We start from the raw sequence: 115343 nt of genomic DNA, 5'->3' as shown, positions 1-115343 counted from the left end.
AATCTCTGCTTCATCCTCTGCAATTAATACCAGTGCCGAAGTCATAGAACTTACGGGTGCATTGAGATTAGCCATGGATTGCCCCCAACGTTAAAATTGCTGAACTTTATCATCCCCTCCATACATTCTCCACAATGTCTCGAATAATTCGCAATAGTGACTCGTCATAATTCAGCATTAGTTCTCTAGCGTTTGATAAAACGCCATTAGTGAGATCGCTGTACATTGAGGAGAGTAGATTATGTGCATCAAACAGCGGCACTTAAGCTTTGTGTTAGTAGTAGCAATTGCCGTGTTGGGATTGGTAGGTTGTGATTCAGCGGTACAGGATGAAGAGACAACTGCTCCGGTTCAAGTGTCAGTGATGACATTAAAAAATGAAGAACTATTGGTGACTAAAGATCTGCCCGGTCGTGTCGCTGCGGTTCGTAGCGCTGAGATCCGCGCGCAAATTAACGGCATAGTGCAAGGTCGTCTATTCGAACAGGGCGCCGAGATAACATCTGGCACTGTGCTGTTTCAAATAAATCCAGCGCCATTTAAAGCGGATGTTGATATTGCTGCAGCAGCGTTACAGCGTGCCGAAGCTGTATGGGTTCGGGCTCGTCAAGAAGCCGATCGCTTAGCCTCTTTGATACAAACCAAGGCCGTCAGCCAACAAATGCATGACGATGCTATTTCCCTGCGCGATCAGGCTGCCGCAGATGTAGCCCAAACCAAAGCGACGCTGGCACGGCGTCAGTTAGATCTACAGTTTGCCAGCGTAGAGGCACCCATCTCCGGACGTATAGATGAAGCATTAGTGAGTGAAGGTGCATTGGTCTCACCCACCGATGCCACACCCATGGCGAGGATCCAACAAATCAACCAAGTGTACGTTGATGTACGTCTTCCAGCATCAATGCTGGAAGCGATGCGTCAGCTGGCAAGCTCAGGGCTCCCAGAGTTAGCTGTTGAGATCCTAAGCAGTGGTGGCGAGCCTCTTGGCATGCAAGGGCATATCTTATTTTCAGGTATTCAGGTAGATGCAGGTACAGGCGATGTACTGCTGCGCGTGCTGGTAGATAACCCGCAGCATCGTCTGTTGCCCGGTCTCTTTGTAAAAGCTCGCATTCCACAAGCTTACTATCCTACGACTCTGAACGTGCCTCAGCAGGCAGTGACTCGCAAGGCTGGTCAATCCCAAGTGTGGGTGCTTGATGAGCAAGCTAAAGTGCAACCTGTGGCCGTTAAGGTCGATGAATTGGTGGCAGGTCGCTATCACGTAGTATCCGGCCTTAGTGCTGGGCAGCAGATAGTTGTTGAAGGTATCGAACGCCTAAGCCCTGCAGCACAAGTGAATGCGCGACCTTGGCAACCCTCTGTCGTTCCTCAGCAACTTAGCGCCGTCGTGCGCTGAATTTGGAGAAGTCGCCATGCCCCAGTTTTTCATCAACCGCCCAGTATTTGCTTGGGTGATAGCCTTATTTATCGTACTGATTGGCGTCATCGCCATTCCAAAATTACCCATCTCCCGCTACCCATCAGTGGCACCCGTGTCGGTGAGCATTTATGCCGCTTATCCTGGAGCCACGCCACAGACACTTAATGACTCTGTAGTAAGCCTTGTCGAACGTGAACTATCGGGGGTAAAAAACCTACTATACTTCGAATCATCAGTTGACAGCTCGGGCAGTGCACAAATCACCGCCACCTTTAAACCGGGCACGAATGCTGAAATGGCCCAAGTGGACGTGCAAAATCGTATTAAGGCTGTCGAACCACGCCTACCTCAAGTTGTACGACAGAGCGGTCTGCAGGTTGAGTCGGCCGCTTCAAGCTTTTTGATGATGATTGGTATGACATCTCCAAACGGCCAATTCGACGAAATCGCGCTAAACGACTATTTAGCACGCAATATTGTCGAGGAACTGCGCCGAATCGACGGTGTTGGTCGCGTGCAATTATTCGGTGCCGAGCAAGCCATGCGCGTCTGGGTAGACCCGAATAAACTCACCGCCTATAGTCTGACAATGAACGACCTTGCTATCGCTATTGAGCAGCAAAACGCACAAATAGCCCCAGGGCGACTCGGTGATGAACCTGTCTTACAGGGACAACGACTGACGGTCCCCCTAACAGTGCAAGGACAACTCAGCACACCCGAGGAGTTCGCTGCTATCGTCCTACGTGCCGGTGCCGATGGCGCAAAATTGGTGCTCGCAGATGTGGCTCGGGTCGAGCTTGGCGCTCAGTCCTATGGTTTTTCTAACCGTGAAAATGGTGTGGCGGCGACCAGTGCTGCTATCCAGCTCTCGCCAGGAGCCAACGCTGTACGCACAGCTTCTGCGGTACGTGAACGTCTAGCCGAACTGGCGCTGAGTATGCCTGCTGGCATGAGCTACTCAGTGCCATTCGATACCGCCCCCTTCGTCAAAGTGTCTATCGAAAAAGTAATCTATACCCTGTTTGAAGCTATGGCGCTGGTATTTATGGTGATGTTCCTGTTCCTGCAGAACCTGCGCTACACACTTATACCAGCTATCGTCGCGCCCATAGCGCTACTCGGAACCTTCGCGGTGATGTTACTGGCAGGCTTCTCAATCAACTCGCTGACCATGTTCGGCATGGTGCTGGCCATTGGCATTATTGTTGACGATGCTATTGTGGTGGTGGAAAACGTTGAGCGACTGATGGCTACCCAAGGACTGTCGCCGCGGGAGGCAACCTCACAGGCGATGAAGGAAATTACCGGCGCGGTGATCGGTATCACGCTAGTGCTGACCGCCGTATTCATCCCCATGGCCTTCGGTAGCGGCTCAGTGGGAGTGATCTATCAACAATTCACTTTGTCGATGGCGGTGTCTATTCTGTTTTCGGCCTTCCTCGCACTGACCCTAACGCCAGCACTATGCGCCACGCTACTGCGCCCAGTTAGTGCTGATCACCATCAAAAAGGCGGTTTCTTCGGAGCCTTCAACCGTGGATTTGAACAACTCACCGCAGGCTATAGTGCACGCGTAGCACGATTGGTTGGACGCAGTGGACGTATGATGGCGGCATTTGCCGTACTCTGCGCAGTGCTGATCCTCGCTGCAGGGCAATTGCCGTCGTCCTTTCTACCAGAAGAGGATCAAGGCTATTTCATGACCTCCATCCAATTACCCACAGGCGCTACCAGCGAGCGCACGCTGGATGTGGTCAAAGCCTACGAGGCGCACGTCGCATCGCGCCCAACGCTGGATGCAAATATGGTAGTGCTGGGCTTTAGCTTTGCAGGCTCCGGCCCCAATGCAGCCATGGCCTTCACTATGCTCAAAGATTGGGATCAGCGTAATGGTGCTACGGCTGCCGAAGAAGCGGCACTGGCGCAGCAAGCTATGGCTGATAACGTCGAAGGCACAGTGATGACCATGATGCCGCCAGCCATTGACGAGCTGGGCACATCCTCAGGTTTCACTCTGTTCCTGCAGGATAGATTCAATCGGGGCGAGGCTGCATTGATAGCTGCACAGGCACAATTGCTGGCACTGGCTGTGCAGAGCGAGGTGGTCAGCGATGTCTACCCAGATGGCCTGCCGCCCGGTGAGAGCATTAGCCTGAATATCAATCGGTCAAAAGCCGAGGCTATGGGTCTGTCCTTCGCCGCGGTCAGCAGCACACTTTCGGCGGCCATGGGATCACTGTATGTCAATGATTTCCCAAATAATGGACGTATGCAGCAGGTCATACTGCAGGCCGACGCTACGGCACGAATGCAATTGGACGACGTGCTCAGCCTGCGCGTGCGTAATTCAAGTGGTGGCATGGTGCCTCTACGGGAAGTAGTGACGGCTGAATGGAAAGAGTCGCCACAGCAAATGATGCGCTTTCAGGGCTTCCCGGCTATGCGTATTTCCGGGGGCGCGGCAGCAGGCGTTTCCAGCGGCGCAGCGATGACCGAGATGGAACGCTTAGTGGCGCAGTTGCCACAAGGGTTCGCAGTAGCGTGGACGGGGGCATCATTGCAAGAGCGCCAATCGGCGGCGCAGGCACCGTTGCTAATGTTGCTGTCCGCTCTGGTAGTATTTCTGGTACTCGCTGCGTTGTACGAAAGCTGGTCGATCCCACTTTCGGTGATGTTGGTCGTGCCGCTGGGTCTGCTGGGCGCGGTAACGGCAGTAATATTGCGTGATATGCCTAACGATGTGTTCTTCAAGGTGGGAATGATCACCATCATCGGTCTATCGGCAAAAAATGCTATCCTCATCGTCGAGTTCGCCCGCCAATTGCATGCCGAGGGCCATACGCTGATAGATGCTGCAGTGACCGCAGCACGCTTGCGTCTGCGTCCAATTTTGATGACCTCATTGGCATTTACTCTCGGAGTAGTACCCTTAATGCTTGCGAGCGGCGCCAGCGCCGAAACTCAGCATGCAATCGGTACTGGCGTATTCGGTGGCATGCTCAGTGGCACCTTGCTGGCAATATTCTTCGTACCGGCGTTTTTTGTCTTTGTCATCGGCACACAAGAGCGCTTGAGTGCCTGGCTTGCGCGGCACAATACTGCCAAATAGCCTCACCCGCTTTGATGCTCTGTAGGAAAGTCTAACAACACAATCCTATTGAGCATTAAAGCTGATCAATATATGTGTAATAATTTTAAACGTTGGAAATGTAGGTTCAGTGATAGTAATCGTTACTGCGTATCCGGCTTAAGGTTCCGACGTTCAAATCTGTAATTGGTTCTCTAAGAAATGGTGCGATGCTGGACTCGCCTACAGTGTATTATTCGATTCATGGAAAGAGTAAGTATATTTCGCCAATATTCCCGCGCGATCTAAAAAGATGAAGCCATCGAAAAGTGAGCAAAATCCATCGAATCTAATTCTGCCGAAAAATAAAAAAGAGAGGCTACATTAGCCTCTCAAAAAATAGCAGGGGAGCACTTTAACTCAAGCAATAATTTTATTGCTAATATTTACGATGAATAAAACTTGAGATGTTGTGAGAGACAATAACGAGTCTCTCACTGATTTAGCGTTACTTTGTATTTAGAGCATGTTTAGCAGCATTTGTCCCAGCGATTTTACCGAAAATCACAGTATCAGCGACAGCATTACCACCCAGTCGATTATACCCATGAACACCACCGGTCACCTCTCCCGCCGCAAATAAACCTTTGAGCGGTTGGCTTTGTATATCGAGTACTTCAGCTTTAGTGTCAATGGCAACTCCCCCCATAGTATGATGGATGCCAGGAGCAACTTTTACGGCATAATAAGGAGATTTTTCTATTGATAGCGGCATCTGCTCACGGTTAAATGCCTCATCTTTACCCTGTTTGAAATAATGGTTGTAGTTTGTGATAGTTTTGTCTAAAACACTTGGGGTCATTCCTGTTATTTTTGCAAGCTCTGCAACAGTATTGGCCTTTTCAAGCATTTCTAAATGATCATACCCCTGAACCATTTTAGCTTTTTTATATAATTCATTATCAAATACTAGCCAAGCATATTGTTCAGGTTGTTTTAGAATGGCATCAGAGGCTTTATCTCGAGTCGTTAATTCATTGATAAAGCGATTGCCTTCTTTATTAACCATTATGGCCCCGACACCTCGAACCGTTTCTGAAATTAATATACGGCTATCTTTTCCTACTGTTGGATGCGTCTGGATCCAATCAATATCAGTCATACTTGCACCGACTGCTTTAGCAAGTTCAATACCATCCCCAGTTGAAGTGATATTATTTGAACTTGTCATGCCTTTAAATGTAGGGCGATAAAAAGCAATCATTTCTTTGTTAAACCCATAACCACCTGTGGCTAAAACAACCGACTTAGCTGCAACCATATAGTGACCAGAGTGCTTACCGTGGATGACAACACCCACAATTTTTTGTTCATCATCAACAACCAATTTAACAACTTTGGAGTTGAGTCTTGTATCAACCCCTTCTTTATCCGATGCTTTTCTTAGTACATCAATAATATGTGGACCAACACTTAAACCACCAGATGGACGATGTGTTCTATCGACTCTAGCGCCGCCAGAGCGTTTTAAATCATCCATATTGGCGCCTAAAGATTCTAACCATTTAATGCCATCAGCCGATTGCTCCGCTAATATTTGTACCAATTTAGGGTCGTTAGCATTTCGACCGCCTTTCATTGTATCTTCGACATACCATTCGATTTTATCATCGACTTTATGATCTTTTTGCTGAACTGTACCCACAGCATTATACCCGCCTGCGGCGAGCATAGAGTTACCACCACTAAATGGTGCTTTATCAAGCAATATAACGTTAGCCCCCGCCTTTTTAGCTGCAATCGCAGCATTAAACCCAGCACTACCGGCTCCAACAACAATCACATCCGTTGTTTCTTTAGGACCTGCAGCTATCGCTTTATTTATTGCTTCATTATCCCAACCTTTGTCCCACGGTTCTTTGGATTTTGCTTTATTAAAAGGCATGTCGAGCCCTTTAAATGAATGACATTCATTACAATATAATTTTGGTTGTTCATGTCCTTTATGACAAGACGTACAATTAATATCACCTAAGTGTGAAGAATGTGGGTCAATTTCTAGTTTGGGATTTGCTAGTTTTCCATAATCACCATGGCAGGATTTACATTGTTTATTTTCAAATGTCTCGCTATCGCTCACTTTATTGGGGGCTGTATGGCAGGTTTTACAACCATTAACATCTTTATGGAATGATGCTAAATCATTTTTATTATCAGCAGCCCATGATGACGCCGTTAAAATCGAACAGACAATAATACTCAAGTATTTTATCTTCATGCAATTCTCCAGTTTTTATTTTGGTAAGATTTGGCGTGATGATAGCTTCTTAATTTTTTTAAATAGTGACATTGAGCAATGAATTGAAATTATTAAATATAACTTAACACACTTTAAGTTATGCTTAACTCGATGTTTTTGTTGATTAGATGTGATCTAAAGCGGAGATGTGTTTGCTTAAATCTCTAATATGGCATTGCTTTTACATTCTAAAAAGGTGATGTCGATGAAAAATTCTAAATATATTGGTTTTAGTTTTATTTTAATTTGTTCAACTCCAGCTTTATCTGAGCCACTAGATTTTTATGGAAGACTGTGGCTTGGTGTGGCCAACTCAAGTAATGGTCTTTCTGGTAACGAAAAAGTTGATGGATTTTCCCTTGAAAATTATGCATCATATTTAGGCGTTAAAGGTGAGTATAGTGTATATGATAATTTTAGCTTGTTATATAAATTTGAAGCAGGGATAGAAAGCTTTGATAACGATGATTCTAATATTTTCAAACCGAGAAACTCATACTTAGGTTTTAAAACTAACTATGGTTCAGCTGTTTTCGGAAGAAATGATACCGTTTTTAAAAGTGCTGAAGGTAAAGTGGATTTATTTAATATTACCTCAAGCGATATGAATATGATCATTGCAGGTAACGATAGATTAGGCGATTCGGTAACATTAAATAGCACTAAGGTCGCAGGTGTTACTATGGGTATTAGTTATGTTTTTGATAAGGATTTTAATCAAAAAAATCCAGAACTTTCTGATAAACAAAACAATTATGCAATTAGCTTTTCCCTAGGCGATGCTGCACTTAAAAAGAATAGTCACTATATTTCAATAGCCTATGCTGATGGATTGAATCAGTTAGAGGCAACAAGACTGGTGGGTGGTGTTGCTATTTCATCCGTAAAATTGGGGGCTATGTACCAGCGCTCTGAGTCAAGTATTTATGATAATATTAAAGGTAACTCCTACCTGTTAAGTATGGTTATTCCTATTAATAAATATGATATAAAATTTCAATATTTAAAAGATGATGCTGGGCTGGGTAAAGTGACAAAAAATGCCGGAGCAGATCTAAAAACACTAAAAGAGAGTGATGCAAGTCAATATTCAGTAGGCGTTGATTTTAAGGCTCAAAAGGATTTGACTTTTGGGGTAGGTATTTCCTATTTTGATGGTGACTATACTGACGTCAAAGGACATACTGAGTTTGATGACACTCTCATTTTTGTATCTACAAGATATCTATTTTAACCTCTATAGATAAAGCGGCTACATAGCCGCTTTATAAAAATCAGATATTTATCATGTTAATTATTTATCGTTTTAAACTATTATACTGCTAGTATAACTGATTTTTCCCTCGCGGAGCACAAGATGCGGATAACATTAAGACAATTGATGATCTTTAAAGCCATACATTCTGAGAGACAGATCTCAAAAGCGGCAAAAGTGCTTCATATGTCAACGCCAGCTGTAAGTATGGCACTTAAAGAATTAGAAGGGTCTTTAGGCTGTAGATTATTTGAGCGAGTAGCGGGAGGTTTGGTTGTAAATGCGCATGGAGAAATAATATTACCTTATGCTAATGAAATGCTATCCAAGGGAAAAGAGTTAGAAAATATATTTTCATTCCCTGAACATGGCATTAAGGGGACGTTAACCATTGGGAGCAGTAAGACTGCTGGTAACTATGTATTATCTAGAAAAATTCCATTATTTAAGAACCAATATCCCGATGTAAAAATAAAACTAGTCATTGATAATAGTTTAGTTATTGAAAAAATGGTTTCAGAAAAAGAACTAGACTTAGGCTTTATTGATGCTAAACCCGCGAGTAAAAATCTCATTTGTGAGCATTGGTTACAAGATAATCTTTGCATTGTGAGTGGTGTAACTCATCCTGCTGCAAATGGTTTAAATACAAAATCTTGGCTTAGTGAACAATTGTGGATATTCGACCATGAATCATCGTTCTCTCGAATTCGTGCAATTCAGTTATTAAAAAGCTTAAATATCCACGTTCGTGATGAAATCTGCATGTCAACCATTGGCTCTATTAAAAGGGCAATTGGAACAGGTATAGGTTTGAGTGTATTACCCCTATTAGCGATTGACGCTGAATTAGCAAGAAAAGACCTTATTTTATTACCTGTGGATGGATGGGATTATAAACGAACTTATTGGTCAATTCAGCGTGAAGGAGAAGAATTATCTGCATTAAGCATGAGTTTCCTAGCCTTTAGTAAGCTACTGTAAAATACAACAATGTATACCAGCTATTCTTACTAGGTGAATTAAATTGATATCATCAGATCTTGGAATAGGATTTTTTTTAGTCTTTTTACTATGTAGTTTATTTTATACACACACATCCTCTATTACACTTTTTAAGCAAATTTATCGTATTTTTCCACTGATGCTAATGTGCTACGCCTTACCTGCCATCTTTAGCTCGCTAAATATTATTGATGCAAGTCATAGTCAACTTAGCGAAATGGCAAAAACACACTTAATGCCCGGTTGTTTATTTTTGCTGATTTTAGGTACCGATTTCTTTGCTCTCAGTTTAGTGGGAAAAAAACTTCTCGGTATGTACGTACTAGGTGCTGTGAGCATCTGTATTGGTGGTCCATTAAGCCTATGGTTAGCTCTATATTTTTTCCGAATGAACTCGTCTGGCAGGGAGATAATGCTGCTTGGAAAGGCATGTCAACACTAATGGCAAACTGGCTTGGCGGAACCGCCAATCAATTGGCTGTAAAAGAAATCCACAGTGTCGGTGATGCCGTATTTGCGGTAATGATGGCTATTAATATTCTTTTTTCCGGTATATGGATGGTTATATTACTTTTCATTGCAGAACGCCAAGATAAAATCGATGATTTCCTGAAAGCTGATAAAAGCTATAGACCGATATTTTGCACTGACATCAAACGTAAAGTGATAGGAAAACAAACAGGCTATTATTGGATTCTGATATTGAGCTTGACTTTTTTCATTGTAATTCTCTTTAGTGAAAGATTATCATCCTTCCTTGCAACAAGAATCGTTAATAGTTTCCCACACTTATTTAAATACAATCTTACTTCTGATTTTTTTTGGTCAGTATTAATTACAACTTTTTTAGGATTATTATTTTCATTAACAAATGCAAGACATGTGTTAGTCAAGGAAACTCAGCAGATAGCTCTTTTTTTAATCTATATCATGATAATGTTGATGGGGTTGAACTTTGATATTAGCGCATTGAGCGCCGCGCCCTATTACGTTTGTATCGCTCTTATTTGGTTCTCTATACACATTATTATCTTATTTATTTTTACTGTTTTTTTCCGATTACCTATCATGTACTTCGCGATCGCGAGTCAGTGCAATATTGGTGGTGCTGCTTCTGCACCAGTTATCGCCAGTGCTTTTCACCCAAGGCTGGCTTCCGCTGCTTTATTGATGGCAGTTTGGGGTTATACTTGGGCGTCTTTGTTGGCATGGTATTTTGGTTTTTTAATGCAGTTTATTCAACCATAAGATGGGAACAAAAAGTGTGGCCAACTAATTTTTTTGCTCCCAATAAATGCCACTCCAGAATCTTCAAAGCACTACCCAAAGCTTTCAGCAAAATTCAATTTAACGATACAACTTATCCATTACCCCCCCAATCAATCAAACCTCGGGGTGATTCAACACTGGGATAAAGTCGCAGCTACGCGCAGCCTGCCCATATTTATTATGTTTTTTCATGATTCAAACTTGAGACACTTTACCATACATATACCTAAGTCTTTTGGTATGACTAAAATGAATTTAAAATCGCACTAAAATAAAAAAGCCTGCAAACGATTAAGTTTGCAAGCTTTTTAACTCTTATAAAAAGAGGAATTTGGTCGGTATGAGAGGATTCGAACCTCCGACCCCTGACACCCCATGACAGTGCGCTACCGGGCTGCGCTACATACCGAATTTTTAAGTATATTGCATACCTGTGCTGACTTAGCTAAATATTGTTTAGCGTTAATCTTTACGGTTTTTGCTCAATTACTTATTACCTAAGATACTGTTTATGGGGTTTATCTTAAGCGAGGCAGAACTGTAGCAATTGCCTCGCAACTGCGCAAGGGCTTCATTACATCTCTTTGATCGACTGCTTAGTTTATGTTCTGAATGACACAATTTTCGTCGATAACCGTTCGGAAATGGCCTCATCCATTAGCTATACGACTCGTCAGCCTGTTACTGACCAGAATTCAGCCTATGTTTGCCTAGATAAAGCGGTGGCACTATTCGTCGTCTCAATAATTCATCCCAATAATTCGTTTCTTTAATCCGTTCCCAGAATCAGTTTCTACAAATTCATTTCTGTTATGGTTTTATATTGGGGGCTTCAATTGAAGCTCTGGGATAGAGGCATTGGGTTTATTTGTGCCATAATCACAGACAGTTAACACAAGCAAATTTTCAAAGGGACTTTTCTTTGCATTTACCCGCCTTCCAAACCGCCCATCTCAGACTGGCCATTATTCTGGGTGTATTCGGCTTAGTCCTGAATCTTTTTCCCATCCCTTTATTCGCTAATGTGCAATTGATTCTCGGCAACGTGGCCGTTGTGATAGTGGCAATACTCTTAGGACCTTGGTATGCGTTGATCACCGCCCTATTTACCGCAACGGGACTCATGATCGTGTGGTCGAGCCCGCACGTGTATTTACTGTTTTTACTCGAAGCATTATGGCTTGGTTTTGCAAGGCGCCGAGATATTCAAATACTCTATGCCAGTGTGAGTTATTGGGTGTTATTGGGGATCCCGCTGTTAGCTATTTATGTGGCTGTCATTGCTAAAATGCCCGCCAGCCACATTCCTTTTACTGCGATAAAACAAGCCGTTAATGGCATGATTTACGCTGCAATTGGTGAACTCTGTGTGGTTGCTATTCCAAGCCTATGGCATTTTAAAGGCAAGCTGACCAATCTTAACCGACGCACTTTTAGCTCGCAGCTCAGTTACTTGTTCACCTTAATCATTACTGTGAGTTTATTAGTTTCGTCATTAGCATTTAATCACTTTTTCATTGATAAACAACAGGTGTTGATTAATCGCAATCTGGACGATACGGCAACTCATTTGAGCCATGCAACCGACAACTACCTCGCTTACAACACCCAAGTCATCGCTAGCACGGCCAAGTTTTTGAGTCTGTCGAACGCTGGCATCAATGAGTGGCAGGCATTGCTATCGAGCATACACGATAGCAATCAAGGCTTTAAAACTATGCTGATTGCGAATGAACAAGGCAATTTGCTCGCTGCCAGTCCAATGGCCAATATTGTGAACTTAGATCGCCTAGCAGAAATCCCTTCTGTGATGGATAGGGAATACTTTATCCAAGCGTTTTATAACCATAAAACCTTTGTATCACCCGCATTTATCGGCAGAGGTTTTGGTAATGACGTAATCGTTGCCATCAGTGCCCCTATTTTTAGTCCAAATGCTCCCAATCAAGCCAGAGGGATAGTCGAAGGCAGCTTAGATTTACGCTATTTTTCCAGCATAGATAAACAAAACCTGCACCATGAGCAGCAATCTATTTTACTGACCGATGAGAACAATAATCTGATTTATGCCTCCGAGGGGTTAGGACTCGCACCGTTCACCCCCTTGTCATTCAGCAAAGGCAGCGAGATATATCGCGCCCGGCTTCAACTGATGAACCTGCATAATCTAGACTCAAATACCCCTGAGTACATCTATGCCCAGCATAAGTTAAACAATGGGTGGCAACTCTATGTTTTAGAACCTTTTGTGCCGCTTTTAAAACTGGCTGAACGCCAATATGTCAACACGGTAATTTTGCTGTTTTGCTCCTTAGTCGGTGCCTTTTTTATTACTAAAGCCATCAGTAAGTTACTGACCGAACCTCTATCCCTTTTAGCGCAGCATTTCGGTCCCGCTAAGCAAGAAAAAGTCAGTGACGAGAAGTTTGAGCATGATCTACTCGATAAAAGTACCCCTAAAGAGATCTATAGCTTGTATGAAAGTTTGGCCTCAAACCAGCAAACCTTACTCGAACACCAACAAGAACTTGAACAAAAAGTACAGCAGCGCACCCAAGATTTAGAGGCCGCTAATGTGAAATTAAAGGATTTAGCCGAGCGCGATCCGCTGACGAATCTCTATAATCGCCGTTATACCGAACACCAATTCCCGCTCATCCAACAGATGTGTGAACGGGGTCAAGATGCTATGACACTTGCCATAATGGACTTAGACCACTTCAAACAAATCAATGATACTTATGGTCATTTAGGCGGCGACGAGTGTTTAAAAGTGGTTGCTAAACTCTTAACGTTACTCTTCAAACGGGATATTGATTTAATCTCGCGCTACGGCGGCGAAGAGTTTTTGCTGATTTTGCCTATGTGTAATGCCCTGAAAGTCGAAGCACATCTTAATGAATTTAAACAGCAACTCGCTGATACTGTGATCATCAATCCGCAGGATAATCGAAGCTTCAATGTCACGGCGAGTATTGGCGCTGTGATTGCCAATGCCACCTATAGCGACTCTTTAGAGCACTGGCTTAAGCAAGCCGACAATAACTTGTATCTAGCAAAGGAACAGGGGCGTGATCGAGTGGTTTGCAGCCTGATTGTTTAACTGGCGCTTGTTTAGGAGAAAGCTGTTGAAGAGGCAGTCGTTCAAAGGTAAAGAAGGTTTAGGCCAGATTAGCTGAGCGGCGTTCAATCACTATTGGATTGCGCAGCATTGTACTGAATGCTAGCAGGTTAAGCTGCATGGCTCTGCTTGATCCTGAGCGCACATTTACATAGTGTGATCATCAATAACCGCTCAGGCGTTATGACACTGAGCGGTTAATCAATCACAAAATCCTAGTGCATATGCGCGAGTCGATACTCATCCATGCGCTCGAGTAGATACGGGAAAAATGGATTCCATTTCTGTCGTAACATTTCAGATGCTGACACACTATACAAGCCGCGCTCTCCCCGCGAAGCTGAGGCTCCGATTTGGATCCTATGTAAATCAGGCTGGATCACGGCACCATAAAGCCCATCATCTATGCCAAAAGGTAGCGCAACATGGGATAAGGAATACACACCTGCAGGCCAATATAAATCTAATATCCGCACGTTTTCACTGACCTGAGTGAGCACTTTACCCTGTGTGTCTATATCCTGTGTATCTAAATTTTGTTCATCTAAACCCAGTTCATCTAAACCAAAGTATCGCGCCTGAACCTGCGTGGTTTCATTACTGATATTTTCCACCACAGTGCCGCGATAATGTAACTCAGGGTTATTAATGTTCGCCAACAAGCCCGCAAGCGGATCATTGGACACCATCTTGGCATTTACATCGAGTCGGTTCATATCAAACAGCACTAGCTCATGACCTTTTTCAGGCAACGTTTGATACAGATTATTCACCACCGCCGCAGTTGAAACCGTTGCGTCCACCACTGACTGAAAGGTGAGTATCGACGGAACTTGCACCCGTTGCTTCGGCGTTAATCCTGCCAATAAACCTTGGTTACGCAGGGCTAATTGATAAACTACATCGCCCGCATTAACCGCAAAAGAGGTGTATTTAAAGGGATCGTACTCTACTTGAATACTGTTCCATTGCAGTTTATCCAGCTCCAACAATCGTCCTATCCAACTCTGCCAGCGTGCAGCCGCCGCAGATGGCGCTAGCCCTATCGCGGGAGAGATAAAAATCATTCCATCATAATCAGGGGTTTTATTATGGCTTATACGTTCTAACTCATGGTTCAGCGCGACGGCGGCACCCGTCGAAAAAGCCACCACAAATAATGGTTTATCTTTCAGAGTTTGCCGCATATGCGCTGTGGCTAAATTCACCGCTGCGGCCAGATCTTGCCAATAAAGCTCAGTCAATCCACTTGGAATCGTGCCATGTCCTGGCAGTCTTAAACCGAGCACATGGGCTTTACCTTTAAAGTGCACTGCCACATTGGATAGAGCATAGGGCGAATCCGACATACCGTGGAGCAGTAATACTCCAAATTCGGCATTAGCCACAGGCCATTCATAACTGCGATTCCAGTTTTGTGGCCAATGGGCAGGATCAGATAAGCTATTTTTGACATAGCGGTTCACTGGAGAAAATTCATTGGCGGGAATCTTTTTGACAACTTTACGCTCAACTTCGGCGAATAAGCGGTCTTCTAGCGCTAAGTACTCATTAAAATTGGCAAGTTTGGTATTGTAATGGAACTCATTTTTTAGCTCGACCGTATGCCAAAGTGACAGCTCAGGGCGCGCATTAAGAAAATAGATCCCTGTCGCGAGTAACGCCACCACTATGCCAGTACTTGCATACACTGCAGCTAAAAATAGGTGTTTTGTCGAACCTATGATGATAGCCTTCATCGCTGTTCCTACATGAAGATAAAATGTGCAACTAGATTATACGGGTAGATAAAAACATCCTTCAAACGTTTTACCGCGATAAAAACCACTTAAGCAGTACAATTTAATCACTCCAATTTAGTCACTTCAATTTAGTCACTTCAATTTAGTCACCCCAATTTACTCATCTCGCAATTTTATTAGCCGCATAGGCCTTAATCGGGTTAGGATCGAAAATAGTCTTATTCCAACGAAACTTATACACTCTCGATGATAATCGGTAATCCACACGCTAGGTTCGCCTACTATCTTCCTACCGCGCCGCTGGTACCTGAGAACTGGCATTACACTCAGCCAGACGCTGTCGCGACTCTTATAGCTCTCAATGGCAATCATTGGCGTAAGATCTTCACTATTATGGCCAAAATAAGTACGGTTGGAGATGACTGGCGCAGCTATCGTGACCAAGTGTTACTTAAGCAAAATGAACTGCTCTGCATAGGCGGCACTGAATTGATGGCAAACGCTAAGATTCATCTCATTGCGGGGCAAGTGGCCGCAAATGCTTTAGGGCTCACCATGTCCGTAAACGATTCCGATGCGCAGCATTTAACTGCCCAAAATAAATCCATAACCGCACTTAAGCTGCCATCTTCGCTAGGACAGCATTTTTTACTCACGCCCTATTTGGATTATCGCCAATACCCAAACCAACTGATCGCCCTGACACGCCAACACTTAGCAACGCCAGAGCCCCAACACAGTGAATAATTCCATTATGATTGTGGTAACGGCTGTCACCACAGCATTAGTCACCAAATAACAAAGGCATAAAAAAGCACTCGTGAACAGAGTTCAAACGAGTGCATATTCAAGGACGATTCAGGGTTAGTCGTAAATGGTTGGAATAGGCTGACGTTTATGCTGTGTCGCCTTATAAATACCAATCAACTTGTCCTCAACCGCCTTGCCAACGTCTTTACCCTCAAGGAAATCATCGATTTGCGCATAGGTTAAGCCAAGCGCAACTTCATCTTCGAGTAAGGGTTTATTGTCTTCTAAATCCGCGGTCGGCGCTTTATAGACTAACGATTCTGGCGCGCCAAGATACGCGGCGAGTTGGCGAACTTGGCGTTTGTTAAGACCAAATAATGGCGCTAAATCGCAGGCACCATCACCCCACTTGGTATAAAAACCTGTGATATTTTCGGCACTGTGATCTGTCCCCACCACAAGCCCGCCCACGAGTCCGGCGAGTTCGTATTGCGCTATCATCCGCATACGGGCTTTGACGTTACCCTTCACAAAATCAACCTTCGCCACATCGGGCAAAGGCAATCCAGCTTCGACTAACGCGGCAACGGCAGCGCTATGCACGCCATCAACGCCTTGATGCACATTCACAGTGACCAACTTAGAGGGCTGAATAAACTGACAGGCTAATTGCGCCTCATGCTCATCTTTTTGGATCTGATAAGGTAATCGCACAGCGATAAACTGATAACCGCCTTGGCTATTTTCGTGGTTTAAACTGTCCACCGCTAACTGACACAAACGCCCAGCGGTAGAAGAATCCACCCCACCGCTGATCCCTAATACCAATGCCTTGCTGCGTGCTTCTTTTAGTTTGGTTTTAATAAACGCGACTCGACGTTGTACTTCGAACTCTGGCTCTATGGCCGTGAGTACCTTCATTTCTCTTAAGATTTGCGCTTTCACCGAAAATTCCACCTTAAATTATCGCTGTATTTGGACTACCTGAACCCGACTAACGTTAACATTTATTCGCAACTGCCTGTAGTTAAAATTAGCGCTTGGCTGATTGATTGCTGATAAACGTCATAAAAATAAGGGCAACAACGGTTTGCCGTTATTGCCCTAGCGTAAATCAGTTAGCTTAATACCAATACAGCTATCGACTTATCTTTCCCAGTAGGATTCTTCTAAGCTGTCTTCGCGCTCAGGTAAACCGCGGGATAAACGCGGGCTATGCTGAGCTAAGACTTCATAGGCGACGCGGTTAGCGTACTTACACACTTGAGAGAACGAAGAATAACACAGGCCATCGCGCTTATGTTTACTTGAGCCTGGCACGTTAGTCTTGTGGAAAGTATTGGCCGCCAGATCGTGCAATAACGCCGATAATGCGCCATCGCCAGCGCCATTTGTGTTACCGATTTTTTCAGGGCCGCCCATGTAAGGTGAAATGTGGGCAAAGACTTTGATTGGTGTTTCACAGTCACTTTTAAGCTTTGGACGGGAAAATTCATAACGATTAAATTCAGGGATAGCGCCCGGCAACAGCGTGTGAGTCGTTTCGCGTTTTTCAGAATCTTCAGTATAACCCGCAGTATAAAGCCCGATTGGACCCGCTGTGGTTAATACCATGTCGCACCATTCCAAGGCTTTTTCACTGGCAAGCAGAGGATCCCGTGAACCCGTTAAGGCTTCACCTTCGTCTTCATTCATCGCCAAAATGGTGACATGTTCTTTGATGAAGTTTTGCCACCATTGCGGGTCTTCTTCAATCAAGAAACGCGTGCCTAAGGTTAAAACCACGGGAACTTCGGCGGCTTTTGCATATTCGATAGCGCACATGGCCGCATCGGTAATACGGTCGCCATCACTGGCGCGCATCAAATACGCGGTCAACACTAAGGCTGAACTGCCCTGCACCACGTCTTTATCGATAAATTCAGGTGTGAGTTTATCCATAGCGCCTTTGCTGATCGCAAATGTTCGCTCGCCGCACTCAGAAATCAGGGTAAAACAGCGACCGATAGGACCATCTACAGGTTGTAGAAAGTTAAGGTCGACTTTAGAAGAGGTATTACATAAATAGCGGTAGGCGTAACTGCCCACTTCAATATTCTGACTCATAACCCCAAACAGCACTGAACGGTCATCGGCCAGAATAGAATAGTTGTGCACTGTGTTACCAATAGTGCCACCAGCAAATTCATCGCTAATCAAACCATGAATTTTTAACTCTGTGTAGAGTCTGTGGGCCTGTTCATCATTGATCAAGGTAGAATTGCCTTTGGGCAAGCCATAACGGCTCAGCAATTCGTCTTCCACTTTCGCTTCGATATCCACTAAGGTTTGATCAATACCGCTGATATAGGTCGCAAACGGCTGAGGCTGTTGAGTCAGCTGTTCAAGCAGCGGATCTCGGGTTTTAACCGGAAAATAATGTTTAGATTTACGCTGACCGGGAAACTTCATAGTGGCTCTCTTTTCCTGGCATCCATGCTAATTGGCGTCTGCCGAGGCGGTCAAGCCAAGCAGCATCCTAAAAATATTGAGTCTAGGCTAGCGAGACAAAAAAACCACCCCTTAGCCGGAAGGGCGCAGATTCTATCACAAAATCAGTTCGAAGCCAGTGCTCCTATACCCAAGATACCGCTTGTTCTTGGATTAATTGCCGTAATAATTCAATGTGTAACTCATCGTCGTTCAAACAAGGGATAAACCGATAGTCGCTGCCACCCGCATGCAAAAAGGTTTCCTTAGCGCCAATGGAGATTTCTTCTAAGGTTTCGAGGCAATCGGTCGCAAACGCAGGGCAAATCACATCGACACTTTTGATCCCTTGCGCAGGTAACTCGGCCAGTAATTTATCGGCGTAGGGCGTTAACCATTCTTCGCGGCCAAAGCGCGATTGGAAGCACACTTGCCATTGCGACTCGCTCAGCTCAAGTTTTTGTGCCAACAGTTTAGCCGTGACAAAACACTGCTCGCGGTAAGGGTCGCCCTCTTTCACATAACGCAGTGGAATACCGTGAAATGACAAGAGCAACTTGTCGGCCTGCCCATGGGTTTTCCAGTGGCGCGTCACACTGTGTGCCAGCGCAGCAATATAAGCGCTATGGTCAAAATAGTCTTTATTAAAACGAACCTGCGGCATGTCACGCACGGTTTTAAGATAACGGGCAACGGCATCGAACACACTTGCCACCGTCGAGCAGGAATATTGGGGATACAAAGGCAGCACAATAATACGCTCTGCCCCTTGATCTTTCAGGCGTTCAAATCCCGCATCGATGGAGGGATTGCCGTAACTCATACCCAGTTCAACCGGAATGGTCTGGTTAAAGGTTGCACTTAAGTCCACCGCCAACTTTTGTGCTTGGCGTGCACTTATCACTATCAAGGGCGAGCCTTCCTGCGTCCACACGCTTTGGTAGAGTTTGGCGACTTTCGCCGGACGGGTGTTGAGGATAATGCCGTTCAGCAGCGGTTGCCAAATCCACGGCGATAAATCAACGACACGGGGATCACTTAAAAACTGCCTTAAAAAGCGTTTAACGGCCTTAGGACTAGGTTGTTCAGGCGTGCCGAGGTTAACCAATAACACACCAAAAGCAGGGGAAGGATTCAACGTTAGGCTCATGGTTAATGAAGTTCACTTGGAGGCTAACATTGCGATACCCATAAAAAAAGCCTGCATCGGCAGGCTTTTTCTTAATATGAGAACTTGTTCTCGTAAATTAACCTTTATTCGGTTATTTCAACACTCTAGCTAACTGCTCACTCACGGCCGCAACCGATTGAGTACCGTCAAACTTGTTGTATTGAGTTTGGCCAGCGGCAGCCACTTTACCGTAGTATTCAACCAGCGGCTTAGTTTGCTCGTGGTAAATCGCAAGACGTTTACGCACTGTGCTTTCTTCGTCATCTGGACGAATAGCTAAATCTTCGCCAGTCACGTCGTCTTTACCTTCCACTTTAGGTGGATTGAAAACCACATGGTAAACACGGCCAGAACCTGGGTGAACACGGCGACCGCTCATGCGCTTAACGATTTCTTCGTCTGGCACGTCGATTTCAATCACGTGATCAATGCTAATACCGTTTGCTGCCATCGCATCCGCCTGTGGGATGGTACGTGGGAAACCGTCTAACAAGAAACCTTTAACACAGTCTTCCTGTGCGATACGCTCTTTAACCAGACCGATGATCAGATCATCAGAAACCAGTTGACCAGCATCCATCACTTTCTTCGCTTCCAAACCCAGTGGAGTACCGGCTTTTACCGCGGCACGTAACATATCACCAGTGGAAATTTGTGGGATACCATACTGTTCCATAATGAACTGGGCCTGGGTACCTTTACCGGCACCTGGGGCGCCCAATAGGATAATGCGCATCTCAAGAGTCCTCTTTTCGCATTGATATTCTTCTTAGGGCGGCGATCTTCGCACATCTGGCCGCCATTGAGAAGGGTTTTAGCTTCGACTTTAGCCTCAGAAAACGCAAATAAACTGCGGTTACTAAGCGATTTTTTTCATTAATAGAGCAAAGTATAGAGCTTACGGCGGTATTGATTGGCTATGGAATTACCTTGGCCAAGTGCCGTTAATACTTCCATAAATACTTGTTTTACTGTGCCATTTTCAGCACCTAAATCTTTACTGAGCACACCGAATAACAGTTTTAATGCTTCATCATCGCGGTGGGCAGCATGCAATGCCTTACTCAGCTCGAGTAATAACACTAAATCTGTTGGATTTTGCTCAAACTTTTGCTGCAAATCGCGAATTTCAGGGGTATCCGCCGCATCCAAGGCAAGTGCGAGCTTAGCTTTTAAACTCTGGTAATAACCATCTTGGTCGGCAAGCCCTACTTTCTCAAGCATGGCTTGTGCTAGCACTAATTCGCCCTGCATAAGATACACATCGGCAAGCACTAGACTCACCTCACCCGCTTGATTTGACCCGACATGGGCTTCTTTAAGCAACACAGCTGCAGTAGCAAGATCTTCTGCGCTCACTTGGCTAAGCGCGAGCAATGCTTTGGCCTGTGCTAACTGTAACTGCCACATAGGCGGCAAATGTTTATCCAGCATAGCTGTGACTTGCGCCGCATCTTGCAGGCCAGCAAAACCATCTACAGGCTGACCTTTATCCAATACTAACGTGGTCGGTAGACTTTGAATGCGAAAGTAATTAGCGATTTCTAATTCGGCTTCACAGTCAACTTTTGCGAGCACGAATCGACCCGCATTTTGCGCGGCAATTTGCTCTAAGGTGTGCAGCATAGCCACACTTTGTTCCTGCGGCTGCGCCCAAAATGCTAACACCACGATCTGTTGCATCGAGGCGTCAACCACTTGCTGAATATTGTCTTTAGTCAGACTGAGGATATTATCCATAGTATTCCCTTAACATTTAAGGCCTCTATCATGGGAGGCCTTATTCTTTTAAAACTAAGCGTTAGAACCAAGTCTTAAAATCGAGTCTTACCGCTAACGGATTGAGTGACAGGCTAGGCGCAAACCACTCTTCCTGCACTAGAAACAATATCGGGGCCGTTCAAAGAAGGGCCCCGATAGTCATTTACTTCATGTTAGCCAGTAACATTTGGTTCATCAGCTTGATAAAGGCCGATGGGTCCGCAAGGCTACCTTTTTCAGATAATTGCGCCTGTTGCAGCAGCAGATTTGACCAATCCGCGAAGACGGCTTCATCTTGAAGATCATTTAAGCGCGATACTAATGGGTGCGCTGGGTTGATCTCAAATGTCGGCTTCACTTCTGGCACAGGTTGACCCGCAGCTTGCATCAGCTTGATCATCTGAGTCGACATTTCGCCTTCACCCGCCACCACACAGGCTGGGGTGTCAGTTAAGCGTGACGTGACTTTCACATCCGCAACGGTTGAGCCTAATGCCGCTTTAATGCGTTCAACTAAAGCTACCGATTCTTGCTCAAGCTTTTCTTGCGCTTCTTTTTCAGATGCATCTTCCAGCTCGCCAAGTTCTAAATCACCACGGGTCACTGAGTGCAGTTGTTTCTCTTTGTACTCAGTTAAGTGGTTGATTAGCCACTCGTCGATACGCTCTGACATCAGTAAGACTTCAATGCCTTTCTTACGTAACAACTCTAAATGTGGGCTGTTAGCGGCGGCTTCATGGCTGTCGGCAACAATGTAGTAAATCTTAGTTTGACCTTCTTTCATGCGGCTGATGTAGTCATCAAGTGACACAGTCGGCGCAGCACTGCCCGTGTGGGTCGAGGCAAAACGCAATAAGCCAGCAATACGCTCACGGTTGGCGAAATCTTCCGCAGGCCCTTCTTTCAGCACTTGCCCAAATTCAGCCCAGAACTGTTGATATTTTTCCGCATCGTCTTTCGCCAGTTTTTCCAGCATGCCAAGCACACGTTTGGTGATACCAGTACGCATCGCTTTGGTCACGTGGTTATCCTGCAGAATTTCGCGGGATACGTTCAGCGGCAGATCGTTTGAGTCAATTAAGCCCTGCACGAAGCGCAGATAAGATGGCATAAATTGCTCGGCGTCATCCATGATGAACACACGTTGTACAAACAGTTTTAGGCCGTGTTTACGGTCGCGATTCCACATATCCCAAGGCGCTTTTGCAGGAATATACAATAGGTTAGTGTATTCTTGCTTACCTTCTACCCGATTATGACTCCACAGTAGTGCGTCTGTGTAATCGTGGGAAATGTGTTTGTAAAACTCTTGATACTCTTCGTCACTGATATCAGCTTTATTGCGCATCCACAAAGCCGTGGCTTTGTTCATGACTTTCCATTGACCTTCGGTCGCAGGAATTTTTTCGCCATCAGGACCATCACGCTCTGGCGAGCCTTCTTGCCACATTTCAACTGGCACAGAGATATGATCTGAGTATTTAGTGATGATCGAACGCAGGCGCCAATCATCGGCAAATTCTTTTTCTTCATCACGTAGGTGCAGCGTGATTTCAGTACCACGGCTCGCCTTAGTGATGGTATCAACGGTGAAGTTACCCTCGCCTTCTGATTCCCACAATACGGCTTCATCGGCCTTATGACCGGCAGCGCGAGTGCGAACCGTGACTTTCTTCGCCACGATAAAGGCTGAATAGAAACCGACACCGAACTGACCGATTAACTGTGAATCCTTTGAGGATTCGCCCGATAGATTCTTAAAGAAATCAGCGGTGCCTGATTTTGCGATTGTGCCTAAATGCTCAATCACGCCGTCGCGGGTCATACCCACGCCGTTATCTTCGATGGTCACAGTGCCTTTTTCTTTATCGGCACTGATACGGACTCGCAGTTCACCGTCGCCTTCATAGAGTGCGTCATTGGTCAACGCCAGATAACGCAGCTTGTCCGCCGCATCCGCAGCGTTGGAGACCAGTTCACGCAAGAAAATTTCTTTGTTGGAATACAAAGAATGGATCATCAAATGCAACAGCTGTTTGACTTCTGTTTGAAAACCATGAGTTTCTTGTTGTGACATGAAATTTTCCTTTATTTGTTACGCAATTTGGTAAAAGTAACGCTTAGTGTTTACTAAATGGGGCTCCAAATTTGCTTTTCAAGGGCAAGGGCTAAAACGAGGTTCGAATGGCGAAAAATAAGGCGCTTGATGAATACCAAGCGCCTATATGTATGCTTTCAACATCAACCTGCACGAGGCGTTAGTCTTGGGCTAATTCTTTTTCTAACTGTTGGGCGATGGCTTCGGGCGATCCGCTGTTGCGGGCAAAGAGTCCATAAGCGGCGGGGATCACGAAGATAGTGAATAGGGTTGCCAGTAAAATCCCCGACAACACCACTACACCAATCACAAAACGAGTTTCAGCACCCGCGCCTACCGCCAATACCAATGGCACGGCACCAGCGGCAGTGGTGATCCCTGTCATTAAGATAGGCCGTAACCGCTGCGCTGACGCTTGGATAATGGCCTTATCAAAATCAACGCCTTTATCCCGCAATTGGTTAGCAAACTCGACAATCAAGATGCCATTTTTCGCGGCTAACCCGACCAGCATAATAATGCCTATCTGACTGTAAATATTGAGACTCTGCCCTGTAAGCCACAAACCAATTAAGGCGCCGACGGTAGCCAGCGGCACAGTAAGCATGATCACCACAGGGTGGATATAACTCTCAAACTGCGCCGCGAGCACGAGGAATACAATCCCCAGTGCGAGGATGAATACGAAGTACATAGAGCTACCCGACTCTTGATAATCGAGGGATTGGCCCTTGTAGCTAATCACCGCTTCCGCTGGCAAATAGGTACGCGCCAATTGATTCATATAATCAAGGGCTTCACCTAGACTATAACCATCTTCCAAACTGGCTTCTATGGTGATCGCGCGCATGCGATTATAGCGATTAAGCGAACTGGCGTCGGCAAACTCCTCCACAGTCACTAAGTTCGACAGCGGAATAAGCTCCTGACTGCGCTCGGAACGAACATAGATATTTTGCAGATCCACCGCCGTATTTTGATTATCGCGCTCGCCTTCAACGATCACATCGTATTCTTCACCGTCACGCATAAACGTCGTCACTAAGCGTGAGCCCAACATGGATTCCAACGTACGGCCAATATTTGAAATCGACACTCCAAGGCTCGCCGCTCTGTCTCTGTCGATGACGACACGAAGTTGAGGCTTAGTCTCTTTATAATCATGATCTAATCCCAATAATTTGGGATTCTGTGCCGCCTTTTGCATCATGATATCGCGCCAGCGGGCAAGCTCTTCGTAGCTAGGTCCACCAACCACAAATTGCACAGGTTTACCTACGCCGCGACCAAAGGCTTGGCGCATTACAGGGAACGCTTGCACTCCGGCGAGATTGGCAAGACGCTTATTAATGTCAACGATAACTTCCTTTACTGGACGACGTTTGCCCCAGTCTTCCAGTACTATGATTGCCATACCGTTAGAGAAATCCGCCGCGCGGCCAAAACCACGGGGGGCACGAATGAGCAGACGTTTGATATCACCCGTTTCGACCAATGGCATCAAGCGGTTTTCCACTTCATTCATATAGGATTCTATGTATTCGTAACTCGCGCCCTGTGGCCCGTTGACCATCAAGAATAACGAACCACGGTCTTCCTGTGGCGCAAATTCTTGCGGTACTTTTTGGACTAAATAGACACTAGAACCTAATGCGACTAACACCAGAATCGACACCAATATCGGGTGGGCCATGGCGGATTTTAAGGACAATTGATACCGATTTGACACTTTTGTCATTATGCCGTCGACCTTACGCACCAACCAAGAATCCTGCGAGCTCGGCTTAAGCAACTTAGAGCACATCATGGGCGTGAGTGTGAGCGCCACTAGGCTAGAGAACAGCACGGCCGCACTCATGGTCACGGCAAACTCTTTAAAGAGTTTACCTAAGTCACCTTCAAGGAAAGTGATTGGCATAAAGACCGCGACCAACACGAGTGTAGTCGCGATAACAGCAAAAGCCACTTCACGCGCACCGAGAAAAGCAGCTTTGAGTGGGGAATCTCCTTCCTCGATACGTCTATGGATGTTTTCCAGCATCACAATCGCATCATCCACCACCATACCGATGGCGAGGATCATTGCCAATAAGGTCAAGAGGTTAATGGTATAACCTAGCGTATACAGCACAATAAAGGTGCCGAGCAGAGACACAGGCACAGTGATCGCAGGGATCAACATAGCGCGCACACTGCCAAGGAACAGATAAATCACGATAATCACTAAAATCATCGCAGTGAACAGGGTTTGATACACTTCTTTAATCGAGGCTTCGATAAACACTGAGCTATCGTAGCTGCGTTTAATCGACATCCCCGCTGGCAAGGTCGGGTTGATTTTGTCAACCAGCGCGTTCACTGCGCGCGCCACTTCTAACGTATTGGCGGTTGACTGTTTAGACACGCCTAAACCTATCATTGCCTCTTTGTTGCCACGGAACATAATCCGCTCTTCATCAGAGCCAATTTCCACCCGTGCGACATCGCTCAGTTTGACTAAATAACCGTCTTCCCCTTGGGTGATGACTAAGTTTGCGAAATCTTCGGCAGTGCGATAACCCCGCTCCAGTCTCACTGTAAAGTGCCGCTCCTTCGACTCTATCGAACCTGCAGGTAACTCGACGTTCTCAGCTCTGAGCGCGGCCTCAACATCGGCAACCGTTAAACTGCGAGAGGCCAAGGCTTGTCTGTCAAGCCAAATGCGCATGGCGTAAACCTTACCACCCCCAATACGCATCCGCGCCACACCATCGACCACCGAAAAGCGGTCCGACAAATAGCGGTTGGTGTAATCGGTCAATTCTAGGGTCGTCATTTGATCCGACACGAGATTGAGCCACATGATCACTTCATCACTGCCATTGGCCTTTTGTACTTCTGGGGGATCTGCTTCATCGGGTAAATTGTCGAGTAAACCTGAGATCCTATCGCGCACATCGTTAGCTGCATCTTCAATATTACGACTAATATCAAACTCTAAGGTAACCGATGAGCGGCCATCACTGCTCGATGAACTCACGTGACGAATGCCTTCGACGCCACTGATCCTGTCCTCAATCAATTGGGTAATGCGGCTTTCCACCACGGCAGCACTGGCACCGCGGTAATTCGTGTCGATAGATACCACTGGCGGATCTATATTCGGGTATTCGCGTAGGGGCAATTTATCAAAGGAGACAAGCCCGAAAGCGACCAGCAACAAGCTGATCACTGAGGCAAATACGGGACGTTTGACCGAGAGATCAGTAAGGATCATACACTTGGCTCCGCGTTCGTATCGGCAAGATAACTAAACTTTTCCGCGAACTCAGTTTGCACTTTATCCCCAGGATGAACTTTCAGTAAGCCGCGGATGACCACGTTTTCACCCAAGGCTAAACCGTCTAAGATCTCTACCCAGCCACGGGTGCGAATACCAATAGTGACTTGTTTACGTTCAATCACCTTGTCAGCATTAACGCTGTAAACATAATGGCTGTTTTGGATCGGGATAATGGCAGATTCAGGCAACATCAAGGCCTCGCGGCTACGCTTGATGAGTTTGACCTTCATCAACATGCCCGGTAATAAACGCAGCTCCGGATTGGGAATTTCGGCGCGAACGATCACTGTGCGTGTGGTTGGATTCACGCGGCTATCAATCGATGTCACCACACCTTTGAAAGTCACATCAGGGAAAGCGACCGCTTTGGCTTCCACCTTTTTACCTGGCTCTAAATCTTGAATAAAGCGCTCTGGCACTGAAAAATCGAGCTTAATGGTAGAAATATCATCCAATGTCGTAATCACAGTGCCGGGCGACACTAAGCTGCCCACACTGATTTGACGTAAGCCCAAACGGCCATTAAAAGGCGCCAGAATACTGCGATCATTGAGTGATGATTGCGCCTGTTCGAGCTCGGCACGGGTGGTATCAATAAGGGTTTGTAATCTATCGCGTTCTAACTCGGCCACAGTGCGGCTAGTCACCAACGAACTGATCCGAGCTAATTCACGTTGATTATCACTGACTTTGACTTGCGCGGCTTTAACCTTAGCGATCTGCTCAGCATTTTGCAGTTGGACTAATAACTCGCCCTTTTTAACGATATCGCCGTCGTCAAATTTAAGCGCTATCACCATGTCGGTAACTTTAGGCGTTATCGTTACAGATTCTGCGGCTTTATTGCTACCAATAGCTTCAACTTCATCGCGAATGGGCGCCATAGCTGCAGTGGCAATCACTACATTAGGTATGAGTTTAATCTGGGCTGCAGCAATCTCTTGCGGTTGCATGGCTTGGTATCCAAACCATGCCGCGGCCAATATGGCGATTATTAGAATAATTTTTTTCATCGGGCTTCCAAGGAATGACTCGCATTAATGACGGCTAGTTTACTCACTCACATCATCGCATCAATACGTTTTACTTTTTCTTACAAATTACGCTGATAGCGCAAAATATGTATGATTAAGTGTCTTTGGCGATATCAATGGTTGAGTTGCCAGAATGCAGTACGATAACAAGGTTGTTAAGTGATTAATTTTACTTATCACCAGTAACTCAACATTTATCACTAAAACCATTTGAAAAAGATTGGTATATAGATAATTTAATTCTGAAACACAGATCGCCTAGATAATCGACAATCCCCTGCTTAAAACTCAAATCGCAGCCAATAAAAAAGGGCGATAATTCGCCCTTTTCTAGTCAACTGCTGAAATTAACGTATTTGACGTTCTTCTTTCATCAGGTTTGACAGTGACTGGTACACATTGCTAACCACTTCATCGCTTAATGGCTGATCTTCGTTATCGCGAAGGAAGATTTTCGTTTCTTCTGGAGTATCACCATCTTCAAGCAGTAAACGGTAGCTACCTTCTTTCAGTGCTAACTTATCTTCGCCCCACAATGAACTCCAGAAACCAGAGTTATCGTCAAACTTGATAAAGTACAATCCTTTAGCACTATCCATATCGGCAATTTCAAAGCCCATTTCTGGTAGCACTATGCGTAGACGATCCCACACTTGCTTGTAAGAGGCTTTAGCAGACCAGTAAGCCTTACCTTCTTCAGGCGTCACGAGATCAACATTAATACCTAAGGTTTGCTTCAAACGATTCGATTGGATCGCTTGGTCGCGCTTAACGCTGATATACGCAATGGCGCTGTTCAGCATATCAATAGTGTATCTTTGCTTATCTTCACCGCTTAATAAAACTTGTTGCGCTTTATCGTCGTAGAACTCTTCGTGTTCAACTAAGTGAATAACGATATTTGCAGTACGACCATGTGGACGCGTTTCCACGTCAAAACGATAGCGTTGGCGCAACAGATAAACTTTATCCGCACCCCACATGCTCGATTCAATCACTTCACGACTTTCAATCCAATCGGTTTCTACGTTGCCTTTGTCAAAATCACGGCTACGAACAGCAATACCTTTTTGAGCAAAGAAACCATCTAAGTTTGTGAAGATTTCTTGTTTCAAATCCACAGCATTGTCTATGGATTCAACTACGATTTTAATGTTGTCACTGCCCTCTTCCACATGAGTACCTTCCGCCATTGGCAGTACTTGCAGTGGCGGACGGATATCTAAGTTTTTGCCATACAGCGAAGCATTCACTTTAGAACCCAGTGCTGGTACATCGAATTCTTTATTGTAGGGTGGCGTTTTTAATCCCGCGGGGATCTTAAGCAAAGGCGCTTGCTCGGCCTGAACATAGTCGTCGTTACCGTTCGCTTGGCGGCGATCAAGTGGCGAACTACAGGCTGCAACTGCAGCAACTAAGATCAGTGGAGTGACTTTCTTTAACATTAATTATTTAACCTCTATCTGGGCACGAGTCATTGCTTCTATCAACAGACCATGACATTGCTCAGAAAGTTCAGTCAAAGGTAAACGAATATGGCCACATTCAATCAAACCCATACGATGGGCAGCCCATTTTACTGGGATAGGGTTGGCTTCACAAAACAGTGTGCTATACAAACCGCGCTGCGGGGTATCTATGCTCTGAGCAAGCTCGGCATTGCCAGCGAGCGCCGCATCACACATAGCTTTAAAAGCCTTTGGTACTATGTTGTTAGCCACAGAAATTACGCCATTTCCACCTAAGAGTAAAAACTCTCTGGCAGTGGCATCATCACCGCTATACAAGAGGAAATCGTCGCCGCACAGTTCGCGCAGACGTTTTACACGGGATAAGTCACCGGTCGCCTCTTTTACACCAATAATGTTGCTCACGCTAACAAGCTCGGCAACAGTTTCTGGCAGCATATCAACGGCAGTACGGCCTGGAACATTATAAAGAATTTGTGGAATATCTGTGCTAGCGGCCACGGCTTTATAATGCGCAATCAATCCCTTAGGCGTTGGCTTATTATAATATGGCGTTACACCAAGCATAGCGGCAACACCCACCTTAGATAAGGACTTGGTGAGCTCAACGGCTTCAGATGTGGCATTGGCGCCATTGCCACCAATGACAGGAACACGTCCCGCAGCAAATTTAACGGTTTGTGAAACGACCGCTACATGCTCAGGCATAGGCAGAGTCGCTGACTCGCCAGTAGTACCAACGGCCACAATGGCATCTGTGCCTTGGTCAATATGGAATTCGACTAACCTTTCAAGACTTGCAAAATCTACTGAGCCATCACTGTTCATTGGCGTGATTAAGGCTACGATGCTTCCGTTTATCATCTGACTTTCCCCAAGATTTCAGGATTCGCTATGGTACTGATGCCAACCACTAATGACAAGCATTAACGGGGCTCTCAAATTGAATTAGTTATGGTAGCATTACATCCCGCACAAAAACTCAGCTTTAACCCTGAGTTTTCGCTCTATGATATCGAAAAAGTGAGGAAAATTCATGACCAATTTCCTGGTCGTAACAGCGATGGGTCTCGACCGTCCTGGACTTGTAAGTAAACTAGCTCGACTTGCCAGTGACTGTGACTGCGATATCGTCGACAGCCGTATGGCATTATTTGGTAACGAATTTACCCTGATTATGATGTTGTCTGGCTCGTGGGCATCAATAACGAAAATTGAAAGTATGTTCCCCAGTCTCAGCGTTGAGTTAGAACTGCTGACGGTGATGAAACGCACCTCTAAACACACACCACAAAACTACCTTTCTCGCCTAGAAGTACGCTTTACGGGTAAAGACCAACGCGGCACCATTAAACGTATTACCCAGTTCCTTGCTGACAGGTCATTAGATCTTGCCGCAGTACGTTCATTTTCTGAGGAACTCCCCGGTGGTGAACAAACGCAAAATGTGTCGCTAACCATTAATATTCCTGAAAAAGTTGAACTAGAAAAGCTCGAACAGAGTATCTATCAGCTCGCCCAAGATATGACCTTAGATTGTACTATTCGTCGTATGGAAGGCACTGCCATCTTAGAGGACAGAGGATAATAGATGAATACCTTAACGGCTGGGGCAAAAGCGCCTCACTTTACACTGCAAGATCAACATGGCAACTCAGTATCGCTGGCCGACAGCCTTAAGCAAGGCCCTGTTTTAGTGTATTTTTACCCGAAAGCATCAACGCCGGGTTGCACAGTTCAAGCCTGCGGTCTACGTGACAGTAAAGCCGAGCTCGATAGTCATAATGTCACTGTATTTGGCATTAGCCCAGATCCTGTGGCTAAACTGGCTAAATTTGCAGAGAAACAAGCACTCAACTTCACTTTGCTGAGCGATGAAGACCACAGTGTCGCCGACGCTTTTGGGGTCTGGGGTGAAAAGAAATTCATGGGAAAAACCTATGATGGCATCCACAGATTAAGCTTCCTTATCAATACCGACGGCACCATCGCCCACGTATTCGATAAGTTTAAAACCAAAGATCACCATGAAGTCGTACTCGCGCAAATCGCGGGTTAATGACTAATATGACGACGAATACAAGGCTTCAAGCTGCTGCTTTAATCGGCATAAAAGTGTAAACGTTGTCAGTTGATTTTGGTAGCCTGAATAAATAATCGGCAATCGATAACGAAAAGGTCCTGAAATCAGGACCTTTTTCATGAAAAATTTTCACTTTCATATCACAAGATACGGTCTAACCGAGCAAAAAACCGCAAAAGCATTCAGCTATGCCCGTATTCTATGGCATCACAACGTCGGTTTATCCTGCCACATAGGGCCAAATAATCGCAGCGGCAATGCTCCACATGGTTAACCAAATAAAACGGTCAAGGTAACGCCATGCCGCTGGGCGAGTAAAAATGGGCGCTAACAAACGCGCACCAAAACTTAAGCCAAAAAACCAAATAAATGATGCCAGTACAGCACCCGCGCCAAACCAAGGCCGATCGAAATCATCAAATTGAGTGCTAATGCTGCCGAGCAACACCACAGTATCAAGATACAAATGCGGATTAAGCAAACTGATCCCAAGCGTCGTCAGTACGGCTTTCTTAAATGTGTCCGCATTATCGGCCTGATCCATCTCAATGCCCTTAGCCACAAACGACGCCTTTAGCGCATTCGCACCATACCAAAGTAGAAACGCGGCGCCACCGAAACTCGCCACATGCTTAATAGTGGGAAACGACTCAATAATATGTCCTAGCCCCGCTACACCCGCAGTGATCATCAGCGCATCAATGATAGAGCAGAGCAAGGCAATCGGTAACGGGTATGAGCGCTTGATGCCTTGCTTGAGCACAAAGGCATTTTGCGCGCCCACAGCAATAATCAAACTCCCACCAATCCCCATACCCTGTATAAATGCCGCTTGCATAACCACCTCTCATGTTCAAAGAAGGCGCTAGCATAGTCAAAACAACAAAATTAATATAACTAATGTTTTTTATGTATCATAAGTAAAATTAATAACCATCAAACACAGATCGATTAAGGATGACTATGCTGGAATACGCCAATCTCAAAGCGCTCGCCGTTGTAGTCTCAGAAGGCGGCTTCGACCGCGCTGCTAAAGTGCTGCACATTACTCAGTCGGCTGTATCACAGCGTATTCGACAACTTGAAGAAAAAGTCGGTCAGTCACTGCTTATTCGCTCCAATCCTGTGGTCGCAACGCCCACAGGTAAGCGCCTGCTGCGTCACTATTCACAGGTACAATTGCTCGAGAGTGAATTAAGAGCCGAGATGGACGCCGACGATCCCAACCATCCAACCACAGTGCGCATCGCTGTGAATGCCGACAGTTTGGCCACGTGGTTTTTACCTGCGCTAGCAGGCATGTTCAGTCGCCACGCTTGGTTATTGGAATTAATTGTCGATGATGAGTCTTACACCCATCATCTATTGAAAAATGGTGAAGCGGTCGGATGTGTCACCACAACCGAAGTGCCGATGGCGGGTTGCAGCAGTGAGTTTTTAGGCACCATGGAATACCTTTGTGTGGCCACGCCCGAATTTGCCGCGCGCTATTTTAGCGATCTGAGCGACACTCCATCATTTAGTGACACCTCGTCATTCAACACCATCAACCAAGCTCAGTTAGCAAAGGCGCCAGCGGTAGTGTTCTCCACCAAAGATAAGTTGCATGAGAAGTTTCTCGCCCAGTATTTCAATATGACGCCAGGGCAATGGTGGCAACATACTATCCCCTCTTCCGAGAGCTTTTTAGAAGCGATTAACTTGAGTTTAGGTTATGGGCTCGTTGGGCATTTACAAGCTAAACCATTAATCGATAAAGGGATACTGATTGAGATCACCCCAGAACGGCGCATGCGCGTGCCGCTGTTTTGGCAGCATTGGAATATCAAAGCAAAACAAACGACACTGGTTTACCGTGCCCTTGCGGCAACCGCGCAGCATAATTTGCTGCAGGTATGATTTGTTGCATCAAGACAGAACGCACAACCCGCATGAATCTACAGCGATTTACCTGCGATGGTATTTAACGCGGTGTGATGATTCTCATAGCGGCGTCTTTTTGCTTCATCAAATGTGAGTTAAATGGCAGGCATAAAAAATCGGGCTCAAACCAAAGTTTGAGCCCGAAATTGTGAGTCTTAAAACTTAAAATCTAACTCACTATCTATTAGCTTGCTCTTAACGCAGCAATACGTTTCTCTAATGGAGGATGACTCATCATCATTTCCGCCATTGAACGTTTGCCGTTAATACCGAAGGCTGACATTTGTGCAGGCATTGCCGTACTTTCAGGGCCTTGGCGTAAACGCTCAAGCGCAGCAATCATCTTACCTTTACCCGCTAAACGTGCTGCACCTTCATCGGCTTTGTACTCACGAATACGTGAGAAGTAAGCGACGATAATTGAAGCCAAGATACCGAATAGCATATCTAGTACGAAAACAACGGCCATGTACGCGAACATACCTAAACCTTCGCCTTCTTCATCATTACTCGACACGAAGTTGTTGATAATGCCAGCAACCACACGAGCCGCGAAGATCACGAACGTGTTAACCACACCTTGGATCAGTGTCAAGGTCACCATGTCACCGTTAGCAACGTGGCTCACTTCGTGGGCTAATACGCCTTCAATTTCATCTTGGCTCATGCCATATAACAGACCCGTACTGACAGCCACTAATGAATTGTCTTTACTTGGACCAGTAGCGAACGCATTCATGTCAGGCGATTGATAAATAGCCACTTCTGGCATTTTAATCCCCGCTTGCTTAGCTTGACGGGCAACCGTCTCCACTAACCAACGTTCGGTACTGTCACGTGGGGTGGTGATGACTTCACAACCCATGGTCTTTTTCGCCATCCATTTTGAAATGGCTAAGCTGATAAAGGCCCCACCGAATCCAAAAATGGCAGCGAACACCAGCAGTCCACCCATAGTAGACGTGTTCACGCCTAGAATAGACATCACAATTGAGGCTACTAGCAACACAGCTAGGTTAGTCGCAATCAATAGAAATATACGCTTCATTTCAGCTCCTTTAGGGCAAGAATAGGCCATTTAACTTTGTTCAAAGACATAATATGTCCAAATCATCGAAATTCAAGTGGTAAAAGAAAAGAGTTTTTAAAATAGGTTATTTTTCTCGTATATAGACACTGCCTTTCATGGCCGAGAGTCTAGGGACAGTATATTAATCGAAACTTAAACTTATGCCCAAGCAACCTCAAGATACGAGTTTCATCGCGTTCTGAGAGCTTTAATTCAAGGCGCATCAATCTCTGACTTTTGCATTGATGCCACACAGAAGTAGAATGCCCAGAACGCTCCATCTTGGTGGGGATCACTATCTTGAAAAACACCACCGCTAGCCGTGCTATGGCGCAATTCTGCTTTAACTCTCTATGTTTATCGGAATTAATCTTTGTTAACATACCAATACACTCCGAGATTTCAGGATACAAAATGACAATCAACGCCCTACTACTGAGCAGCTCTCGTGTCGGTGATACGCCTTATCTTGCCCACGCGCTCCCTTTTATTAAACCGCTCACCGCCAACGCACAAAAATGGATTTTTATCCCCTATGCAGGGGTTAGCATGAGTTATGACACTTATTTAGCGTCTGTCGTGACTGGGCTAGCTGAGCTTGAACTCGATATCAGTGGCATTCATCAGCATCCAGACCCTAAACAAGCAATAAAAGATGCCGATGGAATTTTAATCGGTGGGGGTAACACCTTTCACCTGTTACACCAACTATATCATTATGATCTGGTCGCGCTTATTCGTGAGCAAGTCGCCCTTGGTAAACCTTATATCGGCTGGAGCGCGGGTTCAAACGTATCGGGACTGAGTATTCGCACCACTAATGATATGCCGATCATCGAACCGCCTTCGTTCAACGCATTAAACTTAGTGCCGTTCCAGCTCAATCCACACTATTCCAATTACCAAGCACCGGGCCACAATGGTGAAACCCGTGCCCAGCGGTTATTAGAATTCACTAAAGTCGACCCATTAACCCCAGTGATCGGCATAGTTGAAGGCTCAGCTTTGTGGCGACAAGGAGACACACTATCACTCTTAGGTGACAAACCTGCGTATTTATTCTGTGGTGAGCAGCAAGAGATCCCAATCCCTGTGGGCAGTGACCTATCGCACTTACTCAAGTCCTAATATCCACGTTAGCATATCTAAATGGGCTCACAGTTAACATCGTGAGCCTGAATCACTCATTAGCAATAATTAAGATTAACTATTTGATATTGTAAATTTTTAATTAACACTCTCGATTCAACTGCACCAATTTTGTGTAAAAACGCCACTGAATTCAATGAGAACAGTGTTAGCTCAGCCAAGACAGTTTTTACTGCAGTACCAATTGCGATTATTTATCGAAAAATCACACTGCAAAGTATTGAGAACGGCGCCTAAAATAGCGCCAAGCATAATTTATGTTACAAATATCTAGCTACGCAGGTAAAATTATCCCTCACCTCAGCTACTCGAATCCCACAACTGAGGATTTTATAGCAGACAAGTTATTAATATTTAGGGATTAGATAGACTGAAGCATATATTGTGCCTATGAATCAGCGTCATTTTAGTAAGGAGTTTCCATTTTGCGAATGAATCTTATGATGAATTACCCTACCGGTTATCCGGCATTACTCAAAAAACTACCTTTTGTCATCTTGACCGCCATCGTCTATGTCGTCGGCATAAACAACGTCAATGCCGCAGCGGCAGAGACAACACCAACGCCTGCACCAGAGAAGAAATCCAAAAAATTCTCCCAAGACACAGTCATTGAACTCGCTCAACAACTGTCGCAAAAGCCATTTAAAGAAGCGAAAAAAGCACCTAAAGAACTGGTTGATCTCGATTTCGCGACCTATGGCAAAATCAATTACCAAGAAAATGCCGCGATTTGGGGCGGAACACCGACCAAATTTTCGGTACAACTTTTTGCTCCAGGCTTTCTCTATAAAAACCTTGTCGATATCGACGTGGTCGAAAACAGCAAAGCTATTCCAATTGAGCTAACAGAAGCTTCATTCGATGTCCCTAACGACACCATTGAAAAACTCATCACTCAAGTGGGCCAATACGCGGGTGTGCGTTTACATTACCCTATCAATGATGATGAAATAAAAGATGAATTCATCATGTTTCAAGGTGCGAGCTATTTTCGCGTGCTCTCTAAAGGGCAAACCTATGGCTTGTCTAATCGTGGTTTAGCGATTGATGTCGCTCAGCCAAAAGGTGAAGAATATCCCCTGTTTAAGCGTTTCTGGGTCGAGCGTCCATCTAAATATCAGACAGCAATTGTGGTTCATGCTCTGCTAGATAGCCAAAGTGTCACTGGCGCCTATCGTTTTGGTATTTATCCCGGTTCACCATCACGTGTCGAAGTGGATGTAACCTTATTCCCACGCAAAGATATCCAGCATGTGGGTCTTGCACCGCTGACCTCTATGTTCCTCTTTGGCGGACTCGATAACTCAGATAAACCCGATTACCGCCCACAAGTACATAACTCCGACGGCCTACAAATCGATCGTGGTAATGGCGAACGCCTATGGCGCCCATTAAATAATCCTAACAAACTGCAGATCAGTGCTTTTGGCGATGAAGATATAAAGGGGTTTGGTCTTATCCAGCGCCATCGTAAATTTGAAGACTATCAAGATCTGAGTGCAAACTATCAACTTCGACCTTCTGCATGGATTGAACCCCTCAATGATTGGGGCAAAGGCCAACTGGTGTTGCTTGAAATTCCCTCTAATGCTGAAACCAACGACAACATAGTTGCCTATTGGGAGCCGCAAGGCGGACTGAAAAAGGATCAGCCCTATAAATACTCCTATCGCATAACAGCCTCAAACGACAGCCCTTCTACGGCGTCAAAAGCACGTGTTGTCCGCAGTACTAAGGGGCAAGTCTTAGCAAAAGGCAAAGAATTACTTATCGATTTCAGTAACATCAAGCCGCAAGATATTGATAAAATTATCATCGATGCCAGCATCAGCAAAGGTAAAATCCTGTCGTCTCGGATTGTCGCCCACCCAGACATCAATGGCGCTCGAGTATTTATCAGCTTCGAACCAGAAAGTACCAATGTAGCCGAACTGAGAATACAGCTTAAGAAAGACGATAAACCACTTGCAGCGACTTGGCTGTACCGCTGGAATAGCGATGATTGGCAGTAAACTGATATTCACCAGTATCACTGTCTAACAAACATAAACTGACCGAGTAAGTGAATAAAAAGCGCCAATATTTACTGGCGCTTTTTTATGCCTAGGGTTTTATTTATAGGCTTACTATTTATAGGTTTTATCTCTAGCATAAATAGAACAAGCCAAGGCTAAAAACTCATGACCTGCTTTTCAGCAAACATAATCCCATACCTTATCGCTCGACTTCTCTGCCAGCATAACTACTGGCTTACTTCAAAATGACACTATCAGCTTAAAACGTAGCACTATTATGTGAGTTTAGGGTTATTAGCCTCTCCTGATGTGCGTCGCCGCAAGGACCTCTGCGAACTAAAGTAAGCAGTACGTTAAGTGCGTCAGTCAAGTTTGACCTTAAACCCCTCACAAAGAATGCCGACTAAAAGTAGAAATCTAAATGCAAAAAAGCCTCGATATAAATATCGAGGCTTTTTCTTTTTTGGTACCCGAGGCCAGACTTGAACTGGCACGCTGTTACCAGCGAGGGATTTTAAATCCCTTGTGTCTACCGATTCCACCACTCGGGCAAACTCTGAATATTCATGACGGGAATCATGTCAAAAATATTATTAACTCTATGTAGCTAACGCTTAGTACAACAATCAAATCTTTAATAAAAGCCGATTTAAAATTCTGACTTTATTTTTACCATCACTATCAAAATAATGGTACCCGAGGCCAGACTTGAACTGGCACGCTGTTACCAGCGAGGGATTTTAAATCCCTTGTGTCTACCGATTCCACCACTCGGGCAAACTCTTTATATTAACGACTGGAATCGTGTCATTAATACGTTAATCTATGGAGGCGCGACCCGGAGTCGAACCGAGATCGACGGATTTGCAATCCGCAGCATAGCCATTCTGCCATCGCGCCATAGTTGCTAACTCATGTTGAGTAGAATTAGACTTTAAAAATATTGGAGCGACATATCGGGTTCGAACCGATGACCTATACCTTGGCAAGGTATCGCTCTACCAACTGAGCTAATGTCGCATCTTGTTTTACTAGTCACTCAGATAAACAAAGCATTTCACTTTATTACCTAGCTAATATCAAACATCAATATTTGGTAACGTTAAGACTTTGTTTGCACATTGCCTCTTGTCTACGGGGTGGCATTCTACCGATTTACCACCCAGTGTCAACCGCTGTTTTATCGATAACTTACTGCTTGCACACTAAATAATCTCTTTGATTTTTTATTGCACTATTCAGCGGTAAGATCTTTCCAAGCGGCTAAAATGTAACTCATCATTGACCAAAACGTTAATACAGCGGCGATATATAACAGTACAAATGCGGCATTCGTCATTAAAGGATTGTATTGCCAAATCAGCCCAATAATTGCCACCATTTGCGCAGCCGTCTTATATTTACCAATCCAAGACACGGCGACAGTACCACGTTTACCAATTTCAGCCATCCATTCCCTCAACGCTGAAATGACAATCTCACGACCTATCATAAACAGGGCGGGTAATGTCAGCCAGATATTCGCGTATTGATCGACCAACAAAACTAAAGCTGTAATCACCATCAACTTATCAGCGACTGGGTCAAGAAAAGCGCCAAAACGAGTTAATTGTTTCAATTTACGGGCAGCATAACCATCTAATGCATCCGTTAACGCCGCGAGCCAAAAGGTAAATGCGGCAACAAAAGGGGTCCAGTCATAGGGTAAATAAAACAGCACCACAAAAATGGGCAGTAAAAAAAGCCTGAAAAGAGTTAATGCTATAGGTAAGTTAAACGGCATGATCAAACCAGTTAGTCAAAAGCAGCGCCAATCTTGCCTTAATTTTATCACCCTCGCAATGCATCATGAATGGTTTGTGCCATTTCTATGCTGATCCCTGGTACTTTGACTAATTCCGCCACACTTGCACCTTTCACTTCCTGCAAGCCTCCTAAATGCTGTAACAAAGCTTTACGGCGTTTAGGACCAATACCTGGAATCGATTCCAGTGTTGAAGTATTACGGGTTTTCTGGCGACGGTTACGGTGGCCAGTGATTGCAAATCGATGGGATTCATCACGAATATGTTGGATAAGGTGTAGTGCTGGCGAATCCCCTTCGAGGGAAAAGCTGGTTTCGGTATCCCCTAAGATCAAGGTTTCAAGCCCAGGTTTACGGCCCTCACCTTTTGCCACCCCAATAAGCTGCGGTGCTTTATCCAAATGAACAAACTTTTCATCCACTATCTTTTGAGCAATACGCAACTGCCCTAGCCCACCATCAATAAACAAAATGTCAGGGATTTTACCGCCTGCCTCAATCTTATCGAAACGGCGGCTTACCGCTTGCTTCATTGCCGCGTAATCATCGCCCGGCGTAATACCCTCGATATTATAACGACGATATTCGCCTTTATGCGGCCCTTCGCGATTAAACACCACACAGGAGGCAACGGTGCTCTCGCCCATGGTATGACTGATATCGAAACATTCCATTCGCTGGATAGGCCCACTCAACTCTAAGATTTCTTCGAGTAACACAAAACGCTGTTCGACGGTGTTCTTATGGGACAGGCGCGTAACCACTGCATTCGTCGCATTGGTCACGGCTAAACGTAAGAAGCTCGCCCTGTCGGCGCGAACATTGGTCTTAATCGAAAACTTTTTATCTAGCGCCTCTGAAATCGCCGCTTCAAGTTCATGTAATTCTTCAAAATTATGGCTAATCACCACTTCTTTTGGAATAGTGCGTTGAATATCTGCATTTAAATAAAACTGTAGGATAAAGGAGCGTAGCACCTCATCCATATCAGTTTGGGCTGGCACTGAAGGATAATAACTACGACTGCCAAAAATTTTACCTTCGCGGATAAATAGCAGATGGAAACAGGCGATGCCTGACGCATAATGCACCCCAATAACATCCATATCGCCTTTATTATTAGAGACTTCCTGTTGCTCCGCAACTTTACGCAGCGCCATGATCTGATCGCGAAATCGTGCAGCCTGTTCATAGGCCTGCTGCTCAGCCGCAAGTTCCATTTTATCAACCAAGGCGCTGATCACTTGCTGATCTTTCCCCTTTAAAAACAGGCTGGCTAATTTCACTTGCTCATCATAATCAGCGTTACTGACTTTGCCCACGCAGGGCGCGCTACAGCGAGACAGTTGATATTGCAAACAAGGGCGTGAGCGCGATTTGTAGTAAAGATCGTCACATTGACGAATAGGAAACAGCTTCTGCATCAAATGCAGGCTTTCACGCACGGCGCCGCCATTGGGATAAGGACCAAAATAGTGGCCTTTTTCCCGCTGCGGACCGCGATGATAGGCGAGCCTTGGGTGCTCATGCTGGCTTAATAAGATGTAAGGATAAGATTTGTCATCACGCAATAACACATTGTATTTTGGCATGTATTGCTTGATGTAATCATTCTCAAGCAACAGAGCATCTGTTTCACTGTGGGTCAGCGTCACATCAATATGGTGAATATGTGAAACTAAGGCTTGGGTCTTAACATTACCGAGGTTTTTACGAAAATACGAGCTGAGCCGTTTTTTAAGATCTTTGGCTTTACCCACATAAATGACGTCATTTTTGACGTCATACATGCGATAAACCCCAGCGGAGGATGAAACAGTACGTAAGAAACTTTGGGCGTTAAATTCATTAGACATCATTCACACCCACAGTTTTGGAGACTTAACACAAACAACATAGGAACATATAACCCAAGAACTCGCTAGATTAAAGTCATCGACCAACGCAATCCACTTTCCATTAAAAATGGCCAGCATCCAACATCTTATAGCGAATAGCTAACCGCGTTAGTTCGACATCACCACTGATCCCCAGCTTAGCAAATAAACGATAACGGTAACTGTTAACGGTTTTAGGACTTAAGTTCAGTTGCTCAGAAATATCGTTAACCTTCTCGCCATTGGTGATCATCAACATGATCTGTAACTCACGCTCGGACAAAGATTTAAACGGGTTTTCATCGGCAGGATTAAACTGGCTCAGCGCCATCTGTTGGGCAATTTCTGGGGACAAATAACGTTGTCCGCGAGAGACCTGACGTATCGCTTGCAATACTTCTGGTGGCGTTGCTCCTTTTGTTAAATAGTCCGAAGCGCCAGCCTGCATCACCTTACTTGGGAACGGATCTTCCGTGTGTACAGTTAATACAATAATTTTTGCATGGGGTTGATATCGTAAAATTTTTCGAGTGGCTTCCAATCCGCCCATCCCAGGCATATTCATATCCATTAAGATCACATCCGCTTCATTCTGGCGAGCCCACTGCACCGCAGTCTCACCATCAGGGGCTTCGCCCACGACTTTGATCCCACGTTCATCTTCCAAGATGCGGCGGATCCCAGTTCTCACAAGCTCATGATCGTCAACCAAATATATCGAAATCAACTTAACCCACCTTTTACAATTTACAGCTCGATCCGTGTGTTAGAAAAAGCAACATGGCAAACGGATAACGAGTTCATAAGGCTAATTTAGCCCAACAACCCCATTTCGCAAAGCATAAATTCAACATTGTTAACTAGATGATATTTAAAGGAAGGATTCCAGAATAGAATACCAATAAAAAGCGTTTAAAAACGAAGCAATAACCCCAGAATGACCAGCCTAAAATCCCTGTTAAATCGATATCAAAGTATCCAGAAAATATAGGCAATTTTTCAGTTCAAGAAAAACAAAAGGCCATCATTACTGTTAGCCTTTCACGTGAAAATAGCAGAAGAGATACGCTTAGAATCAGGAACCTAAGGTTTTTAAATAGCTTAAATGCAAAAAGGCGCAAGAACTGCGCTTAGAATGGAGAACCCTAGTTCAAATTTCACACACAAAAAAGGCCATGAATAAACATGGCCTTTTTTGTAAAATATGGCGGAGGAGCAGGGATTTGAACCCTGGGTGGGCTATAAACCCACGCCGGTTTTCAAGACCGGTGCATTAAACCACTCTGCCACCCCTCCGAACGAGCGAGATAATAGCTATCTCTGTCGCCACTGTAAACTTAAATTTATGGTTAATAGCGTTGATTGACTATTTCATATTCACTTAAATCGAAAGCCGTGAACAACAAAGGGCTTAGGATGAGAAAACTGAAATGAAAATTGCACAAACAAGAAAGGCCATCATTACTGATGGCCTTTCCCGTGAATATGGCAGAGGAGCTGCGCTTCAAATCAGGAACCCAAGGGTTCAAACGGTATGAATGCAAAATGCCGCAGGAGCTGAACTTAGAATGAGGAACCTTAGTTCAAATTGCACAAACAAAAAAGGCCATCATTGCTGATGGCCTTTTCCATAAATATGGCGGAGGAGCAGGGATTTGAACCCTGGGTGGGCTATAAACCCACGCCGGTTTTCAAGACCGGTGCATTAAACCACTCTGCCACCCCTCCGAACGAGCGAGATAATAGCTATCAACTACCCTGCTGTAAACCCTTAATTTAAAGAAACAATCTACATGGTCAATCTACATCCAATCCGCTTAAAAATATCGCGTTATTCAACTTATCTTTGACCCCCTTGTCAGGTGAAGTGCCATTTTAAGGTGGCACACTTCACACTATAATTAAGACTAAGCTCGATTGATATTGATTAAACGGTCAGATAGTTTCTGCATCTCAAGGCTTAACACATCAAGCGCCGTTGCATCGAGGGAGTTATCTTCACTAATGCTATTTATTCGCACTGCCAACTCATTAATCTCTTGAGTGACTTGGCTTTGCTGCTGAGCAGCTAACGCGATTTGTTGGGCACGCTGTGAAATATCATCGAAACTTTGTACGGTACTCGATAGAGAATCGGCAGCGCCCTCAGCCTCCGCAACCGCATGGACAGTGCGGGACTCCCCAGCTTGCATTGCTTGCACAGCGAGCCGCGAAGCCGATTGCAAAGCGTTAATCATGGTACTAATTTCATTGGCCGAATCTTGAGTTCGCCCCGCAAGGGTTCGAACTTCATCAGCAACGACTGCAAAACCACGACCCTGATCGCCCGCTCTAGCCGCCTCAATTGCCGCATTGAGAGCGAGCAAATTAGTCTGCTCAGAAATAGCCTTAATCACATCTAATACAGCGCCCACCTTTTGGCTGTCTTGGGCCAATTGGGATATCACCTTAGTTGCGTTGGCTATTTCTCCTGATAATGCCTCGATGGAAGTATTGCTGGCTGCAACACGAGTTTGCCCTTCTCGCACTACAATCAAAGACGATTGCGCAGTTGCAGCACAATCATTGGTATTATTCGCAACTTCCATAGCGCTTGAAGACATTTGCGTTATCGCAGCGGCTAATTGTGCACTCTCCAGCCGCTGTTGCTCTGCGCGCTGAGCTAACTTACGGCTAAGTCCGCTTAATTGCGTTGCCTCAAATTGAATTTTCTTCGCTTCTTGAGTGATCAGATCTAACATTGCCCTTAACGTCCCTGCATAGGTGTTTACGGCTCGGCGCAAAGCGCCAATCTCATCATCTTGCTGAATTTGCAGCTCAACATTCGCCCCCAAACTACCGCTCCCAAGGGAAGCAATTTGATCTGTGGTTTCCTCAAGTTGCGCCAACAGTTTTTTACCCGATAACCAAGCCAGAGAAAGTAAAATGGCGAGTAATGGTAATAAAAACAATAAAATATCAAATGTTAGCTCACGGGCAAGCCCTGTGACTCGCGTTTTAGGCGTCACAAGGCCAATCACCCATCCAGTATCAGGCATTACAAAAAGGCTCACCTCACTCGCCTGATTAAGTCTTCCATCCTTATTTAAGCTTACAGACACCACTTTGTTGATTGAGGTTTGCTTAAGTGCAGTTTCAACGGGGGCAAGCCAAGGTAACTGCCCGACGAGATCCGTAAAACGCAACATAGTGTCGGACTTATTCGTTTCAGGAAAATGTAAGATATTACCCGCTTGGTCTAAAGCGAAAGCATAACCGTCAGTTACATTGCCATGTTCTGTTAAAAATTTGGCTAAATCATCAAGTTTTAAATCTATCGTTGCGACCCCTGCAAATGTCCCCGTGAGACGATATGGCACACTACATGTCACCATAGCCACCTTTGTGACTGGATCTTGATAAGCCTCTGACCATAAACATTGAGATACTGAGCTAGTCCGCGCGCCCGTATACCAAGGATCATTATGATACCCAGGGCCAGATGGCGCATTATAGTCATCCGAATAAGCCAGTAGATTATCGCTACCACGGGCCCAGAAGAAACTGTGGCGGATACCCCCAGCGACGAATTTATCTGGCTCAGGCCAGATCCCACCGCCAGCGATAGTGAGATCGCCATTGTTATCAATTAGATTAGGTAAAGAATTAAGATAAAGAGCTTGCTCGTGGGGCAACACTTCGGCGAGGTGTGCAAGGCTTAAAGTAATCCCCTCAATGCTTGCCAACTTAAGGGCGAGTTGCCTTACGATACTGCTACCCGTTTGCTCAATTAACTCTTGACTCGCCGCCACCACTCGAGGCTGCCCTCGAAGTGACATCACACCAAAAACCGCGAGCCCGGTCAGTAGAAGCAGCACTACACTGCCCATTGTGAGCCGCTGCGAAATACGTGTAGGTAATAACATAGCTTTCTCTACTTAAAATAAGTCACCCAGATGGGAGAATTGTTCGGCCGTATGGTCCAAGACTGTCGAGAATCATACGTCGCACCATCCTAGTGCAAATTTTAAAGGCCATAAAAACCATTAACTTGGCCACAAACTTAGTGTAGACCATAAATGAGAAGCGCGGATAAAAAAGGCCATCATTACTGATGGCCTTTCTCGTGAATATGGCGGAGGAGCTCCGCTTCAAATCAGGAACCCAAGGGTTCAAATTGCACAAACAAAAAAGCCATCATTACTGATGGCCTTTCTCGTGAATATGGCAGAGGAGCTGCGCTTCAAATTAGGAACCCAAAGGTTCAAACTGTATAAATGCAAAAAGCCGCTAATTGCTTAGCGGCTTTTTGACTAAATATGTCGGAGGAGCTGAACTTAGAATGAGGAACCTTGGTTCAAATTGCACAAACAAAAAAGGCCATCATTACTGATGGCCTTTCTCGTGAATATGGCGCAGGAGCTGCGCTTCAAATCAGGAACCCAAGGGTTCAAACTGTATAAATGCAAAAAGCCGCTAATTGCTTAGCGGCTTTTTGACTAAAAATGGCGGAGGAGCAGGGATTTGAACCCTGGGTGGGCTATAAACCCACGCCGGTTTTCAAGACCGGTGCATTAAACCACTCTGCCACCCCTCCGAACGCCGAAAATAATATAAGTATACCGCTAACTTGTAAACCTCAATTTTTAAATATCGAGTCAAATGCTCAACTTATGTTCACCCCGATGTTTTTTACAACAAATACATGGCCAGTTTCAACGAATAATCGAGTAAACAGACGTAAAAACACCTATACAGTGAGAGACTTGTCGTCTTGGTATGGTAAAATCACTGCAACTTTTCACGGTAAATGCTTATATGAATTCACTCTTGATACCCACGTCTTCACTCGCACCTGAATTTAGCCTGCCAACCCTTCCCGAAACGGCTGACAATCTAAGCGCATTACTCTTAGGACAAGAGCGTGCTGTGGATGCGTTTAAACTCCACCAAGCTATTGTCGATCAGCACTTGTATCTAGCTGATTTCCCGAGCATTGACCGCCAATTAATGATCCAAGCCTGTATTGATAGCCTAGCGCCGTTATCTCCAGCTTATTTAGTGGCAACACGCCCGACTGACAAAGCGGCAACATTTCAGTGGCAATCAGAGAAACCACAGGAAAATCAGGTCAGTATTGCCGAAAAAACGACTCGCTATCGCTACCTCAGTGGCAATATTCGCCGTGTAGACCTCATTGGCCGTATGGCACAAACAGGAACAACAAGTCAATATCAAGCTGGTGCTCTGGCCGAATGTCATTATGTATTTATTTGCGCCGAGTCACTGTGGAAACGTGAAGGTTTATGGGAATTAGTGATGCAAATCCTCACCCATAAAGCGTATCAGATTAGCAATAACTTAAGTCCTATCCCGCTCAATTGTAAAATTGTCCTTATCGGTGCAGGAATGATTTATAGCCAAGTCAGAACTGAGGATTGGCAATTTCAACGTCACTTCACCCTACTAGCAGAACTCGCTAGCGAAATCGACTTGGTCCGTTATACAGAGTCACAATACGTCGCATGGTTGCAAGCGGTTGCACAAAGTGTCGAGGTCACTCTAGAACAATCAAGCCTAGCGCCACTTTTTCGTTATAGTGCACGGTTAACCGAACATCAGCGCCGCCTCAGTTTGTCTATGCTCGAGTTTGCCCAACTGATGGTACAAGCTAAAGCCTATTGTGGTAAACCGAGTATCAATGCGAGCAGTATTGAGCTCGCGTTAGCCCAAGCCAACTATCGTCATAACAGCTCGGAAGAATATTCAGGTCAAAGCTTCGATGACAACTTCATAAATCTGCCAACTTCAGGTGCTATGGTAGGTCAGATCAATGGCTTAACTGTCATTGATGCCATCGATTACAGTTATGGTGAGCCAGCGCGGATCACGGCATCAGTTCACTACGGTGATGGTGAAGTCGCCGATATCGAAAGAAAATCTGAACTTGGTGGCAATATACATGCCAAAGGAATGATGATCCTTTCTGCCTGCTTGTACCGTATCTTTGGGCGAGATGCACCATTACACCTAAATGCCAATATCGTTTTCGAGCAATCCTATCAAGAAATTGATGGTGATAGCGCATCACTCGCCGAATACTGCTGTTTGATGTCAGCGATTGCCGAACAACCCATTATTCAGTCACTGGCAATAACTGGTGCATTGGATCAATTTGGTAATGTGCAAGCCATTGGTGGCATCAACGAGAAAATTGAAGGCTTTTTTAATCTGTGTGAACGTCGTGGTCTCACGGGAGAACAAGGCGTTATTATGCCCAAGTCGAACGTGTTACAGCTTAACCTCAATCCCAAAGTGATTACAGCTGTAGGCAAAGGCTTATTTCACCTCTATGCAATCGAGCATATGGACCAAGCTGTTGAGCTATTAATGCAAATGCCTGCGGGTGTAGCCGATGAAGATAATGATTTTCCACATGATTCATTATACGGCCTTGTACAGGAACGATTAGACAAGCTCGCAGGAAATGGCGAGGAGGAAATCGGCATAATCACGAGATTACTCGCAAAATTGGGATTTTTTCGCCGCTAATTAGCTGATCGGAGTTGTTTAGCTTACACGTGTTCGCTAATCTTGGCGGCTCTTATTGCTGGAGTAGTAAAACAATGAACAAAGCAAACAGTTTCAATAAAGAAGAACTCATCGCCTGTGGCCATGGGAAATTATTTGGTCCAAACTCACCTCGTCTGCCTGTCGATAACATGCTGATGATAGATAGAATCGTTACTATCAATGATCATGGCGGTGAGTTTGGCAAAGGTGAAATTGTCGCTGAACTCGATATTAATCCAGGCTTATGGTTTTTTGACTGCCACTTTATTACCGACCCGGTAATGCCTGGTTGTTTAGGGCTTGATGCCATGTGGCAACTCGTTGGCTTCTATTTAGGCTGGGAAGGCGCAGAAGGCAAAGGACGTGCTCTGGGTGTAGGTGAAGTGAAGTTTACGGGTCAAGTATTACCAGGCGCTAAGAAAGTCACTTATAAACTCAATATCAAGCGTACTATTCACCGTAAACTGGTGATGGGTATTGCCGATGCAATCCTTGAAGTTGATGGCCGTCAAATCTACAGTGCAACCGATCTTAAAGTCGGTGTCTTTAGCGATACGTCTACATTCTGATCAGTCTTACTCCAATACACTGAAGATATCAGTACTACAGATATAAAAATGCCCTCATCTGAGGGCAATATGCTGCATTACTTTGCTTGTTCTGGGCTATTTAATTAATGAGTAAAACTCAATTATTTATTAAATAGCCCATTAACTCGGCCATCCACACCTTCACGCCAACCGCCTAACCACTGCGATCGCGAATCAAGATTTGCATATGGACAGAGCTCCTTAGAGCGTCCACCAACCCCAGCTTGGAATCCTTTTGAAAAAGCTCTGTCTAAACGATCTCGTTTTTGTCTTTTCATGCAAGCGTCCTCTGTTCTACATAAAATAGAAGCAAAAGCTTCACCCATAGAAATAGTGCTTTTTGACGCCAAGATCAATCAAAAAATCGGCTATTATACTGACTATTTATTAAACTATTGAGATCCTAGCGAAAAAAAACGAGGCATTTCGCCTCGATTTTTTTAGTCTGAATTGAAGCTTAAAACTTAACGAATTCGACGACGGAACCACACCAATGGCAAGGCAAATAACCAAGCTAACGTTGCCGCACCAGAACGCTCAAAATTACCAGTATCGGTGCTATCTTCAACAGTACAAGCTTCACCACTGGTAGCCGGTTTAAGTACAACCATACGTGGAACATAAGCCGTTACAGGCTCGCCACTACCACTCAGCTCAAATAGCGGTAAGCCATTTTCACCAATAACTATGTTGCCATCTTTATCAAATTGATAAGAAGGTTTACGAATAAAAGCCGTACCTACGATAGTGCCATCTTCATTGATACTCGTACCTTCAACCACTAAAATATCAGCGTTATATTGAAGAATTTTACCTGAGCCATCCTGAACTTCGACCTGATGACGTGCCCAGCTACCGTCGTTTGATTTTTCATAACCTTTAGACTCGCAGGTCAGCAATTTATTGATATTGCTAAACTCACCCGTCGACTTCTCATACAGGAAACCCGCTTTGGGGCGTGGCTTCTCTTTATCGTAAGTCGTTTCAACGTAACCAACTACTTGACCTTTATTGTTAATATCCTTGGGTTTACTCGAAAGATCCGTTGCCGTTGAGGCAAAATCATTAGGGGTTACATAGCCAACATCGGGTGTATTAGTATCAAAATAGAAAAACTTGTCGCGCAAATAACCTTGAATATAGCTACGATAACTACCGACAAGAATACCACTATCATTGATGTCATAGGCAATGGAACTTGAAATCGATTCGCCCATTGGGATCCAGTGGTATTTATAATTACCTTCGGCATCCTTAGCCCAATAAGCCGCATCTTGGTGCAACTTATCTGTATTGTTGTTACGATAAACGTGCGAACGACCAACAACCACGCCGTTATCATTCACGCCGAGCGCCTGAGCAGTAAAGGTTAAGGTGTTATCAGCTTTAGGCGTTAACCCTAAAGGCAACTCAATTCCCGTAGCGATATTATTGTCGATTTGCCATACATAGGCACGCGTCTGGTACTGAATGTTACGCGTACCCGTAGAGTTCGGATATTGCTCACGTTGTACACAAACATCCAACGGCAAAGTATTATCCGAGCCTAAACAATAATTAACACGATCACTACCATATTTACTGATAGCAGTACTGGCATAACCAGCCACTAAGTTATTATTATTAATAGCTGTAGCAGCAGACCATCCACCTAACTCTGCGGTTTTAGTCTTATCAGCATTAACAAATTGCGTGTAGGGAGGAACTAATGGAATTTCAGTGCTCCCCACTTTTACAACACCGCGGAACTCATAGTCGCGGTAATACCAATAATCATCGGTAACATCAGTAGTTGCAGTGTTCTCTGTTTTCTTTTCAGGCGCAGTCATGCTGCCCACTTTAATACCGGCATCATTAATACCGTAATAAAAGGTATCAACAGAGTTAATCACAGCAGTATCATTTGGCGGTGTAGTACCATTAATGCTGTCGAATGTCGGTAACCAAGCCCCAGCAGCACCATTTTCTGCAGCAATAAAAGCAAAGTTATTTGCAACAATGGCAGCGGTAATAGAATAAGTAATGGTTTCTTCTGGTGCGATACCGTCGGCAACATCAATCACGCCGCCTTCGACATCTGAACTGCTGAGTTTTTTCTTACCCTTTGAAATACCGACTAATTCACCACTAGCATTTACACCTAAAGCATAACCGTTACGAGTGCCTTCAAGCGTGCCCTGCAGGTCATAATTATCGATATTAACGATTTCATAGACAGGTGCAGCATGGGCACTGTTTAATACACCAAGGACACCTAAGGCAACCAAGGAAAGGGCTTTATCCAACTTTGACTTCATTAATTCTATTCCCATTTTTATTATTGGTTTACTTCAGTGACTCAAGCTCTTCCCAACGCTCGAAGCAAACTTCCAATTGCTTTTCTTTATCAGCCAACTGACTCAATACCTGATTGACTTTATCCTGCGCCTGACTATAAAAGTCTGAATGTCCAATAGTGGTCTGCAATGCGAGAATTTCTGCCTCCAATTGCTCCATCACATTAGGTAGCGACTCTAACTCACGCTGTAGCTTATACGACAGTTTTTTTACCGCTTTCACAGGTTCTGCAGTTTTAACTTCAACGGGTTTAGTTTCAACCGCAGGAGCTTCGACCACCTTTTGTGAACTAGGTTCCTCAGAATAAAACTTTGCCCCTTGGTTCACGGCATCTTGATAACCACCTACATACTCGCTCCAATGGCCATTACCCGCATACCACCAGCTACTGGTCACAGTATTGTCGATAAATGCCCTATCATGGCTCACTAGCAACAACGTACCTTGGTATTCAGTGAGCAACGACTCTAGCAATTCTAAGGTCTCAATATCAAGATCGTTAGTTGGCTCATCGAGAATGATTAAGTTTGCAGGGCGAATTAATAACTTAGCCAATAACAAACGGTTCTTCTCACCACCCGACAGCGCTTTCACTGGCGTTCTGGCACGCATAGGCGAGAACAAGAAGTCCTGCAAATAACTTAAAATGTGGCGGTCTTGACCATTGATCGTGATGGTCTTTTTACCTTCACCAACGTTATCTTCAACGGTTTGCTCAGGATCTAACGCTTCACGATATTGGTCGAAATAAGCGATTTCGAGCTTAGTACCGACTTTAATTTCGCCCGATTGCGGTTGCAGCTTCTCGATTAACAGCTTGATCAAGGTTGATTTACCACAACCGTTTGGCCCAATCAGCGCAATACGGTCACCGCGGATAACCGTCGTATTAAAGTTTTTAACCAGATTTTTATCGGGCAGATTGAAGTTAAGATCGGTCACATCAAAGACTAACTTACCAGAACGTTCAGTATCCGATACTGCCATTTTAGCATTGCCTTGACGATTCAGACGTTCACTTCGCTCTTCACGTAGCGCCTTCAGTGCGCGAACTCGACCTTCGTTACGGGTACGTCTGGCTTTAACGCCTTGACGGATCCACACTTCTTCATCGGCGAGACGCTTGTCAAACAAGGCATTTTTCTCGGCTTCGACGCGCAACCATTCTTGCTTACCATCAAGATACATTTGATAGTTGCCCGGCCATGAGGTCACCACACCACGGTCTAAATCGACAATCCGCGTCGCCATACGGGCAATAAAGCCCCTATCGTGGCTGATAAAGACGATAGCGCCTTGATAATCGAGTAAAAACTTTTCAAGCCACTCGATAGTGTCTATGTCTAAATGGTTGGTCGGTTCATCAAGTAACAACAGATCTGGCTCGCTCACCAGTGCTCTGGCTAACGCCACTTTACGCTGCCAACCACCCGATAACTCGCTCAAGGATTTGTCAGGATCGAGACCTAACAACTCGCAGTTTTGTTGGATGCGAGAATCTAACTGCCATCCATTATAGTGGTCTAAGGTTTCTTGCAGACCTTGCATCTCATTCAGCATACGATCCATTTGCTCTGGATCGGCATGGGCCACATCGTGGGACAGTTGATGATAACGCTCAAGCGCCTCGCCCACTTCCTTTAATCCCGCAGCAATATAAGCGTATACCGTGCCTTGCTCAGCCTTTGGCGGATCTTGTTGTAGACGGCTAACGGTCACATTACCAGCGATGTTGAATTCGCCTTCATCCAGCAGTACATCACCAGATAACACTTTTAATAAACTCGACTTGCCAGCACCATTACGGCCAACAATACACACGCGCTCACCGCGTTGAATAGTAAAATCCGCTTTTTGTAACAACGGAGTGTAACCATAGGCTAAAGAGCCACTATTGATACGAACCAGACTCAAACTAAGCTCCTGTAAACTCTTGTAATTGCGTTGCGTTAAATGGCCAATGTAATTCTCTATCATCCCAAGCTTTAAGCACAGGGATCGATATGCCATAACGCTGCGCGAGGTATTCATCGTCACAAATATCTATGGCCCGATAGCCAATGTCAGCCGCTGCCAATAAGGCCGCGGCCAGTTCACACAGATGACATCCCTCTGTGTGATATAGCAGATAATGCCTATTATCTAATTCTGCTTGAGTCAACTCAGGCATGGGCGATAAGCCAAGTATTATGAATATGTGGATTACGTTTGTAGTCCATAGGCAAAGTTATGTCATCAATGTTCTTCACATTAATGCTCATCTTTGTCAGTGCCTCTATGTCCATCTTAAACTTACGTTTATTGTTAGAGAACACTAGCTCGCCTGTTGGGCTGAGCAGTTTCACTAAGGATGCCAGTAAGTTCACATGGTCTCTCTGCACATCGAATGAATCTTCCATACGCTTAGAATTTGAGAAGGTCGGCGGATCGATAAAAATCAGATCGTACTGTTCACGGCAATCCCGGATCCACTGCATGCAGTCAGATTGAACAAACTCATACTGCTTACCTTGCAGTCCATTGAGTGCAAAGTTGTCCTTCGCCCAAGCAATATAGGTATTTGACATATCAACCGTCGTCACCGATTTAGCGCCACCGAGCGCCGCATGCACAGAAGCAGAACCTGTGTAAGAGAACAGGTTAAGTACACGGCGTCCCTTAGATTTTTGACCGACTAAACGGCGTGTCAATCTGTGATCGAGGAATAAACCTGTATCCAAATAACCGGTTAAGTTCAGTTTGAACTTAGCGCCATATTCGGTAGTGATAAGCTCTAACTTACGCTCATCCAGCTTTTGATACTGACTCGTGCCCTTTTGACGCTCGCGGGTCTTCATGATCATCTTGTTCGGATTGATACCAATGGCCGACGGCAGTGCTAACAATACATCGCTTAAACGACGCTTGGTTACGGCTTCAGGTATAGTTGCTGGCGCCATATATTCTTGAATAATCACGTAATCTAAGTATTTATCTACTGCGACGTTATATTCAGGAATGTCGGCATCATAAATACGATAGCTGTCGATGCCTTCTTTTTTCGCCCATTTCTCTAATAACTTGGCATTTTTCTTAATGCGGTTAGCAAATGCAGGGGCGATATCGGCAATGTCGACGCCGTCTGGCAGCACTGGCGTATCACGACGTGTACTGGTCGCATGTAAGGTATAAATGTTAAAGGCACATTCTAGGGCGCCGTTGAACATCTTCATCTGTTTGTCGGCTTTAAGCTTAAGTGATGATACCAGTTCAATATCACTACACAGCATGGCCACTTTCCAGCCGCCAAATTCTTTCTTAAACTTGTCGCCTAGCTGATAGTAAAGCTGCAATAACTCAGACACATTTCCTAAACGTTCACCATAAGGTGGGTTAGTGATCAAATAGCCACTTTCTGCAGGCGGCGTTATCGTCAACGCATCTGCAACTTGAAACTCAATTAACTCGAGTACACCGGCATTTTCGGCGTTACGTTTGGCTAACGCGACTAAGCGCGAATCGATATCTGAGCCGTAAAATTTAATCTCACAACGTTTGACGCCTAATGAGGCACGCGCTTTTGCTTCTTCAACGATTTCTTGCCACACAGCTTTATCATGACGACGCCAATGTTCAAACCCAAAACGGCTACGCTGCAGACCAGGCGCAATATCGGCCGCCATTAAAGCAGCTTCAATCAACACAGTACCGCTACCACAGAAAGGATCGAGCAAGGTCGAAGGCGCCGCTTGCCAGCCACTGCGTACTAACATGTTGGCGGCTAAATTTTCCTTCAATGGCGCTTCACCAGTGGTCGAACGATAACCACGTTGATGCAATGATGGACCAGAGAAGTTCATCGCAATCGTGATTACGCCATTACGAAAATGGGCATCAACTTTAAAGTCAGCATCGACGCGTGACACATTGGGGCGCTCAACGTCATCGTCCCGGAATCTATCCACAACCGCGTCTTTAATCTTGAGTGCGCCGAACTGGGTATTATTGATAAAACCACCCGTACCATGAAAATCGATACTAAAAGTGCTTTTATTGGAAAAGTGCGCCGGCCAATCGACACAATAGGCGGCATTATAAAGTTGCTCTGCCGACTCGCAGCTACCTTTATAGATAACCAACACGATACGGCTGGCTAAACGTGTCCATAAAGTAATACGATACGCTAAAGCTAAGGGGGCAGTGAAATACACACCAGCAACACTCTCTTTTACTTCAGTCGCACCAAATTCTGTCAGCTCTTGGGCTAAGCTATATTCAAAGCCCTTAGGGGCGGCGGCAAAAAAATTAAGCATGGGATAATCAGTACGCAGTCAAAATCAAAGCGACATTATACCTGCTCGAATACATAAAAGATAAACAGTTATTAGCCGAACCCCCATTTAGTCTCATCCTCGGCCTAAGATAATCAACGAAAAATCCCTAACTTATGTTTAAATTGTATGAAAGCCCCCCACTCCGCTTTATATTTAAGCGTTCACCACCTTTTTCGATCTTCGTCCTTGCAATGCCAAGGCGCTGCCGTTATAGTCTGCCCCGCTTTGAAGACGGACGCGGGATGGAGCAGCATGGTAGCTCGTCGGGCTCATAACCCGAAGGTCGTAGGTTCAAATCCTGCTCCCGCAACCATTTAAAAGCAAAATAATAAAGTAATACAGATAGATATCGGACGCGGGATGGAGCAGCATGGTAGCTCGTCGGGCTCATAACCCGAAGGTCGTCGGTTCAAATCCGGCTCCCGCAACCAATTTCTATATGTGTTTATAACGAGAAACAGCCTATCAGGCTCAACTCCTTGTAAACAACAGGCGAAGGTCGTCGCTGATTTAACATTAGCAATCCGACTCCCGCAACCAATTCTTAGATGACAGAATTAAAATAGTTATTAACAGCAACAATCGGACGCGGGATGGAGCAGCATGGTAGCTCGTCGGGCTCATAACCCGAAGGTCGTCGGTTCAAATCCGGCTCCCGCAACCAATTCTCAAATGACAGAATTAAAACAGTTATTAACAGCAACAATCGGACGCGGGATGGAGCAGCATGGTAGCTCGTCGGGCTCATAACCCGAAGGTCGTCGGTTCAAATCCGGCTCCCGCAACCACTTCTCTTCATGAAAGAGAAAAATAACCAGCACAAGCTGGTTTTTTTGTATCTAAAATTCATAATAACCCTCTGTAAAATCCTAACCAGAAGACCATCGACCTATAAACAACCGATGAAAGCCATCAGTTCAAATCATCTTCAACAACAACGTCCAAAATAAGATTTAAACTGTTCAGCTGACATCAATGCATTTTTTGGATGTCAAATTTCGCCATAAAAGTGTCGGACAATATGACTCCTGCCATAGCACCAAAGGAAACGGTGAAAATCATGATGAAAGGTAGAGGTTTCAAATAAGCGGAAGTAAGAACACCTTGACAGAACCAGTGCAGCAATAGACCAAGGATCATGACGCCAAAAGCGAGCTTATTCGCAGCAAAAAACATCGGAATTTCGAACGCCCACAACGCTTTATTTTCCTTAAATTGAGCGAAACCGAAATAGAGATAAAGCAGTAATGCCACGATAGCGATAGCACAAACACTGAGTACATAGCTTAATTGAGACGTCCCCGCTAAGACTTGATAGCCGATACGAATGGCATAAATACCAACACCCAACCAAAGTATCAGCAATGGCAATAAAATGAGTCCCATTTTTTATCCTTAAAAGTTGAGATAGACACACACTTAGCACCTAAAGCGAGCTCTGAAAATGAGCGCTTAATGCTATCCCAGACCTCGGTTTGTGAAGTGAGCACTTGAAGTAAGTACTTAAAGTTAGGACTTGGAATGAGCACTTAGAGTCCGTTCTTAAAGTAAATGCCTTAAGCAACAGCTAAAATAGCGCCGAGATCAGCATGCTATTTTAACCGCGCCATATGATACACACTGACAAACTCACCATTTCTAAAAGCAAAATCCTTCGACTCACCTTCCATTACAAAGCCAAACTTTTTATATAGACCAATGGCGGCATGATTATCGGTATAAACCGTTAATTCAATTCGTTTTATATTCATCCATTTATCGGTAAGCTCAAGCATCGCGTTAATCAAGGCACTGCCTACACCGCGGCCTTGCCAACTGTCTTTTACACCCATACCAAATGAGGCAACATGCCTACGGCGAGGTTGCTCATACACTTCAAAACCCAACTCACCGACAATTTCACCTTCAATCTCTGCGACATAGCGATGAACATGATTCGATATTGCTGCAAGACGCGCCTCCCATTTATCGGTCGATGGCAAAGGTAATTGCAAGGTACCCGCATAGGCATTTGGACAGGCATATACTGCTTGAATGGCTGCAGCGTCACTCTTCTCTGCATGCCTAATAGTAATATTTCCCAATGAGTCCCCTCCCTGGTTTTCAAATAAAAAAGACGTGTCCAATTCAACGTACACAGAACTAAGCACACAGGTCTAAGCCCAACGAATTGACTTAGGCATGCTGTGGATCACTGTGATTAAGCAACTCAACCCGATTATTATCAAACCGACTTTACGGATGAAGCTCACATAAGACAAGTATGAAATTTAAAAAACTATTGATAAACATGGATTTTATACAGATAGATATCAATCAATATAGGAATTGAATCAACCACCGCCCTGTCTCCATAACCCAGCCTCAACACCTAGGTTGAAACTCTGGGCAAATAAAAACCCGCTCAAGATAAGATCTAGGCGGGTTTATAAGATTCAGGCACTAAGGTGATAATCGAGTTGAATACTTCAGCCTTCAATTAATCCAATACAATCAATAGTATGGTTCTAATATAAACTGTTTAATTAAAGTGGTAAACGACCATTAAAGGACAGCGCTAACGTAGTGCTATCCACGTATTCCAACTCGCCACCTACGGGTACGCCATGGGCAATGCGGCTTATCATCACTTTGTGACGTCTGGCCATATCGGCAATAAAATGCGCTGTAGCCTCACCTTCTACTGTTGGATTTGTCGCTAATATCAGTTCGGTGACATCACCCGATGCCAAATGGCGCTCGAGTAACGCTAAGCCTAACTCTTCTGGCCCCACACCATCGAGGGGCGATAAATGGCCTAAAAGCACAAAGTAACGGCCAGTGAAATGTCCACCCGCTTCAATGGCTAACACATCAGCCGGCGTTTCCACCACACAAATGGTGGAGGAGGTACCGCGTTTATGGCTAGCACAGATCGGACAGAGGGTTTCTTCAGTGTAGGTTCGGCAAGACTGACAATGACCGACGTCACTCATCGCACTGGACAGCGCACTGGCTAACTTAAGCCCTGCTTTTCGGTCGCGTTCAAGTAACTGAAACGCCATACGTTGCGCCGATTTAGGCCCAACCCCAGGTAAACAACGCAGGGACTGAATTAACTCATCTAACAATGGACTAAATTTCATCGGCTATCTCAATTAAAATGGCATTTTCATGCCTGGTGGTAATTGCATGCCACCAGTAACTTCAGCCATTTTAGTTTTTTGGTTTTCTTCGATTCGACGGGCAGCGTCATTACAGGCCGCAGCAATCAAATCTTCCAGCATTTCTTTGTCGTCTTCCATCAGGCTTGGGTCGATTTCGACTTTACGCACTGTGTGCGCGCCTGTCATAGTCACTTTCACCAAACCAGCACCAGATTCACCCACCATTTCCATACGGGCGATTTCTTCCTGCATTTTGGCCATTTTTTCTTGCATCATCTGGGCCTGTTTCATCAAATTGCCCATACCGCCTTTTCCAAACATAGTCATTTCTCTTCTATTAGGGTTAGTCGCAAGCATTAACGCGGCTAATCTTACTTAAATAAATGGGATTGGCAATCAATGCCGTTATCTTGTTAATAAACTTATGATCTCGATGCAGAGTTTCTCAGCAGCATCACTATAAATATGCACTCGAAGCCTAAATTTAAACCACAACGCTACAAATTAACGATGAAAATTTTACCCAAAGACTCGCCAATAATGGCTAACTCGCGGCCTCAGTTAACTCTGGTAACGCTTGTATTTGCTGACTGCGTAAATTCAACAACTCTGGCGGATACACTAGACTATCGGCATCGAGTTCGGCGCCCATACGTTGGATCAACCATTGCACATTGTCATCATGAATCAAGGATTGATGCGCTTGTTGCAGCAACTCTTGGTGGAAACGCTTACGTAACTCTAAGGGCGTTTCCCGCTGTTCATCGATTCCTATGACCACTTGCACCCGTCTTGGGTTCCCGAGCGCGGTAGTTAAGGCTTGCTCAAGCTGCACTATGGCAACATCGGCCGCTAGATGCTTCTGGTTTGGTTTAAGCAGCAACGGCAAAGGATCACTCAAAGTTTGACAGACAGAATTAACCGCCAGTTGCCGCACTCGCCCGCCGATCTCTAAGCTCGCCATCAACTTGTACCAATGTAAATCTAATGGATGGCCGCTAATAGGTTGAGTCGAACTGAGCGCGACTTGTGTCTCCTGCGTGTGTTCCACTGTATTTGACGCATTTGTCAGTGCTGTTGTGCTAGCCAAAGCAAACTCTGAGGCGGGTATTTCTTCTTGACGTACAGCCTGATTTTGAAGTATTTCCGACTTCAAACTTGATGCTGCGACCTGCCCGTCACTCAGGGATAGAGTGTCATCTTGTGCATGATTAGGTGCGTAACTCACGCCTAAAAGCTCTTGAGCATGACTGGCTTGAACATTCTTTATATCAGCAGCTTGCGCGCTCACCGGCTGAACACTGTCAGTCTTATTGCTATCGACTTGCGTCACTTCGATAGATTCAGCTTCAGGCGCTGCCTCCCAAGGCGGACGATCATCTGCAGCGGACGGTTTGACAGGCTTATCAGAGACAATTCCAGTTGAGATGACGACTGAAGATACTGCTTGGTGCAGATCGATAGGCTCAAGATCTAAGTCGAAGTCATCATCAAAATCTATCGCTAAATCAGGGTCTAAATCAGATGCTGGATCAACAGAAAATGCCACACTTGGCTGACTCGCTTCAATTTTAGTAACCGATTTAGGTAAGGTTACACAATGTGATTTAGTGTTTGGCGTCTTAAGTTTTGAGTCCAATGACGACTTTTTTTCATCACCGTCCTTAGCACTTAAGGCGTCAAGATCAGATAGCAGCGAATCCCGCGCCGCCAACACCGCCGAGAGAATATCATCATCGGCTAAAGATGCGGAGGCTAGTGTTGGAATTGGAATTGATGTCTGAGGAGATACTTGAGCAATTAATACTGACTGACTATCAACTGAGCCTTCCATACCTACAGCGCTTTGAATATCAGCAGAATTTTGAACATTATCTAAGTGTTGAACATCATCAGGCACAGCATGAGAGTCAAAGCTGTGATGAAAATCATCGTCATTGTAAGAGCCGGAGGAGAATTCAACATAAGCATCTTGATAGGAATCGAGCGGCGCTGACTCTTGGGCATAAGCTCCCATCGCTGGATAAGAATGCTCGACTTCAGTTCCATAGGGACTATGTTCATCAAGCCCCTTTTGCTCTAGCGTACTATTAGTAAGAGTATGGTTAGCGAGGGAGTCAACAGCAGTGTTTTCATCAACAGTCTTTTGAACAGCACTGTCTTTCTCTGCAATGTCACTACCAACAGCCACAGCGCTTGAACCAACAACCATTTCAGCCGCTGCTGGATTAATAATACTCGACTCGGCAGTTGCCCCAATGAATTCAGGAACTTCACTATTCTGAGCATCTAAACTCGCAACCGATGACTCAATGTCAGCAGCAGCTTCAGTAACTTGAGAAGGCGCTTGAGCGGTTGATACTGTTTGAGTTTGTGGCTCGACCTCAGCATTCACTATCTCAACATTTAAGCTGCCAGCGTTAAATCCCTGACTCTGCGCCTGACTTAGAATCACCGCCTGTTCGGCAATTAATGCCGCATCCGCTTCGAGCTCAGCATCAAGTGCCTGCTCTGCGGTATCGGCAGGCTCAATTAATGCTGTTTTTTTTTCAGCTGTATGTGGTTCAGCAGTATGTGTTTCAGCAAACTGTTGTTCATTTACATCAGGAGTTTGCGCTGCAGCAGTTGCCGCAACTGGCGTTTGCCCTTCGGGTAAACGGATCTCAGCGACCGCATCAGGCTGCCAACGCTTTACCGGCTTTTCAGGCACAAATGCGACAGCCCGTAACAGCGCCATCTCAAGACCCGATTTAGGGTCTGGTGCATGTGGTAAATCTTTGCGGCCCGTTAATAAAATCTGATAATAAAGCTGCACTTGTTCCGGCTTAAGCTGTTCGGCAAAGGCGCGAATTTGTGCGCTATACAAGGATTGCTGTGCGCAAGCGGGGGCAAATTGGGTCAAGGTAATTTGATGTAACAACTCAAGTAAACTGCGTAGCACTTCTTGGGCATCTGCGCCGTACGCGAGCACTTGGGCACAGGTATGCATTAACACACCAATATCGGCATCGGTTAAGGCGTTAAGCAAGGCAACTACATGCTGCTCATCAATGCTGCCAAGCATGGTTTGCACTTGGCCAAGCATCACATTACCGCCACCAAAGGCGATGGCTTGATCTGTCAAACTCAAGGCATCACGCATACTGCCATTGGCAGCTTTAGCCAGCAGTTTTAGAGCTTCTGCATCAAAGGGAAACTGCTCTTGGGTCAAAATATGATTGAGCTGAGTGCCAATTTCAGCTTGGGTCAGGCTTTTTAAATTGAACTGCAAACAACGAGATAACACAGTCACTGGCAGTTTCTGCGGATCGGTGGTCGCCAGAAGAAATTTAACGTGCTCGGGGGGTTCTTCTAAGGTTTTTAGCAGTGCGTTAAAACTGCTGCGCGACAGCATATGCACTTCGTCGATGAGATAAACCTTAAAGCGGCCACGGGTTGGACGATACTGCACATTGTCTAACAGCTCACGGGTATCATCGACCTTAGTGCGAGATGCGGCATCGACTTCAATCAAATCGACAAAACGACCTTGGGCGATTTCCACACAACTGCCGCAAACACCGCAGGGAGTCGCTGTCACACCTTGTTCACAGTTTAAGCCTTTGGCAAAGAGTCGCGCTAAACTGGTTTTACCAACACCGCGCGTTCCCGTAAAGAGGTAAGCATGGTGTAAGCGCTGCTGGCTTAACGCATTGGTCAAGGCATGCAAAACATGGCTTTGGCCAACCATTTGATCAAATGTGGCAGGGCGCCATTTTCTGGCTAACACCTGATATGACATGGAACTCCCCAGAGTATGTGATACAAAAGCGGGAGCATGCGCCCCGAGAACTTTGAAAGATAACATGCCATGATTTGACATGCCATCAAACTATCCCAAGGCGCCTTTAGCTGCAGATTTATTCGCCTTCAAACTCACAAAGTTTAACCAACTCAAGCCCCAATGCGGTTAAACGTGCTTCACCGCCTAAATCAGGTAATGAGATCACAAAGGCCGCATGTTTAACTTCACCGCCGAGTTGGCGGATCAGTTTAACGGTCGCTTCGATAGTACCGCCAGTGGCGAGTAAATCGTCAACAACGAGCACTTTGTCATTTGCGCTAATCGCATCAGTATGAATTTCTAGGCTATCGTGACCGTATTCCAGTTCATAGCTTTGGCTGATGGTTGCACGCGGCAATTTGCCGGGTTTACGCACAGGTACAAAACCTATACCCAATTCTAAAGCCAACGGAGCACCAAATAAGAAACCACGGGCTTCAGTGCCCACAATTTTGGTAAAGCCTTGACCACGATAATGTTCAACTAACAAGTCGATGGTCGCTTTATAGGCTGCTGCATTCTCAAGCAAACTGGTGACATCTCGAAATAAAATCCCTTCCTTAGGATAATTAGGAATCGTTTTAATGCTTTGCTTTATCAAGGATAAGGTTTCTGTATTCATAGCCATCATATTTGCTTAATAAGTTACTTAATCAATTCACCAACCTAGCGGTGGCGGTATAAAACAAAACGTCCACACTGAGTGGACGCATTGTCGAAAGTCGGACAAAGCTTATGCCGCTTTAGTTTTAGTTGCAACAATCACAATGCACAAGTGATGGAAAGGTTATCAATTTGTGCCTTAGATCAAACCCTGTTGGCTCTCAGTTAAATAGCCTCAACAAGAACACGACTAAACTTTCAGTCACAGCACTTGAGCCCATTCAATCACTCAATCATCCCTCTATTTCAGGTATACCTTTAAGATACCAAAGTAGGATCAACGCCATGACAAACAGCAGACCTTTTACCCAAAGGATAGGGACCACAATAATACTGAGACTAAAACTGAGTGCGCTAACTATCATGGCTTTGCGTTTCAATCCCTTACGCATTGCTCGCAGCTCTTGCCACTGGGTTAAAGCGTCGGCAAACCAGGGATGTGTCATCAACCAATGGTGTAAACGTTCACTCGAGCGGGCAAAGCAGAAGGCAGCAAGCAAGATAAAAGGCACGGTCGGCATTATCGGTAGCACGATACCGACTAAACCTAAGACTAAAGCGGTTAAGCCTAACAGTAAAAATAATCCGCGCTTTAATACCATAGGTTTAAATGCCCTTTATCGGAAAAACAAAAGCCACTCGAAGAGTGGCAAATAGGCTACGCGCTAGAGATTAACGCTCGCTTAAATTAAACCTAAATGCTTTAACCAAGACAGACTTGCTGGCAGAGTCGGCAACAGTAAAACTAAAATAAAACCAATAAAATACAAAAAATTAAATGGGTCTTTGAACGGCTGACTACTCATTACAGCTCCTCTAGTATGTGCAAGTATAAGTGCGCAGGAATCGTACAGTGATTGAGATCACAAAACGGCCGACATTGTAGCGGTTTGTCAAATCAATAAAAACCCTCTAAATGTAGGGTTATTGCATTTATTTCGGCAATAAACCCCACCTTAAGACTGACGTCCGCGCACTATCCCTTTGGCCGCTAATTGCTCGAGTAACTGCATACAACCTTGCTCAATAATCTCTGGCGCCATTTGAGGGTAAGTGATTGTTAACCAATCAACTATCTCTTTAAAACCCGCTTGGCCTTGAGCTTGAAGAAATGCCAGCACCTGTGCGCTTAAGGGATTTAACTGTAAGAAGCACACTTCACAATCGGCATCTTGATAGAGACAAAAAAACACTGGCGTATCGAGTCGTTGCTGCGGACGATAATCCTGACGAATGTGCTGCACCTCAAAGTGATACTGCGCTACCCTCGCCGTCTGCGACAAACATAAAGCCTGCGTCGACATTTGCGCTGGGCTAAGTTGAGATTCATCCTCACTCGCCTGTGCAACCGCAACGGCCAACTCTAGCCATTCATAGTGCGCTAATTCGAGCATAAAAACAGGATCATTTGCCGTGGGCTGATATTCCTGCTGTAAAAAATCTAAAAACTCACCCGCGATATCGATAAAGATGGGCGATTGACAATCATGTTGACTGAAAAAACGCTGCACCAAAGTCAGCCAATCCTCCTCAGAATACAAACTTTTCAGCACGGGGAAGCCATTCGACACAAATCCCAGCACATTATTAAAAAATAACTCGCGGTAAACCTGCATACGCCGGACATCAGTATCCGCGGGCAATGGCGAAGAGGGATCGCGGATATAATCGATAAAGGATTGCTGCACTTGCTTAAAATCCATTAGGCGCTCCTCTTTACGGCATGAGCGCTATTTTGGGCATGGGAGCTGGACGCCGCCATTTGATAACCGTGAATTTGATTTATCTCGAGCAACAATTCAGCGGTTGTCGGCAAATTAAAGTCACGCTCAAGCAAAGTCGGTTTTACCCCATGCAAAGCATAACAGCGCTGTAATAATGTCCAGACGGGATCGTTAATGGCTGCGCCATGGGTATCAATGAGCAGATCTTCAGCTTGTTTGTAGTGCCCAGCAATATGCAGATAAGCGATGCGCTCCGTCGGCATGGCCTGTAAAAAGGCATCGGCATTGTATTGATGGTTTATCGAGTTCACATAGATGTTGTTCACATCCAGTAGCAGTTTACAATCGGCTTCTTGCAGCACGGCATTGACGAATTCAAGTTCTGTCATTTGAGCACCTGGAGCGGCATAAAAAGACACATTTTCTAAAATAAGCGGCCGCTCTAGAATATCTTCTACTTGCTTGACCCGCGCCGCCACATGCTTCACTGCAGCGTCGGTAAAAGGGATAGGCATTAAATCATATAAGTGACCTTGCCCTGAGCAATAACTTAAATGTTCGGAATAGACTTGGATTTGGTGTAAATCCATAAAGGTTTTGATATTTTTTACAAACGCGAGATCTAAGGGTTCAGGGCTACCAATGGATAAACTCAAACCGTGGCAGTAGAAAGTATGTTGCTCGGTCAATTCACGAAATTGGCGGCCAAATTTACCACCTAAGGTCATCCAATTCTCAGGCGCCACTTCAAAAAAATTAATAGCATCAGGCACCTGTAAACAAAATTCACTGAGCATTTCTCGTCTTAATCCCAGCCCTACCTGTGCCGTATTTTTTTGATCATTCATAGAACCTCACGAACGCTAACCTGTAATCGCTTAAGAATAAAACACAAGAGACCAGCGCTGGCTGGCCTCTTTAGGCTCAATTATCCCAATAACTGCAGGGATAAAACAAACCCGCTTTACTTCACTTCTTTTTTAACGGCTTCGACTTTAGCATCCACTTTTTCGGCGGTTTTCTTCATATCAGCGCCACATTTTGCTTCACCACACTTACCTTCATGGGCCTTATCAGCGGCTTTCTTCATGTCAGCACCGCATTTCGCTTCGCCACATTTCCCCTCATGAGCTTTATCTGCAGCCGCTTTTTTCATCTCAGCACCGCATTTAGCCTCACCACACTTACCTTCTTTGGCTTTTTCAGCGGCGGCTTTCTTCATGTCTGCGCCGCATTTGGCTTCACCACATTTGCCTTCTGAACCGACAATTTGATAGCCCGCATCCATAGCTTCAAAACCAAATGGGTTAGTTTGTGCATTGACAGCAAAAGCCGAACTCATCACAACTGAACCTAACGCTACTGCAACTGCTGTTTTTTTAACTGAATTCATAAATAATCCCTTCTTGTTTATTGAGTAATAATGACCAACAACAGTTTAAGTAGCTGGCTTACAACAAAAGACCTGCCTTATTTCGATTCTATTGCAAAAAATATCACTAAGTCACAGAAATGGTAAAAATATCCTGCTAGGACAATCAGTTTAGCTTGGATTTTATTTATTGGCGTACCTATTCATCCTCCTTCACAAGGCCACTTTGTAACTTAGGGCTGATAAGGTAGAATGCTCGCCCTTTGCAACAGATATGGGTTTACTGCAGTGCGTGTGATTTTGGCTCCAATGGAAGGCGTAGTAGACGCTTTGATGCGTGACATCCTATCGACCATCAATCCCTACGATTTGCTCGTCACCGAATTTGTGCGAGTGGTAGACCAACTGCTGCCTGAAAAGGTCTTTCTCAAACTGTGTCCTGAACTGCTCAACAACGGCAACACCCCTTCAGGTACGCCAGTACGAGTACAATTGCTTGGTCAAGAACCCCAATGTATGGGCGAAAATGCCCTACGTGCCATTGAGTTAGGCTCACACGGTGTTGATGCAAACTTTGGCTGTCCAGCAAAAATTGTTAACCGCAGTAAAGGTGGCGCCGTATTATTGCAATATCCTGAGAGTGTGCACGATATTGTCAAAGCCATGCGTCAAGCAGTACCAAAAGAGCATGCCGTAACGGCCAAAATACGTTTGGGCTATGAAGATAAGTCACTGTTTATGGAAAACGCCATTGCAGTGTATGAAGCCGGTGCAACTGAACTTGCCATCCATGCGCGCAGTAAAGTCGACGGTTACAGACCGCCAGCCTATTGGGAATACATCACCGAAGTACGCAAACGTTTGCCAATCCCGGTGATCGCCAACGGTGAAATTTGGAACAGTGACGATGCTAAGCGTTGTATCGAAGTCACGGGCTGCGACAGTATCATGATCGGCCGCGGGGCAATTTCATTGCCGAACTTGGCTGATACTATCAAGACAGGAGCCACTCCTTATACTTGGGCGCAAACCTTAGGGCTCATGCTCAGTTATACCCAAAGGGAACTCAATGGCCGTAAGAGTGACTATTATCCAGCCCGGATCAAACAGTGGTTCACCTATCTCAACCGTCAATATCCCGAAGCCGATACCTTGTTTAGGGAACTGCGAGTCTTTAAAACAACGGAAGAAATAGTCCGCGTATTAGAAACGGCGCAACGGAACTTATGCGACGAATAATCGCGACGATATGTATGATAAAAGGGCTTTTGCCGTAGCACATATAATGCGATAAGAATGAAGTACTTTTTCGATTTTTAACGGCTAAAAAACCGAAAATGTGGCAGATACTTGATCTTTATCATAGTCGTTGATAGTGGAACTATTAGACTGGACGCCTAGAGTCAAATGAAATAGGCGATTTTACGTGAGCACCACCCATATCAGACATGAATTGTCAGAGCTTGAAGCTAATCTAAGGAAAGAAATAGGCGCGCTCCCTCTGTTCCTCGAAGCCATAGGGGAGCATTACGCTAGCCTGAGTCTGGCAGAATTAATTGATAAATTGGCTCAGACACCACTGGCTGAACACCCACTATTTTGCCGATTAAATAAACTTGATGCCGCCTTTTGCCAGCTCGACTTAGGTCTCTACGGTCTTTGCTCGGATTGTGAGGCAGAAATTGAAAGCGAACGCTTAAGCCAAGATCCCACCGAACAACGCTGCACATCCTGCGCCGAGCATTATCAGCATGAACACCGCCACGAACTGCGCCTCACGCATTGATAGCGCTCATTCGACATCCAGTAAACTGACTTATAAGCAAAAAAACCTCCGCAAGCGGAGGTTTGAGTTATCCAGGGAGGGCGGACAACCTAAAACTTCTGGTTTATTCTCAGGTAATACGTTCTACCTAACACATCATATAAACCCACATTCACATCGCGATAATCGGCATAGGTGTAATAGTTTGGTGTTTCAGCATCAAACACATTATTCACCCCTACTGTTATAGAGCCGTTATATGCATGGGTATAACCAAATTGGATATTGTGTTTAAAGTAATTATCGTAATCGACATAACGGTCAGTTTTTTCTAACTCGTTGAAATAACTTGCTGATTGACTACCAATATAGACGACTGTCCATGCGGCAGAGAAATCATCGTATTTCCAACTGGTCGCAAAGTTGCCGCGCCAATCGGGTGAGTCTGTCGTTCCTGCGTAGTCGATCATGTCTGCTTCAGCGTTATCCTGCTTTTTAAAATCAAGCACATGAGTTAAATCCAGTTTGAAATTGAAATCCCCAAAGCCTGTTTCTAAGTTATAAGCTGTTACAAAATCGATACCTGAGGTCTCAACTGTGGCTAAGTTACGAACTCCCGCTTCAATATACTCAATCTTGCCATCTGGACCACGGGTCACATAGGGAGACGATCCATTCTTGATTTCATCACGCAGGATATCATCTACATCAATCGACTCAATTTTGTTGTCGTAGGTGATTGAGTAATAAGATAACTCCAAGTTCCATGCGTCAGTGACATTCCAAACGCCGCCAAAGGTTAACGAGTTGCCCTCTTCTGCCTCTAGATCAGGATTCCCTCCATACCAGGTTTTGTGTTGATTATTAGTCGCGCAATATATGGCATCCACGTTACCAGGTTCATTACACCATAAAGAATCAACACCCTTCTCAAAACTCAAGGATTGAGACGAGAACATTTCGCTCATATTCGGCGCACGGAATGAGTCACCATAGCTAGCACGCAGTAATAACGTGTCTATAGGACGCCAGCTTAAACCAAACTTAGGCACCACGGCATCGAAGGTCGATGAATTAACGACTTCCCCCTGAGGCCCTGTGAGAGTTCCTTCCTGCTCATAGCGCTCATAACGTACTGCGGCAGAAAACTCAACATTCGCAGGTAAGCCTACTTGGAGTTCCAAATAAGCGGCACTACGGTCACGCGTGGCATCCACATCATCACCACCCGAACCGCCGGAGATAATACCCGCGGCCGATTCTGGATCACTGGTTTGCTTAAACTTGATCATTTCATATTCAAGACCACCGACCATAGCGACCGAAAGATCACCGTCATCGAGCAGTAAGGTCGAAGCAAGACCATCCAATTGAGTACTTTCAAATTTGCCCTGATAAACCCCAGTATGCGCAGCTTTACGATACAGATCTGTCATCTGTTGATCCCACTGCTCATAACTCATTCCAGAGGTATTGAAAATATCATATTGCTCTGAATCAATTTCTTGCTGAATAATATCGTCATTCAGTAAATTATAATTAAAACTATTTGTCGTCGATGTTGCGTGCTGGGCATTTAATTCCCAGTCGATACCATTCCCTGAATCTATTGTACCAACAAAGCCACCTAGAATATCAAAGTTGTTGGTTTCAGTTAATGTATCTCGCTCGCCAAGTTGCGCGCCTCGCATAGAAATCACTAATTCTTCGCCAACTGGATTAAACTTATTATCGGCACTCATCACAGGGGTATTCGTTGATACTGGCGTACCCGCATAACGGGTTTCAGTTTCTGCTAATGAAGCAGAAGCACGACCTCGGAATTTTATATTCTCAGAAATCTCATAGGAGAAATTAGATAACAGCGAATTACGAGTTTGATCGCCAAATAACTTAGTGACATTACCATGATTATATAAACAACGACCATCACCTGAGTCTATGGTATTTTCCGTTTTTTCACATATATCTGAATTACTATACCAGCTACCATTGCCTGGTCCATATTTACCGTTTGGTACTGAGCTATATCCACTATATGCGTTATAACTTGAATCGTCCATTCGCCAAATATCACGATCCATTACAGCTTTAGTATCATAATATTCATAGGTTAGCGTGATATTGCCTTTATCAGTATTAAAGCCCGTTGCAAGTGATAAACGGTTGGCATCGCCTCCTTCTACGCTTGGTTGCTCAGTACTGTAATCAAGCTGAAACCCTTCAAACTCTTTCTTAGTGATAATGTTTATCACACCCGCAACCGCATCGGAACCATATACTGCCGAGGCGCCATCGCGCAGGATTTCAATACGCTCCACGATAGCCATAGGGATAGAAGATGTATCGGCCACAGAGCCAGAGCTCGAACTCGTGCCCGGCATACGGCGTCCATCTAATAACACTAATGTCGCAGACGATCCTAAACCACGTAAATTGACATCACTGGTTGAGCTTGCTCCTGATCCATAGCCAGAAATACCACGCCAAGAACCAAAGCTGTTTATCGCAGAGTTATTCAATACGTCAGCAACGGTTTTTTCACCCGTCATGGCAATATCCGCAGCATTAATGACAGTCACGGGTGAAACAGTTTCCATATCAACTTGTTTAATACGAGAACCCGTCACTTCAATGCGTTCAACTTTCGCATTTTCTTCTGCTGCATTTACCGCTGCAGAAAAGCCTATTCCAGAAAAAACCACACTGCTTGTCGCCACTGTAATTAAACTAGTACGAACGGCTTTGGCCGTTAAACTTAAATAGCGCATTAATCTCTCCTTGAGGTAAATAAAACCCTATGTTTGTTATTTTTATATTTGGCAAGCGAACTCTATTTCGCTGTAGGGATAATGTTAATACGCAACATCTAAGTCAACCATTAAAAACAATTAATCTCAAATCAAAACAAATTGACACAAAATAAATCAACTTGAATATAAGATATCCGGATATACATCATGGGGTTAAGCAATACAGACCTGTTGAACATATTAAATATTTAATTTGATACAATAAATCTTAATTGTTAACTAAAAGAATACCGAGAAACTCACGCCACAAATGAATCAAAGCGTATCGAAAATAAAACGCTGAATATTAATTTACACTTAGTTCAATATTAATTAACCATAAAAAATGCCACTCATTTGAGTGGCATTAATATTGAAACACTGAGTAATGATTGATTACTTAAAGTTGGCAACCTTCAACACTTTTTGAGTTCTCATAAACAATATCGCCTACAGGATTGTAGTCAGCAGCTTTAATCACTTGTTTCTCTTTCAAGAAAGAATAGAGTAAATCAGCATCAACAAAACCCGTTTGAATTGGGCTGGTTAGTTTAGGATAACCGTCACCACCCGCAGCATTAAAGCTAGGTACAGTGAACTTATAAGTGGCTGTTGGGCTAAAATCCTTGCCACCGATGTCGCTGATGTTGGCTGTTTTAGCCACACAGTCAATGGTCATTTTCACACCAGTGATTTGTGCATAACCACCAGAACCAACTTGAAGACTGCCGACTGCGCCTAAATAAGCCGCAACTTCAGTACCCGTCATTTCGTTAAGGGTAACCATATTACCAAATGGCTGAACAGTCAGCACGTCACGGTAACTAATGTTGCCTGGTTGGATAGATGCACGTACACCGCCTGAGTTCATTACACCAAAATCAGCAGTCACTTTAGCACTTTGTGCCATCGCTAACATACGGCCTAAGTTAGTTTGCTTATTACGCACGTTTGCACGCTCACCATCTAACAGGGCATCCGTTGTCGCAATGACTTCGTCTAACTTAGCTTGACCTTTCTCTTGATAGTAAGAAAGCAGCTCTTTTAACTCTGAATCCGGTTCAATTTTAGTGCCAGCTAAGTCAGCAGTTTTCTTACCAGCATCATCCAGTTTGCGCATATTCACAGGGACAAGCTTGTAGCTCGCTAGATGGAGTTCACCGTTAAAGTATTCAAAATCTGCACGGCCAACATATTTACCCCATTCATGGGCTTGCATGATCCAAGTGCCATTTTGTTTATCAGGTGCACATGCATCACCAGGCTTAAAGGCTGCATAAGCTTTGTTGTCAGTTCCCGGTTCCATACACACTGGATTCTGTGAATGACCACCGATAACAACTTGTAAATCCCCTTCTTTCAATGCGCGAGCCATAGCCACATCGCCAGGGGCATTACTACCATTTTTACCATCTGCGTAATGACCCATGTGCGTGGTAGCGAAAATGATATCTGCCGCTTTGGCATCTTTAATTTCTTTAATCACTTTAGCAACTTCCACCTTGGGATCGGTGAATGTTAGATCGCTAATGTATTCTGGGTTACCAATCTTAGCAGTGTCTTCTGTCGTTAAACCAATAACAGCAACTTTAAGACCATTAACGTCAAATACTTTATAGGCATCAAAGTAACGCTCACCAAGAGTACCATCGGCATTTTTACGGTAAATGTTCGCCGCTAACATAGGGAATTCAGCAAGGCGACGCTGCATATCAAGTACTGATAACGGATTGTCAAACTCATGATTGCCAACAGCCATGGCGTCATAACCGATTTTATTCATGCCCGTAAAGTCTGGTATGGCATCTTGAAGATCAGATTCTGGTACACCCGTATTAATATCACCACCAGATAATAATAAGGTTTGACTGCCATTCTTACTCACTTCTGCACGAATTTGATCAACTAGAGTTTTCTGAGCGGCTAAACCGTATTCACCATCACTGTTTTCCCAGAAACGGCCATGGTTGTCATTGGTATGTAAAACGGTAAACGTTTTACAAGCACTTCCCGCTTCAGCACACGTTGTTGGAACTTTATCGTCATCACTATTATTACAACCCGCAAGTGCAGCGAGAACAGCAGTTGCAACTAATCCTTTAATAAGCATATGTCTCATTACATCAACCCCTTGATTTTAATTATTTTATCATAGAAAGATTGCCGTGAACTCCATCAAGTTCAGCGTCACGGATAATAGCAAATAATAAAGATAAATTGTGTCATTTTTATTAAAAACTTGACATTTATATGAAATTTGGCGGGCATTTTAAGAAGGATTTGTTTCATATAAAAAATAAGCTGAATGACTGATTTTTATATATTTACAGAATACAAAATAAAAATGGAATAAATGGATTTTAATCGTTTGTTATAAATAACTTAGGAAATATGAAAAAACATCGCGATTGTTCCTTTAAAAAAACAAGCATGGGTAAATTTCAACTTACCGCATGCTGCTTTTATCAGCAATTAGACTTATCTACATTTCAAATCGCTGTAATAACCACTTAGAAATCGCTTTCAATTGTTCAGGAATGACAGAATGAGGCATTGGATAAGTCTGCCACGTAACATGATAGCCGCCCGCCGTTAAGGCTTCTTTTGCTAACATTCCAGCGGATAATGGTACAACATCATCCTGTAGACCGTGTTGCTGTAATATGGGTGTATTGCGATTCGCCGCACTTAATTCAGCGGGTAACACATCGCCCGTCGGTAAATAGCAAGACAACGCCATAATCCCTGCAAGTGGCTCAGGGAAACGCAGTCCAGAGAATAAACTCATTACTCCACCCTGACTGAATCCCGCTAATACGATACGTTGGCTCGCAATACCCGCTGCGATTTGTTCATTAATTAATGCGGCAACCATTTTCTCCGACTCAAGCACGCCTTGCATATCGGCTCTGTCATGCAAATCCATGCTTTTAATATCGTACCAAGCGCGCATAACGTAGCCACCATTAATGGTCACGGCTTGCTCTGGTGCATGGGGAAAAATAAATCGAATAGCATGATCTACAGGTAAGCCTAATGCAGGCACTACGGGAGCAAATCCGGCCCCCGAATCCCCTAATCCATGTAACCAAATAACCACAGCCGTAGCAGGAGTCTTAGGTTCGACAACAATACGCTCAAGAGAAACTGACATACTAAAAATTCCCAATTCGATATTAAACACTCATCAACTAAAAAATGATGATAAATCTATACGTTAAACACTCATCACCACTCGGGCACAGGTTATTCAGCATCCATGCCCAGCACATCTTGAATCGCACGTAACTGAGTATTTGAGTCCAATACTAAGCTCCAACGTACACCGCCACCATCGGCGATCAGCATAGGAGGCTGACGTCTCAAGCCGATATCCTCAGCACTCGCTTGCAGTACGATACTGGCAACGTTGAGGCGCACTTGAACCTCGAACTCAGTAACGATTAACTTACCCTGCGAAAAATCTAACACCATTATGATAACCGCCCTATGTGAAAACGCCGTCATCATAGCAAACTTGTGCTCTTTTACCGATGGCATTTCCTGACCAGCATTCAAGCCATTAAAGTTTGATTACATTTGAGCTAACAGTGAGATAACAAATCCAGTGAATTATCAGGTAAACTTTTGCGCTAATAGAGTGGGTTAACAGAAAACCAAGCTGAATTGATGGTCTTATCGCCCCAAACTCGAACTAACATACTTCATCATTAGGCTACTATAAATAATGCTTTCACTTCGTCGAACCGTCCTTTGCAGCACCCTAGTCTTTGCCCTGCAACTACTTCCCTACGCTTATGCCAATAGCACTCCAAATACCTTAACCACTGAGCCTACTGCCACTGTTGTACAAGCTGATACGCAGCAGAACCAAGATGCACTGACCTACGCCAATTACACTGAAGTCAGCGTGAGTCATTTGGAACTAGCCCTTACCGTCGATTTTAAGCAAAACCGCTTATCCGGTGAAGCCACCCTCGATTTAGCTTGGCATAAGGTGGGGAAAGAACTCATCTTAGATACTCGAGATCTGACGATTAACAGCGTAAGTGCTTTAAATACAGCGGGAAAATGGCAAAGCATGCCATTCACGTTAGCCAAAGCGGACGCTGTAAAAGGCGCCGCGCTGACCATCAAACTTGCTGATGAAAATAGTCAAAAGGTCAAAATCAATTATCACACGTCGAATAATCCGTCTGGTATTCAATGGTTAACCCCTGAGCAAACCCAAGGTAAACAGTTGCCTTTTATGTTCAGTCAGAGTCAGGCGATTCACGCCCGCAGTTGGATCCCACTGCAAGATACGCCAGCCGTTCGCCAAACCTATAGCGCAATAATTACTACCGATAAAGCCATCACTGTGGTCATGAGTGCCGATCGCAAAACCCTGTCGAGCAGTCAGACCCAATTCACTATGCCGCAGGCTATTCCAGCTTATTTGATTGCCATTGCGGCCGGGCATTTAAAGTTTGCTCCCTTAGATAACATCTCGGGCATTTGGGCTGAGCCAGAGATCCTCGACAAAGCGAGCAAAGAATTTGCCGACACGCCAGAAATGATCAAAATCGCGGCTAAACGTTATGGCGATTACCCTTGGGGACGTTATGACTTACTTATCTTGCCACCAAGTTTCCCCTTTGGCGGCATGGAAAACCCGCGTTTGTCTTTTATTACACCCACAGTGATCGCGGGTGATAAAAGCTTAGTGAGCCTCATCGCCCACGAACTTGCGCACTCGTGGTCGGGTAATTTAGTGACCAACGCCACTTGGCGCGATCTCTGGCTTAATGAAGGTTTTACGACCTATGTTGAGAATCGCATCATGGAAGACCTCTATGGCCGAGACCGAGCACTAATGGAGCAAACCATCAGCTACTCTGAATTGCTTGCAGAGCTTGCAGAACTTACTCCTGCCGATTCAGTGCTACATCTCGATCTCGGTAAACGTTCGCCCGACGAAGCCTTCAGCGGTGTCCCTTATGTAAAAGGCCAGTTGTTCTTAATATTTTTAGAGCAAAAATTTGGCCGTGAACGCTTCGACACTTTTGTAAAAAGCTACTTCGATCATTTTGCATTTCAGAGTATTACTACGGCGCAATTCCGTGAATATTTATCTTTGAATCTATTAAACAAATATCCCCATCTTGTCAGTGAAGGCGAAGTGGATACTTGGATTGAAGGTCAAGGTTTACCGTCATTTCTTGTACCGCCCAATTCCCATGCCTTCGATGATATTGATGCTCAAAGACAAACTTGGCTCGAGGGTAAACTCAGTGCAAGCGAGTTGAAAACCAGCACTTGGACAGTCCACCAGTGGTTAAGATTCATCAATGAAATGCCAAGAGTCAATCTTGGCCAAGCCAAACTTGCTGAGCTAGATAAGGCGTTTCATTTTACGGGCACTGGCAACAGTGAAATTGCTTTCGCATGGTATTCACTCGCCCTAGACAACGGCTATTACGCAGTACTACCCGCATTAAAACAACACTTAACCCATATTGGCCGAATGCGCTTAATCGTGCCTTTATATCAAAAGCTAGCAAGCTCAGATAAATACGACTGGGCCAAGAGTATCTATCTCAACGCTCGATCTGGCTACCATCCCCAAACCCAAGCAAGCTTAGATATGATGTTTGCCGACAAACCACTCGAGCATGAGCATAGCCATTAGCGAGATAAGGAGCCATTAGCGGTTGCGACAATCATTAAGCCATTAGCACCATAAAAACAAAAAGCCCAAACCTAGGTTTGGGCTTTTGCTATTTAATCTTTAGCCTCGATTCATTCAACTCATACTGAACTTATACTCATCTCACATTGAGTCAAATAGAAGCCAAGTTCGAAGCCGAACCCGAAGCCTAAAGATTAGTGGTGATGACCACCAGCGCCATGGGCATGACCGTGGGCGATTTCTTCATCACTCGCATCACGGGCACCTACGACTTCAATATCAAATGTCAGTTCGCGGCCGGCTAATGGATGGTTTACATCCACAGTCGCCATAAACTTACCCATTTTAACGATAGTCACTTGGCGCTGACCTTGGTCGGTATTAACCACAGCTGTCATGCCTGGTTTCCACACTGTCGCACCTAATAAGTGCTTAACCGACACACGTTGGTGTGCGTCAGCATCCGCTACACGCTCACCGTAGGTTTCAGCGGCAGGCAAAGTCACAGTGAACTTTTCACCTATAGCTTTACCGTTTATCGCGTTTTCTACACCTGGCATCATGTTGTCATGACCGTGTAAATAGGCAATCGGATCGCGACCTTCGTTCGTCTCGATCACTTCACCTTTCTCGTCGCGCAGTGTGTAGTTAAACTGCACAACCATATCGTCTTTAATGCTCATCGAATATCCTTTGATTTTCTTCGATTTCAATTGTGGGCCGAGCTTAACAAAACTGCGCTTTTCACTCCACTTTTTTATCCGGCCTCAAAGCACTCAAAACCCGCAGCGAGCGCTCTTTGGCTACAGTAGCTACAGTAACTAAAGTGATAATCCTAAAGCGGTAAACACCTCTGGGCTTGGGAAGCCATCGGCAATCATCTGTTTGCTACGTTGAAAGGCTTGCAACCCTGCCATAGAGTTACGTCCCAACACACCATCAGGCTTACCAACATCAAATCCAGCCTCGTTCAGTTTTGTTTGCAGTTGCTTTACTTGCTCGCGGCTTAGGCGTGGTTGCTCAGGCGGACTGACTGTCAAGGGTTGTCCACCATTAATACGATCGGCCAAATGCCCAACCGTAATGGCATAAAATTCGGAGCGATTCCAACGCATGATCACATTAAAATTCTCATAACCTAAAAAGGCTGGGCCTGTGTGTCCCGCAGGCAAATACAGAGCAGCTTGAATATCGACGGCAGGCAAAGGTTGCCCATTCGACTGCGTTACATTGAGCGCAGCCCATTCCGATAACGACAAGGGCTGTTTCGCGCCTAAATGACTGTAACTAAAATCCTTTGGTAACAAGACTTCACGCCCCCAACGCTGATTACGCTGCCAACCTAAGTGCTGCAAAAAATTCGCGGCAGAAGTGAGCGCATCTGTGGTGCTATTCCATAAATCGGCCTTACCATCGCCATCGCCATCGACCGCATATTTGGCATACGCAGAAGGCATAAATTGCGTATGTCCCATAGCACCTGCCCATGATCCCACCATAGTGTCATCATCGAACTGATACTTTTCTTTCAGTTTTAAGGCTTGCATCAGCTCTATGGTGAAATAATTGCTACGGCGTGGCTCACAGGCCAAAGTCGCCAGCGAATTCAATACCGACATTTTGCCTTTATAGGAACCGTAGTTCGTTTCCAGCCCCCAAAAAGACAAGATATATTGCGGCGGGACACCGTATTTTTGCGCTAATTGATTGAGTAGAACACTGTGCTTTTGCAGTAAGCGGCGGCCTTCATTGACCCGCCATTCGGTCGCGCGCTTACTGAAATAATTATCAAATGTCTGGCTGAATTCGGGTTGCTGTTGGTCCAGCTCAATCACTCGAGGGACAAATTTCAAGTTCGCAATGGTAGAGTTTATCGTCGCCTCTGACAGGCCTTCTGCACGTGCTCGCGCTTGCAGCCCAGTCAAGCACATTGGAAACGCCTCTGCATTAGATTGTACACTAGCACTGATATCGGGCATTTGATTGACTTCAGCAGCTATGCCACTCGCGTTAGAGCTGGTTGCATTAGCACTGGCACTCGCCGTTGGCGCACTTGAACAGGCACTCAGACTGACACAGGCGGCAATACTCGCAAACAGATAAGTTAACCCTTTAATTTTAATCAAATCAACAACTCCAATATTTGATCTCACAACAATCACACTGTTGTGGCTAAACACGACAATCTTCCTTCTTCGAGAGGGAATTGCCCTAGAGAGATATTCGCCTTGGCATAACGAGTTAAAGGTTAGAATCCAAAACACCTTTAACGGCCAAAAGCATAGAAGACACATTTCTCCGCTACGTAAAGCCCCTATCTGAGCCACATTTAGTCAGTAAAACAGCCTGTACCAAGGCGACTCATTACCAATAATCCTGACCCATAGTGACACGTAACACAATCCTTATCGCCATAAATACCTTGCGGCATAGGCTTATTGCTCAGTTATCCAACACAAAAAAATTCTTAACAAAGAATCCCTTGGTATCGCAGCACGTTACCGTATAATGGATAAGTTAACAGCACACATCAAAGAGACCTATCATGACTGAAATCAATGCGGCTTTGGCTGGCTTTATCAAAAATGTAAAACAACATCAGACGCTTTGGGGTCTAATGGATGAAACTGGCGAAGGCTGGGTCGTTTGTGATTCTTCAGAATTTGAAGACACAGATGTGATGCCATTATGGTCAAATGAAGCTACTGCAAAATCCCATTGCAGCGACGAATGGCACGACTATCAACCCGTTTCTATTTCATTAGAAGAATTTCTAGAATATTGGGTCTCAGATCTAAACGACGATGGTGTATTGATCGGTGTTGATTGGCAAACCGATGAAGATTGTCTTGAACTTGATCCGATTGTTTTAGCAAAAGATTTGGTTGATATTGAAGAAGTTTAATCGCTTCAGTATGCCATTGATGGCATCAAGGACTGAGGGGCTCATTCCTTGATGTCTGCTATTCCGCTTATCGATATTCCCTTCGACAAACGCCATACCTGCTGGTTTTGTGGCGAACCGAGTCATCAACACTTCGAATATATCGCACACACACATACACCACATGCTTCGTTAGCTGTGCCCGCCTGCAGCGAATGTTTGCGATTAGCCAAACAACATACTCTTAGCTCCATTTGGGATTGTCGTATGGCCGTCAAAGATGCACTGATGCGTATTTATGCGAAACACCTCGCCATTGGGATTAATTGGACCGAAGAAGAGCTTGCTGAGTCCGAATTCTCCTGCAAAGTGTTTGAAGGTTTTAAAAAAAGTGCTTGGATGATGTACCAAATTGCACGAGACCGTATCAATGCGCCCGGTTGGCCACTGGTATTAGAGGGCGAAGAAATTGACGACCAAGGTTATAACGCAGGTTTTGAATTCGATGGCGTGACTTTTAATTCAGTCAATGCCGCTATCCAATACTATTCGACGCAATTCACCTTAGATCCACAGTTTTTTGCCGAACTTGTGCGCCTCGTCGGTCGAGCAAGATTCAACTATGCCTTAAGGCTCGCCCGTATCCATATCGCCGCCGCCAAAGAAATGAAGCGCCAAGTATTAGACGATGTAGCAGCCGAATTAGCGTTATAATCGAGCGAGTTATAGGTAGTGGGTTGGCAAATGTTTGCAGAAAAGCAGTTAAAAAAGTAGCAGTTGAAAGAATGTGATTCAAAGACCGTATTAACAACTGTTATTAAAGCGTTCATTCAAAGCGCTGAACCTATCGATGATCGACTCAAGGTCAATCACCGATAGTACGAATCTCAAAATGCGATCAGTGATTAATCACTTGTCTTAATCTTTCTTGCACCACTTCCACCAGCAAATCCGGTTGGAACTTAGAAATAAACTTATCACAGCCCACTTTTTCAACCATGGCATGGTTAAAACTGCCACTCAACGAAGTATTTAAGGTGATGAATAAATCCGACATAGCTTTATCGCTACGCACTTCAGAAGTGAGCTTATAACCGTCCATTTCGGGCATTTCGGCATCGGTAATCATCATCAATAATTCTTTGGCAACTTGTTTACCTTCATCACGCCATTTCTGCAATAACGTCAGCGCTTGTAAGCCATCAGATGCCTCAATAATTTCGATACCCAGTTGGCCTAACGTTTCACGCACTTGACGTCTGGCGGTCGATGAATCATCCACAATCAGGATTTTTCTGCCTGGCATTTCATGGACTAAGGTTTCGTCGAGTACACCTTCAGATAAACGGATATCGTAGTGAATGATCTCCGCCAAGACTTTTTCTACGTCGATAATAGACACTAACTGCGACTGACCTTGATGCTCTATGCGAGTAATTGCCGTTAGATAATTATTACGCCCAGCCGTTTTAGGCGGCGGCATAATATCGCTCCAAGTCATGTTGATAATGTGTTCAACCTTACCGACTAAGAAACCCTGCACACTACGGTTATATTCTGTGATGATCATATTGGCATCTTCGTTAGGCGGCACGGGCTTAAACCCTATGGCCGAACGTAAATCAATCACGGGGATGGAAATCCCACGAATATTAGCAACACCAGAAATATGCGGATGACTACCCGGCATCGCATTCAAGGGAGGAAGCTTGACGACTTCTTTGACTTTAAAGACGTTAATGGCAAATAACTGCGTGGAATTAATGCTAAAGAGCAACAACTCAAGTCGGTTCTCACCAACGAGTTTGGTACGCTGATCTACGGTTGCAAGTACGTTTGCCATAATGCTGCTTCTCTACTCTTGAGGAAAATCCTTTCCCCACATGCGACGGATTAGCTCAAATTATAGCGGTAAACTCCCATGAAGAACCATGCCGAGAGTCTATTTTATCTAAAAATTACAACCACTCTCGCAAAGTTCGGCCATAAACTTCGTTTAGCGCATCTCAGATATCTGCATCCCTAAGCTTATATTTTCAGATAATACGCGACATTGCTAATATTTGGTCTTAGTGTTAACGCAATATTTTCTGGGCGAGCACCATACCCGCAAGATTAAAGGCATTTCTATCGCGGACAATCTCAAATCCCAGCTGGCGCAATACCGCTAACAAATCACTATGATTAAAGCGATTCTGCTGTGGATGCTCAAATAAGCGCCGGCTCAATGGATTACAAATTGCGGCACGATATAAATCCTCTATCACAAAGTATCCGTTCGGTTTCAGCACCCTTGCAACTTCCTTAATGGCCGCTTGCCACTCTGGAATATGGTGGAATACGGCAAAATCAAACACCATATCAAACTCGCCATCGCCAAAGGGTAAACATGTTGCATCAGCAACCGAGAAACTCAGCCCTTTTAACCCTTGCGGCCGAGATTGCCAACGGGATTGTGCGGAGGCAACCATTTCAGGATCGATATCCACGGCCGTGATATGTCCCGCGCCAAAATATTCGCGGATCAACTGAATGCCGTTACCAAACCCACAACCTATTTCTAATGCGCGTTCGCACAAAGCCATAGGTTTTGGCATCATAGACGTTAGTAAAGGCGCTTCGAGATGATTTTGTAGCCAAAAACGTAATGGATGCTGAACGATCTTTTTCTCAAATGGATTTAATTTCATGCCATCCTCTCACTATGGGTAAACTACTGTTGAATAATTTTACTGATCGAACTGCCATTATGGTACGTAATGATAGGAACATAAGTTCACCAGAGGCCACGATGAAATTACCTCTTTTTCCATTACCCATTTGTTTATTGCCCGAAGGTTACACACAACTGCGGGTATTTGAACCTAGATATAAGCGCTTGGTCGCCGAATCATTAAAGTCAGGCCAAGGCTTTGGCTTATGTATGCTTGAAGAGGATGGTAAAACCATTCAGCCCATAGGCACCTTAGTGCATATTATTGATTTTGAAACCTTACCAGACGGACTATTAGGGATCAGTATTCAAGGTTCTAAACGCTTTAAACTTGATAAAATCAGTGTCGAAGCCGATGGTTTAAAACGCGGAAACGTCAGTTTAATCGACAATTGGCCTGCTGTACGTATTGCGACCGATGAACGTTACTTGAGTCAAATGTTACAAAACATTCTTAAGGAATATCCGCAACATCTCAAGCACTACCAAACAGAACAGTTCGATGATATCGCTTGGGTCTGCCAGCGCTGGCTAGAAATATTACCCGTACAAGCATCCGAAAAGTACACCTGCATTAATGCCTTAGATCATATTATGACCCGAGATCTATTGCGGGCCGTCATTAAATAATACTGTGAATGATCCTTTATTTAAGCCACTTCGTATTGATTGAAAGTTTGACAGCAAAAATGGGCTCAGAAGTGCAACACACTTCTCAATTTTGTCGTTACTGATATCACACTCAGCACTCACGACTGCGATAAGAGCGAAAATAATGGAAAATATTCAATCACAAAGCAGGCAAACTCGGTATCATGTCCCAATCACGTCTCTGACTAATTCGGCTATGGATAACGAAATTCCAGCTTCCCAAACCTGCGAGCCTCAAGCGGATGCTTTAATCACGTTTATGCTACAAGTAGCAGACAACCGAGACAGAGCCGCCTTTGGTCACTTATTCCAGCATTTCATGCCCAAGATCCGAGCCTTTGGTTTACAAAGACTGAATCAACAAGGGTTGGCGATGGATTTAGTACAAGAAACCATGACCAGCGTTTGGACTAAGGCTCATCTATATAATGCAGAAAAAGGGTCAGTGACAACTTGGGTGTTTACCATCATGCGTAATCAATGTTTCGATATGCTTAGACGGGTACAACACAATAGAGAAGATACTTTCGGTGATGATATTTGGCCGCTGTGTGATGCGACCATGGCTCAAGACACACTCACTGATCACAAGTTGACTGCTAAATTACTCCAACATCTTGATGCCCTTCCCATAGCACAAAGACAAGTTGTGCAAGGCATTTACATGCAAGAACTCACTCAACAAGAGCTAGCCGATGCCCTAAAGGTACCAATAGGGACCATAAAGTCCCGTTTAAGATTAGGGCTAGAAAAGTTGAAAAGCTTCTTGGAGACACACAATGATTAAGCATCATCCCCAACAAGAATTACTCGTCAGCCATGCCAATGGGAACTTACCTTTATCAATGGCGATAGCAATATCCGCACACTGCGACCTATGTGAGACTTGTCGAGAGCAGCTTGCCCTATTCACAGAACAAGCTGCAAATTTAGCATTAAATCCTGATGGCGGTCATGCTGCAAATGATACGGGCGAAGAGTTGATGCACAGAGAGTATGTTAAGGTGCAACACTCAGGCGACAATCAAGAATCGGCATTGGACATTGACGCTATGATGGCGCAAATCATGGCTCAACCGGCAGCGACAAATGTGCCTAATAACGCCCCTATCGATGTCGACATAAAGCAACAGCATTACACTGTGCCCTCGGTGTTTCGTCAGCATTTGGCCCGTCCATGGCAAATATTAGGCAAAGTCAGTCGCATGCGTTTTGATGTCGATGAAACGAACACCCGCGCTAGCCTATTGCATATAGATGCCCAAGGTGAAATCCCCCAACATACCCATAAAGGTTATGAACTAACACTATTACTAGCCGGAGAGTTTTCCGATCTTAATGGTGACTATGTGCCAGGTGATTTTATCGTGCTTGACGGCCAACATCATCACTCACCGAAAACCATTAACGGTTGCTTATGCTACACAGTATTAGATGCACCGCTGCATTTTACCAAAGGTCTGAGTAAGCTACTCAATCCCATAGGTGAACTGATTTATTAAACCTTTTGACTGAGTTTTTTAAACAACAGCAAACGCATAGATTCATTTATAAATTCAGTTTAATGAGTCCATTACATAACTGACTACGATTACTCCCATTAAAATGACCTGTTTTAGTGGGATTTTTTATAACATTTACCTATAAAACGGCAATATTAACCTTAGTCAATTACCACAAAAATAAAAACGAACCCATAAACAGTCCTGACAATTCCTCTTTAAATCAAGCAAATAGTCACGAAAAATACACTTTAATTCAACATTAGCAAATAAATAATGACATCGGATAAAAATTAAACTTGCATAAGCCATTTTTATTGATATACTGCACGTCGTTTTGAGATACACCTTGTTGTTTACCTTTTTAACCCAGCCTGATATTTAGCAATCAGAGTTCGGTCCTCATAAAGAAAGCCTACTACAAGCAAAACCCCATAAGCTCAATCATTCGATATCACTAAAATCATGTGGTTATGTCTGTGAACTTACCGTTCTCCTTGTTGTCATAGTATTGTCATTAAGCTATGGTCAACTGGTTGAATCGAGTTATTCCATTGACGTAATCGACAACATGAAATATTTATCGATTAAGCATCTCTTGATTAATGAATCAAAGATGGGGTAACCTCGATACTCAATAGAACGAATCTTTCGCACAATTGCTAAGGATATTTTATAGTTACAACTATCTCACCTATGGGTGAATTAACAAAAAGGAGTGTGGCATATGTCATACAAAATTAATGGACATGAAATTACAGTGAACTTCCCTGTAGATTCAATCTCAGTAAATAAAACCTCAATTGCTTTTACCGATCGTCAAGGTAAAAACAGACAGACTTTTTCTAAACGTACAGAAGCCATCAGCTTTATGAAATGGTTATTGTCCGCGAACAAATAAGTCAAAAAGTAAGTAAAACGATAAGTTAAAAATTAATACCGCAGTACCCGTTTACTCAAGTGTATTTAATCGGTTTCCATTATCTTCGCAGTACCGAGCACTTAAGTAGACTGATAGCCGAATGTCACGAACACGCTATCCTTTTTTACGTCATTATGACGAGCACATTTGGTTCAGGCTGTATCTCTCTCACACAGATACCTGCCGAACCAAATGAGTCAAATCCAGCGTTAGATCACCTCTTTCCATTGCAGCATCCGCTAATATTCATACACATGAATACTGTTCAGCACATCATCTATGCCAAAACCCAATACTCAAATTGCCATGCAAACCTTGATAAACCAGATCAAAGAGACTATTACACTCAATTTAGAAGAAGCACAACTGTGCCAGGGACAATGTTTAGGTTGTTCGAAGAAAATGCTGGAAATGTTAGATGCCGAAATCAGTTATTGGCAATTTAGTGAGGTGACGCCTAGCCTAAAAGATTTAAAAAACCTCGAAAACATTGGCTGTCGTACCTATAAAATTCTTAAACGGAACCAGTTACTGTCTTAATCGCTTGTATTTGCATTTGACTATTTATGGGACGTTTTACTTACACGACTTAAAATAAATTCAAAACTTAACTGACAATATGACCCTAATAGAAATCACATTGCCAGTTTTATCTTCGCTATTGTCGATAGCCGTTAAAAATCACAAATCGATAGGCTCAACTTCTAGACTCTGCCAACCTTGCGCGAATATCTGCCAAAGAATATTCCGTTAATAGTTCACCATCGGCAAATACGGGAACAAACTCGCAATTGTTGACATCTTGCCAGCTGGCTTGATCTTTAAGATAAAATTGACCCTGCTCATCTTTAAATACCGCCACTAAACCCTTAGCAGATTTTTTAGTGCCATCATCTGTTTTAGGATCTTTAAATATTTCTCTATCTTTACCATCAACTTTCGCAAAGGTCGCTTTCACAGCATAACCGTCAGTATCTCGGGTCACGTGTTGATAGGTAAAACTGCCAATTCCAAACACAATATTGGTTGACGCAAACCCTTTGGCCTTTAATCCGGCACAAATGGCTTCAGCCCGTTCAATGGTGATTGAATCGCCATAAATCAGTCCAACATGGCTATTCAGCGCTTTGTAACCTTTGGCTGTTGTGCTGCCCCCAAAGACGTCCCACAGACACTCAATAGCGCCTTTATATTCAGGACTCCCGATTGGTGCTTGTGGATCGCCACAAATGATTTTCACAGGGCAACCCGTATCAGGCCTAAACACCACTTTGCCATCGCGGGCAAGAATGCGGTCTTTTAACGCTAAGGTGAATTCTGTCATCACCTGCCAAAAATCCCAAGAATCTGAAACAATGCTGACAATGCCCGTTGGGTAAATATCTTCAATCAAACGGCGGAACGTCTCTAATTCATTCTCCATGCCACCCGCGCACATGACACTGTGCTCCGTTGCGGGCACACTGCCACCGACAAGTTCTTTATCACTATCGGCAAGGTAATATTGCTCAAGAAAATCAATGGCGGGTATGGTATCAGTCCCAGTAAAACTGAGTAAATGTGCGGCGCCGCTCATTACAGCGGCCTCTGCACCATACATGCCACGGAAACTAAAATCGTGCCCCTGCCAATCAACAAAAGCGATGTCACCATCGGTTTCTAGCGCGTAAGTCTCAAATATTTTGCGGTATTGCAGTGCGGTAGTGGCACTGGTACACATACCCCACACATTAGCGGAAAGGATGGTTTCGAGATAATTGGTCAACCAAAAGAACCGCTCATCAGTATTGTACAAAATCAAGCAAGGCACTTTTAATGGATACACTGAGCCTTCAGGTAATGCCATAATTTTAATTGGTAAATAACCTAAATCATGCAACTCCTCAATATGCTGAGTGCCAACATTATTCGGCCCGAGATAGTTATTGATACGGCGGGAGAATTGACGAATGACCTGATCTTTGGGTTGTTGAAAGAAATCACGGTTCCAACTGTCAATCAAGAAATGCTTGATAAAATATTGCAAGCCAAAAAACACCATTTGGTCAGTGTAACCACGACGGGATTTACGGGCAGTCAGGTTACTAAAAATCACCTGAGTATTATCGGGATATTGACGACGGTGGTCGACTTTGTAACCATCAATAGCAGTAACGGGATTCAAGTACATAATATTTTCCTTAATGATTCATATAACTCAAAACAGCATGGCAATGACAGAACTCACTCGAAATATGTTTGGGGACACCTAAACTATCGGTACAAAATAATCTGTCTATGCCCGCCTCGCACAGAGCCAACTCGCTGGCCTTATCTTCATAATGTGACACGATCAAAATGACGCTTTGGGCCCCCTTTTGCTTTAATTTGATGGCAAGTTCAATAAAAGTTCTGCCACCCGCGCAAATGTCGTCAACGATTAAGCAGGTTTTACCCGATAAGTCATCACAGAACACCTCGGTAGCGATAATATGGCCATTGACCACATCACGATGTTTATCGGCCCTGATCACCGGCATTCCCTGTAACGCTTTAGCTAAGCCGAATACTTTTTTATTCGCCCCCGCATCGGGCGAGACTAACACTAGCTCACCCGATAATTGGGCAGTGATAGCGGCGACAAAGCTGTGATTGTCTATAACCTGAACTCGGTCTAACAATGCGGCGGTGACATCGCTGTGAGGGTCAAAAACGCTGACCGAAGCATATTGCTGCTGATTAATTAGGCTAGCATAGACTTTTACCGACAAGGCCTCACCTGCATTACACACTCTATCTTGGCGAGCACCCGGCATATAAGGCAGCAACAGATCAATTTGCTCTGCACCACTGCGACGCAATGCATCAGTTAACAACAAGAGCTGCATGATGGAATGATCGCCACGATAACCGAAGAAAACTGTGACGCGTTTCGCTGGAGGAACCAGTAGTTGAACATGGTTTTCCCCCGCACCAAATTGAAATAAACGGTAGTGAGTCTCATCGCTAGCGGCGGGTAGCTGATAAAAATCGGCTTGTAAGCATTGAGAATTCGAAACAGCTTGAGATGTTTGAATTTGTTGAGACACTTGAATGCGTTGAGACATACTAACCTCCTGTCTATGGCAAGATTACCGCAATTAACGGCGCCCTTGTTGTCTACAGAATCAATAGTGTCTCAAAGACATTAATATGTAAAGTTGATTTTTAGACTATTTATAACGCCGTAAACAAACATGATATAGCAAAAGAGTATATAGTGTCCTTTGGACACTATTTATGGGTATGACAACTACAAAGCTGCAATATGAGCGGTGAGTAATAGAAAAACAGGAGACGTTAGGGCAACGGCTGCAATCGAACCGTCTTTACAGACTCCAAGTCACTATGAATAAGACATAAGCACTCGCTGTTACTCATATTGAGCAAAGCAATATCTTGCTTAAATCCTTATTCACTGTGATCAACATTCTAAATTTCTTAAGAAGCGATACGATGCAGTATCGGGTTTCAAGCGGTATAAATTAGCAGGACGCCCCCGTTCGGTGCGCTTCAATCCGGTATCGATCAATAAATCCGCCTGCTCCACTCGCCGACGAAAAGATTTCCCTTGGATAGGCTTACCCAGTAAGACTTCATGTACATGCTGCAGTTCTGGCAAAGTGAAAGGTTCTGAGAGTGCAAAGCCCGGCACTAAGGAATACAAGGCTTTCTGGGTTAAACGTTCGCGCGCTTGCTTGATTAACTGCAAATGATCAAACGCTAAGGGTATCTGTAACACATCCGCTAATGGCCACCATTTAGCATCACTCACTGAATCAATCTGTATTTGGCAGGCTTGATAACTCATCAACGCTGTATAACACACAGTCACCGACCAGCCTCGCACATCGCGATGACGATTACCGAGAGTGCAAAGTTGCTCAATATAAGGCGGCACTACTGCCGTTTTTTCCTGCAATTTGCGTAACACCGCTTCCTCAAGGGATTGATCGCAATGTTCATCAATAAAGCCTCCAGGTAATCCCCAAAAACCTAAAAAAGGATGATTTGAGCGTTGCACTAAAAGTACTTTAAGTTGCTGATCATGGTAGGTAAACAATACAGCATCCACTGTCAGTAGCTGAGCCTTAAAAACCTTAGGATCGTAATTGGCGAGATATTCCGCTTCAGTCATTGATATTTCTCATCGTTCCAAATAATCAGCTTAACTTAGCATTACATAGCTTCAAACATATTATGTCTTAGCGTCACTAAGTCAATGCTCAGAGGCACAGGATAAGCCACTTCGCCCAAATTTACGCTGATAACGTGGCAACATGGTCTCGTTCCCGAGTAAGCCACCTTGGTGAATATACATCACTGGACGAGAGCCTCCGCCTTGTAAATATTCCTCAAGCACAATAAAACCTAAGGGATCGTAGAGTAATTCAAACTGCACGCCTGAGGCGCAGACCCGCTGCCACATGGCATAAAATTCGGGATAAAGTTTACCAAAATGATATTTCTTGCCGACATTAACAATCTGTGGATGCTCACTGGTATTGGAATTAAGTAAGGAAAATTGCAAGCGCAAATAATCATCGCCACCGACAACGGCACAAGTCACGACGCGAATATCCGTTTGCTGATGGATAAAATACTGATTTAAAAATAATGCTGTCGTTCCCGTCCCCGAAGGTAAAAACACCGTTAAATCAACCAATCCATTCGCCTTCGCAAACTGTACTATCTCTTGCGCCAATCTATTAACCCCGTATTCGGCGTAAGCACAGCTCCCTCCCTCTGGGATAAAAAGCGCCGTCGGCTCATTCACGAGTACTTGAGCCTCGATATAATCTTGGCAACTCAGTCGCACATCACCCACTTGCGCTGTAGGGTCAGGCCTAGCATTAAGATTTGACAAAACGTGAGGTTCAGATTGCGACTGAGTGCACGCCTGCTTTTGTGCTATTAACACACTTAAATCGATAATATTAGCGCCATTCGCTAAAGCGGCAGCGTAATTGCCCGTAGGATGTTTAACCACTTGACTGGCAATATGATCTACATAAAAATCACATCGCCAGCCTTTCATCTTCGCTAATGTTGACAATGAATACAGTGAGTTAGCCAATGGCGAGCCGTGACCTATCACCTTGCTGATGCCTGCAAACTCATGATCTAAAAAATAGCCGAATTTGCGAGCTTTATTGCCACTAAACGCCGGATGCAGTAAATCATCACGTTTTAGGAATATGTCTCTGCCAGCAAAGGCAAATGTATCGACAGGGGAATTTGCAAACATCAAGCTACTCAAACGATTAAATTCTCTGGTTTTTAAACCAGTTAAGGGAAGGCTAGTGTAACTCCGCCCTTCCTGTTACGCCCTTAAGAAATTATCAATTTGGCGAAAAACTAGTGAAAATGACACATGAATCTCGAATACATATAATTAACCAATTGATTATGAACAATTTAAATAGTTGGCATAGTTATCGCTTAGACATTGACATATATTCAATTTATCGAAGCTAACGATAAAGGCTAACAGGGTAAACATAAGGAGCTTTCAATGGCTGTATTACGCTTAATATTCAACATAGCTTGGTTTGTACTCGGCGGATTTGTGATGGGACTCGCTTGGTGGCTCGCAGGTATCCTGTGTTTTATCAGTATCATTGGTATTCCCTTCGGCCGCGCCTGTTTTGTTATCGGCGAAATGACCTTTTGGCCCTTCGGCCAAGAACAAATGAACCGTCGCCACTTAACTGGACGTGAAGACTTGGGCACAGGTGCATTAGGCATGGTAGGAAATATCATTTGGTTCTTACTGTTTGGGATCTGGTTAGCCATAGGGCATTTGGTCCACGCCTTAGCTTGTTTTGTGACGATTATCGGTATTCCCTTTGGGATACAGCATCTTAAGTTGGCTTTACTCAGCCTCACACCGATAGGCCAAACCGTAGTGGCTAAAGCTTAATAAGACAATGCGTTAACTGCGCTATTCACTCTCGATTATTTGGTTTCAAGAGTGGATAGCGCTTTGTCATCCCATACAGTAAATATCGCTTCGTTTAAGGCTATTTCTTCCTCCAATAAATCGTTGCAATCATATTGAGTATTGGCAGGCTCACTATCCACAGAAAACTGCACTTGCGGCTTAGTCGCCCCCACAATGTCCAACAGATAATGCGCCAGTTTTGCGGGTGCATCTATAGCTGCATCGTGACCGCAATACGCGAGTACAATCAAATCGGTGTAAAAATGCCGTGCTAGCGCCTTACTCGATGCCATACTCACCAGCGCATCACGGTCACCGCAGAGCACAGTTATCGGTACTTCCACTGTCAATGGACATTGGTATTGAAAAGCCGCCCAAAGTTGTCGCCATACATTGCGTCTACTTGGTGTGGTATCGCGGCGAAACTCACTCCACTTGACAATTAAATCTCGGTCTCGCCGATGACGAAAACTGGTTAAACGCACTATAGTCGACTCGATTGGATGTAAAGCGTTACCCCGAGCCCGCATGAAAAAAGCCTTCAATGCATTCAGCGGGTTAAATCTTTGATACCAAGACGATAAATTTGCCGCACTGCTGTTTAATACAAAGACATGCCTTATCTGCCAAGGTCGCTGGCATGCCATTTCCAGCGCCAACATACCGCCCATAGACAAGCCGAGGAGATAAATAGTCTCCCCTTCCTGTACCTGCTCATCCAATTGCTGCCACACGGCATAGGCATAATCAGCAATCTTAAGCGGACTTAATTCGTGGGATAGCGTCCCATTGCCCGGAAGATCCGGTGTCAGCACTCGCAATCCCTTTTGTCGCAGACGCTGATCGAAACCATTCCAATGGCGCTGATCACGCATTAACCCCCTTAATATCACCCAAGTGGTCATGACTGAGACTCCCAATACCAATAATGCCATGCGCACTCTGTCAGCTCAGCCAAACGTTCAGGTGTTAACTGCTCTAACGATTGGGCATAGGCCGCTTCCATCATAAATTGCATGAGTACTGTATGCCTGCGTAAAATCCTGTGGTGACGATGTGTTTTTTGTGGATTAAAAAAGCCAGCAAAATTAAATATTTGTCTAGGATTCTTCTTTATCCATGCCCAAGATCCCATCTCTAATGTCAAAGGTAAAAATGGCACCTGAGCAGAAGGATCAGCCACTTGGTGCTGGCGATAGAGATAATCCCAAATATCACCATGAGTGCGATAAAACTGGCTCTGCGGCGCCAACCGATAATGACCGTGATGGGGATAACTCTGTTCAAATAATTGTTTTAGATGAAAAATATAATTGGCATTTTCGAAGGCGGTACGGGTATGGGCGTAGGGGAACCAGATATGATCACTCAAGCCAAATCCCGAGTGGGCATCAAGCGAAATCAAACTTGTGCTGCGACTCAACAGTTGTTGTACATAGGCAACTAAGCCCGCAGTTTCCAGCTCCATTCCCCCAATACCGCGATACCAGGGCAGCCGTGACGATATACGCTGTCCTCCCACCATAAAGGACACTTTTTCACGGGATTCTATCGGAGCGTTACGCATCAAATCCACTTGATTACCATTGCCCCGCGTTCCCATGAATAACCCAACAGGATTCACTACAGGTACAAAAGCTAACCGCAGGCCCGTTAACATCTGTTGTAGGTGTTTATCCCAAACAAGCCGCTGCAATAAACTGTTTAACAATGCCAAAATAACTTGAGATCCAATACGCTCAACCCCATGCACGCCCCCCACAAAGAGTACTGTCGGACAAGGCGTATCTGTACCACCTAACTCAACACTGTAAAGGGGGAAATGCTCTTGGCGGAATGGAATGTCGGCAAGGATCTGATAATCTAACTTAAGATGATGAGTATCAATGAGTTGCTGCAGCGTATCTAACTCAAATGGAAGCTCAAAAGGAAGTTTCTTCATGTCACCTTAATCAATAAAATGAGAGAACAACTCATGCCGTTAAAGTGATACTAATAGTGAACAAAGACAAAATGATGACAAACTGCATATCAGAAGTGACTGTACGGGGAAATAAGCGGAAAAATAACGAGTAAAACAAAGAATAAACTATCCTAAAACCCTACATTAGTCTTCACGATAAAGTAGCTCTCCAATGATGGTTTCTACGTCAACCAGCGCTAAACCTTGGTCAACAATATCTCGCCAACGCCGTCCCTCTTCTGTATTACGAAACGCGATATAGAGCTGCTTATTCGCCAGAATTTTCCGATTGATTTGCAACTTTGTCGCCAGCGGCTGTAAGGGCTTTTGCTTGAGTAAATAGTGCAGAACGTTGACATCAATCACCGCGGCATCAATCCGACCTGCGGCAACTTTTTTGACATTATGCTCATCCGAAGTCACAGCTTCAGTCCGCTGTACACCGGAAACGATCATGCGATCTAAGGCCTGAGTATTCACATAATCTTTCACCACACCTAAGGTATAGCGATTAAGATCTTCAATATAATTCCAACTTACTGGATGGGACTTTTGCTCCACTAGCCCCAATGGACTTTCGCCAATCGGTTTTGAAAAAATAAACTTTTCAGTTTCTACATAGTATTCAGGAAAATAACCCATGTAGTCAGAGTTCGGCATAGTCGTAAGTTTGACAGCGCGGCTCCACGGATAAAAATCCACTTTTAACTGATGTCCCATAACGTTCAGCGCCGCCCGTACCACGGCAATACTGGCACCCTGCTCCGTTAATTGCTCTCCTGAATAAGGCGGCCAAAGTAAAGAAGTGAGCATTAAGGTATCCGCTTTAGCTACGCTCAATCCCATAAAGGAAAGACAATACACAAGGAGCATTGAACGCCATCGAACCATTTAGTACTCCTTTGCCTACATGGATTTACGACTACATCATCGACAACTTAACGCTTTCGTTTTTATCTGCCGAGATTTTATGACTGGTTAGATTTTATGACTAGTTTTAGTATAGCCATCAAGCCACAGTGGTGAAGTGAAGTTTTGTTACAATTAGAATAACGACATTAGCAGCAAAAGCTAACTCAAAGTGCAGCTTGGCTTGATGGTATGACTCGCCGACTTTTTCATTAGCCAATTAGCTTGTTCGTTTATCTGCTAACCGAAATAGCTAGACAGAATAAAATTCAAGCCGCATTGCGCGGCTTGGAAGTCAAATATCAATAGTATTCATCAGCTCAAAACTAAATGACTTAAGCATTAATATCTTCATATAACTCTTGATACATCAGCTCGCGCATTTTGAATTTCTGAATTTTTCCCGTCACTGTCATTGGATACTGATCCACAAACTTGATGTAGCGCGGCACTTTAAAGTAGGCGAATTTCTCAGTGAGAAAATGACGAATATCAGCCTCTGTAATCGCGGCTCCTGAGCGGACTTTGATCCAAGCACACACTTCCTCGCCGTATTTATCGCTTTGAACGCCAAAGACCGCCGCATCCTGCACATCTTTATGGGTGTAAAGTTTCTCTTCAATCTCACGGGGATAAATATTCTCGCCGCCGCGAATAATCATATCTTTAATGCGCCCCACAATTTGCACATAACCTTGCTCATCCATTTGGCCAATATCGCCCGAATGTAGCCAGCCTTGACTGTCTATGGTTGCCGCCGTTTTCTCAGGATCATTCCAATAACACTGCATAATGCAGTAACCGCGACTACAAACTTCACCGGGTTGATTAATTGGCAGCACTTCGCCAAATTCATCGACAATTTTCACTTCGGTATGGGGTAAAGCACGGCCAACGGTGAGCACCCGTTTCTCTACGGGTGAGTCGATTTCAGTAATGTGATTGAGCGGACTGCATTCGGTCTGACCATAACCAATCAGCACTTCCTTCATATACATCAGGTTTTGTACACGTCGCATCACTTCTTCAGGACAAGTTGCCCCCGCCATCACGCCGGTTCGTAAGGAACTCAAATCAAAACGAGCAAATTCTGGGTGTTCCAACTCGGCAATAAACATGGTCGGTACGCCATGCAAAGCGGTGCAACGCTCTTGCTCAATCACTTGCAATGTCGTCAATGGATCGAAGGATTCTCCGGGGAACACAGCAGCTGCGCCTTTGGCTAAGCAGACTAAACTGCCAAGTACCATGCCAAAACAATGGTATAAAGGCACTGGAATACAGAGTTTATCGTGGCAGGTAAACTTCATCGCCTCTGCGACTAAATAGCCATTATTCAATATGTTATGATGTGATAAGGTCGCACCTTTCGGACTGCCCGTCGTGCCAGAGGTAAACTGGATATTAATCGCATCGTACGGGCTTAATTCCTTAGCAATACTCTCGAGCATTATCCTGTCAGCGGCGGTCACATCAACGATCAAGTCATCAAAATTCAACATACCGACGGATTTCTCCGCGCCCATACGGATCACAAATTCAAGCTCAGGTACGGCTTTAGCTTGTAATTTACCCGCTGGGCAAGAAGTTAGCTCAGGCGCCAATTCATATAGCATCTCAAGATAATTGCTGGATTTAAACTTATCGGCACAAATTACCGCGCGGCAACCCACGTTACTCAGCGCATATTGCAACTCTTCAGGACGATACGCAGGATTAATACACACCATGATGGCGCCAATTTTAGCGGTCGCATATTGGGTTAAACACCACTCGATATTGTTAGGCGACCAAATCCCTACCCTATCACCAGACTTAATACCGAGTTTTAATAGTCCTGTGGCGAGCGCATCGATTTGGGCAAGATATTGGCGGTAATTCCAGCGGATATGTTGATGGTGTACGACGACAGCTAATTGGTCGGGATACGTTGCCGCAATCTCATCAAGATATTGACCTATGGTCTTCTCAACGAGTTTCGGTGATGACTCGCCTCTAAACTCGCTAACATTGAGCGGGCTTATAACTTGGCTTGTAGGAACTGACATTAAGGCCTCCGTGCATTTATTATTATGGTTAGCGAGGTCCAAACTAACCAATCCACGGATCATGTCACAAGTAAAAAAGCACTTTATTAGACTAAAGAGTAAGACAAACGATTAGATAACAATCCATTAAAGCCCAGTGCTAACGGCTGATAAACTCAAAATGAGCACTCGACTTAGGCACATTTAAGCTTTGTAACCGCTCAACAATAGCCAGTAACACGCCTTGGCGACGCATATTTTCTAACACGCCGGGGCTAAAAACCTCGAGTCGCGTCATGGCCGTCAACAGCAACTTACATTGTGCGATACTCGCATCACGAATATAGGCAGGTTTATCGACTAAGTAACTGTTGTTATACCAATAGTCCCAAGTGAAATTAGCCAATAACCAACCTTGCGTTGTCAGGTCATTAATAAATTCCAGCATACGCTCATGACTTAAGATCACATCACCTGCCGTAAAATCCTTAAGATATTTAGTGTATAAGCCACAATCAGATGTCATTGTTGAAGTCCCCATAACACACCTCACAGGTTTTGGTTGCCTCTGCTGCCACAACTTGTACGACACCAGTCACAAACCGAGATCGAATTTGACGCTTTGCCTTAGAAACGAGAATTTGCATAAGGCATACCAAATAAGATTACTGTCAACAGGCTAAGCCACGTTATCTGAACGGAAACTTAATCAAACTCACAATATTTGATATGGGTGACGAACTGGGGTATTCGACAAAATTCAGATAAACTCAGCGGTATTGAAGCGCTTAACGGCAACTATGAGTAAAGGAAACAAGATGAACTACTGGCTTATGAAATCGGAACCCGACGAATTCAGCATAGATGATCTTAAGGCTTGCCCTAACCAAACTGAAGCTTGGCATGGGATCCGTAACTATCAGGCGCGTAACTTTATGCGCGATGAGATGCAGATTGGCGATCAGGTATTTTTTTACCATTCAAGCTGCAAAGTACCCGGTATTGTCGGTATCGCTGAAGTTGTGACCAATGCGTATCCCGACAGCACGGCCTTCGATCCAGAATCGAAGTATTTCGACCCTAAGTCAGATCCAACCAAACCAAGATGGCTACGAGTGGATATCCGCTTTGTCAAAAAATTTAACGAGATTATTCCCTTAAGTTTGATAAAAAGTTTACCCCAACTGGCGGACATGTATTTAGTCTCTAAGGGGTCAAGACTCAGTATCCAACCTGTGACCGCCGAACAATGGCAAGCCGTACTCATGTTAACCCGCTAGAAAGCAATCTTGAACCAGAACGTTCAGCTATAGTTCATTTAGCATCGCCTATTGTTGGCCACATCCAGCATTGGACACAACATCAACTCAATGCCCCTTAGGAGTACAGATGAATAAATTGACCTCAGTGGTAATCACAGGACTTGTCCTCAGCTTAACGATGTCCATCTCAACCTTTGCTAAAGATGACCATGAGCACCACAAAAAGGATAAAAGTCTACCGCCGGGATTACAGAAAAAAGTTGACCAAGGTCAGCCACTGCCACCCGGTTGGCAGAAAAAACTCCACCGTGGTGATGTGCTTGAGCATGATATTTATGATCGCGGCCGCATCGTAGTCCCCTTAGACAGAGATGGCATCATTAGCATTCAAGTCGAAGGTGCACTAATCAAACTCGATAATAACAGCCGTAAAATCCTCGATATCGTCAATATCATTACCGATTAACTTCCCATGGAAAAATGGCATTTATAACTGACACATTTACAACTACGCCCAGCGCTTATCTGGGCGTAGTTGTACTTCTTAATACTGCTTTCATCTATCAAAAAACGTTGTCTGTAAGACAATTTATCATCCCAGTCCTCACTCAATAACGTTCTAACTTACAATAAAGCAACATATTGATATTTATCATATCTTTACTATCTGGCTATTGGTCGTAAATTGGCTAAATGCTAGACTCATGCAGGGTGAAAAGATATCGAACAGAACAAGATAAGTGTCACCTAAAAATACTCATGCGGCTAAGGCAAAATCTTAATTGAATTCATAGCATCCCGATAATGACCGTAGACTGACGCTGGATTTTTGAAAATGAAACACACCTCACTTCAACGGGTTAAGCAGGCGATTATTGCGGGGTTCTGGGCTTCACTTGCCAGTATTTCTGTGGGTTTTCTTTTTAAGCTTTGGTTAGCACAATGGGTTGCCAAAGCCGATCTTGCGCTCTATCACACGGTTATCGATATCATCTCACTGTCGCTGATCCTGATGACAGGATTTCGCTCCTCTATGGTGGTGACCTACTCCCAGACCAAGCAAGATGTGGATATCACTAATATATTCCGCTACAGCTTAATTGCTATGGTGCTACTGACTTGGGGCTTAGTTTTGCCCTACATCAAACACAAACTTCAGCTCAATGTAGAATATTTTCAATTGGTTGGGATTATTCTGAGTATGGGGCTCAAGGTCTATTTTACCAATCAAATTGCCATGTACCGGCTGTATGCCATCTCCAATAGAGTCACTTGGTTAGAGCCGCTCGCGCAAGTGACTAGCTTTTTATTATGTTTCTACGGCTTAAAACAAACCGCCATTGCATCACTCTTTTACAGCATGACACTGTCATCGCTCATCGTTGCCTTATATATGTACTTAAAACGGCGCAAAGATATTGCCACTCCGCCCTTAAGTGCAGTGCATTTTGATACGGGTTTACGCAGTTTTATGAAGAAAAGCCTGACGGCGTCCATGGAAGCGGGGGCCAGTATCTTGATGATTTACATCACCGTACTGCTGACTATTGCCTATTTCAGCATAGATGAACTGGGTGATTTCCAAGTGGTGGTGCGGCCGATGATCACTTACCTCACCCTGCTTTTTGTCTTTCCCATCTACCGGTTTGTACTGCCCGAAGTCGCAGTGTGCGTACGAGAAAAACGCTTTGACGAAGTCCAACAAATTAAATCATGGCTGACGAAAGTTTCTTTGTGGATCAGCGGTATTTTTTTTGTCGTTATGGTTTTTGCGAGCAAGCCGTTAGTCGCTTGGTTATTCCCCGAGCAATACATTAAAGCGGCCCCAGTATTAATGCATTTCTCCATGTTTTTTATATTTATGATGCTCAATGGCTACCAGCTAGCTTATATCAAAGCTCATGGCTACTTTACTCAAAGCCTACTTATTCGCCTTGCTGGTATCGCAGTACTGGTCGGTACTTTCTACGCTTACCGCCTGTATACGGAGAATGTCGTCGCGGTGATTTTAGCCTTAGGCACGGGCTATCTGATGATGTATCTCATATCTAAACTAGTTGAAAGACGCATTCAGCAAAGCCTTAACAACCAAACGCTGCCTTAGCAACAACTAAAGACGCTTAAGACATTGAAGGAAATGACAGGCTTCAACTAAAAAGGCATCCCAGAGGATAGTCTGGAATGCCTTAAGAGGAGACAACATGTCAGCTTATAATTTAGCGCCCATCGAGCATGCGACCAATACCACCAAGCACAGAGCCTTCACCACGATCACTGCCCCCCGCAGATGGGGCATGGGCGATAATGCGGTCTGCCATACGTGAGAATGGCAAGCTTTGTAGCCAAACCGTCCCGTGGCCTTTAAGTGTGGCTAAAAACAAACCTTCACCGCCAAAGACCATAGACTTTAATGAGCCTGCACGCTCTATGTCGTAATCAATCCCTGAGGTAAATGCAACAAGACAACCTGTGTCAACTCTTAAGGTTTCACCTTTTAGTTCTTTTTTCACTAAGGTGCCCCCCGCATGGATAAACGCCATACCATCGCCCTGTAGACTTTGCAGAATAAACCCTTCACCACCGAAAAATCCCGTACCTAAGCGGCGATTAAATTTCATCGTCACGCGTGTACCTAAAGCCGCAGCCAAAAAACTGTCTTTCTGACAGATAAGCTCACCACCATGTTCGGCCAAGTCGATCGCTAGGATAGTGCCAGGATAAGGGGCGGCAAAGGCGACTTTACGTTTTTGATTGCCTTGGTTGGTAAAGTGAGTCATAAAAATGCTCTCACCCGTCAATGCCCGTTTACCCGCGCCCACCAACTTGCCAAAAAAGCCAGACTCAGGCTCAGAGCCATCGCCCATTTTGGCCTCAAAGCTAATATCTTGCTCTAGATAATTCATCGCGCCCGCTTCAGCGACCACGGTTTCGTTAGGATCGAGTTCCACTTCAACCAACTGCATACTGTGGCCGATAATTTCATAATCCACTTCATGACAACGTCTAGACATTCTGTTCCCCTTAACTGTCAGTTCCTTGTTACTATCCTTTAGATTGACCCCGATGGACGACTCTTTACTTATCGCGGCTCAATTTCACTCTTCATCTCGACCTTAATCTAGATCTAAGCTCAGTCTGAATTTAGGCCTTATTTTAACTCTCAATCTAAACCTTCATCTGACCTAGGCATTAATCTATGACATAAAATGTCAAAATGCGATTATTTTATGCGGTAACTTGTATCAAAAGATGACAAGCGAAGACTTATCAACCCAAACCCACACCATTAAACTGCTCAGCCTTAGCAAACTCCTCTAATATCAACTCGGTAAAAAGTTGTCCCGCACGACCTAACGGTCGCTCTAAGGTCGAGACGAGCTGTGGAATAAACGTAAAACGACTGCCACCGACGAAGTCGATTTCAACTAATTCGCCCTTAGCCAACTCTTCTTGCACTAAAAAGTCCGGCAACCAGCCAAAACCTAAGCCTTTTAACAAGGCGTTCTTTTTCATGATAAAGCCAGAAAGATAAAACACTTTATCGCCGCCAAATTGCATTTCATCGCGGTAACTTTTATTGGGTGAAGAGTCTTCGATAGTTAATTCCACATGTTGCTGCAGCTCAGACAAACTAATTTCGCGAATAAAAGACAAAGGATGCAAAGCACTGGCCACCAGTACGCTAGTAATTGCAGGCAACGGCTGCGGATGATAGTAGGGGCCAGTGCGATAATCTTTCACTAACATCAAGTCAGCATTATCACGCTCGAATCTGTGTTGTACACCGCCTAAAAACTCCATATTCAGCTGAATTTTAGTGGGGATCTGATGTTCAGCCATGCGCTTTAAGGCCGTCATGATAGGCTCCATCGGTAAGGCACCGTCTATCACTAGCTCTAGCTTGGGCTCCCAGCCTTCACTGAAACGACTGGCAAGATGTTCAATGTTTGCAAGGTGTTGCAGTAATCTTTGTCCCTCGGCCAAAATCACGCGGCCCTCTTGCGTCAGCTCAGCACGATATTGCTCACGGCTAAAAAGCGGCACGCCTAAGTGCTCTTCTAACTTTTTAACTTGATAACTCACCGCCGATTGCGCTTTGTGTAATCGCTCCGCCGCCTTGGCAAAACTGCCCTCTTCCACCAGCACTTGCAGCACATTAAAAGCATCAATATCGATGCGCATGGTCACTCCTTGGCTCTAATGAACATGTCACGGAAACACTACGATTCGTAAAGATTAGAATACCATCTAATTTTTAGATTGAGATAACGGATTTATTATTCTTTTTTTTGTTCATTCAAGCAACTAAATTGATAACAAGATCACATAACCATAACGACAAGCGAAGTAGAGCTAATCTCACGCCGCTGTAAAAACCAAGGATCCTCCATGCCATTTTATGTGAAACAAGGCCAGATTCCCCATAAGCGCCATATCGCATTTGAAAAGGAAAACGGCGAGCTTTACCGTGAAGAACTGTTCTCAACCCATGGTTTTTCCAATATTTATTCCAATAAATATCACCACAACATGCCAACCAAAGCATTAGAAGTAGCGCCCTACAGCCTAGGCCATGGTGCCAATTGGGAAGATTCGCTGGTCCAAAACTATAAACTCGATTCCCGCGACGCCGACCGTGAAGGTAATTTTTTCAGCGCCCGTAACAAGATTTTTTATAACAATGACTTAGCACTGTATACCGCCAAAGTCACCGCCGATACCGACGAGTTTTACCGTAACGCCTATGCCGATGAAGTGGTTTTTGTCCACGAAGGCGAAGGCACACTCTACAGCGAGTACGGCACGATTAAGGTCCAAAAGTGGGACTATCTCGTGATCCCACGTGGTACCACTTATCAACTAAAATTCAACGATTACAGCAATGTGCGACTTTTCGTCATCGAGTCATTCTCTATGGTGGAAGTGCCTAAGCATTTCCGTAACGAGTATGGTCAACTATTAGAATCGGCACCTTACTGCGAGCGCGATTTGCGCGTACCTACACTGCAAGAGGCTGTGGTTGAGCGCGGCGCCTTCCCCTTAGTGTGTAAGTTTGGCGATAAGTACCAACTCACCACGCTCGAATGGCATCCCTTTGATTTAGTGGGTTGGGATGGCTGCGTTTATCCTTGGGCATTCAACATCACAGAATACGCACCAAAGGTAGGCAAAATCCATCTACCTCCTTCTGATCACTTAGTCTTTACCGCCCATAACTTTGTGATTTGTAACTTCGTACCGCGCCCCTACGATTTCCACCCTAAATCGATTCCGGCGCCTTATTACCACAACAACATAGATAGCGACGAAGTCTTGTATTACGTCGATGGCGACTTTATGAGCCGCACGGGCATTGAAGCGGGTTACATGACCTTACATCAAAAAGGTGTGGCCCACGGACCACAACCGGGCCGCACTGAAGCCTCAATTGGCAAAAAAGAAACCTATGAATATGCAGTGATGGTGGACACGTTCGCCCCACTGAAATTAACCGAACATGTACAAAATTGCATGAGCAAAGACTACAACCGCTCTTGGCTAGAAGACTAGCCCCAAGCCACCAGCACTCCCATGCGGGAGTCATTTGAGTGACGGCGTGTTGCACTAAAATAACGAGGAAAACAACATGGCAAGCGAACTAAATCCACTGGGCTTATTAGGTATCGAATTCACTGAATTCGCCAGCCCTGATACTGATTTTATGCACAAAGTCTTTATCGACTTTGGTTTTTCTCTGCTGAAAAAAGCCAAGAACAAAGACATCCTGTACTACAAACAGAATGACATTAATTTTCTGCTCAACACTGAGCGCGAAGGTTTCTCAGCTAAGTTTGCTAAATCCCACGGCCCAGCCATTTGTTCTATGGGCTGGCGTGTAGAAGATGCCGGCTTTGCCTATCGCGTTGCCGTTGAACGTGGTGCAAAACCCGCCGATGATGCCAACAAAGATCTGCCTTATCCTGCGATTTACGGCATTGGCGACAGCTTAATTTATTTCATCGACACCTTTGGCGCAGGTAACAATATCTATGCCGCTGATTTTGAAGATTTAGACGAGCAAATTATCACCCAAGAGAAAGGCTTTATCGAGGTCGATCACTTAACCAACAACGTCTACAAAGGCACAATGGAACATTGGGCTAACTTCTATAAAAACATTTTTGGTTTTACTGAAGTGCGCTACTTTGACATCAGCGGCGTACAAACCGCGCTAGTGTCCTACGCCCTGCGTTCGCCCGATGGTAGCTTCTGTATCCCGATTAACGAAGGTAAAGGCAGCGATAAAAACCAAATTGATGAATATCTGAAGGAATACAATGGCCCAGGTGTGCAACATTTAGCCTTTAGAAGCCGCGATATCGTTAAATCTCTGGATGCGATGGAAGGCAGTTCAATCCAGTGCCTAGACATCATCCCTGAATACTACGACACCATTTTCGATAAGTTACCGCAGGTCACAGAAAATCGTGAGCGCATTAAACATCACCAAATTCTGGTGGATGGTGATGATACAGGCTATTTATTGCAGATATTTACTAAAAACCTGTTTGGACCGATTTTCATCGAAATCATCCAACGTAAGAATAACTTAGGTTTTGGTGAAGGCAACTTTACTGCCCTGTTTGAATCAATTGAACGGGACCAAATGCGCCGCGGCGTACTGTAAGTATTCATCCTACTAATAAAAAACGGTACGCACTGCGTACCGTTTTTCTTTCTACGACTATCTACATCGTCATCTAAATCACCATCAGCTTTGACACCAATCACTCGGCTTTAACTTTCCTGCGCTAGTCCACATCGATAGGTTTGATAACCTTACAAGGGTTACCTGCCGCCACACAGTTCGCGGGAATGCTCTTATTCACGACACTACCAGCACCAATGACACAATTATCACCAATGGTCACACCGGGTAGTACAGATACGTTTCCGCCTAGCCAGACATTATTACCGATTTGAATTGGCGCGCCGTATTCCGTTGTTTGCCGCGCAATGGGATTAATAGGATGCGTTGCGGTAGAAATCATCACATGGGGACCAAACATCACATTATCGCCAATCGAAACTGAGCAAACATCTAATATGGTTAGATTATGATTGGCGTAAAATTGTTTGCCAATATGGATGTTATAACCGTAATCGCAAAAGAAATTAGGCTCAATATGGGCGCAGTGTTGAATATCAAGCAGGCCACGAAGATGCTCCATTCGGGCATCAAGTAAAGTCGGTTCGGCCAGATTAAACTGATGACAAATGGATTTCGCCCGCATACGCTCAGCCAATAACTCATCATCCCAAGCCTTATAGGGCTGGCCCGCCAACATTTTTTGTTTCTCAGTCATCGTATTGTCAACATTCAGTCCATGATGACCTAACCCTAACAATCGATTGATGAAAGTTCAAGAACTGCCTTATATGCTATTGAATGAACTACCCATCTTGCTGACAGAACATTTAGCTAACAGCCAATGTGAGTCACATTCAAGCATTCAATCTCAATCGAGACAAAGGTCATTACCTTTGTTCGTCATCACAATAGAGTTCTGCAAATAAATACACTAGACACAAACTGTTCAGCGGCATGACCGGATTTGTCCAAATCATCCGGCTGTGACGCCCTGCTTCACCGAAGATTTCAAGCAATAAATCCGAAGCCCCATCGAGTGCTTTAGGATGTTCAAAGCAAGATTGATGCACATTCAGCACCCCTTCCAAGCGGTAAATTTGTTTTATCCGCGAAAGCTCACCGCAAGCCTGTTTCAATTGGGCAATAGCATTTAGGGTCGCAAGACGACAGGCAGCGTAGCCTTCGCTCACAGTATGATCGGCGCCCAATTGTCCTTGATACTGAAGCTCGCCCTCTAAATAGGGAAACTGACCCGAGGTCATTAACTGACTGCCAACAATTGAATAGGGTTCGTAATTCCCAAGAGCCGCAGCAACCTCAGGTAGTTCAAGCCCTGCCGCTACTAGCCGCAATTCAGGTGTGAACATCATAATGTCACCTCCTGAGATGAGGCATTCGCAGGATTAAGCAGCGGGGCTAACCAGGTCGTCAAATGCTGAGGATTGACTGTCAGCCAGTTCGCAGCGGCCTCATCTTCCGTCATTCCTTGTCGATTAACCGCATAATCGAGTTCTGCAACCATTTGATTCGATAATACTATGTTATCAAGTACCTGAATTTGTGCGGGCGAGAAATTAACCACTAACTCGCGTTCACGGGCGAGCAATACCGCTTTATCTTTTCCCCCGAGTAAACCTTTAGGGTCCTGAAGATCGCGAATACCGTATTGATGGTGTAAAAATTGTGGATGCCACAAAGGAACGATCACCCACTCGTTTACCGCTACGGCAGACTCAAAAGCCGCGACACAGTCGGCTTGAGTGCCTGTTCTAAATTGATAACCTGCCGCCGTTAATCCATATTGCGTCATGATATTTTTAGAAAATCGCGTGATCCCCGCCCCCTCACCAATCCCTTGAATGATGGGCCGCATACGTTGCTGCACGTCAGGTTTGAGTAAATCCTCAATGCTCGACACTTGCTCAGCAGGCACATAATCGGGTACGCCCCAGAGCGCATAGGGCTCATAATGTAGCTCGAGTTGCCGCGTAGCAACTCGCTCTTCGACACCTTGTCGATAGATCCCATGGCTATGGGGCAGCCATGCAGAACACAGCATATCCACTTTGCCTTCACCTAGCTGCTCAAAATTAGCCTCGTGCAATGCATAGCTTCGTTGCACCTCTTTGCCCATAATCCCTATCACATGGGCCACCACAGCGGCGGTGACGCGATGAAAACTTAAGTCCGTCACTCCCATGCGAATCATCGGCTTACCCTGTGAGCTCTCCATATTTGTACTCTTATTCAATGAATTCATACCTATCACACCTCGAGGAAATAATGCCAATGATGCCAAACAGCCCAATCCCAACGTTTGCAATAATTGCCTTCTGAAGACATTAATCTCCGCCATGTTCAGGCTCCTTGGTGTCTAAAATAGTGAGCCTATCCATCACAATCCCTACGATGGCGTTGTCCTTTGCATAGGGGAATATCATCTCTACTTTGATGCCATTCGGATCTTCAAGAAACAACTGATGTTCACCAATTTCAGGCACTATTCGTTCCTGAAAAATCATCCTCTGCTGGCATAAATGCTGCTGCATCTGGTATAAATCCTTGCCACGAAACGACAAATGGTCAACACGTCCCGAGCCATAAATATTTCTGCTTTCCCCTAAGTAGGCATCTAGCGCCTGATCGCCCGCTTCCACCAAATGCAAAATGGGCTTATTTGAGGCATAAAGCCAATGTCCAGGAAAACCAAACTGTGGCCGCCAACCTAATTTCAATCCAAGGATGACTTGATAAAACAACAGCGTTTCAACCAGTTTGGGGGTTCTGATGGTAAAGTGATCCAATCCGTTTATGTTCATATTGTCATCCTCTGGGTGTCGTGACTCAGTGACTCGGTATAACCAAGTGCGAATCCAAACCGTTTTAATCCGCAAAAATCGTGTGAATAAATTCAGTTAAGATAAGCACTTGACGTAAGGTTATAAAATTAATTGATGAGATTAATTGTTCGGATTAATTACCACGAACGCCCGCCGCTAACGGCTTAAAACGGAAAATATAATAAGGTGGACTGTTTTCAGCTTTGCCATTATTTAATGGTGCCGATAACGGTAATTGCGCAGCCCCAGAGTACAAGTAACCTTGCTTGCCATAACTCACACCGTCGGGCCAAACCATACGTTCATCATGGACATAAGTGCGATACTGGCGAGAATCTGCAGGGATCACACCAATGGCCCGCTCTCCCACTTCTGTTAGATACAAATTATTCGCTTCATCAATACTTAAGCCACCGTTGTCGGGCTTATCGGCATAAGCCTCCACTTTGGCAGAGAGTGCCGCAGGCGTTAACGAAGGATTGATGAGATCTGTCATCCGCACACGGTAAACTTTGTCTTTATTCATCGGGGCAAAGTAGAGCCATGTTTGGGTTTTATCTAAAGCAATGCCATCGGCACCCACATAGACTTCAATCTGCTTTCTATCTTTTGAGTTTTTATCGATAATCAGTGGCCGCTGTAAATCTGGCATCACACTGTTATCTCCCTGTAATAGGCGCCGACTTTTCCCTGTATTTAAGTCCACAACCACCAGCGCAGCCTTTTCACCAATGGGACCCGTGCCAATCCCCTCATCAGCAATCACAATCGCTTGATGTCGAGATGAGATAACAAAGTCATTATGTTGTGACTCAGGAAGAGAGACTGGCGCGGGCAAATGAATAATGCGATCTAATTGGTTTTTCTTGGTATCCCACGCCACTAATTTAGGCTCAATACGTGGCGCCTGCTGACCAGAGTCTAATAGCCAAACTCTGTCTTGATCGTCGGTTCGCAGCCCCAACACCCAATTAAGGCAAGTGTCAGGTTCTTTCGCTTTGCCCTGCGGATCATGGCATTGCTGCCAATCCGAATTAGGAAATGGCTTAGTACTACCATCCGCTAAAAGCTCTGCCACCTTAATGTTAGGTTGATAGAAAGGGTGATAACTGAAAATCAATCGCTCATCTGATGTGAAAGTAATACCGCCCACAGCCCCATCAAGTTCGGCAAAGACTTCCATTTTTGCCAGCGGCTCAGTCTGTGTCGCCCATGAGTGAGAACACAACAAACTGGTTGCCAGTAGTGTAAAAACCTTTGATAACATTGGGTATGTAATGCGCGTAGATAATATGGTCATCTTCATTCCTCCTAACGTGGGCCAGCTAAAAGCGTTAAACTTGCTTCGCCTAATCTATGCTGCCAAAGATAGAATCCCACCAAAGCGGGTGTTGATCCCTTGTCTATCGGCAACTGCGCCACATCCAAAGCATGCACTGTCCATACATAACTGTGTTCACGTCCCTCTGGTGGACAAGGTCCAAAGAATCCAGGTTTACCTAAATCGGTATTAGCTTCAATGGCACCACTGGGTAGCACTCCGCCATTCACACCACCTGCGAGAGTCGACACCTGTGCCGGAATGTCATACACAACACGGTGCCAAAAACCACTGCCAGTAGGCGCATCTTTGTCATATAAAGTGACAGCAAAGCTCTTGGTACCGGCAGGTACATTTTGCCAAGTTAAACGCGGCGCAATATTTTCGCCCGAACAACCAAATTGATTCCAATAATACTCAGGAGGGAACCTTGAATTATCAGCTAAATTACTTTCGAGACTAAACGCAGAGGCACTGTCGTCAGCCATAACGTAATTAATACTGGCGGCCAAAGCGACAGTCACTAAGAGAGTCTTTTTAAAAGAGGAGAAATAAGGCGATTTCATAATATGCTGAACCCATTTTGAACTGTCCTAAAACAGTCATTAACCATTGATTTGAGAATGTGGGTTAGCATATCAATCAAATTATGATTGATAAGGCGCATTTGGTTGATATGAGTTTCAAAAAATATTGGATAATCTCAACATGCTTCTCAGTTATTTTTAGGTTATGGTACTTTCAGCAAAAATAATGCAAAAAAGTAACAGCCAAACGACTAAGATATGTTCTTAACACAATAATATAACGAGGTTTCGCTATGATTAAAGCGGCTTATCAACCTTGGTTTCCCTTGAACAGAAACCTAAAGCCACACCCGAACCTGAGTTGCAGATTAGACCATTTATCTTTAACCATACTGTGGCAGGAACTTGATAACGATGCATTCACGATGGAATTGTATTTCCCTACGATTTCAGGAATACAAGTCATTGATGAGTCAAGTTATCAAACCTTCTTAGATAACATAAGTGATAACTTTAGTGATAACTTTAGTGATATTCAACATGATGATAAAAGCAATACGCCATTCCCTATTGATTCAGATTTAAATATCACGGATCAATCCAATGCCGATTATTTTTCTTTACCTTGGCCAATATGGAAGTCGGTAAAAAATGCACGCCGTCCTTATTATGGTGAATTAGGCGAACATATTTACCAAGACCTATACAGTTATTATATAGTGGGCGCCGATAGTGTCTACTTGATCGATACTGATGTAGAACCTACAGTCAATGTCTTATCTTGTTAACTATGAAGTTAATCGCTGTTAACCGAACAACTGCAGAATTAATCACAATGGGGTTAGTGAGCATATTGTTAATAATAACTACAATATGCTTTTTGCGTGAAATATCGCCAGCCAACACAACCGATTACATTTAAAGAGAGCAAGTTCAAAATAAGCAGATTGGCTAAATCCGCCGTTTTCATTACACTATCGACCTTCTCATCTTCACCCAAGAATGACCAAACCATGCCTGATTTTGCCTTACTCGCTGTGTTTATCCCGACTTTTTTCTTTGTTTCTATCACTCCGGGCATGTGCATGACACTCGCCATGACACTGGGTATGAGCATAGGTGTGCGCCGCACCCTGTGGATGATGCTGGGTGAACTGGTAGGCGTGGCGTTGGTGGCGACAGCCGCCGTGATGGGCGTTGCCAGTATCATGCTCAACTATCCCGAAGTCTTTCAAATTTTTAAATGGATCGGCGGGATTTATTTAGGCTTTATCGGCGTACAGATGTGGCGCGCGCGCGGCAAGATGGCCATATTAAGTGATGATGACACTAACCCCAGAGCCAGCAATGTTACCTTGATCTCCCAAGGCTTTATTACCGCCATTGCCAATCCTAAAGGTTGGGCATTTATGGTGTCGCTATTGCCCCCTTTTATCAATGCCGAGCGCGACGTCGCGCCGCAGCTCCTCGCCTTACTGAGCATTATTATGGTGACCGAATTTACTTCTATGCTCGCCTACGCCAGTGGTGGCAAAAGCCTGCGCATCTTCTTGAGCCGTGGCGATAATATTCGCTGGTTAAACCGCATTGCAGGCAGCCTAATGATAGGCGTAGGAGTTTGGTTAGCCATGAGCTAACGGTTTGAACTAACCGCTTAAATGTAACCCGTTCTACCTAAAATGAGCCCAATAAAGTCCCGTTAACTCGGTCTTTATGAAGGCTCTTTTTTGTAGGGCAACACATCCTGCATCTGCGCCATATATTGCTGCATTTGCAGTGTTTCTTGCTCAACAAAGTCGGCAATCGCAGCCTTAAATCCCAAATGGGCGATGTTATGGTAGGAATACATTGCTACGGGTTCAAAGCCACGCAGCACCTTATGTTCCCCCTGTGCGCCCGCATCAAACACTTGAAACTCATGTTCAATACAATATTGAATACCTTGGTAATAACAGGCCTCAAAATGTAAACCGTCGAGCTCAACCGTCGTCCCCCAATAACGACCATATAAGCATTTCTGCCCTCGGGTATTCTCACCTTTTAAATACAAGGCGCCAGCGACCATCTCGCCCTTTGCATCTTCAACCACCAAGAGTAGGACTTGCGCAGCGAGTTGTGCCCCCAACTGCTGAAAAAAGGTTGGCGTTAAATAGCCGCGATGACCGGAGCGCTTAAGGTAAGTTAATTGATAACATTGGATAAACGTCTGCCATTGCGAAGCGGTGATCTGCTCCCCTTCGACAAACTGAAACTTAAGATTAAAAGGCTGTAACTGCGCCCGCTCCTTCAAGATATTCTTACGCTTACGGGAACTAAAGCCCGCCAGAAAATCATTAAAATCCCGATAACTGCGATTATTCCAATGGAACTGAGTGCCTAAGCGTTTTAACAGCGAATTTGGCAAACTTTCAAATAACGGCGTTTGTGTTGGGGTAACAAACAGGCTATGCCATGAGGAAATCGGGTTATCGCCCAGCCCTGGCTGATTAAGAATAGCTTCCTCAAGTACGAGATTATCCTGCGCTGATATTAGTCGGCGATTCAATGTCAGCAGCAGTAATGCCGCCACGCGCAGTTGCTCGGCGCGCTCCAATGCGGGATGAATGCCCATCCGTTGACCTTGCACTGGGGTAAAAGGGATCGCATTCACCCATTTGGGATAGTAATCGAGCCCATGGCGCTCATAGGCTTCGGCCCACGCCCAATCGAACACATACTCACCGTAGGAATGGGATTTTTGGTACAAGGGCATGACGGCAATAAGTGGGAACTGATTGAAGTGGTTAGCCGTTTGCACACTGATAAACCCTCCTTCAGCCAAAGGCGACAAGCTTTTATCCTTACTGTCGACATCATTTAATGTGTCACCCGCATCGAACACGCATAAATGTCGAGGCGTCCAACCGGTTGCAGTGCAGGCGGAGCGGCTTTGCTCGAGTGCCAACAGAAACTCATGGCGACAAAAGGGATTCGCCTCACCCATGGCGGCATTCCACGCACTGGCCGAAATATCCGACATTGAGCTCGCAAAAGCCAAGATAAGCTGTCTCATTGGATAAATTATCGTCCTTTACTGGTGTGAACAAGTATACGAGGTTGCAATTAAGCCTAATTCTCGGCACATTGCATAGCCATAATTAAAATAAATTCAGGATTGAGTATGCGTCCAACAAGACCTTTTAGACCTCTTATTCTCGCCATTGCGATGGCGCTTCCCTTACTATCATCTCCCAGTCTGCTTGCCGATGAATCGCCAATTTTCAGCCAGATGGCCACCGCACAACCTGTATGGGCTAAGCATGGCATGGTCGCAAGCCAAGAAACTCTCGCCAGTCGCACCGGCGTTGAGATCCTAAAGCAAGGCGGTAATGCGGTTGACGCCGCCGTGGCTGTCGCCTTCAGTTTGGCTGTCACCTTACCCCGTGCTGGCAATATCGGTGGCGGCGGTTTTATGCTGGTGCATATTGCCAAAGAAAACAAAACCATCGCTATCGATTACCGTGAAATGGCACCGTCTAAAGCCAAGAAAAACATTTTCCTCGACGAAAATGGCGACGCAGTTGAAAAACTAAGCCGCGAACACGGTCTTGCAGTAGGTGTGCCAGGTACAGTGATGGGCATGAGCTTAGCCCTTGAAAAATATGGTACTATGACTCTCGCCCAAGTTACGGCACCCGCGATTAAAATGGCGCAAGAAGGCATTAGCGTGACGCCAGATCTTGCCCAATCCCTTGCCGGCCTAAAACGCCGCATGGCCCAATGGCCAACCACGGCCGCTATCTTCTACAAAGCCGACGGCAGTGACTATCAAGTGGATGATATTCTTAAACAACCTGAACTTGCCCATTCGTTAAGTCTTATCGCTGAAAAAGGCACCAAAGGATTCTACGAAGGAGAAACCGCCACTAAGCTCATCAATGCGGTGAAAGACGCTGGCGGCATTATGACCTTAGACGACCTTAAAAATTATAAGGTAGTGGAACGTGAACCCGTGCGCGGCGAATACCGTGGCTATGAGGTTGTGTCTATGCCACCGCCATCATCGGGCGGTGTACACATCATAGAAATGCTCAACGTATTGCAGCAATTCCCAATAGATAAACTCGGCCACAATACCGCCCAGACGATTCATCTGATGGCGGAAACCATGAAGTACGCCTATAGCGATCGCAGCGAATACTTAGGCGATCCCGACTTTTATAAGGTGCCCGTCAGAGCCTTAACCAGTAAGGACTACGCCCAAAAAATCGCCAGCCAAATTGCGATGAATAAGGCAACACCGAGTGCTGAAATCAAGCCCGGCAAGCTCGCGCCCTATGAGAGCGATCAAACCACTCACTTCTCGGTAGTCGATAAATGGGGTAATGCAGTTTCAAATACTTACACCTTAAACTTCAGCTACGGCTCAGGTTTAGTGGCGAAGGGAACAGGGATTCTGCTCAATAACGAGATGGATGATTTCTCTGCCAAACCCGGCGTGCCAAACGGCTACGGTTTAGTAGGTGGTGATGCCAATGCGGTCGAGGGCAATAAACGCCCACTCAGCTCAATGAGCCCAACAATAGTGATGAAGGATGGCAAACCCTTCCTCGTCACTGGCAGTCCAGGTGGTTCGCGCATTATCACCACCACACTGCAGATCATCATGAATGTTATTGATCATGGATTAAACATTGCCGAAGCCAGTAATGCGGCGCGGGTTCATCATCAATGGCAACCCGATGAATTGCGAGTCGAGTCCAGCTTTAATCGCGATACCATTTCCCTGCTCGAAGCCAAAGGACACAAAGTGAAAGTACAATCCGCTATGGGCAGTACGCAATCAATCATGGTGACCGAACAAGGAATTTTTGGTGCGTCTGATCCACGCCACTCGGGTAGCGAAGCTATCGGCTACTAGCATCTCCATGATGCCGATTTTAGTGAAAGAGATGAGTGAGAGAAATAGGTGGATGAGATAAAAGGATTTATGACCTATTCGAACTAGGTCATAAACCCTGAGTAAAGCTTGTACTTTCACTCAACGAATACAAACTTGCAATCAAAAAGCCCTGCTATACATCACTGTATAAGAAGGGCTTTTTATTGTGTGGAAAAGTTATTGTGCTAATTTGCATTGTTTTTTACTTTAGTGACGCTGCAACTGAATCATGAAATATCATACTAAACACCACTCACTTCAAGACATGTAGGTAAATTCAGTTATTGGGATATTAGTGTTGGCTGGTATCCACTCATATAGGCTTGCCATGGCATTCACTCATCGACACGCAGCTAGTCCATCCGTGGATGCTCGACCGCCACGTCCATGGGGCGGACGGTCGTCTCGCAAATTACCATGGCTCACCTTTTTGGCACTAGTGTAACCTGTCTGTATGAAGGAGATACCCAGCACGCTTTTGGACAAAAGCGAGCTAGGTCGTTAGCCATAGCCGGTGAATATCAGATTAAAATTTCTATGATTTAACGACTAACGAAGTGCCTGCAAACGCCACAGTAAACACAAAAACGATTTGTACCAAAATTGCCACGTATTTGCAGTCCGTCATTCGCGTTGCATTGATTGCAAATATTCTTGAGTCATAAGGCTACTAACAAGCCAATGAACGACCAAATTAATTAATAATTTTAAGTCTTCAATATCCTTATCTTGCCACTTCCTTCGGTAGTGTGTCTCATCATTACCTAACCATACAGCTCGAGTAGCGCACTCTTTAATATTTGTATCAGTGATATATTTATTAATACACTGCATCAGTAACATACTCCTGATTTGTTCAGAATCATTGGAGTGCAAAAATACACAGTAATCTTTAATTAGAAATTCTAGAGCTTTTCGATAACCCATACCGCATATTTCGCTTAAGCCATTGCTCTCTGCATTAGCTGATTGATTAAAAATTTCTACGAAAATTGGGGATACTGCACTAATTTTTTCATTGAAATCTATCGTTTTGAAAAACTGAGGCGTTGCATGTGTATATGTAAAGTAACCATCTGAATAACCTTCTTGCTTTGATTTTCGTTCAAAGTGAGCTAGAAATAAATACCCACATTTTATTGATGGACACTCATAAAGCACCTCCAAATAGCGACTAAGGTGTTTATTATCAGTAAAAATTTCTTTGAATACACCGGTCCGATTAGGAGAAACTAAATGATTACAAACAGGACAATTATTTGGTTCTTGCTCTATTCTAATACCTTTTATATCAATATCTATCATCTTTCCTCCAGTGTAGTGGCAAACTGAATTCAGCCACAGATTTAGATACTAAAAGCCATATTGTTAATTGATTGTGAACCTGACTAAGGTAGAATGATTCACTGGCTCATTTTGAGACATTCCCGAGTGAGCGAAGCGAATGGCTTGAACCACTAGTAAGAAGCCATTGCACGGCCTTCAAGATAGGACGCGATTGCTATAGCTGACTCTATGTAGTTTGACACTGCAGCCTTAGTAAATTCTGCTTCTGGCACATGAACGGCTTCATTTCTCAAAGTTCGGAGCTGCTCAAATATTGCTAGTTGACGATTGTTCAGCACTCCACCTTTCTGAAGGCTGTCACGCAAACGCATTGGTCCTGGATAAGAATTTGAAGGGCCAAGATTTTTTTGACGAATTACATCTGCGGCAGCAGCTTCAACCTGTAACCAAGACTCAAGAATTGCTGCGCGAGGGGCTAGTTCGGCAATTGCCTCCAGCCTTGCTTTGACCTGTTCTTTCTCTTGGCCTGCAATTTTATTCTCTGCCTGTGCAGCGGGGACTATAGCTTTAACTTCGTTAGCTATTGCCTTCGCAGTTTCACTAAACTCAACCTCTATGTCCTTGTATTTGAGTCGACGCAAAGACCTCGCAATTTGAGGAAGTTGTTTGCGAATTAATACAAGTAAAGTTATCAGTGTGGCGGGCCAAGCAAGAGCATTTATGATACTGCTGAAAAATGTTAGCCAATCCATGGTCTCTCCTTGGCTTCTAACGTCTTTGTATTTATGCACTGCACTGCACTGTTTGCAGTGCATAAATCGCGTGTTGACTCAATCTTAAATATGGCTGCTGCCACATCCGTGTAAATGGGTATGAATGATGCTATAGGAATTTGCTTTTTTGCGGTAGCGGTTTTTTATACAGTTTGATGGGTAATCACTTGATATCGTTTTAGCTTTCTCATTTTTCGCACTTATTTTTGCTGATGAATCGCTATCTAACGACTCAAAACTCCAAGGAATACACCTCCCCTCGGAGTTGCCGCAGGGCGAATAGAGCTCTTGATTTAATAAAGAGTGCGTGAGTTCGGTC

97 protein-coding genes, 12 tRNA genes and 1 pseudogene (1 of these 110 running past the window's edge) are annotated in these 115343 nt (G+C 44.6%); 38 read left to right on the top strand and 72 right to left on the bottom strand.

Annotated elements, in window-relative coordinates:
• On the bottom strand, positions 1–75 hold the 5' portion of the coding sequence (locus AAA952_RS02475; RefSeq protein WP_338254094.1) for a response regulator. The gene continues 654 nt to the left of window position 1, outside the view; only the first 75 of its 729 coding nucleotides appear in the window; the start codon lies at positions 73–75; its stop codon lies off the left edge, out of view.
• A gap of 166 nt (positions 76–241) precedes the next feature.
• On the opposite strand from AAA952_RS02475, the gene AAA952_RS02470 reads away from it, so the two are divergent.
• Positions 242–1399 (top strand): efflux RND transporter periplasmic adaptor subunit, encoded by a 1158-nt coding sequence (locus AAA952_RS02470; RefSeq protein WP_338254092.1) that lies wholly within the window; start codon positions 242–244, stop codon positions 1397–1399.
• Positions 1400–1415: 16 nt separating this feature from the next.
• A complete protein-coding gene (locus tag AAA952_RS02465; protein ID WP_338254089.1) occupies positions 1416–4535 on the top strand; it encodes a multidrug efflux RND transporter permease subunit in 3120 nt (1039 codons plus the stop codon).
• 466 nt (positions 4536–5001) lie between these two features.
• On the opposite strand, the gene AAA952_RS02460 is transcribed toward AAA952_RS02465, so the two are convergent.
• Complete coding sequence (locus AAA952_RS02460; protein ID WP_338254087.1) at positions 5002–6771, bottom strand: flavocytochrome c; 1770 nt, start codon at positions 6769–6771, stop codon at positions 5002–5004.
• A gap of 226 nt (positions 6772–6997) precedes the next feature.
• Between AAA952_RS02460 and AAA952_RS02455 the strand changes: the two genes are divergently transcribed.
• The 4 genes from AAA952_RS02455 to AAA952_RS02440 all read left to right on the top strand — a co-directional run bounded on the left by AAA952_RS02455 (position 6998) and on the right by AAA952_RS02440 (position 10300).
• On the top strand, positions 6998–8026 hold the full coding sequence (locus AAA952_RS02455; protein WP_338254085.1) for a porin: 1029 nt from the start codon (positions 6998–7000) through the stop codon (positions 8024–8026).
• 123 nt (positions 8027–8149) lie between these two features.
• The gene (locus AAA952_RS02450) at positions 8150–9031 is read left to right on the top strand and encodes a LysR family transcriptional regulator (RefSeq protein ID WP_105252710.1); all 882 of its coding nucleotides are present in this window, start codon (positions 8150–8152) and stop codon (positions 9029–9031) included.
• 160 nt (positions 9032–9191) lie between these two features.
• Positions 9192–9494, top strand: coding sequence for a DUF819 family protein (locus AAA952_RS02445; RefSeq protein WP_338254246.1), 303 nt, complete (start codon positions 9192–9194; stop codon positions 9492–9494).
• Positions 9482–10300 (top strand): DUF819 family protein, encoded by an 819-nt coding sequence (locus tag AAA952_RS02440; RefSeq protein ID WP_338254082.1) that lies wholly within the window; start codon positions 9482–9484, stop codon positions 10298–10300. The genes AAA952_RS02445 and AAA952_RS02440 overlap by 13 nt, the downstream gene beginning before the upstream one ends.
• A gap of 353 nt (positions 10301–10653) precedes the next feature.
• Here AAA952_RS02440 and AAA952_RS02435 read toward each other — a convergent pair.
• Positions 10654–10730 (bottom strand) — tRNA-Pro (locus tag AAA952_RS02435).
• A gap of 459 nt (positions 10731–11189) precedes the next feature.
• On the opposite strand from AAA952_RS02435, the gene AAA952_RS02430 reads away from it, so the two are divergent.
• Positions 11190–13424, top strand: a complete 2235-nt coding sequence (locus tag AAA952_RS02430) for a diguanylate cyclase (RefSeq protein WP_338254079.1) — start codon at positions 11190–11192, stop codon at positions 13422–13424.
• A 233-nt stretch (positions 13425–13657) separates the two neighbouring features.
• On the opposite strand, the gene AAA952_RS02425 is transcribed toward AAA952_RS02430, so the two are convergent.
• A complete protein-coding gene (locus AAA952_RS02425; RefSeq protein ID WP_338254076.1) occupies positions 13658–15181 on the bottom strand; it encodes an alpha/beta hydrolase in 1524 nt (507 codons plus the stop codon).
• A 249-nt stretch (positions 15182–15430) separates the two neighbouring features.
• Here AAA952_RS02425 and AAA952_RS02420 point away from each other — a divergent pair, with 249 nt between their 5' ends.
• Positions 15431–15931: a DUF6942 family protein gene (locus AAA952_RS02420; RefSeq protein WP_338254074.1), complete on the top strand. Its 501-nt coding sequence runs from the start codon at positions 15431–15433 to the stop codon at positions 15929–15931.
• A 117-nt stretch (positions 15932–16048) separates the two neighbouring features.
• On the opposite strand, the gene nadE is transcribed toward AAA952_RS02420, so the two are convergent.
• The 10 genes from nadE to dapA all read right to left on the bottom strand — a co-directional run bounded on the left by nadE (position 16049) and on the right by dapA (position 30122).
• On the bottom strand, positions 16049–16879 hold the full coding sequence (nadE, locus tag AAA952_RS02415; protein WP_306685192.1) for an ammonia-dependent NAD(+) synthetase: 831 nt from the start codon (positions 16877–16879) through the stop codon (positions 16049–16051).
• Positions 16880–17080: 201 nt separating this feature from the next.
• Positions 17081–18385: an inosine/guanosine kinase gene (locus tag AAA952_RS02410; protein WP_028759658.1), complete on the bottom strand. Its 1305-nt coding sequence runs from the start codon at positions 18383–18385 to the stop codon at positions 17081–17083.
• A gap of 163 nt (positions 18386–18548) precedes the next feature.
• A complete protein-coding gene (gene hemH, locus AAA952_RS02405) occupies positions 18549–19553 on the bottom strand; it encodes a ferrochelatase (RefSeq protein ID WP_338254068.1) in 1005 nt (334 codons plus the stop codon).
• Between the two features lie 112 nt (positions 19554–19665).
• On the bottom strand, positions 19666–20310 hold the full coding sequence (gene adk, locus AAA952_RS02400) for an adenylate kinase (protein WP_028759655.1): 645 nt from the start codon (positions 20308–20310) through the stop codon (positions 19666–19668).
• Between the two features lie 140 nt (positions 20311–20450).
• Positions 20451–21314 carry a co-chaperone YbbN gene (locus AAA952_RS02395; protein ID WP_338254064.1) on the bottom strand — a complete coding sequence of 288 codons (864 nt, stop codon included), beginning with the start codon at positions 21312–21314 and terminating at the stop codon, positions 20451–20453.
• A gap of 184 nt (positions 21315–21498) precedes the next feature.
• Positions 21499–23412 (bottom strand): molecular chaperone HtpG, encoded by a 1914-nt coding sequence (gene htpG, locus AAA952_RS02390; protein ID WP_263196297.1) that lies wholly within the window; start codon positions 23410–23412, stop codon positions 21499–21501.
• Between the two features lie 181 nt (positions 23413–23593).
• On the bottom strand, positions 23594–26689 hold the full coding sequence (locus AAA952_RS02385; RefSeq protein ID WP_338254060.1) for an efflux RND transporter permease subunit: 3096 nt from the start codon (positions 26687–26689) through the stop codon (positions 23594–23596).
• Positions 26686–27768 (bottom strand): efflux RND transporter periplasmic adaptor subunit, encoded by a 1083-nt coding sequence (locus tag AAA952_RS02380; RefSeq protein WP_198572356.1) that lies wholly within the window; start codon positions 27766–27768, stop codon positions 26686–26688. The genes AAA952_RS02385 and AAA952_RS02380 overlap by 4 nt, the downstream gene beginning before the upstream one ends.
• A gap of 368 nt (positions 27769–28136) precedes the next feature.
• Positions 28137–29234 (bottom strand): outer membrane protein assembly factor BamC, encoded by a 1098-nt coding sequence (gene bamC / locus AAA952_RS02375; protein WP_198572357.1) that lies wholly within the window; start codon positions 29232–29234, stop codon positions 28137–28139.
• 3 nt (positions 29235–29237) lie between these two features.
• Positions 29238–30122 (bottom strand): 4-hydroxy-tetrahydrodipicolinate synthase, encoded by an 885-nt coding sequence (gene dapA / locus AAA952_RS02370; protein WP_338254056.1) that lies wholly within the window; start codon positions 30120–30122, stop codon positions 29238–29240.
• 172 nt (positions 30123–30294) lie between these two features.
• Between dapA and AAA952_RS02365 the strand changes: the two genes are divergently transcribed.
• Together AAA952_RS02365 and bcp are read left to right on the top strand one after the other, a co-directional pair.
• Positions 30295–30846 carry a glycine cleavage system protein R gene (locus tag AAA952_RS02365; protein ID WP_028759648.1) on the top strand — a complete coding sequence of 184 codons (552 nt, stop codon included), beginning with the start codon at positions 30295–30297 and terminating at the stop codon, positions 30844–30846.
• Between the two features lie 3 nt (positions 30847–30849).
• Positions 30850–31317, top strand: coding sequence for a thioredoxin-dependent thiol peroxidase (bcp, locus tag AAA952_RS02360; RefSeq protein WP_113940881.1), 468 nt, complete (start codon positions 30850–30852; stop codon positions 31315–31317).
• 244 nt (positions 31318–31561) lie between these two features.
• Here the strand turns inward: bcp and AAA952_RS02355 are convergent, their stop codons facing one another.
• Entirely contained in the window at positions 31562–32179 is a 618-nt protein-coding gene (locus AAA952_RS02355) for a LysE/ArgO family amino acid transporter (protein ID WP_028759646.1), read from the bottom strand.
• A 125-nt stretch (positions 32180–32304) separates the two neighbouring features.
• Between AAA952_RS02355 and AAA952_RS02350 the strand changes: the two genes are divergently transcribed.
• Positions 32305–33240 (top strand): LysR family transcriptional regulator ArgP, encoded by a 936-nt coding sequence (locus AAA952_RS02350; protein ID WP_338254051.1) that lies wholly within the window; start codon positions 32305–32307, stop codon positions 33238–33240.
• A 208-nt stretch (positions 33241–33448) separates the two neighbouring features.
• Here AAA952_RS02350 and htpX read toward each other — a convergent pair whose 3' ends face one another.
• Positions 33449–34312, bottom strand: coding sequence for a protease HtpX (htpX, locus tag AAA952_RS02345; RefSeq protein WP_006082065.1), 864 nt, complete (start codon positions 34310–34312; stop codon positions 33449–33451).
• A 435-nt stretch (positions 34313–34747) separates the two neighbouring features.
• On the opposite strand from htpX, the gene pepE reads away from it, so the two are divergent.
• Complete coding sequence (gene pepE / locus AAA952_RS02340) at positions 34748–35461, top strand: dipeptidase PepE (protein WP_168825265.1); 714 nt, start codon at positions 34748–34750, stop codon at positions 35459–35461.
• Positions 35462–35913: 452 nt separating this feature from the next.
• Complete coding sequence (locus AAA952_RS02335) at positions 35914–37497, top strand: glucan biosynthesis protein G (protein WP_242068355.1); 1584 nt, start codon at positions 35914–35916, stop codon at positions 37495–37497.
• Between the two features lie 467 nt (positions 37498–37964).
• On the opposite strand, the gene AAA952_RS02330 is transcribed toward AAA952_RS02335, so the two are convergent.
• The 11 genes from AAA952_RS02330 to AAA952_RS02280 all read right to left on the bottom strand — a co-directional run bounded on the left by AAA952_RS02330 (position 37965) and on the right by AAA952_RS02280 (position 45757).
• Positions 37965–38051: transfer RNA gene (locus tag AAA952_RS02330), tRNA-Leu, on the bottom strand.
• A gap of 139 nt (positions 38052–38190) precedes the next feature.
• Positions 38191–38277 (bottom strand) — tRNA-Leu (locus tag AAA952_RS02325).
• Positions 38278–38326: 49 nt separating this feature from the next.
• Positions 38327–38400 (bottom strand) — tRNA-Cys (locus AAA952_RS02320).
• A 44-nt stretch (positions 38401–38444) separates the two neighbouring features.
• Positions 38445–38520, bottom strand: a tRNA-Gly gene (locus tag AAA952_RS02315).
• 214 nt (positions 38521–38734) lie between these two features.
• On the bottom strand, positions 38735–39283 hold the full coding sequence (gene pgsA / locus AAA952_RS02310; protein WP_028759642.1) for a CDP-diacylglycerol--glycerol-3-phosphate 3-phosphatidyltransferase: 549 nt from the start codon (positions 39281–39283) through the stop codon (positions 38735–38737).
• Between the two features lie 47 nt (positions 39284–39330).
• On the bottom strand, positions 39331–41160 hold the full coding sequence (gene uvrC / locus AAA952_RS02305; RefSeq protein ID WP_113940885.1) for an excinuclease ABC subunit UvrC: 1830 nt from the start codon (positions 41158–41160) through the stop codon (positions 39331–39333).
• Positions 41161–41263: 103 nt separating this feature from the next.
• Positions 41264–41908 (bottom strand): UvrY/SirA/GacA family response regulator transcription factor, encoded by a 645-nt coding sequence (gene uvrY / locus AAA952_RS02300; protein WP_338254045.1) that lies wholly within the window; start codon positions 41906–41908, stop codon positions 41264–41266.
• A 478-nt stretch (positions 41909–42386) separates the two neighbouring features.
• A tRNA-Ser gene (locus AAA952_RS02295) sits at positions 42387–42477 on the bottom strand.
• Between the two features lie 341 nt (positions 42478–42818).
• Positions 42819–42909 (bottom strand) — tRNA-Ser (locus tag AAA952_RS02290).
• A 179-nt stretch (positions 42910–43088) separates the two neighbouring features.
• On the bottom strand, positions 43089–45086 hold the full coding sequence (locus tag AAA952_RS02285; RefSeq protein ID WP_338254043.1) for a methyl-accepting chemotaxis protein: 1998 nt from the start codon (positions 45084–45086) through the stop codon (positions 43089–43091).
• Positions 45087–45666: 580 nt separating this feature from the next.
• A tRNA-Ser gene (locus AAA952_RS02280) sits at positions 45667–45757 on the bottom strand.
• Between the two features lie 221 nt (positions 45758–45978).
• Between AAA952_RS02280 and AAA952_RS02275 the strand changes: the two genes are divergently transcribed.
• Both AAA952_RS02275 and fabA read left to right on the top strand, forming a co-directional pair.
• Entirely contained in the window at positions 45979–47712 is a 1734-nt protein-coding gene (locus tag AAA952_RS02275) for an AAA family ATPase (protein ID WP_113940941.1), read from the top strand.
• A 74-nt stretch (positions 47713–47786) separates the two neighbouring features.
• Complete coding sequence (gene fabA / locus AAA952_RS02270) at positions 47787–48302, top strand: bifunctional 3-hydroxydecanoyl-ACP dehydratase/trans-2-decenoyl-ACP isomerase (protein WP_338254041.1); 516 nt, start codon at positions 47787–47789, stop codon at positions 48300–48302.
• Between the two features lie 122 nt (positions 48303–48424).
• Here fabA and rmf read toward each other — a convergent pair whose 3' ends face one another.
• From rmf to rlmKL, 5 genes are all read right to left on the bottom strand, one after another.
• Positions 48425–48601, bottom strand: coding sequence for a ribosome modulation factor (gene rmf, locus AAA952_RS02265; RefSeq protein ID WP_006082074.1), 177 nt, complete (start codon positions 48599–48601; stop codon positions 48425–48427).
• A gap of 186 nt (positions 48602–48787) precedes the next feature.
• Complete coding sequence (locus AAA952_RS02260) at positions 48788–50620, bottom strand: DUF3466 family protein (RefSeq protein WP_173497385.1); 1833 nt, start codon at positions 50618–50620, stop codon at positions 48788–48790.
• A 28-nt stretch (positions 50621–50648) separates the two neighbouring features.
• Positions 50649–52574: an ABC transporter ATP-binding protein gene (locus tag AAA952_RS02255; protein ID WP_263176579.1), complete on the bottom strand. Its 1926-nt coding sequence runs from the start codon at positions 52572–52574 to the stop codon at positions 50649–50651.
• A gap of 1 nt (position 52575) precedes the next feature.
• The gene (locus AAA952_RS02250) at positions 52576–52830 is read right to left on the bottom strand and encodes a glutaredoxin family protein (protein ID WP_338254034.1); all 255 of its coding nucleotides are present in this window, start codon (positions 52828–52830) and stop codon (positions 52576–52578) included.
• Entirely contained in the window at positions 52823–54952 is a 2130-nt protein-coding gene (rlmKL, locus tag AAA952_RS02245) for a bifunctional 23S rRNA (guanine(2069)-N(7))-methyltransferase RlmK/23S rRNA (guanine(2445)-N(2))-methyltransferase RlmL (RefSeq protein ID WP_338254032.1), read from the bottom strand. The genes AAA952_RS02250 and rlmKL overlap by 8 nt, the downstream gene beginning before the upstream one ends.
• Before the next feature lie 257 nt (positions 54953–55209).
• Here rlmKL and AAA952_RS02240 point away from each other — a divergent pair.
• The 4 genes from AAA952_RS02240 to AAA952_RS02225 all read left to right on the top strand — a co-directional run bounded on the left by AAA952_RS02240 (position 55210) and on the right by AAA952_RS02225 (position 55761).
• Positions 55210–55286: transfer RNA gene (locus AAA952_RS02240), tRNA-Met, on the top strand.
• A gap of 41 nt (positions 55287–55327) precedes the next feature.
• Positions 55328–55404 (top strand) — tRNA-Met (locus tag AAA952_RS02235).
• A 156-nt stretch (positions 55405–55560) separates the two neighbouring features.
• Positions 55561–55637 (top strand) — tRNA-Met (locus AAA952_RS02230).
• A 47-nt stretch (positions 55638–55684) separates the two neighbouring features.
• A tRNA-Met gene (locus AAA952_RS02225) sits at positions 55685–55761 on the top strand.
• A gap of 184 nt (positions 55762–55945) precedes the next feature.
• On the opposite strand, the gene AAA952_RS02220 is transcribed toward AAA952_RS02225, so the two are convergent.
• From AAA952_RS02220 to AAA952_RS02170, 11 genes are all read right to left on the bottom strand, one after another.
• Complete coding sequence (locus AAA952_RS02220; protein WP_338254030.1) at positions 55946–56359, bottom strand: hypothetical protein; 414 nt, start codon at positions 56357–56359, stop codon at positions 55946–55948.
• 206 nt (positions 56360–56565) lie between these two features.
• A complete protein-coding gene (locus tag AAA952_RS02215) occupies positions 56566–57057 on the bottom strand; it encodes a GNAT family N-acetyltransferase (protein ID WP_338254028.1) in 492 nt (163 codons plus the stop codon).
• A 441-nt stretch (positions 57058–57498) separates the two neighbouring features.
• The gene (gene recR, locus AAA952_RS02210; RefSeq protein WP_028759631.1) at positions 57499–58098 is read right to left on the bottom strand and encodes a recombination mediator RecR; all 600 of its coding nucleotides are present in this window, start codon (positions 58096–58098) and stop codon (positions 57499–57501) included.
• A 12-nt stretch (positions 58099–58110) separates the two neighbouring features.
• Positions 58111–58440 (bottom strand): YbaB/EbfC family nucleoid-associated protein, encoded by a 330-nt coding sequence (locus tag AAA952_RS02205; protein WP_028759630.1) that lies wholly within the window; start codon positions 58438–58440, stop codon positions 58111–58113.
• Between the two features lie 223 nt (positions 58441–58663).
• Complete coding sequence (gene dnaX, locus AAA952_RS02200; protein WP_338254024.1) at positions 58664–61900, bottom strand: DNA polymerase III subunit gamma/tau; 3237 nt, start codon at positions 61898–61900, stop codon at positions 58664–58666.
• A gap of 118 nt (positions 61901–62018) precedes the next feature.
• A complete protein-coding gene (gene apt / locus AAA952_RS02195; RefSeq protein ID WP_105252212.1) occupies positions 62019–62570 on the bottom strand; it encodes an adenine phosphoribosyltransferase in 552 nt (183 codons plus the stop codon).
• A 268-nt stretch (positions 62571–62838) separates the two neighbouring features.
• Positions 62839–63207, bottom strand: coding sequence for a YbaN family protein (locus AAA952_RS02190; RefSeq protein ID WP_338254022.1), 369 nt, complete (start codon positions 63205–63207; stop codon positions 62839–62841).
• Between the two features lie 81 nt (positions 63208–63288).
• Positions 63289–63411: a hypothetical protein gene (locus AAA952_RS02185; RefSeq protein WP_006082086.1), complete on the bottom strand. Its 123-nt coding sequence runs from the start codon at positions 63409–63411 to the stop codon at positions 63289–63291.
• A 150-nt stretch (positions 63412–63561) separates the two neighbouring features.
• The gene (locus AAA952_RS02180) at positions 63562–64308 is read right to left on the bottom strand and encodes an HvfC family RiPP maturation protein (protein ID WP_338254017.1); all 747 of its coding nucleotides are present in this window, start codon (positions 64306–64308) and stop codon (positions 63562–63564) included.
• Positions 64308–65177, bottom strand: a complete 870-nt coding sequence (locus AAA952_RS02175) for an HvfB family MNIO-type RiPP peptide maturase (RefSeq protein WP_338254015.1) — start codon at positions 65175–65177, stop codon at positions 64308–64310. Before AAA952_RS02175 ends, AAA952_RS02180 begins: the two co-directional genes overlap by 1 nt.
• Positions 65178–65293: 116 nt before the next feature.
• Positions 65294–65722, bottom strand: a complete 429-nt coding sequence (locus tag AAA952_RS02170) for an HvfA family oxazolone/thioamide-modified RiPP metallophore (protein ID WP_028759624.1) — start codon at positions 65720–65722, stop codon at positions 65294–65296.
• Positions 65723–65989: 267 nt separating this feature from the next.
• Here AAA952_RS02170 and AAA952_RS02165 point away from each other — a divergent pair, with 267 nt between their 5' ends.
• Positions 65990–66940 carry a tRNA-dihydrouridine synthase gene (locus AAA952_RS02165; RefSeq protein WP_105253104.1) on the top strand — a complete coding sequence of 317 codons (951 nt, stop codon included), beginning with the start codon at positions 65990–65992 and terminating at the stop codon, positions 66938–66940.
• A gap of 187 nt (positions 66941–67127) precedes the next feature.
• Complete coding sequence (locus AAA952_RS02160) at positions 67128–67487, top strand: TraR/DksA C4-type zinc finger protein (RefSeq protein WP_028759621.1); 360 nt, start codon at positions 67128–67130, stop codon at positions 67485–67487.
• Between the two features lie 89 nt (positions 67488–67576).
• Here AAA952_RS02160 and AAA952_RS02155 read toward each other — a convergent pair whose 3' ends face one another.
• From AAA952_RS02155 to AAA952_RS02140, 4 genes are all read right to left on the bottom strand, one after another.
• A complete protein-coding gene (locus AAA952_RS02155; RefSeq protein ID WP_338254011.1) occupies positions 67577–70237 on the bottom strand; it encodes a TonB-dependent receptor in 2661 nt (886 codons plus the stop codon).
• Positions 70238–70658: 421 nt separating this feature from the next.
• Positions 70659–72377, bottom strand: coding sequence for a bifunctional UDP-sugar hydrolase/5'-nucleotidase UshA (ushA, locus tag AAA952_RS02150; RefSeq protein ID WP_105252205.1), 1719 nt, complete (start codon positions 72375–72377; stop codon positions 70659–70661).
• Between the two features lie 363 nt (positions 72378–72740).
• Entirely contained in the window at positions 72741–73412 is a 672-nt protein-coding gene (locus AAA952_RS02145) for an alpha/beta hydrolase (RefSeq protein WP_113940901.1), read from the bottom strand.
• 92 nt (positions 73413–73504) lie between these two features.
• Positions 73505–73732, bottom strand: coding sequence for a DUF3389 family protein (locus AAA952_RS02140; RefSeq protein WP_106651841.1), 228 nt, complete (start codon positions 73730–73732; stop codon positions 73505–73507).
• Between the two features lie 253 nt (positions 73733–73985).
• On the opposite strand from AAA952_RS02140, the gene AAA952_RS02135 reads away from it, so the two are divergent.
• Positions 73986–75929: a M1 family metallopeptidase gene (locus AAA952_RS02135; RefSeq protein WP_338254007.1), complete on the top strand. Its 1944-nt coding sequence runs from the start codon at positions 73986–73988 to the stop codon at positions 75927–75929.
• 194 nt (positions 75930–76123) lie between these two features.
• Here AAA952_RS02135 and AAA952_RS02130 read toward each other — a convergent pair whose 3' ends face one another.
• Complete coding sequence (locus tag AAA952_RS02130; RefSeq protein WP_105252202.1) at positions 76124–76612, bottom strand: FKBP-type peptidyl-prolyl cis-trans isomerase; 489 nt, start codon at positions 76610–76612, stop codon at positions 76124–76126.
• 138 nt (positions 76613–76750) lie between these two features.
• Positions 76751–78055 (bottom strand): lytic murein transglycosylase, encoded by a 1305-nt coding sequence (locus AAA952_RS02125; RefSeq protein ID WP_338254004.1) that lies wholly within the window; start codon positions 78053–78055, stop codon positions 76751–76753.
• A 419-nt stretch (positions 78056–78474) separates the two neighbouring features.
• On the opposite strand from AAA952_RS02125, the gene AAA952_RS02120 reads away from it, so the two are divergent.
• Both AAA952_RS02120 and AAA952_RS02115 read left to right on the top strand, forming a co-directional pair.
• A complete protein-coding gene (locus AAA952_RS02120; protein ID WP_338254002.1) occupies positions 78475–78834 on the top strand; it encodes a DUF2750 domain-containing protein in 360 nt (119 codons plus the stop codon).
• Positions 78835–78885: 51 nt separating this feature from the next.
• Positions 78886–79527, top strand: a complete 642-nt coding sequence (locus AAA952_RS02115) for a hypothetical protein (RefSeq protein WP_338254001.1) — start codon at positions 78886–78888, stop codon at positions 79525–79527.
• Between the two features lie 184 nt (positions 79528–79711).
• Here the strand turns inward: AAA952_RS02115 and AAA952_RS02110 are convergent, their stop codons facing one another.
• On the bottom strand, positions 79712–80656 hold the full coding sequence (locus AAA952_RS02110; protein ID WP_105252200.1) for a chemotaxis protein CheV: 945 nt from the start codon (positions 80654–80656) through the stop codon (positions 79712–79714).
• Positions 80657–80888: 232 nt separating this feature from the next.
• Positions 80889–81503, bottom strand: a complete 615-nt coding sequence (locus AAA952_RS02105) for a class I SAM-dependent methyltransferase (RefSeq protein ID WP_338253996.1) — start codon at positions 81501–81503, stop codon at positions 80889–80891.
• Between the two features lie 101 nt (positions 81504–81604).
• On the opposite strand from AAA952_RS02105, the gene AAA952_RS02100 reads away from it, so the two are divergent.
• The 5 genes from AAA952_RS02100 to AAA952_RS02080 all read left to right on the top strand — a co-directional run bounded on the left by AAA952_RS02100 (position 81605) and on the right by AAA952_RS02080 (position 85141).
• Positions 81605–82156: an LON peptidase substrate-binding domain-containing protein gene (locus AAA952_RS02100; RefSeq protein ID WP_338253994.1), complete on the top strand. Its 552-nt coding sequence runs from the start codon at positions 81605–81607 to the stop codon at positions 82154–82156.
• Between the two features lie 145 nt (positions 82157–82301).
• Positions 82302–82964: a sigma-70 family RNA polymerase sigma factor gene (locus AAA952_RS02095; RefSeq protein WP_028759609.1), complete on the top strand. Its 663-nt coding sequence runs from the start codon at positions 82302–82304 to the stop codon at positions 82962–82964.
• A complete protein-coding gene (locus tag AAA952_RS02090) occupies positions 82957–83679 on the top strand; it encodes a ChrR family anti-sigma-E factor (protein ID WP_263203058.1) in 723 nt (240 codons plus the stop codon). The genes AAA952_RS02095 and AAA952_RS02090 overlap by 8 nt, the downstream gene beginning before the upstream one ends.
• Before the next feature lie 727 nt (positions 83680–84406).
• Positions 84407–84580: a hypothetical protein gene (locus tag AAA952_RS02085; RefSeq protein ID WP_006082106.1), complete on the top strand. Its 174-nt coding sequence runs from the start codon at positions 84407–84409 to the stop codon at positions 84578–84580.
• Positions 84581–84880: 300 nt separating this feature from the next.
• On the top strand, positions 84881–85141 hold the full coding sequence (locus AAA952_RS02080; RefSeq protein ID WP_338253977.1) for a hypothetical protein: 261 nt from the start codon (positions 84881–84883) through the stop codon (positions 85139–85141).
• A gap of 157 nt (positions 85142–85298) precedes the next feature.
• On the opposite strand, the gene AAA952_RS02075 is transcribed toward AAA952_RS02080, so the two are convergent.
• The 4 genes from AAA952_RS02075 to AAA952_RS02060 all read right to left on the bottom strand — a co-directional run bounded on the left by AAA952_RS02075 (position 85299) and on the right by AAA952_RS02060 (position 89867).
• Positions 85299–86771, bottom strand: a complete 1473-nt coding sequence (locus tag AAA952_RS02075) for a nicotinate phosphoribosyltransferase (protein ID WP_263176600.1) — start codon at positions 86769–86771, stop codon at positions 85299–85301.
• A gap of 10 nt (positions 86772–86781) precedes the next feature.
• Positions 86782–87687 (bottom strand): ribose-phosphate diphosphokinase, encoded by a 906-nt coding sequence (gene prs / locus AAA952_RS02070; protein WP_338253974.1) that lies wholly within the window; start codon positions 87685–87687, stop codon positions 86782–86784.
• Between the two features lie 356 nt (positions 87688–88043).
• On the bottom strand, positions 88044–88757 hold the full coding sequence (locus AAA952_RS02065) for an NUDIX hydrolase (RefSeq protein ID WP_338253972.1): 714 nt from the start codon (positions 88755–88757) through the stop codon (positions 88044–88046).
• An 81-nt stretch (positions 88758–88838) separates the two neighbouring features.
• Positions 88839–89867 (bottom strand): pyridoxal-phosphate dependent enzyme, encoded by a 1029-nt coding sequence (locus tag AAA952_RS02060; protein ID WP_338253970.1) that lies wholly within the window; start codon positions 89865–89867, stop codon positions 88839–88841.
• 267 nt (positions 89868–90134) lie between these two features.
• Here AAA952_RS02060 and AAA952_RS02055 point away from each other — a divergent pair, with 267 nt between their 5' ends.
• Positions 90135–90542 carry a YccF domain-containing protein gene (locus AAA952_RS02055; RefSeq protein WP_028759602.1) on the top strand — a complete coding sequence of 136 codons (408 nt, stop codon included), beginning with the start codon at positions 90135–90137 and terminating at the stop codon, positions 90540–90542.
• Positions 90543–90577: 35 nt separating this feature from the next.
• Here AAA952_RS02055 and AAA952_RS02050 read toward each other — a convergent pair whose 3' ends face one another.
• From AAA952_RS02050 to AAA952_RS02030, 5 genes are all read right to left on the bottom strand, one after another.
• On the bottom strand, positions 90578–91468 hold the full coding sequence (locus AAA952_RS02050; RefSeq protein WP_338253966.1) for an alpha/beta fold hydrolase: 891 nt from the start codon (positions 91466–91468) through the stop codon (positions 90578–90580).
• On the bottom strand, positions 91465–92505 hold the full coding sequence (locus tag AAA952_RS02045) for a M14 family metallopeptidase (protein ID WP_338253964.1): 1041 nt from the start codon (positions 92503–92505) through the stop codon (positions 91465–91467). Before AAA952_RS02045 ends, AAA952_RS02050 begins: the two co-directional genes overlap by 4 nt.
• A gap of 165 nt (positions 92506–92670) precedes the next feature.
• Positions 92671–93417, bottom strand: coding sequence for a substrate-binding periplasmic protein (locus AAA952_RS02040; protein WP_338253961.1), 747 nt, complete (start codon positions 93415–93417; stop codon positions 92671–92673).
• A gap of 353 nt (positions 93418–93770) precedes the next feature.
• The gene (locus tag AAA952_RS02035; protein ID WP_263185765.1) at positions 93771–95483 is read right to left on the bottom strand and encodes an AMP-binding protein; all 1713 of its coding nucleotides are present in this window, start codon (positions 95481–95483) and stop codon (positions 93771–93773) included.
• Positions 95484–95622: 139 nt separating this feature from the next.
• The gene (locus tag AAA952_RS02030; protein WP_168827411.1) at positions 95623–96003 is read right to left on the bottom strand and encodes a DUF6508 domain-containing protein; all 381 of its coding nucleotides are present in this window, start codon (positions 96001–96003) and stop codon (positions 95623–95625) included.
• A 277-nt stretch (positions 96004–96280) separates the two neighbouring features.
• Here AAA952_RS02030 and AAA952_RS02025 point away from each other — a divergent pair, with 277 nt between their 5' ends.
• The 3 genes from AAA952_RS02025 to AAA952_RS02015 all read left to right on the top strand — a co-directional run bounded on the left by AAA952_RS02025 (position 96281) and on the right by AAA952_RS02015 (position 98828).
• Complete coding sequence (locus AAA952_RS02025) at positions 96281–96742, top strand: EVE domain-containing protein (protein ID WP_219251661.1); 462 nt, start codon at positions 96281–96283, stop codon at positions 96740–96742.
• Positions 96743–96851: 109 nt separating this feature from the next.
• Positions 96852–97190, top strand: a complete 339-nt coding sequence (locus AAA952_RS02020) for a hypothetical protein (RefSeq protein ID WP_168827409.1) — start codon at positions 96852–96854, stop codon at positions 97188–97190.
• A gap of 369 nt (positions 97191–97559) precedes the next feature.
• Entirely contained in the window at positions 97560–98828 is a 1269-nt protein-coding gene (locus AAA952_RS02015) for a hypothetical protein (RefSeq protein ID WP_338253951.1), read from the top strand.
• A gap of 112 nt (positions 98829–98940) precedes the next feature.
• Here AAA952_RS02015 and AAA952_RS02010 read toward each other — a convergent pair whose 3' ends face one another.
• Both AAA952_RS02010 and AAA952_RS02005 read right to left on the bottom strand, forming a co-directional pair.
• Complete coding sequence (locus AAA952_RS02010) at positions 98941–99735, bottom strand: TIGR00266 family protein (RefSeq protein ID WP_028759593.1); 795 nt, start codon at positions 99733–99735, stop codon at positions 98941–98943.
• A 256-nt stretch (positions 99736–99991) separates the two neighbouring features.
• Positions 99992–100906, bottom strand: coding sequence for a LysR family transcriptional regulator (locus AAA952_RS02005; RefSeq protein WP_338253947.1), 915 nt, complete (start codon positions 100904–100906; stop codon positions 99992–99994).
• Between the two features lie 207 nt (positions 100907–101113).
• On the opposite strand from AAA952_RS02005, the gene AAA952_RS02000 reads away from it, so the two are divergent.
• Together AAA952_RS02000 and hppD are read left to right on the top strand one after the other, a co-directional pair.
• Positions 101114–102274: a homogentisate 1,2-dioxygenase gene (locus AAA952_RS02000; protein ID WP_219251663.1), complete on the top strand. Its 1161-nt coding sequence runs from the start codon at positions 101114–101116 to the stop codon at positions 102272–102274.
• Between the two features lie 76 nt (positions 102275–102350).
• Positions 102351–103391: a 4-hydroxyphenylpyruvate dioxygenase gene (gene hppD / locus AAA952_RS01995; protein ID WP_113940921.1), complete on the top strand. Its 1041-nt coding sequence runs from the start codon at positions 102351–102353 to the stop codon at positions 103389–103391.
• Between the two features lie 124 nt (positions 103392–103515).
• Here hppD and AAA952_RS01990 read toward each other — a convergent pair whose 3' ends face one another.
• From AAA952_RS01990 to AAA952_RS01965, 6 genes are all read right to left on the bottom strand, one after another.
• Positions 103516–104070, bottom strand: coding sequence for a sugar O-acetyltransferase (locus AAA952_RS01990; RefSeq protein WP_131525027.1), 555 nt, complete (start codon positions 104068–104070; stop codon positions 103516–103518).
• Positions 104071–104242: 172 nt separating this feature from the next.
• Positions 104243–104725: an Atu1372/SO_1960 family protein gene (locus AAA952_RS01985; protein ID WP_338253940.1), complete on the bottom strand. Its 483-nt coding sequence runs from the start codon at positions 104723–104725 to the stop codon at positions 104243–104245.
• Positions 104722–105615: a glycine betaine ABC transporter substrate-binding protein gene (locus AAA952_RS01980; RefSeq protein ID WP_338253938.1), complete on the bottom strand. Its 894-nt coding sequence runs from the start codon at positions 105613–105615 to the stop codon at positions 104722–104724. The genes AAA952_RS01985 and AAA952_RS01980 overlap by 4 nt, the downstream gene beginning before the upstream one ends.
• An 82-nt stretch (positions 105616–105697) precedes the next feature.
• Positions 105698–106174 carry a VOC family protein gene (locus AAA952_RS01975; RefSeq protein WP_287481086.1) on the bottom strand — a complete coding sequence of 159 codons (477 nt, stop codon included), beginning with the start codon at positions 106172–106174 and terminating at the stop codon, positions 105698–105700.
• A gap of 154 nt (positions 106175–106328) precedes the next feature.
• Positions 106329–107495, bottom strand: coding sequence for a major royal jelly family protein (locus tag AAA952_RS01970; RefSeq protein WP_231466222.1), 1167 nt, complete (start codon positions 107493–107495; stop codon positions 106329–106331).
• 11 nt (positions 107496–107506) lie between these two features.
• On the bottom strand, positions 107507–108082 hold the full coding sequence (locus tag AAA952_RS01965) for a YbhB/YbcL family Raf kinase inhibitor-like protein (protein ID WP_338253928.1): 576 nt from the start codon (positions 108080–108082) through the stop codon (positions 107507–107509).
• Positions 108083–108336: 254 nt separating this feature from the next.
• Between AAA952_RS01965 and AAA952_RS01960 the strand changes: the two genes are divergently transcribed.
• Together AAA952_RS01960 and AAA952_RS01955 are read left to right on the top strand one after the other, a co-directional pair.
• On the top strand, positions 108337–108831 hold the full coding sequence (locus AAA952_RS01960) for a hypothetical protein (protein WP_300479985.1): 495 nt from the start codon (positions 108337–108339) through the stop codon (positions 108829–108831).
• A 225-nt stretch (positions 108832–109056) separates the two neighbouring features.
• Positions 109057–109680, top strand: a complete 624-nt coding sequence (locus AAA952_RS01955) for a LysE family translocator (RefSeq protein WP_106650850.1) — start codon at positions 109057–109059, stop codon at positions 109678–109680.
• Positions 109681–109754: 74 nt separating this feature from the next.
• Here the strand turns inward: AAA952_RS01955 and AAA952_RS01950 are convergent, their stop codons facing one another.
• Positions 109755–111095 (bottom strand): GNAT family N-acetyltransferase, encoded by a 1341-nt coding sequence (locus AAA952_RS01950; protein WP_338253924.1) that lies wholly within the window; start codon positions 111093–111095, stop codon positions 109755–109757.
• Positions 111096–111203: 108 nt separating this feature from the next.
• On the opposite strand from AAA952_RS01950, the gene ggt reads away from it, so the two are divergent.
• Positions 111204–112943, top strand: coding sequence for a gamma-glutamyltransferase (gene ggt, locus AAA952_RS01945; protein ID WP_263177629.1), 1740 nt, complete (start codon positions 111204–111206; stop codon positions 112941–112943).
• 645 nt (positions 112944–113588) lie between these two features.
• On the opposite strand, the gene AAA952_RS01940 is transcribed toward ggt, so the two are convergent.
• The 3 genes and pseudogenes from AAA952_RS01940 to AAA952_RS01930 form a co-directional block, all read right to left on the bottom strand.
• The gene (locus AAA952_RS01940) at positions 113589–114269 is read right to left on the bottom strand and encodes a hypothetical protein (protein WP_338253920.1); all 681 of its coding nucleotides are present in this window, start codon (positions 114267–114269) and stop codon (positions 113589–113591) included.
• A gap of 152 nt (positions 114270–114421) precedes the next feature.
• Positions 114422–115003 carry a hypothetical protein gene (locus AAA952_RS01935; protein WP_338253918.1) on the bottom strand — a complete coding sequence of 194 codons (582 nt, stop codon included), beginning with the start codon at positions 115001–115003 and terminating at the stop codon, positions 114422–114424.
• An 84-nt stretch (positions 115004–115087) separates the two neighbouring features.
• Positions 115088–115343, bottom strand: a pseudogene (locus AAA952_RS01930) (hypothetical protein); the annotation flags it as partial.

The organism is Shewanella sp. M-Br, assembly GCF_036245925.1.
Taxonomy (GTDB): domain Bacteria; phylum Pseudomonadota; class Gammaproteobacteria; order Enterobacterales; family Shewanellaceae; genus Shewanella; species Shewanella oncorhynchi.
This window is presented reverse-complemented; position numbering and strand designations above follow the sequence as displayed.

What these genes read in the sequence shown, in the direction of transcription:
- AAA952_RS02470 (WP_338254092.1), top strand. Translation starts at nt 242, where the DNA reads ATGTGCATCAAACAGCGGCACTTAAGCTTTGTGTTAGTAGTAGCAATT.
- AAA952_RS02465 (WP_338254089.1), top strand. Translation starts at nt 1,416, where the DNA reads ATGCCCCAGTTTTTCATCAACCGCCCAGTATTTGCTTGGGTGATAGCC.
- AAA952_RS02460 (WP_338254087.1), bottom strand. Translation starts at nt 6,771, where the DNA reads ATGAAGATAAAATACTTGAGTATTATTGTCTGTTCGATTTTAACGGCG.
- AAA952_RS02455 (WP_338254085.1), top strand. Translation starts at nt 6,998, where the DNA reads ATGAAAAATTCTAAATATATTGGTTTTAGTTTTATTTTAATTTGTTCA.
- AAA952_RS02450 (WP_105252710.1), top strand. Translation starts at nt 8,150, where the DNA reads ATGCGGATAACATTAAGACAATTGATGATCTTTAAAGCCATACATTCT.
- AAA952_RS02445 (WP_338254246.1), top strand. Translation starts at nt 9,192, where the DNA reads ATGCTAATGTGCTACGCCTTACCTGCCATCTTTAGCTCGCTAAATATT.
- AAA952_RS02440 (WP_338254082.1), top strand. Translation starts at nt 9,482, where the DNA reads ATGTCAACACTAATGGCAAACTGGCTTGGCGGAACCGCCAATCAATTG.
- AAA952_RS02425 (WP_338254076.1), bottom strand. Translation starts at nt 15,181, where the DNA reads ATGAAGGCTATCATCATAGGTTCGACAAAACACCTATTTTTAGCTGCA.
- AAA952_RS02420 (WP_338254074.1), top strand. Translation starts at nt 15,431, where the DNA reads ATGATAATCGGTAATCCACACGCTAGGTTCGCCTACTATCTTCCTACC.
- AAA952_RS02410 (WP_028759658.1), bottom strand. Translation starts at nt 18,385, where the DNA reads ATGAAGTTTCCCGGTCAGCGTAAATCTAAACATTATTTTCCGGTTAAA.
- hemH (WP_338254068.1), bottom strand. Translation starts at nt 19,553, where the DNA reads ATGAGCCTAACGTTGAATCCTTCCCCTGCTTTTGGTGTGTTATTGGTT.
- adk (WP_028759655.1), bottom strand. Translation starts at nt 20,310, where the DNA reads ATGCGCATTATCCTATTGGGCGCCCCAGGTGCCGGTAAAGGTACCCAG.
- AAA952_RS02395 (WP_338254064.1), bottom strand. Translation starts at nt 21,314, where the DNA reads ATGGATAATATCCTCAGTCTGACTAAAGACAATATTCAGCAAGTGGTT.
- htpG (WP_263196297.1), bottom strand. Translation starts at nt 23,412, where the DNA reads ATGTCACAACAAGAAACTCATGGTTTTCAAACAGAAGTCAAACAGCTG.
- AAA952_RS02385 (WP_338254060.1), bottom strand. Translation starts at nt 26,689, where the DNA reads ATGATCCTTACTGATCTCTCGGTCAAACGTCCCGTATTTGCCTCAGTG.
- AAA952_RS02380 (WP_198572356.1), bottom strand. Translation starts at nt 27,768, where the DNA reads ATGAAAAAAATTATTCTAATAATCGCCATATTGGCCGCGGCATGGTTT.
- bamC (WP_198572357.1), bottom strand. Translation starts at nt 29,234, where the DNA reads ATGTTAAAGAAAGTCACTCCACTGATCTTAGTTGCTGCAGTTGCAGCC.
- dapA (WP_338254056.1), bottom strand. Translation starts at nt 30,122, where the DNA reads ATGATAAACGGAAGCATCGTAGCCTTAATCACGCCAATGAACAGTGAT.
- AAA952_RS02365 (WP_028759648.1), top strand. Translation starts at nt 30,295, where the DNA reads ATGACCAATTTCCTGGTCGTAACAGCGATGGGTCTCGACCGTCCTGGA.
- bcp (WP_113940881.1), top strand. Translation starts at nt 30,850, where the DNA reads ATGAATACCTTAACGGCTGGGGCAAAAGCGCCTCACTTTACACTGCAA.
- AAA952_RS02355 (WP_028759646.1), bottom strand. Translation starts at nt 32,179, where the DNA reads ATGCAAGCGGCATTTATACAGGGTATGGGGATTGGTGGGAGTTTGATT.
- AAA952_RS02350 (WP_338254051.1), top strand. Translation starts at nt 32,305, where the DNA reads ATGCTGGAATACGCCAATCTCAAAGCGCTCGCCGTTGTAGTCTCAGAA.
- htpX (WP_006082065.1), bottom strand. Translation starts at nt 34,312, where the DNA reads ATGAAGCGTATATTTCTATTGATTGCGACTAACCTAGCTGTGTTGCTA.
- pepE (WP_168825265.1), top strand. Translation starts at nt 34,748, where the DNA reads ATGACAATCAACGCCCTACTACTGAGCAGCTCTCGTGTCGGTGATACG.
- AAA952_RS02335 (WP_242068355.1), top strand. Translation starts at nt 35,914, where the DNA reads ATGAATCTTATGATGAATTACCCTACCGGTTATCCGGCATTACTCAAA.
- pgsA (WP_028759642.1), bottom strand. Translation starts at nt 39,283, where the DNA reads ATGCCGTTTAACTTACCTATAGCATTAACTCTTTTCAGGCTTTTTTTA.
- uvrC (WP_113940885.1), bottom strand. Translation starts at nt 41,160, where the DNA reads ATGTCTAATGAATTTAACGCCCAAAGTTTCTTACGTACTGTTTCATCC.
- AAA952_RS02285 (WP_338254043.1), bottom strand. Translation starts at nt 45,086, where the DNA reads ATGTTATTACCTACACGTATTTCGCAGCGGCTCACAATGGGCAGTGTA.
- AAA952_RS02275 (WP_113940941.1), top strand. Translation starts at nt 45,979, where the DNA reads ATGAATTCACTCTTGATACCCACGTCTTCACTCGCACCTGAATTTAGC.
- fabA (WP_338254041.1), top strand. Translation starts at nt 47,787, where the DNA reads ATGAACAAAGCAAACAGTTTCAATAAAGAAGAACTCATCGCCTGTGGC.
- rmf (WP_006082074.1), bottom strand. Translation starts at nt 48,601, where the DNA reads ATGAAAAGACAAAAACGAGATCGTTTAGACAGAGCTTTTTCAAAAGGA.
- AAA952_RS02260 (WP_173497385.1), bottom strand. Translation starts at nt 50,620, where the DNA reads ATGAAGTCAAAGTTGGATAAAGCCCTTTCCTTGGTTGCCTTAGGTGTC.
- AAA952_RS02250 (WP_338254034.1), bottom strand. Translation starts at nt 52,830, where the DNA reads ATGCCTGAGTTGACTCAAGCAGAATTAGATAATAGGCATTATCTGCTA.
- rlmKL (WP_338254032.1), bottom strand. Translation starts at nt 54,952, where the DNA reads ATGCTTAATTTTTTTGCCGCCGCCCCTAAGGGCTTTGAATATAGCTTA.
- AAA952_RS02220 (WP_338254030.1), bottom strand. Translation starts at nt 56,359, where the DNA reads ATGGGACTCATTTTATTGCCATTGCTGATACTTTGGTTGGGTGTTGGT.
- recR (WP_028759631.1), bottom strand. Translation starts at nt 58,098, where the DNA reads ATGAAATTTAGTCCATTGTTAGATGAGTTAATTCAGTCCCTGCGTTGT.
- AAA952_RS02205 (WP_028759630.1), bottom strand. Translation starts at nt 58,440, where the DNA reads ATGTTTGGAAAAGGCGGTATGGGCAATTTGATGAAACAGGCCCAGATG.
- dnaX (WP_338254024.1), bottom strand. Translation starts at nt 61,900, where the DNA reads ATGTCATATCAGGTGTTAGCCAGAAAATGGCGCCCTGCCACATTTGAT.
- apt (WP_105252212.1), bottom strand. Translation starts at nt 62,570, where the DNA reads ATGGCTATGAATACAGAAACCTTATCCTTGATAAAGCAAAGCATTAAA.
- AAA952_RS02190 (WP_338254022.1), bottom strand. Translation starts at nt 63,207, where the DNA reads ATGGTATTAAAGCGCGGATTATTTTTACTGTTAGGCTTAACCGCTTTA.
- AAA952_RS02185 (WP_006082086.1), bottom strand. Translation starts at nt 63,411, where the DNA reads ATGAGTAGTCAGCCGTTCAAAGACCCATTTAATTTTTTGTATTTTATT.
- AAA952_RS02180 (WP_338254017.1), bottom strand. Translation starts at nt 64,308, where the DNA reads ATGGATTTTAAGCAAGTGCAGCAATCCTTTATCGATTATATCCGCGAT.
- AAA952_RS02175 (WP_338254015.1), bottom strand. Translation starts at nt 65,177, where the DNA reads ATGAATGATCAAAAAAATACGGCACAGGTAGGGCTGGGATTAAGACGA.
- AAA952_RS02170 (WP_028759624.1), bottom strand. Translation starts at nt 65,722, where the DNA reads ATGAATTCAGTTAAAAAAACAGCAGTTGCAGTAGCGTTAGGTTCAGTT.
- AAA952_RS02155 (WP_338254011.1), bottom strand. Translation starts at nt 70,237, where the DNA reads ATGCGCTATTTAAGTTTAACGGCCAAAGCCGTTCGTACTAGTTTAATT.
- ushA (WP_105252205.1), bottom strand. Translation starts at nt 72,377, where the DNA reads ATGAGACATATGCTTATTAAAGGATTAGTTGCAACTGCTGTTCTCGCT.
- AAA952_RS02145 (WP_113940901.1), bottom strand. Translation starts at nt 73,412, where the DNA reads ATGTCAGTTTCTCTTGAGCGTATTGTTGTCGAACCTAAGACTCCTGCT.
- AAA952_RS02140 (WP_106651841.1), bottom strand. Translation starts at nt 73,732, where the DNA reads ATGGTGTTAGATTTTTCGCAGGGTAAGTTAATCGTTACTGAGTTCGAG.
- AAA952_RS02135 (WP_338254007.1), top strand. Translation starts at nt 73,986, where the DNA reads ATGCTTTCACTTCGTCGAACCGTCCTTTGCAGCACCCTAGTCTTTGCC.
- AAA952_RS02130 (WP_105252202.1), bottom strand. Translation starts at nt 76,612, where the DNA reads ATGAGCATTAAAGACGATATGGTTGTGCAGTTTAACTACACACTGCGC.
- AAA952_RS02120 (WP_338254002.1), top strand. Translation starts at nt 78,475, where the DNA reads ATGACTGAAATCAATGCGGCTTTGGCTGGCTTTATCAAAAATGTAAAA.
- AAA952_RS02115 (WP_338254001.1), top strand. Translation starts at nt 78,886, where the DNA reads ATGTCTGCTATTCCGCTTATCGATATTCCCTTCGACAAACGCCATACC.
- AAA952_RS02110 (WP_105252200.1), bottom strand. Translation starts at nt 80,656, where the DNA reads ATGGCAAACGTACTTGCAACCGTAGATCAGCGTACCAAACTCGTTGGT.
- AAA952_RS02105 (WP_338253996.1), bottom strand. Translation starts at nt 81,503, where the DNA reads ATGAAATTAAATCCATTTGAGAAAAAGATCGTTCAGCATCCATTACGT.
- AAA952_RS02100 (WP_338253994.1), top strand. Translation starts at nt 81,605, where the DNA reads ATGAAATTACCTCTTTTTCCATTACCCATTTGTTTATTGCCCGAAGGT.
- AAA952_RS02095 (WP_028759609.1), top strand. Translation starts at nt 82,302, where the DNA reads ATGGAAAATATTCAATCACAAAGCAGGCAAACTCGGTATCATGTCCCA.
- AAA952_RS02090 (WP_263203058.1), top strand. Translation starts at nt 82,957, where the DNA reads ATGATTAAGCATCATCCCCAACAAGAATTACTCGTCAGCCATGCCAAT.
- AAA952_RS02085 (WP_006082106.1), top strand. Translation starts at nt 84,407, where the DNA reads ATGTCATACAAAATTAATGGACATGAAATTACAGTGAACTTCCCTGTA.
- AAA952_RS02080 (WP_338253977.1), top strand. Translation starts at nt 84,881, where the DNA reads ATGCCAAAACCCAATACTCAAATTGCCATGCAAACCTTGATAAACCAG.
- AAA952_RS02075 (WP_263176600.1), bottom strand. Translation starts at nt 86,771, where the DNA reads ATGTACTTGAATCCCGTTACTGCTATTGATGGTTACAAAGTCGACCAC.
- prs (WP_338253974.1), bottom strand. Translation starts at nt 87,687, where the DNA reads ATGTCTCAACGCATTCAAGTGTCTCAACAAATTCAAACATCTCAAGCT.
- AAA952_RS02065 (WP_338253972.1), bottom strand. Translation starts at nt 88,757, where the DNA reads ATGACTGAAGCGGAATATCTCGCCAATTACGATCCTAAGGTTTTTAAG.
- AAA952_RS02060 (WP_338253970.1), bottom strand. Translation starts at nt 89,867, where the DNA reads ATGTTTGCAAATTCCCCTGTCGATACATTTGCCTTTGCTGGCAGAGAC.
- AAA952_RS02055 (WP_028759602.1), top strand. Translation starts at nt 90,135, where the DNA reads ATGGCTGTATTACGCTTAATATTCAACATAGCTTGGTTTGTACTCGGC.
- AAA952_RS02050 (WP_338253966.1), bottom strand. Translation starts at nt 91,468, where the DNA reads ATGACCACTTGGGTGATATTAAGGGGGTTAATGCGTGATCAGCGCCAT.
- AAA952_RS02045 (WP_338253964.1), bottom strand. Translation starts at nt 92,505, where the DNA reads ATGAAGAAACTTCCTTTTGAGCTTCCATTTGAGTTAGATACGCTGCAG.
- AAA952_RS02040 (WP_338253961.1), bottom strand. Translation starts at nt 93,417, where the DNA reads ATGGTTCGATGGCGTTCAATGCTCCTTGTGTATTGTCTTTCCTTTATG.
- AAA952_RS02035 (WP_263185765.1), bottom strand. Translation starts at nt 95,483, where the DNA reads ATGTCAGTTCCTACAAGCCAAGTTATAAGCCCGCTCAATGTTAGCGAG.
- AAA952_RS02030 (WP_168827411.1), bottom strand. Translation starts at nt 96,003, where the DNA reads ATGGGGACTTCAACAATGACATCTGATTGTGGCTTATACACTAAATAT.
- AAA952_RS02025 (WP_219251661.1), top strand. Translation starts at nt 96,281, where the DNA reads ATGAACTACTGGCTTATGAAATCGGAACCCGACGAATTCAGCATAGAT.
- AAA952_RS02020 (WP_168827409.1), top strand. Translation starts at nt 96,852, where the DNA reads ATGAATAAATTGACCTCAGTGGTAATCACAGGACTTGTCCTCAGCTTA.
- AAA952_RS02015 (WP_338253951.1), top strand. Translation starts at nt 97,560, where the DNA reads ATGAAACACACCTCACTTCAACGGGTTAAGCAGGCGATTATTGCGGGG.
- AAA952_RS02010 (WP_028759593.1), bottom strand. Translation starts at nt 99,735, where the DNA reads ATGTCTAGACGTTGTCATGAAGTGGATTATGAAATTATCGGCCACAGT.
- AAA952_RS02005 (WP_338253947.1), bottom strand. Translation starts at nt 100,906, where the DNA reads ATGCGCATCGATATTGATGCTTTTAATGTGCTGCAAGTGCTGGTGGAA.
- AAA952_RS02000 (WP_219251663.1), top strand. Translation starts at nt 101,114, where the DNA reads ATGCCATTTTATGTGAAACAAGGCCAGATTCCCCATAAGCGCCATATC.
- hppD (WP_113940921.1), top strand. Translation starts at nt 102,351, where the DNA reads ATGGCAAGCGAACTAAATCCACTGGGCTTATTAGGTATCGAATTCACT.
- AAA952_RS01990 (WP_131525027.1), bottom strand. Translation starts at nt 104,070, where the DNA reads ATGACTGAGAAACAAAAAATGTTGGCGGGCCAGCCCTATAAGGCTTGG.
- AAA952_RS01985 (WP_338253940.1), bottom strand. Translation starts at nt 104,725, where the DNA reads ATGATGTTCACACCTGAATTGCGGCTAGTAGCGGCAGGGCTTGAACTA.
- AAA952_RS01980 (WP_338253938.1), bottom strand. Translation starts at nt 105,615, where the DNA reads ATGAATTCATTGAATAAGAGTACAAATATGGAGAGCTCACAGGGTAAG.
- AAA952_RS01975 (WP_287481086.1), bottom strand. Translation starts at nt 106,174, where the DNA reads ATGAACATAAACGGATTGGATCACTTTACCATCAGAACCCCCAAACTG.
- AAA952_RS01970 (WP_231466222.1), bottom strand. Translation starts at nt 107,495, where the DNA reads ATGACCATATTATCTACGCGCATTACATACCCAATGTTATCAAAGGTT.
- AAA952_RS01965 (WP_338253928.1), bottom strand. Translation starts at nt 108,082, where the DNA reads ATGAAATCGCCTTATTTCTCCTCTTTTAAAAAGACTCTCTTAGTGACT.
- AAA952_RS01960 (WP_300479985.1), top strand. Translation starts at nt 108,337, where the DNA reads ATGATTAAAGCGGCTTATCAACCTTGGTTTCCCTTGAACAGAAACCTA.
- AAA952_RS01955 (WP_106650850.1), top strand. Translation starts at nt 109,057, where the DNA reads ATGCCTGATTTTGCCTTACTCGCTGTGTTTATCCCGACTTTTTTCTTT.
- AAA952_RS01950 (WP_338253924.1), bottom strand. Translation starts at nt 111,095, where the DNA reads ATGAGACAGCTTATCTTGGCTTTTGCGAGCTCAATGTCGGATATTTCG.
- ggt (WP_263177629.1), top strand. Translation starts at nt 111,204, where the DNA reads ATGCGTCCAACAAGACCTTTTAGACCTCTTATTCTCGCCATTGCGATG.
- AAA952_RS01940 (WP_338253920.1), bottom strand. Translation starts at nt 114,269, where the DNA reads ATGATAGATATTGATATAAAAGGTATTAGAATAGAGCAAGAACCAAAT.
- AAA952_RS01935 (WP_338253918.1), bottom strand. Translation starts at nt 115,003, where the DNA reads ATGGATTGGCTAACATTTTTCAGCAGTATCATAAATGCTCTTGCTTGG.